General features: G+C 67.0%; 103 protein-coding genes (1 of these 103 running past the window's edge). 55 read left to right on the top strand and 48 right to left on the bottom strand.

Annotated features, from left to right (window positions below; all coding sequences use genetic code 11):
- The 3 genes in view from J3P31_RS18435 to J3P31_RS18425 are tightly spaced (each overlapping or abutting the next) and all read right to left on the bottom strand, a layout consistent with a single transcriptional unit that may run on beyond the window.
- On the bottom strand, positions 1-865 hold the 5' portion of the coding sequence (locus J3P31_RS18435) for a dihydrodipicolinate synthase family protein (RefSeq protein ID WP_210529984.1). It extends 44 nt beyond the left edge of the window; only the first 865 of its 909 coding nucleotides appear in the window; the start codon lies at positions 863-865; its stop codon lies beyond the left edge, outside the window.
- Positions 862-1,815: a 4-hydroxythreonine-4-phosphate dehydrogenase PdxA gene (pdxA, locus tag J3P31_RS18430; protein WP_210529983.1), complete on the bottom strand. Its 954-nt coding sequence runs from the start codon at positions 1,813-1,815 to the stop codon at positions 862-864. The genes J3P31_RS18435 and pdxA overlap by 4 nt, the downstream gene beginning before the upstream one ends.
- On the bottom strand, positions 1,812-3,005 hold the full coding sequence (locus J3P31_RS18425) for a sialidase family protein (RefSeq protein WP_210529982.1): 1,194 nt from the start codon (positions 3,003-3,005) through the stop codon (positions 1,812-1,814). Before J3P31_RS18425 ends, pdxA begins: the two co-directional genes overlap by 4 nt.
- 221 nt (positions 3,006-3,226) lie before the next feature.
- Between J3P31_RS18425 and J3P31_RS18420 the strand changes: the two genes are divergently transcribed.
- The 5 genes from J3P31_RS18420 to J3P31_RS18400 are packed head-to-tail and all read left to right on the top strand — an operon-like array spanning position 3,227 to position 9,202.
- Positions 3,227-4,141 carry a DMT family transporter gene (locus tag J3P31_RS18420; RefSeq protein ID WP_210529981.1) on the top strand — a complete coding sequence of 305 codons (915 nt, stop codon included), beginning with the start codon at positions 3,227-3,229 and terminating at the stop codon, positions 4,139-4,141.
- A gap of 54 nt (positions 4,142-4,195) precedes the next feature.
- The gene (locus tag J3P31_RS18415; protein WP_246849655.1) at positions 4,196-5,671 is read left to right on the top strand and encodes an ABC transporter substrate-binding protein; all 1,476 of its coding nucleotides are present in this window, start codon (positions 4,196-4,198) and stop codon (positions 5,669-5,671) included.
- 60 nt (positions 5,672-5,731) lie between these two features.
- Positions 5,732-6,646, top strand: a complete 915-nt coding sequence (locus J3P31_RS18410; RefSeq protein WP_210529979.1) for an ABC transporter permease — start codon at positions 5,732-5,734, stop codon at positions 6,644-6,646.
- A gap of 11 nt (positions 6,647-6,657) precedes the next feature.
- Positions 6,658-7,590, top strand: coding sequence for an ABC transporter permease (locus J3P31_RS18405; RefSeq protein WP_246849654.1), 933 nt, complete (start codon positions 6,658-6,660; stop codon positions 7,588-7,590).
- Entirely contained in the window at positions 7,583-9,202 is a 1,620-nt protein-coding gene (locus J3P31_RS18400; protein ID WP_210529978.1) for an ABC transporter ATP-binding protein, read from the top strand. The genes J3P31_RS18405 and J3P31_RS18400 overlap by 8 nt, the downstream gene beginning before the upstream one ends.
- Positions 9,203-9,560: 358 nt before the next feature.
- Here the strand turns inward: J3P31_RS18400 and J3P31_RS18395 are convergent, their stop codons facing one another.
- Entirely contained in the window at positions 9,561-9,803 is a 243-nt protein-coding gene (locus J3P31_RS18395; RefSeq protein WP_210529998.1) for a hypothetical protein, read from the bottom strand.
- Between the two features lie 105 nt (positions 9,804-9,908).
- Positions 9,909-10,229: a hypothetical protein gene (locus J3P31_RS21485; protein ID WP_246849804.1), complete on the bottom strand. Its 321-nt coding sequence runs from the start codon at positions 10,227-10,229 to the stop codon at positions 9,909-9,911.
- On the opposite strand from J3P31_RS21485, the gene J3P31_RS18390 reads away from it, so the two are divergent.
- The 8 genes from J3P31_RS18390 to J3P31_RS21675 all read left to right on the top strand — a co-directional run bounded on the left by J3P31_RS18390 (position 10,137) and on the right by J3P31_RS21675 (position 17,461).
- On the top strand, positions 10,137-10,901 hold the full coding sequence (locus J3P31_RS18390; protein ID WP_368373113.1) for a mandelate racemase/muconate lactonizing enzyme family protein: 765 nt from the start codon (positions 10,137-10,139) through the stop codon (positions 10,899-10,901). The two genes, J3P31_RS21485 and J3P31_RS18390, sit on opposite strands and share 93 nt — an antisense overlap.
- Positions 10,902-10,976: 75 nt before the next feature.
- Positions 10,977-11,648 carry a GntR family transcriptional regulator gene (locus J3P31_RS18385; protein ID WP_210529976.1) on the top strand — a complete coding sequence of 224 codons (672 nt, stop codon included), beginning with the start codon at positions 10,977-10,979 and terminating at the stop codon, positions 11,646-11,648.
- A 116-nt stretch (positions 11,649-11,764) separates the two neighbouring features.
- The gene (locus tag J3P31_RS18380) at positions 11,765-12,889 is read left to right on the top strand and encodes an enolase C-terminal domain-like protein (RefSeq protein ID WP_210529975.1); all 1,125 of its coding nucleotides are present in this window, start codon (positions 11,765-11,767) and stop codon (positions 12,887-12,889) included.
- 42 nt (positions 12,890-12,931) lie between these two features.
- Positions 12,932-14,170, top strand: coding sequence for an ABC transporter substrate-binding protein (locus tag J3P31_RS18375; protein ID WP_210529974.1), 1,239 nt, complete (start codon positions 12,932-12,934; stop codon positions 14,168-14,170).
- Between the two features lie 85 nt (positions 14,171-14,255).
- On the top strand, positions 14,256-15,131 hold the full coding sequence (locus J3P31_RS18370) for a carbohydrate ABC transporter permease (RefSeq protein WP_210529973.1): 876 nt from the start codon (positions 14,256-14,258) through the stop codon (positions 15,129-15,131).
- A complete protein-coding gene (locus J3P31_RS18365; protein ID WP_210529972.1) occupies positions 15,131-15,979 on the top strand; it encodes a carbohydrate ABC transporter permease in 849 nt (282 codons plus the stop codon). Before J3P31_RS18370 ends, J3P31_RS18365 begins: the two co-directional genes overlap by 1 nt.
- Complete coding sequence (locus J3P31_RS18360; RefSeq protein ID WP_210529971.1) at positions 15,979-17,067, top strand: ABC transporter ATP-binding protein; 1,089 nt, start codon at positions 15,979-15,981, stop codon at positions 17,065-17,067. The genes J3P31_RS18365 and J3P31_RS18360 overlap by 1 nt, the downstream gene beginning before the upstream one ends.
- A gap of 268 nt (positions 17,068-17,335) precedes the next feature.
- Positions 17,336-17,461: a hypothetical protein gene (locus tag J3P31_RS21675; RefSeq protein WP_256439177.1), complete on the top strand. Its 126-nt coding sequence runs from the start codon at positions 17,336-17,338 to the stop codon at positions 17,459-17,461.
- A gap of 593 nt (positions 17,462-18,054) precedes the next feature.
- On the opposite strand, the gene J3P31_RS21775 is transcribed toward J3P31_RS21675, so the two are convergent.
- Positions 18,055-18,666 carry an acyltransferase gene (locus J3P31_RS21775; protein ID WP_210529970.1) on the bottom strand — a complete coding sequence of 204 codons (612 nt, stop codon included), beginning with the start codon at positions 18,664-18,666 and terminating at the stop codon, positions 18,055-18,057.
- 317 nt (positions 18,667-18,983) lie between these two features.
- Complete coding sequence (locus tag J3P31_RS18350) at positions 18,984-20,207, bottom strand: hypothetical protein (protein ID WP_210529969.1); 1,224 nt, start codon at positions 20,205-20,207, stop codon at positions 18,984-18,986.
- Between the two features lie 310 nt (positions 20,208-20,517).
- Here J3P31_RS18350 and J3P31_RS18345 point away from each other — a divergent pair, with 310 nt between their 5' ends.
- The 11 genes from J3P31_RS18345 (at position 20,518) to J3P31_RS18295 (ending at position 32,691) form a co-directional block, all read left to right on the top strand.
- Positions 20,518-21,414 (top strand): alpha/beta hydrolase family protein, encoded by an 897-nt coding sequence (locus J3P31_RS18345; protein ID WP_210529968.1) that lies wholly within the window; start codon positions 20,518-20,520, stop codon positions 21,412-21,414.
- 374 nt (positions 21,415-21,788) lie between these two features.
- On the top strand, positions 21,789-23,399 hold the full coding sequence (locus tag J3P31_RS18340; protein WP_210529967.1) for a carboxylesterase/lipase family protein: 1,611 nt from the start codon (positions 21,789-21,791) through the stop codon (positions 23,397-23,399).
- 564 nt (positions 23,400-23,963) lie between these two features.
- On the top strand, positions 23,964-25,406 hold the full coding sequence (locus J3P31_RS18335) for a PQQ-dependent sugar dehydrogenase (RefSeq protein WP_210529966.1): 1,443 nt from the start codon (positions 23,964-23,966) through the stop codon (positions 25,404-25,406).
- Between the two features lie 9 nt (positions 25,407-25,415).
- The gene (locus J3P31_RS18330) at positions 25,416-25,985 is read left to right on the top strand and encodes a hypothetical protein (protein WP_210529965.1); all 570 of its coding nucleotides are present in this window, start codon (positions 25,416-25,418) and stop codon (positions 25,983-25,985) included.
- A gap of 3 nt (positions 25,986-25,988) precedes the next feature.
- Complete coding sequence (locus J3P31_RS18325; protein WP_210529964.1) at positions 25,989-26,627, top strand: TVP38/TMEM64 family protein; 639 nt, start codon at positions 25,989-25,991, stop codon at positions 26,625-26,627.
- Positions 26,628-27,326: 699 nt separating this feature from the next.
- Entirely contained in the window at positions 27,327-27,530 is a 204-nt protein-coding gene (locus tag J3P31_RS18320) for a hypothetical protein (protein WP_210529963.1), read from the top strand.
- Between the two features lie 640 nt (positions 27,531-28,170).
- A complete protein-coding gene (locus J3P31_RS18315) occupies positions 28,171-29,190 on the top strand; it encodes an extracellular solute-binding protein (RefSeq protein WP_210529962.1) in 1,020 nt (339 codons plus the stop codon).
- The gene (locus J3P31_RS18310; RefSeq protein ID WP_210529961.1) at positions 29,190-30,068 is read left to right on the top strand and encodes an ABC transporter permease; all 879 of its coding nucleotides are present in this window, start codon (positions 29,190-29,192) and stop codon (positions 30,066-30,068) included. Before J3P31_RS18315 ends, J3P31_RS18310 begins: the two co-directional genes overlap by 1 nt.
- Entirely contained in the window at positions 30,065-30,847 is a 783-nt protein-coding gene (locus J3P31_RS18305; protein WP_210529960.1) for an ABC transporter permease, read from the top strand. The genes J3P31_RS18310 and J3P31_RS18305 overlap by 4 nt, the downstream gene beginning before the upstream one ends.
- Positions 30,848-30,850: 3 nt before the next feature.
- Positions 30,851-31,918 (top strand): ABC transporter ATP-binding protein, encoded by a 1,068-nt coding sequence (locus J3P31_RS18300; protein WP_210529959.1) that lies wholly within the window; start codon positions 30,851-30,853, stop codon positions 31,916-31,918.
- Positions 31,919-31,932: 14 nt separating this feature from the next.
- On the top strand, positions 31,933-32,691 hold the full coding sequence (locus J3P31_RS18295; RefSeq protein WP_210529958.1) for a 5-formyltetrahydrofolate cyclo-ligase: 759 nt from the start codon (positions 31,933-31,935) through the stop codon (positions 32,689-32,691).
- A 3-nt stretch (positions 32,692-32,694) separates the two neighbouring features.
- Here J3P31_RS18295 and J3P31_RS18290 read toward each other — a convergent pair whose 3' ends face one another.
- A complete protein-coding gene (locus tag J3P31_RS18290) occupies positions 32,695-34,038 on the bottom strand; it encodes an ADP-ribosylglycohydrolase family protein (RefSeq protein ID WP_210529957.1) in 1,344 nt (447 codons plus the stop codon).
- A gap of 810 nt (positions 34,039-34,848) precedes the next feature.
- Here J3P31_RS18290 and minC point away from each other — a divergent pair.
- Genes minC through minE form a run of 3 tightly spaced genes read left to right on the top strand, consistent with a single transcriptional unit; the run spans position 34,849 to position 36,727 of the window.
- Positions 34,849-35,625 carry a septum site-determining protein MinC gene (minC, locus tag J3P31_RS18285; protein ID WP_368373112.1) on the top strand — a complete coding sequence of 259 codons (777 nt, stop codon included), beginning with the start codon at positions 34,849-34,851 and terminating at the stop codon, positions 35,623-35,625.
- Complete coding sequence (minD, locus tag J3P31_RS18280; protein ID WP_210529955.1) at positions 35,622-36,440, top strand: septum site-determining protein MinD; 819 nt, start codon at positions 35,622-35,624, stop codon at positions 36,438-36,440. Before minC ends, minD begins: the two co-directional genes overlap by 4 nt.
- Positions 36,441-36,442: 2 nt before the next feature.
- The gene (minE, locus tag J3P31_RS18275; protein ID WP_438270309.1) at positions 36,443-36,727 is read left to right on the top strand and encodes a cell division topological specificity factor MinE; all 285 of its coding nucleotides are present in this window, start codon (positions 36,443-36,445) and stop codon (positions 36,725-36,727) included.
- Positions 36,728-37,296: 569 nt separating this feature from the next.
- Here minE and J3P31_RS18270 read toward each other — a convergent pair.
- The 9 genes from J3P31_RS18270 to J3P31_RS18230 form a co-directional block, all read right to left on the bottom strand.
- Positions 37,297-38,055, bottom strand: a complete 759-nt coding sequence (locus J3P31_RS18270; RefSeq protein WP_210529995.1) for an SDR family NAD(P)-dependent oxidoreductase — start codon at positions 38,053-38,055, stop codon at positions 37,297-37,299.
- 53 nt (positions 38,056-38,108) lie between these two features.
- Positions 38,109-39,209: an ABC transporter ATP-binding protein gene (locus J3P31_RS18265; RefSeq protein WP_210529953.1), complete on the bottom strand. Its 1,101-nt coding sequence runs from the start codon at positions 39,207-39,209 to the stop codon at positions 38,109-38,111.
- A complete protein-coding gene (locus J3P31_RS18260; RefSeq protein ID WP_210529952.1) occupies positions 39,209-40,108 on the bottom strand; it encodes a sugar phosphate isomerase/epimerase family protein in 900 nt (299 codons plus the stop codon). The genes J3P31_RS18265 and J3P31_RS18260 overlap by 1 nt, the downstream gene beginning before the upstream one ends.
- Before the next feature lie 176 nt (positions 40,109-40,284).
- On the bottom strand, positions 40,285-41,106 hold the full coding sequence (locus J3P31_RS18255; protein WP_210529951.1) for a carbohydrate ABC transporter permease: 822 nt from the start codon (positions 41,104-41,106) through the stop codon (positions 40,285-40,287).
- Positions 41,099-42,064, bottom strand: a complete 966-nt coding sequence (locus tag J3P31_RS18250) for a carbohydrate ABC transporter permease (RefSeq protein ID WP_210529950.1) — start codon at positions 42,062-42,064, stop codon at positions 41,099-41,101. The genes J3P31_RS18255 and J3P31_RS18250 overlap by 8 nt, the downstream gene beginning before the upstream one ends.
- Positions 42,065-42,163: 99 nt before the next feature.
- Complete coding sequence (locus J3P31_RS18245) at positions 42,164-43,498, bottom strand: ABC transporter substrate-binding protein (RefSeq protein ID WP_210529949.1); 1,335 nt, start codon at positions 43,496-43,498, stop codon at positions 42,164-42,166.
- Between the two features lie 50 nt (positions 43,499-43,548).
- On the bottom strand, positions 43,549-44,601 hold the full coding sequence (locus J3P31_RS18240) for a LacI family DNA-binding transcriptional regulator (protein WP_210529948.1): 1,053 nt from the start codon (positions 44,599-44,601) through the stop codon (positions 43,549-43,551).
- Between the two features lie 768 nt (positions 44,602-45,369).
- Entirely contained in the window at positions 45,370-46,290 is a 921-nt protein-coding gene (locus J3P31_RS18235) for an exosortase-dependent surface protein XDP2 (RefSeq protein WP_210529947.1), read from the bottom strand.
- Positions 46,291-46,656: 366 nt separating this feature from the next.
- Positions 46,657-47,031 carry a hypothetical protein gene (locus J3P31_RS18230; RefSeq protein WP_210529946.1) on the bottom strand — a complete coding sequence of 125 codons (375 nt, stop codon included), beginning with the start codon at positions 47,029-47,031 and terminating at the stop codon, positions 46,657-46,659.
- Positions 47,032-47,595: 564 nt separating this feature from the next.
- Between J3P31_RS18230 and J3P31_RS18225 the strand changes: the two genes are divergently transcribed.
- A complete protein-coding gene (locus J3P31_RS18225) occupies positions 47,596-49,143 on the top strand; it encodes a winged helix-turn-helix domain-containing protein (protein WP_210529945.1) in 1,548 nt (515 codons plus the stop codon).
- A gap of 356 nt (positions 49,144-49,499) precedes the next feature.
- Positions 49,500-50,717, top strand: a complete 1,218-nt coding sequence (locus J3P31_RS18220; RefSeq protein ID WP_210529944.1) for a ScyD/ScyE family protein — start codon at positions 49,500-49,502, stop codon at positions 50,715-50,717.
- Between the two features lie 208 nt (positions 50,718-50,925).
- On the opposite strand, the gene J3P31_RS18215 is transcribed toward J3P31_RS18220, so the two are convergent.
- Positions 50,926-51,813, bottom strand: coding sequence for a LysR family transcriptional regulator (locus tag J3P31_RS18215; protein WP_210529943.1), 888 nt, complete (start codon positions 51,811-51,813; stop codon positions 50,926-50,928).
- A 113-nt stretch (positions 51,814-51,926) separates the two neighbouring features.
- On the opposite strand from J3P31_RS18215, the gene J3P31_RS18210 reads away from it, so the two are divergent.
- On the top strand, positions 51,927-53,027 hold the full coding sequence (locus J3P31_RS18210) for an aldo/keto reductase (protein WP_210529942.1): 1,101 nt from the start codon (positions 51,927-51,929) through the stop codon (positions 53,025-53,027).
- A 148-nt stretch (positions 53,028-53,175) separates the two neighbouring features.
- Here J3P31_RS18210 and J3P31_RS18205 read toward each other — a convergent pair whose 3' ends face one another.
- Positions 53,176-54,069, bottom strand: coding sequence for a LysR family transcriptional regulator (locus J3P31_RS18205; RefSeq protein WP_210529941.1), 894 nt, complete (start codon positions 54,067-54,069; stop codon positions 53,176-53,178).
- Between the two features lie 149 nt (positions 54,070-54,218).
- On the opposite strand from J3P31_RS18205, the gene J3P31_RS18200 reads away from it, so the two are divergent.
- Entirely contained in the window at positions 54,219-54,692 is a 474-nt protein-coding gene (locus tag J3P31_RS18200; protein WP_210529940.1) for an AtaL-like protein, read from the top strand.
- A gap of 70 nt (positions 54,693-54,762) precedes the next feature.
- Entirely contained in the window at positions 54,763-55,422 is a 660-nt protein-coding gene (locus J3P31_RS18195) for an NAD(P)-dependent oxidoreductase (protein WP_210529939.1), read from the top strand.
- A gap of 70 nt (positions 55,423-55,492) precedes the next feature.
- On the opposite strand, the gene J3P31_RS18190 is transcribed toward J3P31_RS18195, so the two are convergent.
- On the bottom strand, positions 55,493-56,059 hold the full coding sequence (locus tag J3P31_RS18190; protein WP_210529938.1) for a TetR/AcrR family transcriptional regulator: 567 nt from the start codon (positions 56,057-56,059) through the stop codon (positions 55,493-55,495).
- On the bottom strand, positions 56,059-56,403 hold the full coding sequence (locus J3P31_RS18185; RefSeq protein ID WP_210529937.1) for a DMT family transporter: 345 nt from the start codon (positions 56,401-56,403) through the stop codon (positions 56,059-56,061). Before J3P31_RS18185 ends, J3P31_RS18190 begins: the two co-directional genes overlap by 1 nt.
- A 154-nt stretch (positions 56,404-56,557) precedes the next feature.
- On the opposite strand from J3P31_RS18185, the gene J3P31_RS18180 reads away from it, so the two are divergent.
- A complete protein-coding gene (locus tag J3P31_RS18180) occupies positions 56,558-56,878 on the top strand; it encodes a DMT family transporter (RefSeq protein WP_210529936.1) in 321 nt (106 codons plus the stop codon).
- Between the two features lie 160 nt (positions 56,879-57,038).
- Entirely contained in the window at positions 57,039-57,986 is a 948-nt protein-coding gene (locus J3P31_RS18175; protein ID WP_210529935.1) for a DUF808 domain-containing protein, read from the top strand.
- 53 nt (positions 57,987-58,039) lie between these two features.
- Here the strand turns inward: J3P31_RS18175 and J3P31_RS18170 are convergent, their stop codons facing one another.
- The 3 genes from J3P31_RS18170 to J3P31_RS18160 form a co-directional block, all read right to left on the bottom strand.
- Positions 58,040-58,276 carry a DUF6582 domain-containing protein gene (locus J3P31_RS18170; RefSeq protein ID WP_210529934.1) on the bottom strand — a complete coding sequence of 79 codons (237 nt, stop codon included), beginning with the start codon at positions 58,274-58,276 and terminating at the stop codon, positions 58,040-58,042.
- Positions 58,277-58,582: 306 nt separating this feature from the next.
- Positions 58,583-58,909: a DoxX family protein gene (locus J3P31_RS18165; RefSeq protein WP_210529933.1), complete on the bottom strand. Its 327-nt coding sequence runs from the start codon at positions 58,907-58,909 to the stop codon at positions 58,583-58,585.
- Between the two features lie 664 nt (positions 58,910-59,573).
- Entirely contained in the window at positions 59,574-60,440 is an 867-nt protein-coding gene (locus J3P31_RS18160; protein WP_210529932.1) for an alpha/beta hydrolase, read from the bottom strand.
- Positions 60,441-60,627: 187 nt separating this feature from the next.
- On the opposite strand from J3P31_RS18160, the gene J3P31_RS18155 reads away from it, so the two are divergent.
- Positions 60,628-61,614: a GlxA family transcriptional regulator gene (locus J3P31_RS18155; protein ID WP_210529931.1), complete on the top strand. Its 987-nt coding sequence runs from the start codon at positions 60,628-60,630 to the stop codon at positions 61,612-61,614.
- Between the two features lie 251 nt (positions 61,615-61,865).
- Here the strand turns inward: J3P31_RS18155 and J3P31_RS18150 are convergent, their stop codons facing one another.
- A complete protein-coding gene (locus tag J3P31_RS18150) occupies positions 61,866-62,345 on the bottom strand; it encodes a VOC family protein (protein ID WP_210529930.1) in 480 nt (159 codons plus the stop codon).
- Between the two features lie 503 nt (positions 62,346-62,848).
- On the opposite strand from J3P31_RS18150, the gene J3P31_RS18145 reads away from it, so the two are divergent.
- From J3P31_RS18145 to J3P31_RS18115, 7 genes are all read left to right on the top strand, one after another.
- Positions 62,849-63,826, top strand: a complete 978-nt coding sequence (locus J3P31_RS18145; protein WP_210529929.1) for a tripartite tricarboxylate transporter substrate binding protein BugD — start codon at positions 62,849-62,851, stop codon at positions 63,824-63,826.
- Between the two features lie 61 nt (positions 63,827-63,887).
- On the top strand, positions 63,888-64,349 hold the full coding sequence (locus J3P31_RS18140) for a tripartite tricarboxylate transporter TctB family protein (RefSeq protein WP_210529928.1): 462 nt from the start codon (positions 63,888-63,890) through the stop codon (positions 64,347-64,349).
- A 10-nt stretch (positions 64,350-64,359) separates the two neighbouring features.
- Positions 64,360-65,868 carry a tripartite tricarboxylate transporter permease gene (locus tag J3P31_RS18135; protein ID WP_210529927.1) on the top strand — a complete coding sequence of 503 codons (1,509 nt, stop codon included), beginning with the start codon at positions 64,360-64,362 and terminating at the stop codon, positions 65,866-65,868.
- Position 65,869: 1 nt separating this feature from the next.
- Positions 65,870-66,775 (top strand): alpha/beta fold hydrolase, encoded by a 906-nt coding sequence (locus tag J3P31_RS18130; RefSeq protein ID WP_210529926.1) that lies wholly within the window; start codon positions 65,870-65,872, stop codon positions 66,773-66,775.
- 212 nt (positions 66,776-66,987) lie between these two features.
- Positions 66,988-67,443: an RrF2 family transcriptional regulator gene (locus tag J3P31_RS18125; RefSeq protein ID WP_210529925.1), complete on the top strand. Its 456-nt coding sequence runs from the start codon at positions 66,988-66,990 to the stop codon at positions 67,441-67,443.
- Positions 67,433-68,323 (top strand): NAD(P)/FAD-dependent oxidoreductase, encoded by an 891-nt coding sequence (locus tag J3P31_RS18120; RefSeq protein WP_210529924.1) that lies wholly within the window; start codon positions 67,433-67,435, stop codon positions 68,321-68,323. Before J3P31_RS18125 ends, J3P31_RS18120 begins: the two co-directional genes overlap by 11 nt.
- Before the next feature lie 41 nt (positions 68,324-68,364).
- Entirely contained in the window at positions 68,365-69,000 is a 636-nt protein-coding gene (locus J3P31_RS18115) for a class I SAM-dependent methyltransferase (protein WP_368373111.1), read from the top strand.
- Positions 69,001-69,337: 337 nt separating this feature from the next.
- On the opposite strand, the gene J3P31_RS18110 is transcribed toward J3P31_RS18115, so the two are convergent.
- The 7 genes from J3P31_RS18110 to J3P31_RS18080 all read right to left on the bottom strand — a co-directional run bounded on the left by J3P31_RS18110 (position 69,338) and on the right by J3P31_RS18080 (position 75,625).
- The gene (locus tag J3P31_RS18110; protein ID WP_368373110.1) at positions 69,338-69,970 is read right to left on the bottom strand and encodes a PhoU domain-containing protein; all 633 of its coding nucleotides are present in this window, start codon (positions 69,968-69,970) and stop codon (positions 69,338-69,340) included.
- Positions 69,868-71,661 (bottom strand): ABC transporter permease, encoded by a 1,794-nt coding sequence (locus J3P31_RS18105; protein ID WP_210529921.1) that lies wholly within the window; start codon positions 71,659-71,661, stop codon positions 69,868-69,870. The genes J3P31_RS18110 and J3P31_RS18105 overlap by 103 nt, the downstream gene beginning before the upstream one ends.
- A gap of 70 nt (positions 71,662-71,731) precedes the next feature.
- Positions 71,732-72,361 carry a phytase gene (locus J3P31_RS18100; RefSeq protein ID WP_210529920.1) on the bottom strand — a complete coding sequence of 210 codons (630 nt, stop codon included), beginning with the start codon at positions 72,359-72,361 and terminating at the stop codon, positions 71,732-71,734.
- A gap of 214 nt (positions 72,362-72,575) precedes the next feature.
- A complete protein-coding gene (locus J3P31_RS18095; RefSeq protein WP_210529919.1) occupies positions 72,576-72,842 on the bottom strand; it encodes a hypothetical protein in 267 nt (88 codons plus the stop codon).
- Positions 72,839-73,024, bottom strand: coding sequence for a hypothetical protein (locus J3P31_RS18090; protein ID WP_210529918.1), 186 nt, complete (start codon positions 73,022-73,024; stop codon positions 72,839-72,841). Before J3P31_RS18090 ends, J3P31_RS18095 begins: the two co-directional genes overlap by 4 nt.
- A gap of 745 nt (positions 73,025-73,769) precedes the next feature.
- Positions 73,770-74,504, bottom strand: a complete 735-nt coding sequence (locus tag J3P31_RS18085; protein ID WP_210529917.1) for a hypothetical protein — start codon at positions 74,502-74,504, stop codon at positions 73,770-73,772.
- A gap of 542 nt (positions 74,505-75,046) precedes the next feature.
- On the bottom strand, positions 75,047-75,625 hold the full coding sequence (locus J3P31_RS18080; protein ID WP_210529916.1) for a PEP-CTERM sorting domain-containing protein: 579 nt from the start codon (positions 75,623-75,625) through the stop codon (positions 75,047-75,049).
- Positions 75,626-76,781: 1,156 nt separating this feature from the next.
- On the opposite strand from J3P31_RS18080, the gene J3P31_RS18075 reads away from it, so the two are divergent.
- A complete protein-coding gene (locus tag J3P31_RS18075; RefSeq protein ID WP_210529915.1) occupies positions 76,782-77,699 on the top strand; it encodes a DMT family transporter in 918 nt (305 codons plus the stop codon).
- 339 nt (positions 77,700-78,038) lie between these two features.
- Here J3P31_RS18075 and J3P31_RS18070 read toward each other — a convergent pair whose 3' ends face one another.
- The gene (locus J3P31_RS18070) at positions 78,039-79,487 is read right to left on the bottom strand and encodes an NCS1 family nucleobase:cation symporter-1 (protein WP_210529914.1); all 1,449 of its coding nucleotides are present in this window, start codon (positions 79,485-79,487) and stop codon (positions 78,039-78,041) included.
- Positions 79,488-80,278: 791 nt separating this feature from the next.
- Here J3P31_RS18070 and J3P31_RS18065 point away from each other — a divergent pair.
- On the top strand, positions 80,279-84,094 hold the full coding sequence (locus J3P31_RS18065) for an ATP-binding protein (RefSeq protein ID WP_210529913.1): 3,816 nt from the start codon (positions 80,279-80,281) through the stop codon (positions 84,092-84,094).
- Here the strand turns inward: J3P31_RS18065 and J3P31_RS18060 are convergent.
- From J3P31_RS18060 to J3P31_RS18020, 9 genes are all read right to left on the bottom strand, one after another.
- Positions 84,077-85,795 carry a hypothetical protein gene (locus J3P31_RS18060; protein ID WP_210529912.1) on the bottom strand — a complete coding sequence of 573 codons (1,719 nt, stop codon included), beginning with the start codon at positions 85,793-85,795 and terminating at the stop codon, positions 84,077-84,079. The two genes, J3P31_RS18065 and J3P31_RS18060, sit on opposite strands and share 18 nt — an antisense overlap.
- A 113-nt stretch (positions 85,796-85,908) precedes the next feature.
- Positions 85,909-86,856 (bottom strand): homocysteine S-methyltransferase family protein, encoded by a 948-nt coding sequence (locus J3P31_RS18055; protein ID WP_210529911.1) that lies wholly within the window; start codon positions 86,854-86,856, stop codon positions 85,909-85,911.
- A 254-nt stretch (positions 86,857-87,110) separates the two neighbouring features.
- On the bottom strand, positions 87,111-88,286 hold the full coding sequence (locus J3P31_RS18050) for a calcium-binding protein (protein ID WP_210529910.1): 1,176 nt from the start codon (positions 88,284-88,286) through the stop codon (positions 87,111-87,113).
- A gap of 181 nt (positions 88,287-88,467) precedes the next feature.
- Complete coding sequence (locus J3P31_RS18045; RefSeq protein ID WP_210529909.1) at positions 88,468-88,716, bottom strand: YjiS-like domain-containing protein; 249 nt, start codon at positions 88,714-88,716, stop codon at positions 88,468-88,470.
- A gap of 501 nt (positions 88,717-89,217) precedes the next feature.
- On the bottom strand, positions 89,218-90,324 hold the full coding sequence (locus tag J3P31_RS18040; RefSeq protein ID WP_246849650.1) for a substrate-binding domain-containing protein: 1,107 nt from the start codon (positions 90,322-90,324) through the stop codon (positions 89,218-89,220).
- Positions 90,325-90,385: 61 nt separating this feature from the next.
- Positions 90,386-91,345, bottom strand: a complete 960-nt coding sequence (locus tag J3P31_RS18035; protein WP_210529908.1) for an ABC transporter permease — start codon at positions 91,343-91,345, stop codon at positions 90,386-90,388.
- Positions 91,342-92,316 (bottom strand): ABC transporter permease, encoded by a 975-nt coding sequence (locus J3P31_RS18030; protein ID WP_210529907.1) that lies wholly within the window; start codon positions 92,314-92,316, stop codon positions 91,342-91,344. The genes J3P31_RS18035 and J3P31_RS18030 overlap by 4 nt, the downstream gene beginning before the upstream one ends.
- Complete coding sequence (locus tag J3P31_RS18025; protein ID WP_210529906.1) at positions 92,313-93,794, bottom strand: sugar ABC transporter ATP-binding protein; 1,482 nt, start codon at positions 93,792-93,794, stop codon at positions 92,313-92,315. Before J3P31_RS18025 ends, J3P31_RS18030 begins: the two co-directional genes overlap by 4 nt.
- Before the next feature lie 366 nt (positions 93,795-94,160).
- Positions 94,161-95,588 (bottom strand): hypothetical protein, encoded by a 1,428-nt coding sequence (locus tag J3P31_RS18020; protein ID WP_210529905.1) that lies wholly within the window; start codon positions 95,586-95,588, stop codon positions 94,161-94,163.
- Between the two features lie 419 nt (positions 95,589-96,007).
- On the opposite strand from J3P31_RS18020, the gene J3P31_RS18015 reads away from it, so the two are divergent.
- Positions 96,008-96,616, top strand: coding sequence for a lysozyme inhibitor LprI family protein (locus J3P31_RS18015; protein ID WP_210529904.1), 609 nt, complete (start codon positions 96,008-96,010; stop codon positions 96,614-96,616).
- 1,157 nt (positions 96,617-97,773) lie between these two features.
- Here J3P31_RS18015 and J3P31_RS18010 read toward each other — a convergent pair.
- The 6 genes from J3P31_RS18010 to J3P31_RS17985 all read right to left on the bottom strand — a co-directional run bounded on the left by J3P31_RS18010 (position 97,774) and on the right by J3P31_RS17985 (position 104,309).
- A complete protein-coding gene (locus tag J3P31_RS18010) occupies positions 97,774-99,024 on the bottom strand; it encodes a S1C family serine protease (RefSeq protein WP_210529903.1) in 1,251 nt (416 codons plus the stop codon).
- Between the two features lie 784 nt (positions 99,025-99,808).
- Positions 99,809-100,564 (bottom strand): sulfite exporter TauE/SafE family protein, encoded by a 756-nt coding sequence (locus tag J3P31_RS18005; RefSeq protein ID WP_210529902.1) that lies wholly within the window; start codon positions 100,562-100,564, stop codon positions 99,809-99,811.
- A gap of 279 nt (positions 100,565-100,843) precedes the next feature.
- Positions 100,844-101,692 carry a DUF1206 domain-containing protein gene (locus J3P31_RS18000; protein ID WP_210529901.1) on the bottom strand — a complete coding sequence of 283 codons (849 nt, stop codon included), beginning with the start codon at positions 101,690-101,692 and terminating at the stop codon, positions 100,844-100,846.
- Between the two features lie 547 nt (positions 101,693-102,239).
- The gene (locus J3P31_RS17995) at positions 102,240-102,857 is read right to left on the bottom strand and encodes a class I SAM-dependent methyltransferase (protein ID WP_210529900.1); all 618 of its coding nucleotides are present in this window, start codon (positions 102,855-102,857) and stop codon (positions 102,240-102,242) included.
- On the bottom strand, positions 102,858-103,613 hold the full coding sequence (locus J3P31_RS17990; protein WP_210529899.1) for a CDP-alcohol phosphatidyltransferase family protein: 756 nt from the start codon (positions 103,611-103,613) through the stop codon (positions 102,858-102,860). It lies immediately after the preceding gene.
- Positions 103,614-103,616: 3 nt separating this feature from the next.
- Positions 103,617-104,309, bottom strand: a complete 693-nt coding sequence (locus tag J3P31_RS17985; RefSeq protein ID WP_210529898.1) for a phosphatidylserine decarboxylase — start codon at positions 104,307-104,309, stop codon at positions 103,617-103,619.
- Positions 104,310-104,960: 651 nt separating this feature from the next.
- On the opposite strand from J3P31_RS17985, the gene J3P31_RS17980 reads away from it, so the two are divergent.
- The 10 genes from J3P31_RS17980 to J3P31_RS17935 all read left to right on the top strand — a co-directional run bounded on the left by J3P31_RS17980 (position 104,961) and on the right by J3P31_RS17935 (position 113,259).
- Complete coding sequence (locus J3P31_RS17980) at positions 104,961-105,926, top strand: XdhC family protein (protein WP_210529897.1); 966 nt, start codon at positions 104,961-104,963, stop codon at positions 105,924-105,926.
- Positions 105,927-106,231: 305 nt separating this feature from the next.
- Positions 106,232-106,684 carry a (2Fe-2S)-binding protein gene (locus tag J3P31_RS17975; RefSeq protein WP_210529896.1) on the top strand — a complete coding sequence of 151 codons (453 nt, stop codon included), beginning with the start codon at positions 106,232-106,234 and terminating at the stop codon, positions 106,682-106,684.
- A 12-nt stretch (positions 106,685-106,696) separates the two neighbouring features.
- A complete protein-coding gene (locus J3P31_RS17970) occupies positions 106,697-108,859 on the top strand; it encodes a xanthine dehydrogenase family protein molybdopterin-binding subunit (protein WP_210529895.1) in 2,163 nt (720 codons plus the stop codon).
- Between the two features lie 55 nt (positions 108,860-108,914).
- The gene (locus tag J3P31_RS17965) at positions 108,915-109,193 is read left to right on the top strand and encodes a c-type cytochrome (RefSeq protein ID WP_210529894.1); all 279 of its coding nucleotides are present in this window, start codon (positions 108,915-108,917) and stop codon (positions 109,191-109,193) included.
- A gap of 4 nt (positions 109,194-109,197) precedes the next feature.
- A complete protein-coding gene (locus tag J3P31_RS17960) occupies positions 109,198-110,457 on the top strand; it encodes an NAD(P)/FAD-dependent oxidoreductase (protein ID WP_210529893.1) in 1,260 nt (419 codons plus the stop codon).
- 1 nt (position 110,458) lies between these two features.
- Complete coding sequence (soxX, locus tag J3P31_RS17955; RefSeq protein WP_210529892.1) at positions 110,459-110,878, top strand: sulfur oxidation c-type cytochrome SoxX; 420 nt, start codon at positions 110,459-110,461, stop codon at positions 110,876-110,878.
- A complete protein-coding gene (locus J3P31_RS17950; RefSeq protein WP_210529891.1) occupies positions 110,875-111,327 on the top strand; it encodes a SoxY-related AACIE arm protein in 453 nt (150 codons plus the stop codon). Before soxX ends, J3P31_RS17950 begins: the two co-directional genes overlap by 4 nt.
- A gap of 1 nt (position 111,328) precedes the next feature.
- Positions 111,329-111,646 carry a thiosulfate oxidation carrier complex protein SoxZ gene (soxZ, locus tag J3P31_RS17945; RefSeq protein ID WP_210529890.1) on the top strand — a complete coding sequence of 106 codons (318 nt, stop codon included), beginning with the start codon at positions 111,329-111,331 and terminating at the stop codon, positions 111,644-111,646.
- Positions 111,643-112,398: a sulfur oxidation c-type cytochrome SoxA gene (gene soxA, locus J3P31_RS17940; RefSeq protein ID WP_246849646.1), complete on the top strand. Its 756-nt coding sequence runs from the start codon at positions 111,643-111,645 to the stop codon at positions 112,396-112,398. Before soxZ ends, soxA begins: the two co-directional genes overlap by 4 nt.
- 342 nt (positions 112,399-112,740) lie before the next feature.
- Positions 112,741-113,259: a hypothetical protein gene (locus tag J3P31_RS17935; RefSeq protein ID WP_210529889.1), complete on the top strand. Its 519-nt coding sequence runs from the start codon at positions 112,741-112,743 to the stop codon at positions 113,257-113,259.
- Positions 113,260-114,422: the final 1,163 nt, after the last annotated feature.

Below are 114,422 nucleotides of genomic sequence, written 5' to 3'. Positions count from 1 at the left end.
GCTCGGGCTCGGTGAGCGGCGTGAAGGGCGGATGGACGTTCAGCCAGCCCAGGTTACCCCTCCGGCGGGCCAGCATCGCTTTGACGGTGGGAAGCTGGACATAGGCGTTGGTCAGGTTGCGCCAGGCCACGATGGTGTCCTGGGCGGCCCTGACCTCTTCGGACCTCGACGGGTCGTTCCAGTGGTCGTAGACGGTCCGCAACTCCCGCGCGACGACGTTCGAGGACGCCGTGATGCACCCCGCGCCGCCCGCCTGGAGGACAGGCAGCAGAAGCGGGTCGGCCCCGGCCAGCACGCCGAAGTTCGGGAAGCGGGCGGCCATGGCCTGCATGTTCTCGATCTTGCCGTCACTGTCCTTGATGCCGACGATCGTGTCCGGGAAGGCCTCGCGCAGCATCGCGATCAGCGAATGACTGATCGGTACGCCCGTCAGCATGGGGATGTGGTACAGCAGGACCTTGAGCCGGTCGTCGCCGACCCCCTCGATGACCCGCGCGTAAAACCGGAACAGCCCCTCGTCCGAGAACGCCTTGTAGTAGAAGGGCGGGAGCATGACGACGCCCTTGACGCCCGCCTGCACGGCATGTCGGGTCAGCGCGATCGTATCCGTCACCGCGCTGGTGGAGGTCCCGGGAAGCAGGGCCGCGCCCGGCACGCCAGCGGACAGCGCGGCCTCCAGCAGGTCCATGCGCTCCCGGATGCCGAAGCTGTTGGCCTCGCCCGTGGACCCAAGGAGAGCGACCCCATGGCAGCCCTCCTCCAGAAGGGCCTTGGCATGCGCGCCGAACAGGTCGAGGTCGGGCGTGCCATCCTCCTTCAGGGGCGTCGCGGCGGCGCAATAGACACCTGAGATGGCAAAGCTCATTGGGCGCGCCCTCCTTGGACGAGCTTGCGGGCATAGGCGATGGCCGCGTTCATGTTGCCGTGGTTCGCGATGCCCTTGCCCGCGATGTCGAAGGCCGTGCCGTGATCGACCGAGGTGCGGTCTATGGGGAGCTCCACCGAAACGTTGACCGCAGTATCGAAGGCCACGAGCTTGACCGGGATATGCCCCTGGTCGTGATACTGCGCGACCACGAGATCGAAGTTCCCGGCATAGGCGCGGTAGAACAGGGTGTCGGCCGAGATCGGGCCGGAGGCATCGATGCCTTCCGCCCGCGCCGCCGCGACGGCCGGGGCGATCTTCTCGTCATCCTCGGTGCCGAAGAGCCCGTTTTCGCCGCAATGGGGGTTGAGGCCCGCCACGGCGATCCGGGGCTTTTCGATGCCAATGCGCTTGAGGTGAGCGTTCCCGGCCCGGACCGTGGCCAGCACGCGCTCCGGCGTCAGCCGCTCGATCGCCTCCTTGAGCGAGATATGCGTGCTGACATGGATGACCTTGAGCCGGTCCGACGCCAGCAGCATGTAAGCGGCCTTGGCGTTGGTCAGGGACCGCAGCATCCCAGTATGCCCGTCGTAGTGGTGACCGGCGGCATTCAGGGCTTCCTTGTTGATGGGTGCCGTCACGATGCAGCCGATCTGGCCGGCCTCGGCATCCCGCACGGCCTTTTCGATGAAGCGGAAGGCCGCATCGCCGGCCACCGGGGAGAGTTGCCCCCACGGTAGGGGAGCGCCCTCGACCGGCAGGTCCACCACATGCCCGTCCAGATCCATCTCGATGCCCAGGGCGGCCTTGGCCGCCTCCAGGGTAGGCCGGTTGCCATAGATGCGGGTTCGGGCACGATCAGCCTCGCCCATCTCGGCCAAAGCCCGAACACAGATCTCCGGACCGACCCCGGCCGGATCGCCCATGGTGATGCCGATGATGTCGCTCATGCCAAGCCTCCGGTTGCATGCTTCCAACCGGGCGCGAGCCGGACATACTTGATCGCGCGGCGGTGGTATGTGTAGGCGATATGAAGTGTCCCGTCCGGCCCTTCGAGCAGCCAGGGATAGGACATCTCCTTGTTGCGGCCGTCCGTCGAGTCGTTCGAGGTGCAGGTTCCCGGGCCATCCTCGATGACGATGCGATGGGGAAAGCTGCGCCCCCCATCGGATGACAGGCAGACGGCGACCGGCGCCCGCGGCACGCCCCATATGGGAGTGCAGCCGCCGCTCGGATCGGCGTCCGGCCGGGCGTCGTCCTCGCCCAGCTCGTCATACAGCGACGCGCGTCGATCCGAAGAGGTCGCGGCCGAAGACGGATTGCAGATGATGGCGACCTCGCCAGAGGCAAGGCGGATCGCAGCGATCGACGAGTTGTTGTTGGGAACGTCGGTCGGCTCGGGGACCGACCAGGTGCGTCCACCATCCGAGCTTTCGGAACGGTGCACGAAGTCCGCCTGCCGGCGTCGGTAGAAGGCAGCCAGCCGACCATCCCCCAGAGCCACGGGGCTCATATGGACCGAGCCGATGGAGCCCGGCACCTCGTCCAGCGTCCAGTTGGCTCCGCCGTCCGTCGAGACACCGACTGCGGCGAGGTCATGGCTGCCATTCCATCTCTGGCCGGGCCGCTGGATGCAGCGGAAGATCGGCAGGAGCCATGCGCCGTCCTCCCTCACAGCGACGGGGGCACGGATGAAGCAGCCCAGAGGCAGATCGAGGAAACGCCCCTCCTCGGCCGAGATCATCGTCGGGTCCGACGGATCGCGATGCAGGCGGGCCATCCGGATCTGGCACTCGTCCTGGTTGCCCGAGGGTTGGGCCGTATGGAACAGCCACGTCGAGCCGTCGGGGGCAGCGAAGATCACAGGGTTCTGCTCGGATCGATGAGGATCCCCGCTGAGTGGCCGGGCAGGCCCCCAGGTCGTCCCGCCCTTGGGCAGAATGGAGGCGTGGATCGAAATGTCCGACTTCCCCTCGAGCGTCCCCCCGAACCAAGCGCAGATCAGCGCCCCGTCCGCCAATCTGGCAAGGAAGGCTGCGTGGTTCTGCACCTTGGGAGACGGCAGGAACGCCTCACAGCGTCCAGGTGCCACCTCGGACACCTCGCCGGTCATGGCAGCGGCGATGTCGTTGGGTTCCATGCCTGACTCCTCCTCCGGCGGACGATCTGCACGTTGATCACGAACTCCCTGTTGTCAAGTTGAAGTTTCAACGACTGAACTGGATATCTATCATTTTCCTCTATCAACTCTCTGTTCTATAATGCATTTATTGGCAGCACAGTTGTTTTAACACAGATTAAGCATCCGCATGTTGACAAGATGATCATCCGGGTCCAAGGTTCAGGCGCCGGACATGGAGGATGGCCGGAGCGGAGGAGCATGTGATCCGAGACGTGGGAAGAACCGCGCCTGCAACCCTCGCAGTAGGGCTGGCAGCGATCGCCGCGGGACTTGCCGCCGCGGATGCGGCGATCGTTCGGGCCCTTGGCGGCTCCGTTCACCCCTTTGTCATCGGCTTCTTCCGGGCAGCGTTCGGCGCCCTTGCCGTGCTGCCCTGGGTCGCCATTCGGCCCGGGGTTCTCAGGACCGTGTATCCGTTGCAACAGCACGCATTGCGCGCAGGCCTGAAGCTTCTGGCCCTCGTCTCCTTCTTCGCTGCATTCTCCTACGGACGGCTGACCGACGTGACGGCCATCGCCTTCATCTCACCGATCTTCGTCGTGCTGGGCGCCGCCGCGATGCTGAGAGAGCGCCTGACGACGCCGACCATCCTGGCAGTCCTGGCCAGCTTCATCGGAGCCTTGCTGGTCATTCATCCCGACGGGGACGCGCCAATGCTCAGCATGGGCTTCGCCCTGGTCGGCGCTCTCCTGACGGCCCTCATCCAGCTCATGCTGAAGTCGATGTCTTCTGGAGACCGGACCGATACGCTCGTGGTCTGGAACCTGCTCCTGACCGCGCCCATGGCTCTCCTGCCTGCCCTGCTGATCTGGAGCACGCCCAGCCCATGGGAGGGCGGACTTCTTGTCGTGCAGGGCGTCCTGGGTGCCGCCTGCATGGCCCTGATGACCCATGCCTTCAGTCTGGCGGACGCAACGATCGTCGCGCCCGTGGATTTCCTGCGGCTGCCGCTCGTGGCCGGCCTGGGCTACGCCGTCTTCGGCGAAGTCGTCGGCCCCGCCACCTGGCTCGGCGGGGCGATCATCTGCGGATCGGCCCTGCTGGCGACACGCTATTCACGGGCGTCCGCAGCCGAACGCAACACCGATCTTTAATCAACAACCGGGAGGAAGAACATGTTCGGAAAGGCGATAACCGGCGGAGCTCTCTTGCTCGCCACCAGCCTGACGCCCGTCTGGGCGCAGGACAACAAGGCCGTGACCATCGTTCTCAATGAAGAAGTGGACGTGCTGGAGCCCTGCATGGCCACCCGGTCCAACATCGGCCGGGTCATCCTGGGCAACGTCAACGAGACGCTGACCGAACTCGATGTCCGTGGCGACCAGGGCCTGATGCCCCGGCTGGCGGAGTCGTGGGAGCAGATGGAGGACGGCAGCTGGCGCTTCCACCTTCGTCAGGGCGTCACCTTCTCGGACGGCAGCACCTTCGACGCACAGGACGTGAAGCATTCGTTCGACCGGGTCTTCGACCCGACCATCACCTGCGAGGCGGCGCGCTACTTCGGCGGCATGACGGTCGCGGCCAACGTGGTCGATGACCAGACGATCGACTTCGTGGTGGACCCGGTCCAGCCGATCCTGCCGCTCCTGCTTTCGCTCGTGACGATCGTGCCGGCCGAAACCCCGATCGAGTTCGTCCGTGACCCGGTCGGCACCGGCCCCTACGCCGTCACGGAATGGAGCCCGGGCCAGCAGATCGTCCTGACCCGCCGCGACGATTACTGGGGCGAGGCGCCGGAGGTCACCCAAGCGACCTACGTGGTCCGTACCGACCCCGCCGTGCGCGCGGCCATGGTCGAAGCCGGCGAGGCCGACATCGCGCCCACGATCTCTCAGGACGATGCCACCAACACGGCGACGGACATCCCCTACCTGAACTCCGAAACCGTCTACCTCAGACTCGATGCGTCCCAGGCCCCGGTGAATGACGTCCGGGTGCGCCGCGCGATCAACATGGCGATCGACCGCGAGGCCTTCATCGGTACGCTGGTGCCGCAGGATGCGCTGCTCGCGACGGCGATCTATCCGCCCACGACCCAGGGCTGGAATCCCGACGTGCAGGTGCCGGCCTACGATCCGGAAGGCGCCAAGGCGCTGCTGGAGGAGGCCCGCGCCGACGGAGTTCCGGTCGATACGCCGATCACCATCTTCGCCCGCACCGCCAACTTCCCGAACGTCACCGAGGTGATGGAAGCCATCCAGCAGATGCTTCAGGAGGCGGGCTTCACGGTCGAACTCCAGATGGTCGAAGTGGCCGAGCACGAAGTCTACTATTCGAAGCCCTACCCGACCGACCGCGGCGTCTACATCATCGCGGCGATGCACGACAACCGCATGGGCGACCCGAGCTTCTCGGCCTACTTCAAGTACCACTCCGAAGGCCGCCAGTCGGGCATCTCGGATCCGCATGTGGACGACCTCATCACCCGGGCCTCGGCCGCAACCGGCGAGGAGCGCAACAAGCTCTGGTCCGAGCTGCAAGCCTATGTCCACGATGAGGTGGTCGCCGACGTGCTGCTGTTCCACATGGTCGGCTTTGCCCGCGTGGCCGAGCGCATCGACTGGACACCCACCATCGCCACGAACTCGCAACTCCAGCTGTCCGAGATCGGCTTCAAGGAGTGACGTTCCGGCCGCGGAGAGAGCCTTCTCTCCGCGGCCGCTGATCCCGAAGGATGCCCCACCATGCTGACGTTCATCCGAAAGCGCTCCGTGGCCAGCCTGATTTCGCTGGTGGGGCTCGTCATTCTGGTTTTCTTCCTGTCGCGCCTGACGGGGGATCCCACCGACCTTTACCTGCCGATCGATGCCACCGACGAGATGCGGGCGCAGTTCCGGGAGATCTACGGCCTCAACGACCCGCTGATTGTCCAATTCGGCCACTACGTGGGCGACCTGGTCCAGCTCGACTTCGGGGAGTCCATCCGCAAGGCCCGTCCCGCCATCGATGTGGTGCTCGAGGCCTTCGTCTGGACCCTTCAACTCGCGGTCATCACGATGGCGCTCGTGACTGCAGCCGCCATCGTCGTGGGGTCGCTCGCGGCCTTTCGGGTGGGCGGCTTCTTTGACCGGGTCTCGGGCGTCCTTTCCCTGGTCGCGGCGTCGGCGCCCGATTTCTGGATCGCCATCGTCGCGATCGTCGTGTTTGCCGTGGGCCTTGGCTGGTTGCCGACCTCGGGCACCGGCACGCCCTGGCACTGGATCCTGCCGATCGCCGTCCTGTTCATCCGGCCGTTCGGCCTCATCGTTCAGGTCGTGCGCGGGTCGATGATCAACGCGCTCTCGTCGGCCTACGTCAAGACAGCCCGGGCCAAGGGCATTAAGACGCGTAAGATCATCTTCGTCCATGCCCTGCGCAATGCCATGCTGCCGATCATCACCGTGATCGGCGACCAGGCGGCCTCGCTGCTGAACGGGGCGGTCGTGATCGAAACGATCTTCGGCTTTCCGGGCGTGGGCAAGCTCATGATCGACTCCATCCTCCAGCGCGACTTCACCGTCGTCCTGGCCTCCATCATGGTCACCGCCCTGGCGATCTTCGTGATGAACCTTCTGATCGACCTGGCCTACGCGGCTCTCGACCCACGCATCCGCCACTAGGGAAACCGCTCATGAGCAATGTGCCCGCCATGACCGATGGAACGGTCCTTCCCGATGAGCCGAGCGCGCCCCGCCGGTTCCTGCGCATGCTTTGGGCCGACAAGTTCGCCCTGGCGGCCACCATCATCCTCCTCGTCGTCGTCCTCATGGCGGTCTTCGGCCCGGCCCTGCTGGGCGACGTGGCGCAGAAGCAGAACCTGCGCGGGCGCAACGCCCCGCCCTTCGACTGGGAGCGTGGCTGGCTCTGGTGGATGGGCGCGGACTCGCTCGGCCGTCCTCTTCTGGCCCGCATCATCGTGGCGGCCCGCAACACGATCACCGTGGCCGCGGGGGCGGTCCTATGCTCGGCGCTGGTCGGCACGGCCCTCGGGCTGGTCGCGGGCTACGCCTCCCGCAGGGTCGGAGAAGCCATCATGCGACTGGCGGACGTGATCATGTCGTTCCCGTCGCTCCTTCTCGCTGTCATCGTCCTCTACATCCTGGGGCCTTCGGTCGCGAACGTCGTCGTCGTGCTCGCGATCACCCGCATCCCCGTCTACCTGCGGACGACCCGGGCCGAGGTGCTCGAGATCCGTGAGCGGATGTTCGTGTCGGCGGCGCGGGTCATGGGAGCCTCGTCCCGCCGCATCGTCCTGCGCCACATCCTGCCGGTCGTCCTGCCCACGCTCATGACCATCGCGACGCTGGACTTCGCCTACGTCATGCTGGCGGAAAGCGCGCTGTCCTTCCTGGGCATCGGCATCCAGCCGCCCGAGATCACCTGGGGCCTGATGATCGCCCAGGGCAAGGAGCACCTGACCCGGGCCTGGTGGCTGTCCTTCTGGCCGGGGCTGGCGATCATCCTGACAACGCTCTCGCTGAACCTGCTCTCGAACTGGATGCGCATCGCACTCGATCCCACCCAGCGCTGGCGCCTTGAAATGAGGGGACGTTCCAATGGCTGATCACCTGCTCGAGGTCCGGAACCTTTCGGTCGAGTTCCACACCGCGGGCGGCGTCGTGAAGGCCGTCAACGACGTGAGCTGGCATGTCGACCGCCGCGAGACCCTGGCGATCCTGGGGGAATCCGGATCAGGCAAGTCGGTCTCGACGGCGGCGATCCTGGACCTGATCGACATGCCGCCGGGCCGCATCACCTCGGGCGAGATCCGGTTCGACGGTCGCGACCTGCTGAAGCTTGGCGCAGCCGAGCGGCGCGACATCAACGGCCGGCGCATCGCGATGATCTTCCAGGATCCGCTGAGCCACCTGAATCCGGTCTACAACGTCGGCTGGCAGATCGTGGAAACGATGACGGCCCACGGTCAGTCGAGGGCCAAGGCCCAGGCCGAGGCGCTGCGGCTGGTCACCCGGGTCGGCATCCCCAATCCGGCTGAGGCCCTGCGGAAATACCCTCACGAGTTCTCGGGCGGCCAGCGGCAGCGCCTGATGATCGCGATGGCGCTTGCCATGAAGCCCGACGTCATCATCGCGGACGAGCCGACGACCGCGCTCGACGTGACCGTGCAAGCCGAGGTTCTGGCCCTGCTCAAGGAGCTTCAGGGCGAGACCGGGATGGGCGTGGTCATCATCACGCACGATCTCGGCGTCGTGGCCGAGATCGCCGACCGGGTGGTCGTGATGAATGCGGGCGAGATCGTGGAAAGCGGCACTACCCGCGACGTCTACCACAACCCGCGACACCCTTACACGCGCAAGCTTATCGGCGCTGCGCCCGGCAAAGGCGAGATGCACGCTCCGCTCTCGACGGCCGAGCCGGTCCTGAAGGTCCGCAACGTCATGAAGACCTACGGGACGTTCAAGGCTCTCGACGGCGTCGGGCTCGACCTGATGGCCGGCGAGACGCTGGCCGTCGTGGGCGAAAGCGGCTCGGGCAAGTCCACCCTCGCCCGGATCCTGCTTCGCCTGGACGAAGCCGATGCCGGGGAGGCGCTCTGGAAAGGGCGCGACCTGTTCCGCATGTCCCCGGTCGAACTCTTTGTGCTGCGCCGTGACCTGCAGATGGTATTCCAGGACCCGACCCAGTCCCTGAACCCGCGCATGACGGTGTTCCAGCTGATCTCCGAGGCCTGGGTGATCCACCCCGAGATCCTCCCCAAAGCGCAGTGGCGCCGCCGCGTGGCCGATCTTCTGGCGCAGGTAGGGCTTCGGCCGGAGCACGCGAACCGATATCCGCACCAGTTCTCGGGAGGGCAGCGGCAACGGATTGCCATCGCCCGGGCGCTCGCGCTCGAGCCGGAACTCATCATCTGCGACGAGGCGGTGTCGGCTCTCGACGTCTCGGTGCAGGCGCAGGTGATCGATCTCCTCAACAGGCTGCGTCGCGAAATGGGGATCGCGTTCATCTTCATTGCCCATGACCTTCCCGTGGTGCGCGACTTTGCCGACCATGTGATGGTCATGAGGAAAGGGCGCGTCGTCGAGTACGGGACCGTGCGGCAGGTCTTTGAGGCCCCCCGTGATCCCTACACGCAGGCGCTGCTTGCGGCTGGGCTCGACCCAGATCCTGACGTCCAGGCCGCCCGGCGCGCCGAGCGCCTTTCGGTCAGAGCCTGACAGCAGGGGCGGCAGACCCGTCCCGCTAGGAGCCTTGTGCGAGGCCAGGGATCGGTGTCGCGCCGACCGGCAGCCATGTGGACGTATTGGGATCGTGGAACGGTCCTGAACGGCTCTCACCTGTCCACGATGGCGGCCCTGGGCCAGTCGTGACATTCTGTCGGGCAGCGTCCTTTCGCGAACGAGGGCGCACCCGTCGAACGACAAACCAACAGACGTCGACCGAGGCCGTATAAGGGCAAGTGCCACAGGATCGGCTCACGATCTGGGATGCCTCGGTTGACCATTCCAACCCTCTCGCTTCCGCGATGCAGGGAGCGAACGGCTGTATCTGCGCGCTCGATCAGCGAGGCACATCTCAGAGGCGCGAAGTCCCTCGCATGGGCTGCCAGTCGACAAATCCGGCAAGTACGAAACCCGGCCTACATCCGCCCGGAGGCTTGCTTCGCATCTTCCCATGTGGCAGCAACTGATAAATCAAACGAGCGGAGTAAGACATCACGTGGAGGGCAACCTGATCAAAGGCTTTCGCCTGACCCGGTTTCAATTTCGCCAGGATCGCGTGATCGGCGACAGCCAAGTCCGGTTCGACCAGGTCCATGCTCTAGCCCTTGAGATCGAGGACCGGGCCGGTCACGTGGGCCTGGGCTTTGGCCATACCTTATTTGACCCGTATCCGTCGCTGGCCGTGCTGGAGGCGACATTCTCACGTCATGTCTGGCCCGGTCTCGACGGCCAGGATCCGCAGGTCCTGATCCACCGGATCGAGCGCCCGCGCGGAGGTCACCAGCGGGATGCGTTCCATGGTTTCGGCGAGGCTCTGCAGATTGCGTTGTGGGACCTTGCCGCCCAGCAGGCCGGGCTTCCCTTGTCGACTTACCTCGGAGGCACGCGGCCAACCGTCGCCGCCTACGCGAGCGGACTCGACTTCCACATGACCGATAGCGAATTCATGACGTTCTTCGCCGAAGCCGCGTCGGCCGGGTTCCGCGCTTTCAAGATCAAGGTCGGCCATCGCGATCCCCATCGGGACCTCCACCGCCTCGAGCTGCTCCGTCAGGTTGTGGGTTCGGACGTGCAGGTCATGATCGATGCGAACGAAGCCTGGACCGTCGAGGAAGCGGCGCAAAGGCTCACATTGTTCCGGGACTCCGGCTTTCCGATCCTTTGGGCGGAGGATCCGATCCTGCGGGACGACTTCGACGGACTTCGCGCGCTTCGGGCGATGGTCCCATGGGTTCAGGTGAACTCGGGCGAATATCTGGATATCTCGGGCCGGCGGCGACTGCTCCAGGCCGGGGGCACCGACATTCTGAATGTCCATGGTCGCATCACGGAGGTCATGCGGATCGGATGGCTGGCGGCCGACATGGGCGTTGGGGTGTCGCTCGGAAACACGTTCCTTGAGACCGGGGTCCATGCTGCCTGCGCGCTGCCCGAGGTCAGATGGATGGAGTATTCCTTCCAGAACTATGACCATCTGGTCGACGAGCCCATCCTGATCCGGGATGGCCATGCCCATGTCGGACGACGACCGGGAATCGGCTTCGCCCTCTCGAGCGCCGCGCGCGAAGCCTGGTCGGCGCCTGAGGTGCTTGAGACCGAGGAGCTCGCTATCGGCCCCGTTTGTGCGGTTCTTCAACGGCATCGGCAGGCACCCACTCCGATGTCGGACTCGCACACGGCTGCGCGGATATGAGATGGCCGGAGCCGACCACTCGGCCATAGATCACGGCCTCCGCCGACCGGGCCGGAACCACACGGGAGCCTGCAGATGGGCCGAATGACTCCGCCGACTCCTGCGCCGCGTCTGAGCGACGTGGCTTACGGCCGCATCCTTGAAGCGCTCTTCAGTCGCAAGGTCGTTTTCGGGTCCTTTGTCAGCCAGGGTGAGCTGTGCGAAGTGACCGGCATGAGCGTGGGTCCGCTGCGGGACGCCCTGCGGCTGTTGGAGGCGGATGGCATCCTCAGGATCCATCCTCGGTCCGGGATTGAGGTCGTGCGGCCCAGCACCGAGCTCGCGCGGAACACTTACCAGTTCCGATCCATGATCGAGGGACAGGGCGCCCGCCAGTTCGCCCTGACCGCCAAGCCCCAGATCATTGAAGCCCTCATCGCGCAGCACAACGCGTGGCTCGGCGAGCATGGGCAGGCTGGACCCGAGGCCGATCTCGCCCCGACCCTGGCCAGGGTGGAGGATGACTTTCATGGCGCGGTCGTGGCATCGCTTGCAAACCCCATCGTGGAGGGGTCCTACCGGCGCCTTCAGCTTCTGGCCCGCATCGTCCGCATGGACGGGGTCGTGACGTTCCATACCGCAGCGCTGTCCATCAACGAACACCTCAACGTCCTGACTGCAGCACGGTCGCGGAACCCGGAGATGGCCGAGGCCGCCATGACGCAGCACCTCGCGAATGCGCTTCGCCGCAATCTGGGGCTGGCCTGAACAGGCCGTCGCAACATCCCCCACCCAACGCGACACGTCGCCTACCGAGCGACGCTAAGCTTGACTGCCTCTAAAGCTCGTTTAAGCTTGGATCTGATAAATCAGAGGACGTCCTCTTGAATATCATCGGATTCACGGCTTGGCTGTTCGAGGTCGACCCTGGGCCGCGCTTCCTGTGGCGCGACGGGCTCCCCGGTTCCCATGGGGAGTTGCCCGGCTTGGCCCAGCCGAGGCGCGTCGCCCTCCGCATGGAGACCGACTCGGGCCTGACAGGAGAGATCATCCTGGATCGCGGAGAACAGGCGTTCGACCTGATCCGCCGCCGTTTCCACCATTTCGTGGGCGCGGACCCACTCCGGACGGAACGGCTCTGGCACCTCCTCTGGGAGGTGGACCGCGTCGAGGAGATCCCGATGCGGTTCATGGGGGTTCTCGACCAGCTGTCCTGGGACCTGAAATCCAAGCTCGCCGGGTTGCCGATCTGGCAGATGCTGGGGGGCAACGACCCGGTGGTGCCCGCCTACGCGTCCACCGTGACCTGGGCCACGCTCGACGACTATGAGCGTCACATCAAGCTTTGCATGGACGCGGGCTTCACCGCCTTCAAGTTGCACGCCTGGGGCGACGTCCGCCGCGACATCGAACTTTCGCGCGCGCTTCGTCGATGGACGGGCCCCGAAGCCCAGCTCATGTTCGACGGCTCGGCGGGGTGGGATTATGTCGACGCCCTGGTCGTCGGGCGCGCGCTGCAGGACGAAGGATTCCTCTGGTACGAGGAGCCGATGCGGGAGTTCCACCTCGGCTCCTATGCCAAGCTTTGCGACAAGCTCGATATTCCGATCCTGGCCGCCGAGACTTCGGACGGCATCCATTTCAACATGGCCAGCTGGATCGAGGCCGGTGCGCTGGACATGGTCCGGATCTCGAGCTTCTACAAAGGCGGGTTCACGGGATCGCTCCGGATCGCGCATACGGCCGACAGCTTTGGCATGCGGGCGCAGGTCCACGGGATGGGCGAGGCCAACGCTCAGCTCTGTGCGGCCATCGCGAACAACGACTACTACGAGCAACTTGTGATCAACGAAGAGCAGATCAGGAACCTGCCCAATCTGGGTCCGCTCGCCATCACCGACGGACAGCTCCGCGTGGCGGACAGCCCCGGGTTGGGATTCGAGATCGACGAGGAGCGGCTGGATGCCACGGCCCTCGCCAAGCTGAAGGTGGACCAACACCACTGGTGAGCCCCAGAAGGGGCCAAGGGAGGACACGGAATGAGACCGGTCATGAACCGTCGGACTGCGCTGCAGCTTGGGGCATTCGCAGGATTGGGGTCGCTCATCCCTCGATGGGCCTTGGCTCAGGACGGCTCGGTCTCGTACTGGCACACGTTCACGAGCCAGACCGAGGTGGCCGGGCTCGATAGGGTCATGGCCCTCTTTGCCGAAGCGCGGCCGGGCGTCACGGTAACGCCCGAAGCCATTCCCAATACCGAGTTCATGACCAAGATGACCTCGGCCGTGATGGCGGACGCCCGCCCAGATGTCGTCATGGTCGCGTCCGAGCGTTTCACCGACATGGCCGCGATGGGCGCGCTCGTGGACATCACGGAGCGGGTCAACGGCTGGGAACGGCGTGGCGACTACGACGACTCGCGCTTTGCCGGGATCACGGATGCGGAGGGGCGGATCTATGGCGTGCCCGCCTTCTCCTTCGTCGACTGGATGTACTACCGCAAGGATTGGTTCGACGAAGCCGGGATCGCGCCGCCCACCACGCTCGAGGAGATGCGGCAGGCCGCCATCGCCCTGACCGATCCATCCAAGGGCCGCTACGGGTTCGGCCTGCGCGGCGGGCCGGGCGGACAGAACTACATCGTCAACGTCATGGAGGCCTTCGGCGCGCCCGTGCAGGTGGGCGACACGCTTTCCATCGACCGCGACCAGGCCGTCGAGGCGATCCGCTGGTATGCCGGCCTTCTGACCCAGGACGGAGCGGTTCCGGCCTCGGCCCCGAACGACGGCTTCCGGCAGGTCATCGAGGGCTTCCAGACCGGCCAGACGGCGATGATCTGGCACCACACTGGTTCGTTCCGCGACATCGCATCCCGGCTCGAGCCAGGCGTCCAGTTCGGCACTCTCGCCATGCCGGCTGGCCCGGCGGCCCGAGTGGCAAGGCTGGGCTATGCCTATCATGCGATGTCGAGCGAGGCGAACGCGGATGCGGCATGGTCCTGGATCAACTTCTGGGGCGAGCCTGACGCCGGGATCGCGTTCCTGGAGGAGACCGGCTACTTCCCGGCCTCGACGACGGTCGCCCAGGATCCGCGGATCAGCCAGGACCCGCTCTATGCTCCGGCAGCCGAAACGCTGGGCTTCGGGTCGGTCTATCCCCTCTTCGTCGGCTACCCCGCCTGGGTCGAGAATGTCGTGCTGCCCGCCTTCCAGGAGGTGCTGATCGGGCAGACCAGCCCCGAGGGTGCCGTGGACCAGATGGTCGCAGGCCTCGAGGACGCCTCGCGGTGAGCCCCCTGTGAGCCTGGGCCAGGTCACATCGTATCAACCTCCGGGTTTATGGCGGCGGTTCAGCCCGGCACGGATGCTGGGGGAGATGTCGGAAGGCCGGTTCTGGGCCCTCCTTCTCCTGTTCCCCAGTCTCCTGGTGATCACCGCGGTGGTGCTTTATCCGACCGCGACGGGGTTCCTGCTGTCCGTGCAGGAACTCCGGCTCAACCGGCCCCAGCTTGGCAACGACTGGGTGGGGCTGCGCCATTATGCGGACATGGTGTCCGATCCCGTCTTCTGGACCTCGCTCAAGAACACCGCCGTCTGGGTGACAGCGTCGGTCATCATCGAGCTTTTCCTCGGGCTCACTGCGGCCCTGGCCCTGAACCGTGGCTTGCCGGGCACGCGCGCCTTCGCCGTCCTGATCCTGGTTCCGATGTTCCTGCCCAACATCGTCGCGGGCCATATGTGGGCCCTGATGCTCGACCCCCGCCTCGGGGTGGTGAACGACATCCTGATGCGGTTGAATCTGATCGACGGCTACAAGGCTTGGTTCGCCGACCCGTCCACGGCCATGGGAGCGGCCATCGCCGTGGAGGCCTGGCACAGCTTCCCGTTCTTCACGCTGCTCCTGCTTGCCGGCCTCAAGGGCATTCCAGAGGATCTTTACAAGGCTGCGGCGATCGACGGCGCAGGGGCATTGGCGCAGCTGCGGCTCATCACGCTGCCGCAGCTTCGGACGGTGATCGCGGCGGCCGTGATCCTTCGGGTCATCGGCCTCGTCAACTCGCCCGACCTTCTCCTGGTGCTGACCAACGGAGGACCGGGCCGGTCAACGCAGGTCCTGTCGCTTTATGCATTCCAGACGGCCTACAAGGACTTTGACTTCGGCTACGCGGGGGCGCTCTCGGTCGTGATGTTCGCGCTCCTCATGGTGTTCGCCTGGGCCTATGTCGCCCTTCTCCGAGTGGACCGGGACTGATGTCGCTTCGCCTCAACACGCCTGCCACCCGGCTGTGGGACGCTGCCGCCTATCTTGTCATGGGTACGCTGTCGCTGCTCTGCGTCGCGCCGATCGTCTGGACCTTCCTGACATCGATCAAGCACGAGGCGGACATCATCAGTCCGGTCCTCCATTACATCCCGCCCTCCGTGACCTGGGAGAACTACGCCAAGCTCTGGACCCAGTCCGGCTACCCGGTCCTGGTCCTCAACAGCCTCGTGGTCACCACCCTGACCGTGGCGATCTGCCTCCTGGCCGGAACACCGGCGGCCTACGCCGTGTCGCGCACCCGCTTCCGAGGACGCCGCGCCCTCATGCTGGGCTACCTTGTCGTGCGCATGTTCCCGGCCGTCCTGATGATCGTCCCGCTGTTCGTCGTCATGCGGGGCTTGGGACTGCTCGATACGCGGGCTGGCCTGGCGGTCGCCTACACGAGCTTCCTGCTGCCGCTCTTCATCTGGATGCTGAAGGGCTTCTTCGACGCGGCTCCGCCCGAGCTCGAGGCCGCAGCCCGCGTGGATGGGGCGACGCGGGGCGGTGCCATGGTTCGGATCGTGCTGCCCATCGCGCGCAACGGATTGCTCGCGACAGCCGTGTTCGTCGGGATCGGCGCCTGGAACGAGTTTCTCTTCGCTCTCATGCTGACAACCTCGCAAGGCTCGCGCACCTGGCCGGTGGGCCTTCAGCTGATGGTGGGCGAGTTCCAGCTGCCCTGGGGCATGCTGGCTGCGGGCGGCATCATCTCGATCCTGCCCGTGGTCGTGCTCTTCGCCCTTGTCCAACGGGCCATGGTGACCGGAATTGCAGCGGGAGCGGTGAAAGGCTGATGGCGGATCTCAGGCTCGATCGGATCTCGAAGCGCTTCGGTGCCCTCGAAGTCATCCCGCCCCTCGACCTCACCCTTGAGGACGGGGGCTTTCTGGTCCTGCTCGGGCCGTCGGGGTGCGGCAAGTCCACGCTGCTGTCCATCGTGGCGGGCCTTGAGGCTCCGTCCGAGGGAGAGGTGCTGATCGGCGGGCGGCGGGTCACGAGCGCCCACCCCAAGGATCGCAATATCGCCATGGTCTTCCAGAGCTACGCCCTCTATCCGACCATGGATGTGCGCCGGAATCTGGGGTTCGGGCTCGAGATGCGTGGGATCGACGGCGCTCAGCGGCACGACAAGGTGACCCGCGCGGCGGAGCTTCTGCAGATCACGCACCTTCTGGATCGCCGTCCGGCCCAGCTCTCCGGAGGTCAGCGGCAGCGGGTGGCCATGGGACGCGCCATCGTGCGGGACCCCGACCTCTTCCTGTTCGACGAGCCTCTCTCGAATCTCGATGCCAAGCTCCGCGTGGAGATGCGGACAGAGATCCGCCGGCTCCACGATCGGCTCGGAACCACCACGGTCTATGTGACGCATGACCAGGTCGAGGCCATGACGCTCGCGACTCGGGTCGCAGTGATGAAGGGCGGCGTGATCCAGCAACTGGCCGACCCCCAGACCGTCTATGAACGGCCCGCCAACATCTTCGTGGCATCCTTCGTCGGGTCTCCCGCCATGAACTTCCTGAACGGCCGGGTCGTCGTCCAGGGGGACATGCCGATGTTCCTGCCCGATGGCGCCGATCCGGTCAGGCTCGCGGGGTTGCCGCTTCACGCCGACGGACGTCGGCTGGTGCTTGGCGTCCGTCCCGAGCACCTTTCCTTGGGTGCGGGGGAGGCCCGGCTCGGCGGCGTGGTCGACGTGATGGAGCCGACCGGTCCGGACAACATGGCGACCGTTCGCATCGGCAGTGCCTCGGTCATCGCTCGCCTGCCGCCCCGAAGCGGACTGAAGGCCGGGACCCCGGTCTCCTTGGCTCTCCAGGCCGACGCCTGCTCGTTGTTTGATCCCGATTCAGGGGCGCGCCTGTCCTTGGGCGAGTACGTCTGACCGGACAGAGACTTTCCCGCGTGCCACGCGTTGCACAAGGTCGCATCCTCGTTTGTCAGCGTCGCCCGACCAAGTGGGCTGAGGCAGAGACGCTGACCAGGCATGGCCTGAAGTCGCCACTTGCCTCTCCTGGAAGGGCCGTTACCTCGGGCCCATGATGTTCATGTGCATCCACCCCCGCTGGTCTGACCGGCTCTGCCAGCCAGCGCATTCGCGCCGGATCAGCGTGACCGGCCTCGCTTCGGGGTTGGCCAGAGGGAGACATGACATGCCGGACATCGCACCCGAGGGCTTGAGCGAGTTTCAGGTCGAGCACTTCGTCAAGGAAGGCTTCATCCGCCTCGACGACGCGTTCAGCCCCTGCCTTGCAGAGGAGGGCCAAGAGGAACTCTGAGTCGCCATGGGGCTTCCGCCGGATGAGCCCGAGACCTGCATGTCCTCGCCGACCTTCGCGGCAGCGGCCAACACGCCTTGCCTCCATCGGGCTTATGATGCGCTCGTGGGATAAGGCACTTGGATCAGGCCCGGGGGCTTGGGCACGTTTCCGATCCGGTTTCCCTCGGCCGAGGCACCCGGCAACGACGGCTGGCACGTCGGCTTGAGCTTCGGGACCAGGAATCCGGATTCCATGGAATGGCGGGTGAATGTGAAGAGCACAGGACGCGACCTGCTCATGCTATTCCTGTTCCCGGATGTCCGCCTGAACGACGCGCCGACGCGCATCCGGACCGGATCGCACGCCACGATCGCGCGCCGGCGTCTGTCCCATCGCGAGACGGGGCTGTCCTTGTCGGGCGAACTGTCCAGACGGCTGAGAACATCCGGCCGCCGAAACTTCCCAGACGTCACCCTGCCTCGTGCGCGCCGGAGCCAGGGTCCCAGAAGAGCGTGCTACGCCAAGACTTCCTGCGAGCCCGAATCGAGACTCTTGGCGTCCCACCTGACCGGTCCGGCCAGGAAGCGTTCCAGGGGACCGCCACGGAGATGTCAGGCCACCCCGAAGAAGTGCTCGACGCGCCGTCGCTTCAGTTCGGGCTCGAGAGCCGGATCGAACCCACCGTCACGCTGCGCGATCAGATCACGCCATGGATAACCATTCGTGCGCTGTTGGATCCGCTCGACATGTTCGTCCAGTGAACGAATGATCCGAGCCGGATTTCCGGCGACAACCGAGTTGGGCGGTACATCCTTGCTGATCACGGAACCGGCGCCGACGATCGCGCGCGGACCAATGGTCACGCCGGGCAGGATGGTTGCTCCTCGACCGATGAAAACGTCATCCTTGATGACGACGGGCCCGACAGCATCCAGTTTCTTTCCATAGGCTTTGTTCAGCATGTTGATGCTGCCGTCATGCCCGGAAATCCAGGCCCCGACGATGTAGACGTTGTTGCCGATATGGGTATAGACCGGGTCGGTGAAGATCGTCTCTGGCAGGACATAGCAGTCCTCGCCAAAGCTGTGAAACCCACCATGTCGTTTCAGATATGTGGTCCAATCGTCCACTGACGGATTGGCCAACTTCCTCCAAAGCCCAGCGCCCTTTCCCTTTTCAAGCGCAAGGTAGCCCAGCGTGGCTTTCATGATCTTTGCAATCATGATGCCGTTGTCCTGCTGATCAGACTTTCACCCTCAGGTGTCGACATCTGGCGATCCAAGAGCATTGTTACATACCACTGGGGACAAGGAAGCGCGTCGAGATCTCCTGCGTCTCTGGCCACGATAACCAGATCCCCGTTGTCAAGCTAGGGAAAGTACCAGCAGCGGCTCTGGCATCTGGGACGATGATCGGCTCCATTCTTCGTGGCGTCCCCGGTGGGCCGTCTGCCGACCCCGGACAAATGAAGGAACGGGAAGAGCGGCCCGCGCGGGCGACGAAGCGACCTCCACCAGGTCCGAACGGCAACAGACCCGGATCAATCGTCGTCGATCACCTGATCGCCCAGCATGATCTCGCCATTCGGGAGCCTGTAGATCAGTTCGGCTCTGGGTGCGGAGCCATCGGCGGGCCGCATGATGACCAAGCCGTGTCGGACCTTGTAGCGGCCCCCCTGGATCCCAGAGCCACCGCTCGTGGCAAATCCGCCTGTCGTGGAGCCTGCGCCGTCGACGAGGTTGCCGAAGGCTCCCCCGAAGCTTTCGCCTTCGTAGTGGCCATCCGGGTAGAAGGTCGTGCTGCTGGAGGAAGAAATCCCTCCTTCGATCCCGGATCCGGGAGTGAAACCTGTGTACGAGAATGCCGAGATCGTGCCTGAGAGGGGAGCTCCATCAGGCAGGGGCTCAACCTGCACCAAGGTGCGGTCCCGGTCGCTCCAGCCTGCGCCATTGGCAGACAGCAACTCCTTTCGACCATCGGCATAGTAGAGTTCGAGGGCTCCTCTGCTTTCCCGGTAGACGCCCCAGTCGGGGTCGATGGACGCAGCCAACACCCCGGGATCAAGCTCCAGCAGCCCGTTCGGCGGCCTGCCGTCATAGGAACGGCCGTCCGGCCAGAACGCGATGGTCCGATGATCCTGAGTCATCTGCATGGTCAGGTCGATCTGCATGACCGGCCTTAGCCACCACCCCCACCAAAGGCCCGACAACGAGCCCGGCTCCGCTGCGGGCAGCAGTGGCGAAGCGCCTTCGGACACGAACCTGAGTCGATCCAGCAAAGTCGAGACTTCGTCCTGCAGGAAGGTGAACGAGCGGACGAGGTCCTGCTGCTCGTAGGCATAACCCTCGAAGCCGACGGCCTCGTAGCGCCCGGCCGCTTCGAACGCGAAGGCGACGAGAATGCTGCTATCGACCCTCATCGCCATGATGGCGAAGGGCCTTGGCTCATGGCCGGCGAGATGAGCGTCCTCCACGATGTCGATCGAGGCGCGATCTTCCGGGTCGACGAACCGCAGGCTTTCGGCGGCCAGCCAGTCCTCCAGCCGCCCTTGGGCCGTCGCCCCGGGCCCCAGATGGAGGTAGCAGAACCGGCAGGTTTCCTCAGGCCCGTCGTACTGCAGAAGCTGCACCCCTGCTTCGAGCCGACCTGTGGACCAGTCGGATGGCAAATCGTAGATGACGTTGCCGTGCTGACGCGGCTCTGCCCAGGCGAGCGTGCCGCCCAATCCGATGGCGATCGCCAGCCAGTAGGCGTTGAGAGACATCGTCACCTCGTCGACGGGCCGCCCGCCCGTGCCGGATAGTAGTGGCCTGAACCAACAAGCCACGCTCGTGTGGCATGGGGTCGAGGTGACAGGCTGGTTCTTGCCCAGAACCGGCCGACCGGGCGGTGCCTCCCACGCTCACGCCATCGAGCTCGGCACCGGGACAGGACGGCGCGGCCCACCGAAACGGGTGCGGCGGCTGCATTGCGAGCGCCGGCCTCGGACGTCGCAGCCGGAGCGGGACATGAGGTTGACGCAACGCCGGCGGCTGGCGACGATGCTCCTGCACTCACATCCCGGAGACTCCCGCATGCTGAACCGCGCAGTTGGCCTCTCATTGCTTGCCCTGCTTGCAGGCAACACGGCTTGGGCCCAGAGCTCGACGGAGGAGGTGATTTCGATCCCGTCCCAAGGGGCGAACATGGTCGGCACCCTGAGCTTGCCCGAAGGCGAGCCCGCACCTGTCGTCCTGCTGTTCCATGGGTTTACCGGCAGCCGTGACGAGCTGCCCATCCCGGGCACCGACGAAGGCGTCTTTTCAAGGACGGCCCGCGTGCTGGCCGAGCACGGCTATGCCAGCCTCAGGATCGATTTCATCGGCTCCGGCGAGAGCGATGGCGAGTTCGCCGACACCACCTTCGAGGGTCAGATCGCCGACGGGCTTGCGGCGCTGGAGTATGTCAAGGCGGATCCGCGCATCGCGGGGGACGACATCTACATCATCGGATGGAGCCAGGGCGGCTTGGTGGCCACGGCCGTGGCGGGCCGCAGCGACGTGCCGGACGCCGTGGCGCTCTGGGCTGCGGTGGCCGACCCGCTTGGCACCTTCACCGGTCTCCTTGGCGAGGATGCGATCAAGGCGGGTCTTTCGACGGGCGACACGCCCATGACGGTTCCGCTGGCCTGGGGCGGGGAGACGGCCCTGAAGCAGGGCTACTTCGAACAGCTCTCGACAGTCGACCCGAGGGCCGAGATCGCCTCCTATGACGGGCCGGTCTTCGTGGCTCAGGGCAGCGCAGATGTCGTCGTGCGGCCCGAAGCGGCGGACATGCTCATCGATGCGCATGAGGGCCCCGAGGAGTTGTGGGTCCGTGACATGGATCACGCTTTCAATGTCCTGACCGAAGGTGGGAGCGAATCCGGACCCGCGACGCTCGACGAGATGATCGCGGCCACCATTGCCTTCTTCGACGCGCAGGCTGACTGATCCGGACTGGACGGGCACCCAGGAAGGCGTGACGACCCGGGATCAAGGACTCCTGGCGGCCCGATGCAGCCATGGCGCGCGCAGCCCGTGATCCCCCGCCGCTCAGACCTCGGGCGACCGGGCGTACTGTCAGGTCCCGCCGCCTTGGTTCGGGCGCGGAGCGGGCTGATGTCGAGGCCGGCGGCCCGGGAGGGTGGCGCAACCCGGCCACCCTCATCTTCGCAGGACCTCCAAGGTGGCGGATCGAAACGGCCCGGCAGCCTGCGGGTTGCGTTCCGCTGGATGTAAAGAGCCTGCGCCACACTGGTCCCCCGGGCGGACGGCATTAGCATCTACGCGGCCGGGCCGAATGGACCTGCTGCGAGGGGGAGATCATGAACGGAACGAACGCGGGCGCGCTGGCCGCGCTGATGACAGTGCTGTCGGTCACTGACCTTTCGGCGCAGGAGGCGACCGCCCCTCAGGACATAGCCGCGTCCACGGCGTCTCCCATCACAACGGCCTCCGGCCAGGTGCAGGGACGCATAGCGGAGGGCGTGGAGGACTTCTTCGGGATTCCCTACGCCGCGGCTCCCGTGGGTGACCTACGCTGGCGTCCGCCCGCACCGGTCGACGCCTGGGAGGGCGTGCGCCCTGCCGTCGAATACGGCGCCGCCTGCCCGCAGACCTTCGGCCTAGATTCAGCCCGCGTGGAGGACGAGGATTGCCTCTTTCTGAACGTCCAGCGCCCTGAAGGAACGGCGGCGGACGCCCGGCTCCCCGTCCTCGTGTTCATCCACGGCGGCGGATGGCGCACCGGGAGCGGCAACAACGAGAACCTGAACGCCCTGGTGCGCGAGAACGGCATCATCGGCGTCACGATGAACTACCGGCTGGGCAACCTGGGCAATCTGGCGCATCCGGCCCTGACCAAAGAGGCTGGCCAGTCGGGCAACTACGGCTTCATGGACCAGCAGGCTGCGCTTCGCTGGGTGCAGGAGAACATCGCGGCCTTCGGAGGCGATCCCGCCCAGGTCACCATCGCCGGGGAATCGGCGGGCGGCGGCTCGGTCTGCGTGCACATGACGGCCCCTTCGTCCGAGGGACTGTTCGCGCGGGCGATCATGATGAGCACGCTATGCAACTCCACGCCCCTGTCGGACGCCGAGCGGATCGGCACGTCCATCGCCGACGGCTTGAACTGCACGGGCGACGATGCGGCCGCCTGCCTTCGCCAAACCCCGGTCGCCAGCCTCATCGACGCGCCGGAGGTTGCCTGGCAGATCGTCTCCGACACGGAGTTCCTCCCGCGTGAGCCCTACCAGGCCCTCCAGTCGGGCGAGTTCCGCAAGGTCCCGGTCCTGATCGGGGCCACGCGGGACGAGGGACGCAGCTTCCTGACCGACTGGACCACCACCTCTGCGCGGGAGTTCGACAAGGAAGGTTATGAGCAGTTCGTTCGGGAGATGTACGGCGAGGATGCCGATGCTGTCCTGACCGTCTATCCTTGGCCCGATGATCCGACCCGCTACACGGGCACCTATCTCGCGGCAGAGGTGATGATCGAGAACTTCCTGCCGGCCGAGGGCAGCCTCAGTCCTTGCAAGACCAACCGGATCACCGAGATCCTGGCGCCGAACGTGCCGACCTTCGCCTACGAGTTCGCCCATTCGGACGCGAGCGGCTGGTTCGAGATCCCGGGCTACGTCTGGGGGGCGGGGCACGCGACCGAGTTGCCTTATCTCATCCCCGAGCGGGGCAATGCGGCCCTCAACGCCAACGCTTTCGGCGAGGACGAGCGTCAGCTCGCCCGACAGATGCGGGCCTACTGGGGGGCCTTCGCCAAGGCTGGGGATCCCAACTCTTCGGGCCAGCCGGAATGGCGGGCCTACTCTCCGGGCGAGGGTCCGATCCTGAACCTGCGCGGCAGTGCTCCCGTCGCGGTGCCGGCGGCTGCGCTTCGGGCGCTTCACAACTGCGACTTCTGGGAAAGCCTTCGGGATTAGGCCGTCCAGGCGCCGCCCGGGCTGGCCCCGCCCAGTCCGGGCCATGTTTGGCGGAGGCGCGGGGGCCACGGCCCCGGACGCACCCTTCATGGCATTCATGGCGGCGGTTTTCGGGACGCAGGACATAGCACCGCGTCGACCGGAGAAGCCCCGCTCGACATCGACAGGACGCGGCAGTCGGTAGGGCGCTCTCGGCCACCGATCTTCACCTGCCGGCCGATCGGTTGCACCGTCAGATCACCACGCACCCATTCCGCCTCCAGGCCCGTCGCCCCCGCTTGAGGTGACGGGATGGACGGTGCTCGCAGCGGAAAGCTTCCGGACGAGCAGGAATGGATTCACCCGCCTGCCCGGCCGATCTCGCCCGATGGTCCGGGTCGCAGCCAGGCCGATCACCTGGTTCAGCGGCAAAGAGCCTGATCCTTCAAGACTGGATCATTGGTCAGGCGTTCCGGGCGGCTCCGGACATGGCCAAAGCGCCTTTGGCTCCTAACTCCATCATGGGCTTGGGCTCAAATCCGCGTCTGACGTCACGAGCAGCCTTGGTCTTGTTGTGAGGGTCACATGCAGCCTGCGATGACACGGGCCTCGGTTGAAGCCCTGAAGCATCTGCCCACCCCCGTCCGGCCGCGGATCGACGCCTCCGACATCTGGGTGCCCGACGGCTATACGGTCGAGCCGGTGGTCGCGGGCCTGTCCTTCCCCTGCGCGCTCTGCATCGACCCGGAGGACGGAACCCTCTTCGTCGCCGAAGGCGGCAGCACCTGGCCCACGCGCCCCTACATGACGCCCCGAATCTGGCGCATGGCCCCGGGCCGCGACCCCGAGGTCTTCGCCGTCGAGAATCTGGGCGGCCCGCGCGGCATGTCGGTGCGCGACGGCTACCTCTACGTGTCGCTCAAGGGCGGCTACAACATGCGCATCACGCGCCACGACCTGACGACGCGCGAACGCGTGGTGCTGGTCGACGACCTGCCCTCGGGCGGCTGGCACGAGCCCGGGGGGCCGATCTTCGGCCCGCATGACGGCATGATGTATTTCGGGAACGGCTCCGTCGCGCTGGCGGGCACGGTGCTGCCCGAAGGCTTCACCGTCGACATCGCCAAGCACCCCCACGCCCATGACGTGCCCGGGCAGGACGTCACGCTGACCGGCAACACCGTCTGGGCGCGCGACCCCCGCCTGCCCTTTCCCTATTACGCCGAGACCGGCCCCTTCAAACCCTTCGGCTCCCCCGCGACAAAGGGCGAGGTCATCAAGGGCCAGCTCAAGTGCAACTCCGCCGTCTGGCGCTCCAGGCCGGACGGAAGCGACCTCGAGCTGCTGGCCTGGGGCATCCGCAACCCCTACGGCCTGGCCTTCGGCGAGGACGGGCACCTTTACGCCACCGACAACGACATGGAGGAAAAGGGCGAACGCGCGGTCGGCGAGGACCCCGACCGGATCTGGCGCATCAGGACCGCGCAGCTCCCCCCCGGCGAGGTGAGGGAGCCCGAATGGTTCGGCTATCCCGACATCTGCGGCGACGGCCTCCCCGTCTGGGACGACGCGCACAAGCCGATCCGCGGCAAGCGGGCCGAACCGCTGATCGAGAACCCGCCCCCCTGGGCCGGCCCCGCCGCCTACCTCTTCGAGCCGCACACCGCGCTCGGCAAGCTCGCCTTCAGCCGCTCGGACACCTTCGGCCACAGGGGCAAGGCCTTCGTCTGCCAGTTCGGCACCTACGCCCCCCTCAACACCAACCGGGAAAAGCACCTGCGGAACGGCTTCCAGGTGGTGACGGTGGACTTCGAGGCCGGCACCCACGAGCCCTTCATGCGCAACCACCACGGCGGCCCCGCCTCGGCCACCCCGGGCAGCGGCGGCCTGGAACGGCCGGTGGACGTCGCCTTCCACCCCGACGGCCGCAGCCTTTACGTGCTCGATTTCGGGAACAACACCGCCAACAAGAGCTATGTCGTCGCTTACGCCCACACGGGCGTCGTCTGGCGCATCACCAAGCGGTAGGAGAACGGCATGGACGGCACCGCACCGGGCCACCCCCAAGGGCCCTACGTCCTCAACCTCGCCCCCGAGTCCTGGGAGGAGCATCTCGACCGCGCCTCGACCTGGCTCGCCAACGTCGTCACCACGCAGGTGGCCTTCCGGCAGGCGCTGGAGATCGCGGTCCCCAAGATCGAGGAGCCGAACATCCGCCAGTTCCTTTCCGAGATGCTCGACCGCGCCCGCCAGCACGAGGAGGTCGCCCACGAGTTGCCCCGGGCCCTGGGGCGCGAGGCGGCGGACGGGGCGCGCAGCCTCGCGGGCGTGGTCATGGACGTGGCGCGCAAGGCGCTCGACACCGTGGAGGGGCTGGCGGGCGGCGCCAGGGGCAACTGGAAGGACCTGCACCACCTCCTGCTCCTGAACCTCGACGCGATGGGGGCCTTTGCCATCGCGGAACAGCTGGGCCTCGCCCTCGCGCACCCGGGCCTGCGCGACCTCGCCTGGGGGGTGCAGGCCGAAAAATCCACCGACCAGCTCATCCTGCAGGAGCTGATGCTGGAAATGGCCGCCGTTTCCATCCTCTACGGCGAACGGGTCTGACGCATGCCTCGCGCCTTGCGCTGGGGCGCGCTCGCAGCCCTCATCCTCCTGGTGATCCTCGGCCCCTTCGCCCTCTGGGGCGGCCCGATCGAGGCCTGGGTCGAGGCCGGCCACTGGAGCCGCGCGAACCCCGCCGGCCCCGCCGCCCTCTTGGCCGGGCTCCTCGCGGCGGACGGCCTGCTCCCCGTGCCCTCAAGCCTCGTGTCCATGCTGCTGGGCACCCTTCTCGGCGCCGTGCCGGGCACGATCCTCGGCACCCTGGCCATGACCGCCGGGGTGGTCCTGTCCTACCTCCTGGGCCGCCGGGGCGGACGCCCCGTCGCGCGCCGCCTGATCGGCGAGGACGGGATCGCCCGCGCCGCCGGATGGCTCGGGCGGAACGGCGTCTGGGCGCTGGCGCTCTGCCGCCCCCTGCCCGTCCTAGCCGAGGCCTCCGTCCTCATGGCGGGCCTCGCCGGGCTGCGGATCGGCCCGGTGCTGGCCATCACGGGCCTCGCGAACCTCGCGCTGAGCGCCGTCTATGCCGGGGTCGGCGCCACGGCGGGCGGCGTCGGCAGCTTCCTCCTCGCCGTGGTGGCGGCCTTCGCTCTGCCGGGCCTCGCACTCCTCCTCGCGCAGCGGCTGGGGCCGTCGCGACCCTGACCCGGTCCTGATGGATAGGGACCAGTGGTGCCGGTGGCTGGAACACCGAGGCACTCCGATGGCGTCGTCCTGGGTGAATTGAGATACCCCCAAGTCGGCCACGACGGCCGGCGCCCACGCCATCACTCGAGATCCGGGGCAACCTTGGGGCGGGCGCCGGCAGGCCAGGACGACGTCAGTGGCAAAGCCTCAGGCTCTCCCCCCGCAGGCGCGTCGTGGGACAACCGCCCGGACGTTCGCTTCACTTCCCCGCCGGTTCGACTGTCGGCCCGCGCTCCCCACAGCCCAACCGGAGGAGGCAGCATGGAAGGACGAGGGTCGCGGGCGACGTCCCGCGACGCCCCCGGGTTGGATTCAGATCGCCATGGGCCGCCGCCTGCCATATACCTCGACGGGTTGATGAGAGTTCGCAGGGCCATGGATCAGGATAGGACATGTTCGATGCGCCCCGGCGAACCGGAAGGACGCTCGAATTCGCTGTCCAGCCGCCCGGGACCAAGGCCTCAGGAACTACCGCTGGTTCTCCGGGTTGGGCCAGCAGCATCTTTGCATCAGAGCCTACGACCAGCCATGCCTCTCAGCCCACGCGCGCGCCAGAAACGTCGTCTCCTCCGTCAGTTCGCAGCGTTGGAGCGACGCGTTCCGCCAGCGCGCGGGATCATCCGTGGCCTGGTCCGCCATAGTCCGATGATCGTTCGCTTGCCCGTCGCACTCCTGCTGATGCTGGGCGGCCTGCTCTCGTTCCTCCCGTTCCTCGGAGTATGGATGCTGCCGCTGGGGCTTTTGCTTCTGGCCGTGGATCTGCCAGTGCTGCGCCCCGGCGTTTCCGCCCTGATGATCCGGTCGCGTCGCGGGCTCTCGGAACGACTTCGCCGCCTGCGCAAGACGCGTGCCTGGGTCTAGGACGGACAGACGGGAGCGTCCTCCGATCCGGATCCAGAACGGGTGCAACGGACGCGATGCGCCGTTCCATTGCGGTGAGGCAGTTCGGCCGGGTCTGGCCGGCGGAATGGTGGCGATCCGGGGACCGGCGCGACGGCAACACGGGCGTTCCGCTCCCATGAAAAAGGCCAGCCCAAGCCATCGGATCGCTTGTCTCCTCGGGTCATCGCTGACTGACCTGTTCCGCGCCTCCATGATGCTCTTGCGGTGCGGCCTCCACGAAACCCTCTATCGGCCGACGTTGCCTTGGCGTCAGAACGCGGCCGCAAGGCGGGGTCTGCGGCCTGCGTTCGTCTGGCTCCAGTCGTCTGGTTGAGGCGGCAGTGCTCCACGGCGCGCGTCCTGCGACTGCGCTTCAGCAGCCCCGGAGGGAACGGGCTGACGATGACCATCCCGTGGCCCGGCATGGACCCATCCATTCGGTCCAATGTGGGGAAGGCCTTGTAGAAGGTGACAAGAAAGCTAGCGTTGATGCGTCCAGAAGCGGCAGTCTCCGCGAGACTGCGGTCAAGAGGGACGCAGGAGCCTCTGTCCTCCTCCCCTCCTTCAGGACTTGTTTACACAATGCCGAGGCAATCGGCAGGAATCAGGGAGAAACGAGATGCGACATCGGCTTGTCGGGACCGTGGCATTCGCAGTCGCCGCGCTGCCGGCCTTGGCCCAGGACTTCGCCGGCCAGACGCTGGTCGTGGGGACCTGGGGGGGCGATATCGAGCGGCTCCTGCGCACTCACGTGGCGGAACCGCTCGAGGCCGAGACCGGTGCGCGGGTTGAATTCCTCCTTGGCGGGAGCAGCGACCGCATGGCCAAGCTCTATGCCGAGCGTGACAACCCGACGATGGATGTGACCTTCCAGAACATCTACGAGGCCCCGCAGCTTCTGGCGGATGGCCTCGTGGTCGCTCCGGACCCCGAGAGCCCGGCCTTCAAGGCCATCTGGGAAGGAATGAACGAGGGCTGCTATGCCATGTCCCTCGTGGGCCTTGGCATCGCCTACAACAAGCAGCTCTTCCCGGAGCCTCCGGAATGGGCCGACTTGTGGAAACCCGACTACCACGGGCGCATTGCCATGGCTCCCTATCCAAGCTCCGAGAGCGACGGCTTCCTGGCCGTAGCCGCCCGGCTCGCCGGAGCCGACGAGCACGATCCCGATGCCGCCTTCTCCAAGCTTGCGGAGCTCGGGCCGCCCGCACTCACCTACACGAGCCTCGACGAGATCTTCGCCCTGATGGATGCGGGCGAGGTCGCGGCCGCGCCGATGATTTCTGGGTATGTTCTTTCCTCCCTGGCGGACTGGGAGAACATCGGCTTCGTCTTTCCGACCGACCCAGGCCCCGTGCTCGTGCGCGACATGGTCTGCCAGGTGGCCAATAGTCCCAACCCCGAACTTGCACGCATGTTCATCGAGCGGGCTGTCGGGGTCGAGACGCAGACCGCCTACGCGGAAGAGCTCATGTTCGGACCGACGAACAGCAGTGTCACCCTGTCCGGAGAAGCGGCAACCGGGACGATCAACACGCCCGAGGAAGTCGCCACCCTTGTTCAGCTCGACTGGCCATGGCTGATCGAACAACGTCCGGAATGGACCGAACGTTGGAACCGCGAGATCCTCGGTCAGTAGTGCGGTCCCCTCGCGAGGCCGGCGGCGGGACCAGCCTGTCGCCGACCCTGTCCCTCCTGTTCATCGCGCCCGCAGCGATCCTGGTTCTGGCAGCCTTCGGCCTGCCGTTTCTGCTGCTCCTGGCCCTGAGCCTCGCGAGCCCGGTCGAGGGCTCGCTGGTGCCGGACATGTCCAACCCGACCCTTGCCGCCTACAGCCGGATCCTGGGGGATGGCTTCTATCTGCGCACGCTCGCGACGACGCTGGCCATGTCCTTGGCCACGGCGGCCGGATGCCTCGCGCTCGCGCTGCCCCTCGCCCACTGGCTGGCGCGGCGCGCGGGCCGTGCCCGACGGGTCCTGACGGCCATCGTGCTCCTGCCCCTTGCCTGCGGCGCGCTCCTGCCGACGCTTGGCCTGGTTCATCTGCTCGGCCCGCTGGGCGTCGTGAACGGGACCCTGCGCGGACTGGGCCTCATCGCCTCGCCCCTGCCGCTTCTCGGCACGCAGCTTGGGATCGTCATAGGCCTGATCCAGGCCTTCCTGCCGTTCGCCGTCCTGCCGATCCTTGCCGTGCTGGACCGAACGCCACCTGTCATCGAGGAGGCGGCCATCACGCTGGGGGCCACTCCGGCCCGGCTCTGGGTCCGGATCATCCTGCCTCTCGCATGGCCAGGCCTGCTGGCGGGCGGGCTCCTTGTGTTCTGCTCGGCCCTCACCGCCTTCGTGACGCCTCAGATCGTGGGACAGGGCAAGGTCGCGACGTTTGCCATGCTCGCCTACCAACAGGCCTTGCAGGTGCTCGACTGGCCCTTCGCCTCGGCCCTCGCGGTGACGATGCTCGCGGCGCTCGCCTTGGCCGCCGTCGTGACCTTCAGCCTTGCGCGGTTGCGGCCATGAAGATCGGAACGTTTGTTCGGGCGACCGGGATCGGGCTGATCCTCCTCTTCGCAGTGGCCCCCATCCTTGTTCTGATTCTGGCCGCCTTCGACGAAGGCCGGTTCTTCCGGTTCCCACCTCGAGGGCTGTCGATGCGCTGGTTCATCGCCGCCTTCGAGAGTGCGGAATACAGGGCTTCGGTGACCCGCAGCGTGGTCGTCGCGTCACTGGCCACCGTCATCTCGGTCGGACTCGGAGGCCTCGCAGCCTTGGGCCTGGTACGCGGCCGACCCCCGGGGCAGGCCTACCTGGAGGCGCTGATCCTGGCCCCTCTCGCGCTGCCGCTCGTGGTCTGGGCGATCGCGTTCCTGCAGGTCCTGTCCTATTCAGGATTGGGGGGCACGCTTTTCGGGCTCATCCTCGCCCATGTCATCATCACCTTGCCCATCGCGATGCGGGTGATCCTCGCCACCTTCACGCGGATCGATCCTGATCTGGAGGCCGCTGCGCGCAGCCTGGGCGCAACGCCGGTCCGTGCCTTCCTGCGCACGACGCTGCCGCTCGCACGGGGAGGGATCGCCGGCGCGGCGGCGCTCTCGTTTCTGGTGTCCTTCAACGACGTCGTGGTCTCGACCTTCGTGGCCGGGGCGGGCTGGGTCACCTTTCCGGTGCGCCTCTACGCTCAGCTTCGCGGCGAAGGGATCGATCCCATCACGCTGGCGATCGGCGCGATGATCGTGGGCGTCATCATCGTCGGTGCGATCGCGACCGAACTCTGGCCCCGGAGGCGCGGAAGATAACTCATGACCTACCTCGTCGCCTCCGGCCTGCAGAAAGCCTATGGCCGCACTGCCGTTCTGTCCGATGTCGCGTTCGAGGTCGCGCAAGGGGAGTTCATCTGCCTCCTGGGCCCCTCCGGGTGCGGCAAATCCACCCTCCTGAGGCTGCTTGCGGGGCTCATCGAGCCGGATGACGGCCGCCTCATGCTCGCCGGAGAGGATCTGACGCGACGCCCGGCTTGGCACCGCGACATCGGGCTCGTGTTCCAGAACTACGCGCTCTTTCCTCATCTCTCCGTGGCCCGGAACGTGGCGTTCGGGCTGGAGATGCGGGGGCTCCCGAAGGCTGAAGCCAAGTCCCGAGTCGCCGAGGCACTCGAACTGGTGGACCTTGCGGACTACCGGGATCGGCTCCCCTCCGAGCTGTCCGGCGGACAGCAGCAGCGCGTCGCGATCGCCCGGGCCATCGCCGTCCGGCCCCGCCTCCTCCTCCTCGACGAGCCGCTCTCGAACCTGGACGCTCTCCTGCGGGGCACGGTTCGCGCGGACCTGCGCGATCTGCACAGGCGCACGGGCCTGACCACGATCATGGTGACGCACGATCAGGCCGAGGCGCTCAGCCTCGCTGACCGGGTTGCCGTGATGTCGGGAGGACGGATCGTCCAGATGGGATCCCCCGAAACGATCTACGCCTCGCCCGACACGACCTTCGTGGCGAGCTTCGTCGGCAACCCCCCGGCGAACCTGCTTCGCCTTCCCCCCGACGGGATTCCCGGCTGGACTCCGCCTCCGCCGCTCGCCGCTGCGATCGCGAATGCCGGGTCGCGTCCCCTTGTGCTGGCGCTTTGGCCCGAGACCCTGCAAGTGGTCGAGAGAGGACATGCCCATTCGATTCCCGCGACGCTCCGGGCTGTGGAGTTCCTTGGGGCCGAACGGCGCGCCCATTTGCGCCTGACCGACGGTCAAACACTTCTCGCCCATCCGGGCGAACAAGGCGAAGGCGACGTGGGCGTCGTCCTTCGCGGGAACGGGCCGCTACCGACGATCTTCGATGCGGAAACCGGGGCACGGCTCATCCAAGTGGCGACCTGACGGAGGTACACGGCATGACAGGCATCAACCCGTCCTGGGCAAACCGGAGCCCGGAGAAGCAGATCTTGCGTGAGGAGACCTGGGCGCGGCTGGAGGGGGACCACCTGGCTGTCGGTCCGGCGCGCGGCAACATCCCGAACTTCGTCGGTGCGGACCTTGCCGCGGATGCACTGATCCGGACGCCGGCCTGGGCGCGGGCTGGTACAGTGAAGTGCAACCCGGACCCACCGCAGTACCAGCTCCGCCTTCGCGCGCTCTACGCCGGCAAGACTCTCTATTGCCCGGTTCCCGCGCTGGTGCGCGACTACCCGTACCTGCGGATCGACCCGAAGCGGATCGAAGCCCAGGGCGTGAGCTTCGAGCTGGCGGCCACGGCCGAAGGCTACATGCTGCACGGAGAGCGGATCGGGTTCGAGGACGTGCCTTCCCTCGATTTCTTCATCGTCGGGTCCGTGGCCGTCACACGGAGCGGAGGACGGACGGGCAAGGGAGCCGGATTCGCGGACCTGGAGACAGGCGTGTTCCAGATGCTGGGCCGCATCCCGCCGGAAACGCCAGTCGTGACCACGGTCCATTCCACGCAGGTCGTCGAGGACGGACGCGTCGTCATGCAGCCGCACGACTGCCCGTTGGATATGATCGGCACGGAACGGGGATTGATCGAGACCCGTCGCAGCTTGGCGCGACCGGCCGGCGTGGACTGGTCCACGGTGCGTCCGGACCAGTTCGCCGATATCCCCTTCCTGACCGAATTGCGCGACAGGCTCCGCTGAGGTTCAGGCCACTGGCGCGTGGCGTCGAGCCGCGTCGACCGTCATCGCGACGAGCGTGTCGAACGGGATCGCCGCCGGACGGCGCATGTAGGTGATGATGTCGCCCTGGAGGAGCGGCTCGGTCCAGCGTGGCGCGATCGCGGCCGTGCCCTGCATCAGACCAAGCACGCCCAGCATCTGCGCCGCGTTGCAATCCACGTCGTGGCCGATGCCGCAGATCACCTCCAGCGTCCGATCGAAATCGCCGTTGCCCCACCACAGTCCGATCACCTGCGCCGCCGCGTTGGGTAACACGTGGATCCAGTTGTATTCGATGTAGATGGCATCGCAGGCGGCCCAAGCATCCTGCCAAGTCGCCGCGCCTTCGCAGGCGCGCCGGGCGGTTCGGATCGCCTGCCCGTATTCGGTGGCCTCGGGCACCAGCGCGATCGCTTCGTCGAGAAGGGCGCGAGCGTCGGAGTGGTGGAACGCCCGCGCGGCGAGAACGGCGTTGAAAACTTCGCCCAGGATGCCGTTCCCCGTGTGGCTCACTTCGGCATCGGTCCAGGCGAGGCGTGCGGCGGCGCGGGCCCGACCCGGGGCCACCATGCCGCAGATGACACCGCGCATCTGGGCGCCGATCCATTCGTCGAAGGGGTTGTCGGCGCGCCCGCTCTCGGGCGGAAGGATACCACGTCGGATGGCGTCAAGAGCGACTCCCTCGGCCGACCAGCCCAGAGGGATCATCCCCGTCCAGTTCTCGGCGATGTCGGCGCCGGTGACCGCATGGCCCTTGGCTGCGAAGGCCTCGAGGAAGGCGATCTCGAAGGTGATGTCGTCATTGTAGGTGTTCGGGGGCCGCACATACCGGTCGATGCGGCCAAAGGCGCGCTCGAGGTTTTCGGCCGTATAGCCTTCGAGCGCGGTTCCGGCCGCAGCACCAACGAGCTGTCCGAGCCATCCCCCACGGATCCGATCCGCAAGAGTGGCGTCATCCACGGGCTCATCGGAGGGGAAAGCCACCGCCACCTCGAAGGCAGCCCAGTCGGCATGGCGAAGCGTCTTCTGCGACTTGTGACCGGGGTCAGGAGTGGCCGCCCGCATCAGAGCCCGCAGCCGCATGTCGATACGGTGGAGCCTCTCGAAGTCGCCGCCTGCGACCGCCTCTCGACCTGCCGCAAGCAGTCCGTCGCAGGCCGGGTCAAGTCGCAGTCCCTTGTTCTCGAGAGACTGCAGGGCTCCGGCCATCAGGCATTCGGGCGCCGCCGATCCAGGCACGCGGCTGTCCCAGAACTGCCTGAGCCGCATATCGGCTTCGGCGATGAGTCCCGAGGCATCCCATGTCTGCTCCTCGTCGCTGCGGGTCACGGGCTGGGTTTGTCGCAGAAGATCACGAGCAAGCTCCCAAGGTCGCATCAAAATCTCCAGATCAAGAGATCAACAGGTCGGCATGGACCCGTGGGCCGTCCAGCAGGTCGTTGCTGGCCCAGCGTCCCCCGCCAATCCGCACCCGGTCATCAGCGCAAGCGCCGCCTGGTTAGTGACGCTCGAAAGGGTGCCAACATCAAGATCGGAAAGATCCGCCGCCATGTCCATTCTGATCGTTCGTCAGTTCGGAGGTGGGTGCGGACGGCTGGACAGCCTGCCCCGCCGGTGCCCCCAGGCCTATTCATTCACGGACCCAGCTTCTTTCGCCCGGTGCGCCTTGGGCCCCTATCCATGAAACGAAGCCGTGACCGGACGGAGCCCAGTCGGGCGATGGGGCAGCGGCTTATGTCAGAGCGGCTGTAGCAATCAGGAACCAGACTGCGAAGGCGGTTGGAGCCGAAACCATCACGCCCTTCCCTGCCGTCCAACGAGCCGGCACGATATCTCCGCCTGGGCAGTTCGGTCGTGCTGGTTCGTCGTGAGTCCCGAGCGGCCCAACTTCCTGACGTGACGGCGCGCCCATCGGACGTGCTTGCCCACCTTTTCGGGAATCCGCCGTTGGCCGGGTAACCTCCATCGTCCCGTGCCGGATGGGCAGAGCCCGATGATCGCTCCGGCGACAGGCCGCTGAACCCTGCGTCAGGCTACGGTTCCGATGGACCAGGGACCGCAATGGGAGTAGGCAGGCGGAAAGCCAGTGGCGGCGCCAAACGCGCGAAAACGAAGTTGAGTAAGAGCAGTAGTTCCGGCGTGTCAGAACACGATGCCAGAGACCGCGGACCGCGCGGCAATACAACAGTCCGGCCTTACCAGATCCGTGGCCGGTTCCTGACTGCCATTGCCCTCCGGCTCGAGGGTCCGGCCGACCGGCAGATGCTGGCAGAGCTCGATGCGCAACTCCGGCAGACGCCGCAGTTCTTCAATGATGCTCCCATGGTCATCGACCTGGAGCACGCAGCGGGTCAGCTGGTTGCCGACGACTTCGTCCGACTGGTCGAGCATCTCCGGTTCCGCAAGGTCTCGGTGTTTGCGGTCCAGGGCGGCAGCCCCGAGCAGCGCGAGACGGCAGCGACGCTGGGGCTGATCTCGATCGCAGCTGGCCGGGACGTTCCCCCGAAAGGCGCCGAGGCGGCGCCGACGCCCGCAGCCGCGCAGGCACCGGTCAAGCCCGCGAACCGCCTGGTAACAAGCCCCGTCCGCTCCGGCCAGACCGTCATGGCGGAGGCTGGCGACCTGATCGTCGTGGGGCCGGTCAGCTCCGGGGCCGAGCTCATCGCGGCCGGCAACATCCATGTGTACGGCCAGCTCCGGGGCCGCGCCTCGGCGGGGGTCTTCGGGGACGAGACGGCGCGCATCTTCTGCCAAAGCCTCGACGCGGAGCTGCTGTCCATCGCCGGCCTCTACCGAACGAGCGAGTCCATGGACCCCGTGGCCAGGAACCAGGGCGTGCAGGTCTTCCTGCGCGATGACCGGCTTTGCGTGGAGACCTTCGGACCACCACAGAATCGAGACAGGAGCGGCCAGTGAGCAAGATCATCGTTGTGACCTCCGGCAAGGGCGGAGTGGGAAAGACCACCACCTCCGCGGCCATCAGCGCGGGCCTCGCGAAACGTGGCCACAAGACGGTGGTCATCGACTTCGACGTGGGCCTGCGCAACCTCGACCTGATCATGGGTTGCGAGCGTCGGGTCGTCTTCGACTTCATCAACGTCATCCAAGGCGACGCCAAGCTCAAGCAGGCCCTCATCAAGGACAAGCGCCTGGACAACCTCTGGGTCCTTCCCACGTCGCAGACCCGCGACAAGGACGCGTTGACCCGGGATGGCGTGGAGAAGGTCCTGGACGAGCTCAAGACCGAGTTCGACTACATCATCTGCGACAGCCCCGCAGGGATCGAGCAGGGCGCTCAGCTCGCCATGTACTTCGCGGACGAGGCGATTGTCGTGACGAACCCCGAGGTGTCCTCGGTGCGCGACAGCGACCGCATTCTCGGCCTGCTCAACAGCAAGACCCGCCGGGCGGCGCAGCCCGACATGGAACCTGTCAAGGCCCATGCGCTGCTGACCCGCTACGACGCGGCAAGGGTCTCGAAGGGCGAGATGATGACCGTCGAGGACGTCCTCGAGATCCTCGCGATTCCCCTGCTCGGAGTCATTCCGGAAAGCCCCGCGGTCCTGCGCGCCTCCAACGTCGGCGTGCCCATCGTTCTCGATGAGCCATCCCGGGCGGGCACGGCCTATGAGGAGGCCGTCGCCCGGCTCACCGGCGAGCAGATCGAGATGCGCCTGCATACAGATGATCGACCCGGTTTCCTCCAGCGGCTGTTCCGGAGAACGGCATGAGCATCTTCGGCTTTCAATTCCGGCCTCGTAAGGTCCGAACGGATCAGACGGCGCAGACCGCCAAGGAACGCCTCCAGATCCTCCTCGCGCATGAGCGGGCCGATGCCGCAGCGCATGACCTCATTCCCATCCTGCAGCGTGACATCCTGGAGGTGATCCGGCGGCACATGCAGGTCGACAGCAATGCCGTCGACATCCGGATGGAGCGGGACGACGATCGATCGAGCCTCGAGATCAATATCGAGCTTCCCGTCCCCCAGGCCGTCCCGGTCCGTCCCCGCCGATAGTCGCTGGCCGACAGGTCCGAGGCGGTGCCGGTCCCACGAGGACCGGGCCGTCAACGGCGGAGGCCTCAGCCTCCCGGCGAGGGAGGCGGGGCCAAGCGTCCGCAAGCAACCGATGCGGCGCATCTGGGGTGCCCCGTGAGGCCGCCCGGCTGATCGGCCCGTCGTGGCGGCACCGGAGGGCCAAGAGGCGGCAGGTGCAGAAGGTTGTGGCTGCTGCCGCAGAGAGCCGGAGCCGACCATTCCGCCAAGGAGTGGGCTTTGGGTCACGGGACGATCTCCAAGCCGACCTTTCCAGACGGCGAAGCGCCACCGAAGCCCCCAGTCGCGCCTGGGTCGTCGAAGCTGCTGTTGGTCTTGGGAGGGAACCTCAGGACAGCCCGAGGTCCCACCCTGCCAGTCCTATGAGGCCAAGCGGCCCGCCACGGTCCGCAGCGGGCGCTGTCCCGGATTGATCGTCGCATTCACACCATCCAGAGCCGGAGCCGCAAGAGGATGGTACCCAAGAACGCTCCTGCTCCGGCACTCATTGGCAAGCCTCCGGCTGGACCTCCCGTCCCTCAGGAGCTTCCTCACCACAGCGTCAGGCCACCGTCCACGAGAACCACGGCTCCTGTCATGAGGCTCGCCGCGTCCGAGGCGAGGAACTGGACGACCGAGGCAACTTCCTCGACTTGGCCCAGCCGCCCCATGGGCGTGTCCCGAAGCCAGTCCTTCGCGAGACCGGTCGCATGGGCGTGGGCCGTGAGGGGCGTCTCGATGTAGGTCGGGGCCACAGCGTTGACGCGAACACCTCGCGGAGCCCATTCTGCGGCCAGGCTCTTGGTCAGCTGGTGAACCGCGGCCTTGGACGCGTTGTAATGGGCTTGGCCCTGCGGGCGATTCACGATGACGCCCGACATGGATCCGAGATTCACGATGGCGCCCCGCCCCCGAGCGAGCATCTGGTGACCGAAGGCGCGATTGCACCGGAACACGCCATCCAGGTTGACCGCCAGCACCGCCGCCCAGTCATCGTCGCGAATGTCCTCGGCGGGCGTAGGAGGCCGTCCGATACCCGCGTTCGCCACGAGTATGTCGATCGCACCCACCTCTTCGACCAGGCGCTCGACCGACACGGAGGAGGTCACGTCAACCTGGTGCCCCGATGCCATCCGTCCTCGGCCACGCAGGTCTTCTGCGGCACGGTGCGCAGCTTCACCATCCAGGTCCGCCAGAAGGACCTCCGCGCCCGTCTCGCTCAGAGCGTCGGCACAGGCGAAGCCGATCCCTCTGGCCGCACCTGTCACAAGCGCGCGTCGACCTGTCAGCGAGAGCCGTTCCACATACATCGTTGGATCCATCTTGTGTTGACATGAGAGCCATCGAGGTGGCCCATCGAAACTCAGGCGGCACGACTGGGACGGAAGGCCGGGTCCGGCGCACCAATGGCGTGGTCGTCCTGGTCGAAGAGATGAACGGTGCCGGGACGCGGCGAGAGGCTCACCACCTCGCCTTCGCGAAGACGCCGCTCTCCGCTGGCGCGGACCACGAGAGGAGCTTCGAGCCCGTCGACCGTCACGTGGAGGAACGCGTCACTGCCGAGCTGTTCGAGCACCCTGATCCGCCCGGACCAGACCCCTCCCTCGGAACCGTAGGTCAGGTGCTCGGGCCGCACCCCCAGGACGGTGGCCCGACGCATTTCGTCCGGGCTGCGTCCCTCCACGCGGATGCGCCCTCCGCCCGCGTCGATCAGCTCCCCTTCGGACAGGGAGACCGGAATGAAGTTCATGCGGGGACTGCCGATGAAACCGGCCACGAAGCGGTTGGCGGGGCGATCATAAAGGGTGATCGGCGTATCGAACTGTTCGACGCGTCCCGATCTCAGGACGACGATCCGGTCCGCCATGGTCATGGCCTCGACCTGGTCATGGGTCACATAGATCATCGTTCGCCCGAGCGACTGGTGGAGGCCGATGATCTCCATCCGCATCTGCACCCGAAGGGCGGCATCGAGGTTCGAGAGAGGCTCGTCGAACAGGAACGCCTGCGGAGAACGGACGATGGCTCGCCCGATCGCCACCCGTTGCCGCTGCCCGCCAGAAAGGTCGCGCGGCCGACGGTCGAGCAAGGGCGTCAGCTCCAGCATGCGGGCCGCCTCATCCACGCGGGTCCGCGTCTCCTCCCGGCTGAAGCCCGCGATGCGGAGCCCAAAGCCGATATTGTCGCGAACGCTCATGTGGGGGTAGAGCGCATAGGACTGGAACACCATCGAGATCTGACGCTCGGCGGGCGCGGCCTGCGTCACATCTTGGCCTGCGATCAGAACGCGACCCGACGTGGGCTCCTCGAGCCCCGAGATGAGGCGCAGGAGGGTCGATTTCCCGCAGCCCGAGGGTCCGACGAAGACGATGAACTCGCCATCGCGGATGTCGAGGCTCACGTCGTCGATGACCTTGGCCGTCCCGAAGCTCTTATTGATGCCAACAAGCTGGACGGCTCCCATCAGCCTACATCTCCGACCAGACGGGAGCGGCGACGCGACTCGGCGGCGGCTTTCATCTGCGCCCGCGTGAACGTCATCGCATGGGCGACGATGTCATCGCCGCTTTCCCAGGTTTCCCGCCAGATCCCGAGGATGCCGGTCAGTGGCTGGCCGACGACGCGGGACGAGAAGGATTCGTAGGTGATGGGACCCTGGTAGCCAATCCGGGCCAAGGCCCGGAACGCACCCTTCAGATCGACCGAACCCGTCCCCATGTAGCCCCGGTGGCTGTCGCCGGTGTGGAAGTACACGAGGTGATCGCCGGTCTCCTCGATCGCTGCGACAAGGTCCACCTCCTCGATATGCATGTGGTAGACATCGAGATGCACCCCGACATTCGGCGCGTCGACCAGACGGCAGTATTCGACCGCCTGCGCCGCGGTGTTGATGAGGTTCGTCTCGTACCGGTTCACGACCTCCATGCCCAAGGTGATGCCGCTGGCGGCCGCCTTGTCGGCGACCTTGGCCATCGTGGCGACCGAGGTTTTCAGGCCATCGGCGGTGGGCGGCTCGTCGTATTTCTGGAACGCCGAGTAGAGGATCCCGCAGATGTGGCTCACGCCAAGGTCGCGGCCGACCGAGATGGCGTCGAGAAGCTTGGCCTCGCCGGCAGCGACCCGGCCCGGGTCACCGGACGAGATGTCGGTCGCCGCATCGAGGCCCAGGGACAACGTGGCGCCGACACCCGCCTCCGCAAGGAGACGGCTCGTGTTCTGGGGATCGAGGCGATCGGGTGAAAGAGCCGGGATCTCGATGAGGTCGAATCCGCTCTCCGCCGTCTTGGCGATGGCGCGGGCGGCCTCGTCCCGGCTCCAGCCGGCCACCCAGACGTTGGCATGCAATCCGAGCTTGTTGGTCATGTCGTCCTACCTTGATGAAGGGTGATGCGGGCCCGGGCCCAAGTTGCCGGCCCTGCTGCGAATGCTGCGCCCGGCTTGGGCCGGGCTCGGATGACTGGAACACGGGACCGGAGCCCCCTCGGCCGATTTGCGGGCGGATCGGATCCTGGTCCACGGTCGGACGGCTCCATGCGGCGTCAGTCCTTGACCGCACCCATCGTCATGCCGGACACGATGTGACGCTGCATGAAGACGGCGAAGAGAACCGGCGGAAGGCACTGGATGACCGTCGCCGCTGCGATGTAATCCCAGTAGATGCGCCCTGTTCCGATGAACGAGGAGATCACCACCGGGAAGGTCTGGCTCCCGCGGTTGCTCAGGAAAAGCGCGAGCATGAACTCGTTCCAGGCGAAGATGAACACGAACGTGGCGACCGTCGCTATCCCGGACAGCGAGAGCGGGATGGCGACCCGGGTCAGGACCTGGAACCAGCTGCACCCTTCGAGGCGCGCAGCCTCGATGAGCTCCTTCGGAACCTGTCGGAAGAATGACATGGAGACCCAGATGGCAAAGGGCAGATTGAAGCCGGCATAGGCCAGGACCATGGCAGGCAGGCTGCCCAGGAGCCCCACCGCGCTGAACAGGATGAACAACGGCGCAGCGGCGGCGATCGGAGGCATCATCCGGGTGGAAAGGATCCAATCGGCGATTGCGTTGCGCCCCCTCACCCGCATCGTGGACAGCGCGAAGGCGGCAGGCAGAGCCAGGATCATGGCCAGCAGGGTCGCCCCCAGGGTCACGATCAGCGAGTTCGCGATGTTGGGCCAGTACTTGGTGAAAAGGGTGGCGAAGTTGCTCCAGTAGGTGAAGTCGGGGACCCAGACCGGCGGGATCGCGATCATCTCCGCGGTCGTCTTGAACGCCCCCAAGGCCATCCAGAGGAGCGGCGCGATCGAGATGAGGGTGAAGAACAGGGCCGCCGCCAGGAGGGCGACGTCGGAGATGCGGCTCCTACGCATTCTCGATCCTCCGAAGGATGCGGACCGCGAAGGTGGTCACGATGATGGACAGGATGAGGATGACGACGGCGGCGGCAGAGCCCGTCCCCACCTGGAAGTACTGGAAATCCTGCTGATAGGTGAACAGCGTGAGAACCATGGTGCGATCCCCGGGTCCCCCGCGCGTCGTGATGTAGATGACGTCGAAGTATCTCAGGACCTCGATCAACCGCAGGATCACGGCGAGCATGATGATGGGCAGGACCGACGGGATCTCGATCCGGAACAGGATATGCCACCATCGGGCGCCATCGACCCGGGCCGCTTCCAAGATATCCTTCCGGATGGACATCAGCCCAGCCAGGATCAGCATGGCCACGAACGGGGTCCACTGCCACACGCTGATCAGCAGGATCGAGATGCGGGCCCAGACCGGGTCGCCGAACCATGGCACCGGACTGCCGCCAGCGGCCCCCAGAAGCTGGTTGATGACTCCGAGCTGCGGATTGAAGACATAGTTGGCGATGACGCCGACGCTGATGGGCGTGATCATCATCGGAACCAGATAGGCTGAACGCAGGCCGTTGACCCATTTGCGGCTGGCGAGCTCATAGAAGACCTTGGCGACCGCGAAGCCCAGGACGACCTCGACCGTGATCGAAGAGACGGCCAGGAGGGCGGTGTTCCGCAGAGCGGCGAGGAACATCTGGTCGGTGAGCAGGCTCGCATAGTTGTCGAGACCCGCCCAGACCTTGCGATGCAGGGCCGTCAGCCGCACGAAGTGAAGCGACAGCCAGACCGAATAGATGAACGGGAAAAGCGTCAGAACCAGCAGGAACAGGCAGGTGGGCCAGAGGAACAGGCCTGTCTGGAAGCGGTCGCCCGACCACAAGCGCGGCTGATGGCGCCTCATGGGCGCCGAAGCCGAAAGAGCGGTGGCCTTCGGCCCGCGCTCCACGAAGGGATCGATCGAAGACATGCGCGTCCTCCTTTGAAGGGGCAGGCCCTGCCTGCTGGGAGAAGGCAGGCAGGGACCGCGCGGCCCGTCAGGTCGTTCGACGGACCACAAGGGCAAGGATCAGTTGGCGAGCAGCCCGTTCTGCCTGAGCATCTGCGTGACCTGCTCGTTGGCGCTGTCCATGGCCTCCTGGGGCGAAACCTCGCCGATGATGGCCCTGTTCACCTCCGTCCCGATCACGTCGATCATCTGGAAGGTCAGCGCATGGCGCGGGCGCACGTCACCCCAAGCGTTCTGGCGCGCCTGGTCCAACTGCACCGTCCAGGGATACTTGGCCTGGACCTCCTTGTCCTGCATGGCGGAAACCCGGCTCGGCGGGCCGCCTTCCAGAACATATTGGCGGTGCACCTCGGGGGACGCGAACCAACGGATGAAGTCCCACGCCGCATCCTTCTGCTCGGAATGGGCATTGAGGCACATCACCCACCCGCCGACCGGCGACACGGTCTGGGCCCCCTCGGCGTGGGGCATCAGGGCAGCCGCGAACTTGCCGGCGATCTGGCTTGTGGAGGGGTCGTTCGCGATCTGCGCCCGCACCGACCAGTCGTTGATCATGGCCAGTGAGCCGTTGGCGAAGCCGGTCGCGCGTTCGTCCCAGGCGTAGCTTTCCACCCCCGGGGGGCCGTAGGCGGTCATGTCCTTGAAGAACTGCACCAGATCCACCGAGGTCTTGTCGTTCATTGTCGGGGTGAGGTCCGCATAGGGATCCTCGGCCCCGAGCGTGTTGGATGCCCACGGGCTGCCGCCGGCGGAGAAGATCCATTCGAAGTACTGCTGCCCTGCGGCCGCACCCCGCTGGTTGTTCATGGCATAGCCATAGACCCCAGGGAAGTCGGGGTTGTCCGTGAAGAAGTCCGCAGCCTGCTTGAGTTCATCGAAGGTCTCGGGAACCTTCAGGCCGGCCTGCTCGAAAAGGTCGGTCCGGTAGAACAGCAGCCCGTAGTAGATGCCGATGGGCATGCAGTAGCGCTGGCCCTCCCAGCTGGCCTGGGCGGCCCCCGTGTCGGTGAAGTCGCTCCAGGCGATCTGCTCCTCGTTCTGGGCGATGCGATCCTCGAGAGGTTCGAGGCATCCCGCCTCGACGAACTCGCCCATCCAGATCCCGTCCATGACCAGGATGTCCGTGGAGCCGTCCTGCTGAGAGCATCCCAGAAGCTGGCGATCGTGGAGCGCGTCGTAGCCGAACCCCTCGATCTGCACGCTGGCGCCGGTCAGCTGCTCGAAGTTCGGGGCCGTCCGCTGCATGGAGTCGATGAACGGGTCAGTGATGGTGGAGATGGCCAGGGTCGTTCCGGCCAGGTCTCCAAGCTCCTCGTCCCAGTTGGTGTTCTGGGCGAGGACGGGACTGGAGCAGAGAACTAAGGCCGTGCTGGCCTTGAGCAGCGTGGTTCGCATGTGGGTCTCCTCCGTTGGTTGCGCCACCTTCTGTGGCTGTTGTCGTGTGGTCAGGACTCCGAAATCGCCGCTCGCCTTGAGCGGGGTCGCACCGGGACTCCTCCGGATGGTGGGGCCGTCGATTCCCGCAGGATAAGTTCGGCCGTATGCGTTCGACGCGACGGCGGATCGCTGGCACCACCGATGCGCTCCTGGAGCCGAGCCCAGATCGATCCGCCCATGGCGCCCACGGGCTGGCGGACCGCGGTGACCGACGGCCGTGCCACCAGCATCCAGGGGTAGTCGTCAAAGCCGACCAGGGACACGTTGCCCGGGACACTGCGCCCTGCCCGGGTCAGGGCGGCCAGGATCTGCAGGGTTGTCGTGTTCGTCAGGGCGATCACCGCCGTCACCCCGGACAGACTGGCCTCGGCACTGTCGGGGAGAACCCCCAGGGTACCGCCGGAGCCGGTCTCGATCTGGACCAGGGACGCCCCCACCTCAGCCGCGACCTGGGCTACGCCAGCGATCCGTTCCTGGATGTTGCGGACGGCAAGGAACGGCGCGCATACCGCGAGCGACCGATGGCCAAGATCCATGAGATGCCGCCCCACAGCGGCGCCAGCACCGAAGTTGTCGATGGCGACCAGATCGCAGGCCGGCCCCTCGGGCTCACGGTCGGCCACGATGAGGGGGATTCCCGCAGCTTCGATGTCCTCCCGCCCTGGCAGGTCAGCGGAGTTGGGGAGCACGACGAACCCGGCTGGCTTCCACTGCACGAGCGAGCGTATGCGGGCGCGCTCGATCGCGGGACTTTCTTCGGAGCTGGCAACGATGAGCTCGTACCCGTCCTGCTGGCTCAGGCGCTCGATGGTCGCAAGGATGCTGGCGAAGAATGGGTTTTCGAGGGATGGAACGACCGCCGCGATGATCCGTGAACGACCGCTCCGCAGGAACGATGCAGCGGGATCCGTTCGGTAATCCAGCTCCTCGACGGCTTTCTGCACCAGTTCGCGAAGTTCCGGCCGAACGGCCTTCCGTCCGGTCAGGACATTGGACACCGTCGCCGTGGAGACGCCAGCCCGCAGGGCCACATCCTTCATCGTCACCACGCGTGGTGCCACGGCACAAGCTCCTCCCCGATTGTTTCCGTTAATCGATTTTTGTAAAACGATTAACCGTCTTCGTGGGGCTGTCAAGCTGAAAGCGTGGCATGAACGAAGGCGACGGTCAGGAGGTCGCAATCCTCCGCCGTCCCGGCAGAACGCCGCCGCAAATAGACGGGGGGAGGGTCGAGCCGATCATCTGACGACCGGCCGGACGGCAATGGGTGACCAGAAGAGGCTGAACGCGCCTGCGTTTGGTCGGCTGCGATCACCGATCAAGCCTGGTCAGCAGGACGCCGACTTATCTCGGCAGGTCCTCTGGTGTTTCTCGCTAGATCGATCCTGAACAGGGCCGCAATGTGCTTCTTAGGACTGCTGGCCGGCGAAACGTCTCGAGCGCAGCCTCGACGCGCCCGGAGACGTATCGCGGCCCATGCCGGAGTTCATAGCTCCGCCCGTCCTCGCATCCCCCACGTTTGCACAACACCCTGAACCATGACGGCCGGCAGCCCTGACAGGCAGAGCCCGTGCCCGTCATGCTGGAAGTCAGACGGCCTGCAGATGGCGGCAGGATATGCCTCTGGGACGTCGGCCGGATACCGGTCTGAGCGTCGTTCAGTTGTGCCTGAGGTAACTGCTCAACCATCGGGCCCCGACCCAATGACAGGTCAGGGAAGAAGCCAGCGACAGCATCGCACACCGGCGGTGTTAGTCAGTCAGCCGAGAGAACGGTATCAGGCGGGCATCGGCCCGCACCACGAATGGCGCGGGCCGACGGCCAGTACTTCAGGACGTCCGTCGCCGCAGCAACGCCAGCGCGCCAGTCGCGCAGAGCAGAAGCGGCATGCTCGCCGGAAGCGGCACGGAGGCGGGCTGTTGGTCCAGCGGGCTGAGGAAACGGCTCGGATCGGCCGCCGACAGGAACATACCGTTCAGGTCGGCTCCCCCATTCAGCGCCGTCACACGCAGGCCGTACACGACCGCATCGCTGCCCAACTTGAGATCGTTGAGATCGATGCCGCCGAAGGTCAGGACTTGCGGGCCTCCGATCTCCACCGTGTCGACGGAGATGGGGCTTTTCCAGAAGCTGGTGCTGCCGAAGATGTACGCGCTCGAGTAGATGGGGTTCTCGAAGGTACCGCCGATGATCGCTTCGATCTGGATGTTCGGATCGTTGCCGCCGCGCTCGACGAAGAGGAGCTCCGGCGTGTCGTCGAAGGCGAACGGATTGTCATCGCGCAGCCCGTTCTCGAACAGGAGCTTGAAGCTGAAGGCGCCGGACTCCCCGTCCGACATCTCGCTGAGGCTGCGGCTGTTGAAGACGTTGAGGAGGGCAGTGTCCTGGATGGCCGGATCGGTCGATTCCTGAAGCGTCGCGCTGACCGTCTGGCCCGCGCTGACGAGGCCGGCCTTGACGAACGGGTTGGGGTCGCCATCCGCAGCCGTGTCGTTGTCGCCGAATTCAGCATTGATGTTGGTGCGGCCTGTCAGGACCTCAAAACGCCGGACCGCGCTGAAGGATGCGCTACCCGAGATCGTGCCGGAGCCGAAGGTGACGGACTCGAGCAGCACGTCATCGCTGTAGGCGGTTCCGTTGTTGGTCGGCGCGGCCGAGCCGGCCGGACGGCTCACGGTGACGGCGGTCGGCTGAATGACGGTCGCGGAGGCTTCCGTGACGGGATACGCAAAAGTGGCGATGGCCAGCATGGCAAGCGGCCTGGCCGTGATACGGTTCAACATCGATGTCCCTCTGGCGGCCAAGAAACTCCGCCGCAACCTCTAGGATCACATCTCATTGTGGCCCTTTCGAGGCCCGATCCGGGCGGGGACGCGGCTCCGGTCACACGGACGGGAGCGGGCGCATCGTCGTCAGCCCTGCCCCTCGATGGCCGTTGGTTCCGCTGCCATCATAAACCTGTTCGACCATGGAAGAGCCCGCCTTGGCCGGATGCAGCAACCCGGTCAGGGCCGAGGTCCTTTCCAGGCGTGCTCGGACAGCCTCGAAGTCGGCGCATTGCGACCAGGCCCGAGCGTTCCAGGCGGTGCATCCGGCCGTAGCCCGTTCTGCCGTGGTCAGGTCAGCTTCACCGCAGTGTCCTCGTTGGCGATGTGCGCATGGAACGGAGATTCCACGCGCGGCACTTCCGCCGTGCCGTGAGGACAGCGACAGTGCCAGATCATGGCCTCCGGTTGCGCGTTCAGATGGTCCGAAGCGTCATCCTTGGACCGGGCACAAAACTGGCGGGCGCCGATACGCCGCGAGGTCCGGAAACGACATCGCCGCCTGCATTCAGATGGCTGTGGAGCATAGACCCTTCCACCGAAGTTGATTTGGCACGCCATGCAATCGGCCACCGGTTCGCCAAGGTTGGCGCCGCACTCCCGCGAGGGCTCGACTTGAGCGGAGTTCGTGCCCTCGAACGTCAGGAATTTCAGGACGCGCGCCATGAAAGCCTGCCGGACGCTGGTATCGCGGGCCGCGCCGAACGTTCTCAGGTTCGCTGCCGTTGAGCCCAGGCGATGGGGAGCGGCTCCCTGTCCCGAGGCGCGTGCTGCCGTCCCATCGCGTGCCCGTCCCAGCCAACCAGCCGACGCGCGTCGGGTCCGGGCGAGGCGCTGGCTTCGGACGTCGATTCCGCAGCTTGTCCCCGGGTTGCGATCAGGTCCATCCTTCCGATAGCCCCCCGCAACGCCGGATTGCCTTGCGGCCGGTCGAACTCCGGGTGACGGACGTGCGGGTGATCGCGCTCCGTGAAGGGGGGCCAGACGATCAACAACCTGGCCAAGCCGGACCATAGCTGGCCGGCGGCCCTGACGGCAGGAACCATGGCGGCGCCTTTCCCGATGAAGTGTGGACCCCGAAGGACGGGAACATTCGCCCATTCTGCCATGCGGCGAATTTTGGCGCATGAAGGCCCCCTTGTGATTGTCTTTCCGAGATCTTGCCATTTGTTCGTCTAGGCTCCCGACCATCCCATGATGGGCACGCTGGCGTTCGGCAGAGGCAGGTTGATGAGGTACCGGTTCGCGAGTTGCCGGCTGGACACCGACCGGCACATCTTCGAACGCGACGGCGAAGCCCTGCATCTCGAACCGCAGGTCTTCGACCTGCTGGTCTGCTTGGCGCAATCGAATGGCGAGCTGGTTACCCACGACCTGCGTCTGAGCAGCGTCTGGAAGGGGCTCCATGTCTCGGACGCCACCATCAGCGCGCGCATGAACGCCGCCCGGCGGGCGGCCGGCGACGACGGCAAGGCCCAGCGGATCATCGAAACCGTCGCCCGCCGGGGCTTCCGCCTCGCGGTGCCCGTCGCCACGGAGGGACCGGGCTCCGGCGTTCCGCAGGAACCCGGACCGACCCTGTCGACGTCGAAGCTGCCCACTCTGACCGTCCTGCCGTTCCGCTACCAGGTCGCGGACCCATTCGACACCCTGGCCGACGGCATCATGGACGAGCTGACCTCGGCACTGAGCCGGGTCGGCGAGTTCCACGTCATCGCCCGCCAGTCCGCCGTCGCGCTTCGCGACGATCCGGACATCCGGACCGTGGCTCGCGTGCTGGGGGCGGACTATCTGGTCGAGGGGTCGATCCAGCGGGCCGGTGAGCGCTTGCGGATCGCTGTCACCCTTTTGGACGCGCAGAGCCGCACGCTCTGGTCGGCCCGCTATGACGAACGGCTGGACGATCTGTTCGAGGTGCAGGACCGCATCGCGATGCAGGTCGCCGGGCAGTTGCCGGTCAAGTTGCGCGGGGCCGAGATCGCCCGGGCCAACGAGATGACCGAAGGCTCGGGCGAGGCCCGCGCCTGGGTTCTTCGAGCCCTGCCGCATTTCTGGCGGCACGAGCGAGCCGAGAACGACCAAGCGATCCAGCTGCTCTCGCGGGCTCTCGAGATCGACGGGCAGGATGTCCGGGCGCTCGCCTACAAGGCCTGGGCCCTTGCCCAGCGGCCCGCCTATCTCTGGTCCGAGGATGCCGGGGCCGACCGAGCGGAAGCCAAGGTGCTGGCCAACTGCGCCGCTGCGCGCGCCCAGGATGATCCGCCGACGCTTGTGGCGATCAGCGCGGCATTCTCCCTGACTTTGCCGGACCCTCGGCCGGCCCTGGCCTTTGCCCAGCGCGCGATCGAGGTCGATCCGAACAACGCCTGGGGCCGGATGCGCCTGGGTTGGGCTCTCAACTATAGCGGCCGACCGGCCGAGGGGCTGTCCGAGTTCGATCAGGCCCGCCGCCTCTCGCCGCTCGACCCGCTCCTTTACAACATGCTCATCGGGGCTGCGATCTCCCATGTCGGGCTGGGACACTACGACCTGGCCATCGCCATCATCGACGAGGTCATCGCCAGCACCCCTCAGGTCTCGTGGGCCTATCGCATCCTCGCGAGCATCCATCGTCGGCTGGGTGACCGCGTCAACGAAGCAATCGCGACCCGCAAGCTGGTCGCCGCCAACCCGCGCCTCACCATGAAGCAGCTCGAGGACGCCCTGCCGCCCGGAATGGTCCGGCAGTCGCCGACCTACATCTCGTGGCAGCTGCTGGATGATTGCTCGAGCGTGTGATCCCAAGTGACGGGCATTCCCGGATCACGCCGTTCTCGTGCCGGCAGCGTCCGGGAACTGGGCAGCCCTGTCGATCGGCGCCAGCCTCGATGACGGCGGCACTTTCGCGGTGCGACATCCGAGACCAGGCCCGTCGGGACGTTCGTCTCCGAGTGGGCGCGAGTGGCCGTCGATACAGGCGAAGGGCGGGTCCAAGGATGACCACGACCTGGTTTCAAGGCGGAGATCGCTTCGTGCCGGAACGGAATTCCGCTCATCCGGCCGTTCAGAGCCAACGACAGATACAGTCCTCCCCTTTCTCATTCGTTGTTTCCGTATCTAGAATGACGCAAGGTCAAGAAAACGGGAGGACGATGATGCACACGACATCGATGCTGCCATTGAGCCGAGTCCTGGGGAACCGGCGACGACTGGGCCTTTCCGCTCTTGCTCTGACGGCAGGCCTCATGGCCCCCGTCGTGGCCCAGGCGGCGACGCTGACCTTTGCGGGAACGGTCATGAGCAACCTCGCGACGCCCCGGGGCCTCACCATCGGTGCCGACGGCGCGCTTTACGTCGCTGAGGCGGGAAGCGGTGGCGATCTCGCGACCATCGAAGGTCCGGACGGCGCTGTCCTGGGTTACGGCCTGTCCGGTGGCGTCAGCCGCTACAAGGACGGCACGCAGGAGCGCATCATCACCGATCTTCCTTCGCTGTCCGGGCCGGGAGGGGCGGGCGCGGTAGGAGCGCAGGACGTGGCTCTTGGCGCGGACGGGACGCTCCATGCGGTGATCGGGCTGGGCGCGGACCCTGCCGTGCGGCAGGGGGCGCTCGCCGGGCTGGAGGGGGCCGACCTTCTGGGGACACTGGTTTCGCTTCGGGACGGTGCGCCGACTCACGTGGCGGACATCGCGGGCTTCGAGGGGGAGAATGATCCCGACGGGGTGGGGCCCGACAGCAACCCCTTCAGCCTCGTGGCGAATGGCGACGGATTTCTGGTGACGGATGCGGGCGGCAACGATGTGCTCTCCGTGGACGGAACAGGCACGATCGGGATGGAGGCGGTCCTGCCTGCGGCCGTGAACCCCCTGCCCTTTGGTCCACCCGTCTATCAGGCTGTGCCCACCGGCGCGGCGATCAGTCCTACGGGCGAGCTTGTCTTCGGCCAGCTCACCGGGTTCCCCTTCCCCGAGGATGCGGCGCAGATCTACTCGCTCAAGGGCGGGACCCTGTCGATCATCGCCGGCGGCTTCACCAACCTGATCGACGTGGCCTACGGGTCGGACGGGACGCTTTACGCGCTGGAGCTGGACAGCGACAGCCTCCTCAACCCGGGCACCACCGGGGCGCTTTACTCCATCGCTGCGGATGGCACGTCGAAGCTGCTGTTCGGCGACCTTTCCAACCCGACGGGCTTGGCCGTGGGCGACCGCGGAAGGGTCTACGTGGCCATCAACGGCTTTTCGGCAGAGGACGGAAGCGTCATCGAACTCGCGCCCATCCCGCTGCCCGCGTCACTCCCGCTACTGGCGGGTGGGCTCCTGGTCCTGGGCGGCTGGCGGCGCGTGGCCCGATCGCGATCAGGCCGAGCCTGACCCAAGTGCGGGCCGGGGGCCTGCGGCTCCGGCTCCGGTCCCGCAGGTCCATATGTCCGCGCCCGGGCGGCCAAGCCCGCTGGCCCGGCCGTGCCCGCGACCGTCTCGGGCCGGTCTGGCTGGAACAGGGCGCGCCGACGCCATGCGGCGACCGGGAGACGCTCTTGCACGTTTGCTTCTCTCGGGCCCGCGCCGCGACGCCGCCTCCTCAGGCCCTGAGGAAGTCGATTAGCGCGCGCAGCGGCGGCGGAACCTGTCGCCGGCTCGGATGGTAGAGGAATGCCCCTGGAAAGGGCTGGCTCCAGTCGTCGAGCACCTGCTCGAGTTGGCCCGCGGCGATGTCGGCCGCCACGTCCTGCTCCATGTGCCATCCGACGCCTTGCCCGGCCCGCACGTTGGCCAGCGCGAGGTCGGACGAGTTGCACACGAGCGGCCCCGTCACCTGCTGCCGAAGCGCCCGTCCGTCCTTCTCGAAATCCCAGGGCATGAGCGCCCCGCTCGACAGGTGCCGATAGCCGATGCAGCGGTATCGTTGCAGGTCACGGGGATGACCTGGCTTGCCGTGCAGCTTCCAGTATTCGGGCGTGGCGACGACAAGGGCGCGCAGCGGCGGGCCGATCCGGACGGCGATCATGTCCTTCTCGATGGTCTCGCCCAGCCGGATGCCGGCGTCGAAGCCCGAGGCGACGATGTCCGTGAGCCCGTCGTCCACGTTGACTTCGATCCGGATTTCCGGATGCCGGGCCAGGAAGAGAGGCAGCCGCTCGGCCAAGAGCGTGGAAGCGATCCAGTGGAATGTCGTCAGGCGGACGACACCGGCGGGGTCGTCGCGCCAGTCCGTGAGGGCCAGCAGCCCGTCCTCGATCTGATCGAGCGCCGGGCCAAGCCGTTCCAGCAAGGCGGCTCCAGCTTCGGTCGGAGCGACCGATCGGGTCGTCCGGGCCAGAAGCCTCACGCCGAGCCGCTCCTCCAGGGCCCGCATGGCGTGGCTGAGGGCCGAGGGCGACAGGCCAAGTTGAGCCGCCGCGACCGTGAAGCTGCGCGCGCGCGCCACCGCGGCGAAGGCCGCCAGATCGTTGAAGGGCTGCCGGGACATTCTTGAGAATGTCTCACAAGCTCATGCTGCTGGGAACGGCTAATCGCCGCCCCTGACCGCCCCTACCCTTCCGTCCCAAGCCACCGGAGTGGCGATGATGACGGAGACGTTCAATGAAGATGACGGACTATCGCACGTTCGGCCGCTCGGGCCTGATCGTCAGCCCCCTGGCCCTGGGCACGATGACCTTCGGCGCAGGCCGTTGGGGCAGCGACGAGCCGGAGGCGCGCGCGATCTTCGACACGTATGTGGAAGCCGGGGGCAACCTCCTCGACACGGCCGACGTCTACAGTGGCGGCGAGAGCGAGGCGATGCTGGGCCGCTTCCTCGCGGATAGCGGAATGCGCGACCGGCTCGTGGTCTCGACCAAGTCCGGCTTCCCGCGGTCGCAAGGGCACCCGATGCATGGTGGCAATGGCGCGTTCAATATCCGGCGGGGCATCGAGGGCTCGCTGCGGCGGCTCGGCACCGACCGGATCGACCTTTACTGGGTTCATGTCTGGGACCGCACCACCCCGGCCGAGGAGGTGCTGCGGACGCTCGCGGGTGCCGTGGCGCGGGGCGAGATCCTGTACTACGGGTTCTCGAACACGCCGTCCTGGTACGTGGCCAAGGTGGCGACGCTCGCCGCTGCGCATGGGCTGCCGGGGCCGATCGGACTCCAGAACGCCTGGTCCCTGGTCGAGCGCGGTGTGGAGCTGGATCTCCTTCCCATGGCCCAGGAGTTCGGCCTCGGGCTCATGCCCTGGAGTCCGCTCGCCGGTGGCCTCCTGACCGGTAAATATGGGCGCGAGATGCTGGCCGAGGCCGGTCGGGCAAGCGCCCTCCCCGACCGCGCCACGACCGACGACGGTCAGCCCCGCGACCGTCTGAGCGGCGACAACCCCTATGGCGGCATGCTGTTCACCGAGAGGAACTTCGGCATCGTCGACGCGGTCCGCGAGATCGCGGACGAGATTGGCGTCCCGCCGGCGCAAGTGGCGCTGGCTTGGGTGCTCAACCGCCCCGCCATGACCTCGCTTCTCCTCGGCGCGAGCCGGCGGGACCAGCTGATGAACAACATGGCTGCCCTGCAGCTTGAGCTCAACGCCGACCAGTTGGGCCGACTGGACGCAGTCAGCGCGCCGCCCTCGCTCAATCCTTATTTCATCTTCCAGTTGCCTCGGGAGGTGATCTTCGGAGGGCAATCCGTCGACCCCTGGGCAGCCAGCTGAGTGGCCAGGCAGCAGGTCCCTGCCGCCTGCGCTCCAATGCCTGGAACTGCCTATTAGGACTGAGGGACCGATAGGGCCGGCGCGGCTGCCCCAGCCATCAGCGACAGCTGCTGCATTGGAATGTGGATGGGGGGCACGACACGCCCCCTCAAGCCCCGACATAAGCGGCCAGTTCGTCGGGAGTCCCTTGCGGGAACGCCTGCTTGAGATGGTCGAGGAACGCCGCGACCCTCGCGCTGAGCAGACGTCGTGACGGGAAGAGCGTCCAGAGGGTGATGTCCGGGCCTTCGACATTGCCCCAAACGACCAGCCGCCCGGCGGCGAGATCCTGGGCCACGAGGGACACCGGCAGGCAAGCGGCCCCGGCCCCCACCCGGACCGCGTCCCGCACCATGATGAGCGACGAAAGACCAAGGACCGGCTCGGCGGCGAGGCGCGTCCGCCCCGATGAGGTGCTGACGTCCCAGGCCACGACCGGCGTGCCGCCGCTCCGCACGACCGCCGGGATGGATTGGCCGTCCGCCGGCCGGGTCAGGTGAGGATTTGCCACCACGACCAGCCGGTCGCGCAGGAAGACGCGCCCGACAAGGCTCTCGTCCGGATCGGGATTGACCCGGATCACGAGGTCATAGCCCTCCTCCACCCTGTCGACGGCGCGGTCCTCGGTCGTGACCTCCAGACGAACCTCGGGGTGCTTCATCGCGAACTCGGCGGCGAGCTTGCCCATGGCGACCTGCGAAAAGAGCAGCGGCGCGCTGATCCGGAGCCGCCCGCGCGGCCTGTCGCCGCCTGACGCGATCGCCGCCGCGGTTTCGTCCAGCTCGGTCAGCAGCGCAGCCGTGCGTTCGTGGAGCGCCCGCCCTTCCTGGGTCAGCTTCAACGCACGCGTCCCCCGCTCGAACAGGCGCAGGCCGAGGCTGCCTTCCAGCTCCGCCACGCGGCGGGACAGGGTGGCCTTGGGACGGCCCGCGGCGCGGGCAGCCCGCCCGAAGCCGCCATGCCGGGCAACGAGGTTGAAGTCGGCGAGCGCCAGCAGATCCATCTGTTCCACCTCTGAGACGTCGCGTCCAGATTCCGGGTCTACTGGCGCGCCTATGGGTCGATATCTTCCGTCTTGTCCTTCGACCAGACCCGGAGCGGGTTCCCCGCGCTCCAGCCCCTCAAGACCATCCCACCCCAAGGAACATCGCCATGATCTACGCCACCGCAACCGTTGCCGTTAACCCCGAAGGCGAGACCCCGCTGACCCGCGAACAAGCTTGGCAAAGCCTGGTCCTCAAGGCCCGCGATGCCCGCCTTTTCCTTCCGCCCGGCCTCTGCACCCGCTGCGACGTGGTGGAGGACAGCGGGACGCACATCGTGCGCGACGCCACGATCGGTGGCCAGGACCTGCGCGAGATCATCACCTTCGAGCCCGGGCGCAAGGTCACGTTCTTCCAGGCCACCGGCCCGCGCGAAGGCGCCATCATCAACGAACTCGTCGAGGACGCCACCGGCACGCTCCAGCTTCGATTCTACGGCTACCTCGGCCTGCGCGGCCAAGAACCCGACGGACCGGAGGAGCAGGCCGAGCAGGCGCTGCTGTCCAGCGACAAGGGGTACCGCAGCGCCCTGATCTCGACCCTGAAACGGACCCGCGAGCTGCTGGCCCAAGGCCGGCTCTGATCCTTCATCAACGCCACCGGCGGAACAGCCTCCCCCACGGGAGGGGTCCCCTCGATCGAAGGAAACAATCATGGACACCAACGACATTCGCACGACCTCGCCCAAGATCCTCGTCCTCGGCGCCACCGGAGGGACTGGACGCCTCATCGTCGCCCAGGCAGTCGCCCGGGGATATGAAGTCACCGCCCTGGTGCGCTCCCTCGAAAAGGGCCGTGACCTGACGGGGGCACGGCTCGTCATCGACGATGCCCGAGATGAGGCGGCCTTGCGCAACGCCCTCAGGGGGCAGGATGCGGTGGTCAGCGCCCTCGGCACACCGGCCAGCCCGTTCCGGGAGGTGACCCTTCTGTCGACAGCGACACGCAAGCTGGTGAGCGCCATGAAGGCCGAGCAGGTGCACCGGCTGGTCGTCATCACCGGGATCGGCGCCGGGGACAGCCGGGGGCACGGCGGCGTCCTGTTCGACCGCCTGATCTTTCCCCTGCTCCTCCGCCATGTCTACGCCGACAAGGACCGGCAAGAAGCCATCATCCGGCAAAGCGGGCTCGACTGGACCATCGTCCGACCGACCGTCCTGAACGACAGGCCAGCCCGGGGCACGGTGCGCGCCCTGACCGACCTTTCCGGGGTTCACGGCGGGACCGTCTCGCGCGCCGACGTCGCGGCCTTCATCCTGGATCATTTGAGCACCGGCACCTGGCTGCGCATGGCGCCATTGGTCACGTGGTGAACTGCGCCGGAACGAGCCCCACCACACTACATTCCGAAGCCGGGCTGGAAGGATCGGCCAACCGTTCAGCTCAGGGCGCTGCCTGACGGGTCAGGTTCAGCAACTGCTCTCGCAGGCCCTCCAGCCTGGGCCGTTCCGTCCGCTGGATCACGTGGTTCAGCCACGCCCCGTCGGTTGCAAGCCGGACAACCTCCAGCATCGGATCGGCGTCCGTGTCCTGGTGCCGGACCAACCGATCCCGAAGCCACGTCGCCCAGAGGTCCCCGAGGGACGGCTCGGCCAGCACCGCGACCGAGAGCGCGTCGAAGGGAGAGCCGACTCCGAACCTCTCGCCCACGAGCAGGGTCTCCACATAGGCCCGGCTGAACGGCCCATGCGGGTCCTGATCCTGCGCCATGTGGGCGTCGATCTCGCGGTCGAGCTGCTCCAGCACGTCGGCGAACATGGCCTCGATCAGGGCCTGCTTGTTCGGGAAATGGTGGAACAGCCCACCCTTGGTCACTCCGGCCGCCTCGGCCACGGCTTGAACGGTGATCCCAGGCGCCCCCTGCTCCACGGCGATCCGGGCCGCCGCATCGAGCAACGCGCGCCGGACCGCCTCCGGCTGCTTCTTGCGGGCATAGGCAGGGCTGGCCATCAGTGCGACACCGTGCTGGAAAAAGCCTGCATGACCACCACGCCCGCGACAATGAGAGCGATCCCGAGCAGAGCTGCGCCATCGAGGGACTGCCGGAACACCACGACGCCGATCCCGGCCGTCAGCACGATGCCCACCCCGGCCCAGATGGCATAAGCCACGCCGAGCGGCAGCGCCTTGAGCGCCTGCGACAGCAGGACGAAGGCGGCGGCGTAGAAGACCAGCACCGCGAGGGACGGAAGAAGCTTGGTGAACTGCTCGGACTTCTGGAGGAAGGACGAGCCAATCACCTCGGACACGATGGCCAGACCCAGCGCACAGTAAGCAGCAAGAGTGGGGCTCACAGGGAAATCCTTTCGCCGCAGCAGGGTCCCTGAAAGATACCTACCGAAAGGTATCTTTACAACGCCGGAAACGTCATTAGTTTAGACATGGAGGACGACCTCTCCCGTTGCGGGCACTGATGACCAGGACGGCCTGGCCCTGAAGGAGGGTGACATGGCCTGGGTTTATCTGATCGCCGCTGGCCTCCTCGAGGTCGTCTGGGCGTTCGCGATGAAGCAGTCTCACGGTTTCACGCGTCTGGCTCCCACGGCAATCATGGCTGCGACCATGATGGGCAGCTTCAGCCTTCTGGCGGTCGCAATGCGGACGCTGCCGCTGGGGACGGCCTACACGATCTGGACCGGCATCGGCGCAGTAGGGTCGTTCCTGGTCGGAACCATGCTGCTGGGCGAGACGGTCAACCTGCCGCGCTTGGCCGCGGCGGGCCTGATCGTTTCCGGACTCGTGCTGATGAAGGTGTCCACACCGATCTGAATCCCTGTCCGCAGGCCGTGCGGGCTCGCACGATCTGGGTGTCTTGTGGCGCCCTGACGATGAGTTCCGCCGTCGGGATTTGGCGCTCGCACGCTGGGACTGGCGCAACGCGGCTGGCGATCATAGCTCGCTCTGGAACACCACGACGAAGGAAGAACAGATGGCCTCGGGTTTATTCGCGCTGCTGGACGACGTGGCAGCCATCGCCAAGGTGGCAGCCGCCACGCTGGACGATGTCGCGGCGCAGACGGTGAAGGCCGGGAGCAAGGCCGCCGGGATCGTCGTCGACGACGCGGCCGTGACGCCCCGCTATGTCGTCGGCTTTGCCGCGAACCGCGAGCTTTCGATCATTGCGCGCATCGCCATGGGGAGCCTGCGCAACAAGCTCCTGTTCCTCCTGCCGGCGGCCCTGCTGCTCAGCGCGTTTCTTCCTTGGGCGATCACGCCCCTCTTGATGCTGGGCGGCCTCTATCTTTGCTACGAGGGCGCCGAGAAGCTGGTCCACCTGATCCGGCCACACGATGAGACGGCCGAAGCCCATGTCGAGAAGCTCCTGTCGAGCGAGGCCCTCGAGGACGAGAAGGTGCGAGGCGCGATCCGCACCGACGTCATCCTGTCCGCGGAGATCATGGCCATCGCACTGGCGACGATCGAAGCCCCTGACCTCCTGACCCGCGCCATCACCCTGGCAATCGTGGGGATCGCGATCACGGCGGTCGTCTATGGCGCCGTGGCGATCATCGTAAAGGCCGACGACGTCGGGGCCGCCATGGCCCGCAGCCGGATCGGCGTATCACGCGTCATCGGGCGCGGCCTTGTCCGGGGCATGCCGGCCTTCCTTTCTCTTCTGAGCGTCGTCGGCACCATCGCCATGCTCTGGGTGGGTGGTGGAATCCTGGTCCACGGCCTGGCAGAGTTCGGCTGGCACGGGCCCGAACATCTGGTCCACGACCTGGCCCATTCGCTGGCCTCGCTGATCCCTCCCGTCGAGGCGGCGCTGAACTGGCTGGTCACGGCCCTGGCCAGCGGTGTCATCGGTTTCGTGGTCGGCGCGGTCATCCTTGGGGGTCTGGCGCTTGTCAGGCCAGGGAAGTCCCACGCCCACTAGGAACGGAGCCCAGGGTCGAGACCGGCCCCCGGGCGTTCCGCGCGACGCTTCAGCTATGTCATCTCGCGCCAGTCCTCGTGCTCGACCTCGACGCCGAACTTCCTGGCCGCGGCCTTGATCCGCTTCCAAGCCTCGTCACGCTCCGGGTCGGTCACGTCCTCCACCTGCTTGAACAGGCGGATCGCACTAAGGACGTGACCGCGGTCAGGGATCGGCTCCTTGCGCTGCCTGGGGAAGGCAAAGGCGCTGTCGGGCAGCGCATCGCGTTCGGCTTCGGACAGCTTCGCCATGTCACACCTCCGTCGTTGGCGATTCAACGTACTGGATCGTCCCAGGTTCAGGTCCGAGCCGCCGCCCCCGAACGCGAGCAACCCGGGGCCCCGGGCCGGACCTAGTCGCAGGCTCAGGGCTGCCGGCAACCATGCGTGGTCCCCGGCAGTTCTCATGTCCCCGGTGTTTGCCTAGAGCATTCGGCCAAGCTGTGCGTCGACCGACAGGGCGCTGGCTCCGCGGACGGCGAAGAACAGCGTCGCCGCGGCCCACAGGATCGACATCTCGGCCCCTGCATAGCCCTGGCCCTGGGTGACCCAGTGGAGTCAAACCGTGGCGAGCAGCAACACCGTCGCCGCAAGCACGGCCGGGAGGGTCAGAACGTCGACCGCCAGGAACAGACCTCCGAAGAACTCGGTGGCCGCAGGGAGCGGCGACCAAAGGACGCCCGGGTAGAAGCCAAGCCGCTCGACCATGCCGATGGCGTCGAAGGGGTTCATGATCGCGGGAAAGCCATGCGTGACGAGAGTCAGGCCGCAGACCACCCGAAGGAGCGTTCGCGCCGGCCGGTCCAGCCGCGAGTAAAGCCCGTGAAGGGCGGGGATGATGGGGGTGCCACGAGACGTGGTGTTCGCCCTGATTGTGTCTAGCAAGGGCCATAGTCCACGTCGCTGCGCAGGCCACGACGTACGCGGCGCGCCTTGCAGCCAGGCCTGGGGAACTTGGGGGTGAGTGACGTCAGGCCGTGCGAGGCGCGGTCATGCTCCCAGCATCTTTGGTGGGCGGTCGAGCCCCGGGGGCGAGCGCCCCGCGCCTTGCACCCGGACAGTTGCGAACAGCATCGCCTTTTGGTCCGGCAAAACGGACAGCCCCGGCGCGACCGCCTGGACCAGTCTCAGTTCACATAGCGCATCCACCGGAGCCTTTCCGCGTGGCAGGACGGTGGCCTGCGCGTCACCGGCCACACTGACCTTCCAGAGCGGTCGGCTGTCACACGGGGCGGAGGATGCAGCCGCCCTGGCCATGCCGCCTGCCCCGAGCTTGGACAGGCCATGGCGAGCACGGCCGAAAGGAGCAGGATGAGCCGCTGCAAGGTGCGCATGACGGTCACCTCGGCTGTCGCTCCGGAGCTTGCAACCGTCCGCCAGCGCCGGTCCACTTCTGAACGACTCCGGGCCTGCGACGGGTCCCGTCCAGACCCGAGGCAGGATCGGGCGCAGGCCGCCAACCCTGACGCCCGCCTCCTGTTCGAGCACGCCGACCACGCCCGAGCGCACGAGAGCCCCGGCGGTCGGAGTGATCGCGATCCCTGCCCGGTCACTCGGCCGCGGTGGCATCCCTGTGCTGCAAACCGGCTGACGCCGGCAGCCGGGCCTCGATCCAGCTGACGATGTCGGCAAGGACCTCCTCCTTGCCCAGATCGTTCAGGAGATCGTGGACGTGGCCCTCATAAAGCCTCAGCGTCTTGTCGGCGGAGCCTGCGTGCTCGTGAAAATACTCGCTTCCCCGGCACACGGTCGCCTTGTCCTCGGTTCCATGCAGGATGAGGACCGGAAGGGTGATCTGTCCGAACGAGTCATGGAGCCGTTCATCGGCGCGAACCAGCGCGGCCACGGTGGCGGCCGGTTGCGCCTCGTCGCTGGTCAGGGGATCGGCCGCGAGCGCGGCGAGGGCCACGGGGTCGCGGGTGAAGTCCTTCATCTGCAGCCTGAGCACGCCCAGTCGGGGCGCGATATGGCTGAGCCCCTTGATCGCCGACAGGACGAAGCCGGGGGCCGGCACCTGGAAGGCGAAGCTTTCACAGATCAGGCTATCGATTTCATCCTGATGATCGAGGACATAGGTGCAGGCGACGACCCCACCGGCGCTGTGGCCGAGCAGGTAGACCGGCAGGCCGGGGTGGCGCTCCTTGGCGATGAGGATGAGCCCGCGAAGATCGGCCACGTATTCGGTGATATCTTCGACGTAGAACCGAGGCCCTTCGGACTGGCCGCGGCCCCTCAGGTCCACGGCGAAGACGGCGAAGCCATGCGAGACGAGCTGCTCGGCCGTCCAGGCGTGCTGCCCGCCATGCGAGTTCACGCCGTGGCAGATGACGACGACGGCCCGCGGGCGCGCCTGGGGCAACCAGGATCGCATGTGGATCCGCATGTCGCCCTGGCTGGTGAAGTCTTCCTCCTGCATGGATCTGGCTCCCTTCCGTGGATGTCGCGCAGCGCACCAGTCTGCCGCACAGCGCGACAACCGGGCCGAATGCCGCCGCCGCGGCGGGTTGCCGCCCTGGGGCCGCGGCGAATGATGCAGGTGTCATAGCGGCCGCATCTTTTTCCTGATATGACGGGCAGCGTCAAAGTCATGACCGGAAGTGACAATGATGAGGGTCGGAGGAGCTGCCAGCGAGATCGGGATCCTCGTCTACCCCGGCGCGCAGATGGCGGCGGTGCACGGGCTCACCGACATCCTGCTCATCGCCAGCCGGCTTGCCTCAGAAGGTCGGCAGGAGGACGAACCACCTCTCCAGGTTACCCATTGGAGCCCTGACCAGCACCGCAACATCCTGTGCGTGTACCGCAGCGAGCCCCAGGCCACCTCCCGGCCCGGGATCCTGATCCTTCCTCCGACCTTGTCGCGCCTGCCCGACCCGGACACCTGCACCCGGATCGCGGATTGGCTGCAACGCCAGCACGCGCAGGGGGTCCGGCTGGTGGCCGTCTGCTCCGGCGTCTTCCTGATCGCCGGGACGGGTCTTCTGGACGGGCGGATCGTTTCGACGCATCGGCGTTGCGCACGGGCGCTGGTCGAGACCTATCCGAAGGTCACGGTCGACACCGAAGCACGGATGATCGAGCATGGTGACCTGCTGACGGCCGGCGGCTTCATGGCCTGGGTGGATGTCGGGCTGATCCTGATCGAGAGACTTCTGGGGGGTGCGGTTCGGACGGAGACGGCACGGTTCATCCGGTTCGACCCGTTCGCCAGCGAAGAGCCGCACTTTGCCGGATTCACGCCCCGGACTACCCATGGCGACCTCGCGGTCATCAAGGCACAGGAATTCATCCACATCAGGGATGGGCAAGGCATCGATCTGGCCTTGGTCGCCGCAGCCGCCGGGCTGGAGCGGCGCACGCTTCTGCGTCGCTTCGCGGCCGCAACGGGGATGACCCCGGTGGAGTACTGCCGCGCCGTGCGGCTGGCACGTGCCCGCGAGCTTCTGGAGGCGGGAACCATGCCCCTGCAGCAGATCGCGGCCAGCCTTGGCTATGCGGACGTGAGCGCGTTCTCTCGGGCCTTCCGGCGTAGCTCGGGCGTGGCGCCAGGCACGTATCGGCAAAAGTCTGTCGGAGGCATCGCGGGGTGAAGGAGGCGGCACCCCCTCGTGCCACTCAGCCTATGCGACCCGGAACAATCGCTCTAGCAGCGTCGGAGCGCCTCCCGGAAACGGCCGCCAGCCATGTGCAGGCTCTGTCCCGACGACGCGCTGCGGCCGTCAGACAGGCTGGCCAGGTCGTCCCAATCAGGCGTGGATGTCGCGTCTAGGGGTCCTTTCAGGAGCACGGCTGCCAGGCCCTCCGATCCTGAAACGTTCCTGACGATCAACGGGCGGCAGGGTCACCCGCGCCGCGCCGCCGCGATCGCCGCCACGTCGATCTTGCGCATCTCCATCATGGCCTCGAAGGCGCGCCGCGCCTCGTCGCCGCCAGCCGCCAGGGCTTCGGTCAGCACGCGCGGCGTGATCTGCCAGTTCAGGCCCCAGCGGTCCTTGCACCAACCGCACGCGCTTTCCTGGCCACCGTTGCCGACGATGGCATCCCAGTAACGGTCGGTCTCCTCCTGATCGTCCGTTGCGACCTGGAACGAGAAGGCTTCGGTGTGGTGGAACGCCGGCCCGCCATTGAGCCCCAGGCAGGGGATGCCCAGCACCGTGAACTCGACCGTGAGCACGTCGCCGGCCTTGCCACCGGGAAAGTCGCTGGGCGCGCGATGGACGGCGCCGACCGCGCTGTCGGGAAAGGTCCGGGCGTAGAAGGTGGCTGCCGCCTCGGCGTCCTTGTCATACCAAAGGCAGATCGTGTTCTTGGCGGCCGTCATGGCTTGTGCTCCCCTGTGTCGACCTCAGCGCCCCGCTGCTCCGTCCGTTGCCGCAGGACGGCACCGGCCCCGATCCGCGGCACGGCGCACGCCGTCGCGGCACATCCCTCGCGGCCGGCGATGCCCTGCCTTCGGGTTCGACAGGCTCGGACCCGGAGCGCTTTGCGTGAACAGAGCCTATCACGTCCGACCGCCATGCAGCCAGCAGGAGAAGCTCTCGGCGCGATCCTTCGTGGCAGGCCCCATGCCGATCCGCGGCGGCGCATGAGGATCGAGCCCTCGCGCAGAGTCCGACGGGCCGCCTGCGCGGCAACCTGCTGGCCTGGCGGGAACACCGGCCCAAGCCCTCCCGGCCACGAGCGGACGGGACGCCAGGCCTCGTCACTGGCGCCATCGCGACTTCAACCTACGTGGCTCGTATTCGTTGCCGCATGGCGCGAAGCTGCGACGGCGACCTTGGAGGAGGCGCCTCGTGCACCAACAAAACAGGGAGGGGATCTGGAATGCATCTCATTCAGCGCACCGCGGGCCTTACGGCCGTCGCAGTCCTGTGGGCCACCTCGGCGTTGGCCCAGGGCTACCCGGAGCGCCAGATCACCATGGTCGTGCCGTTCGCTGCGGGGGGACCAACCGACACCGTGGGGCGCCTCATCGCCGAAAGGATGTCCGAGGACCTGGGCCAGCAGATCCTTGTGGAGAACGTGGGGGGCGCGGGCGGAACTCTGGGCGCGCAGCAGGTCGCCGATGCCGAGGCCGACGGCTATACGATCCTGCTCCATCATATCGGCATGGCCACGGCGCCGACGCTCTACCGCAACCTCGCCTTCGATCCGGTCGCCGACTTCGCGCCCGTGGGCCTCGTGACCGAGGTGCCGATGACGATCGTGGCGCGGGCGGACTTCGAGCCCGCGGACGCGGCTTCGTTCATCCAGTACGTCAAGGACAACGCCGACACGGTCACCATGGCGAACGCCGGGATCGGGGCGGCCTCGCATCTCTGCGGGATGCTCTTCATGCAGGCCGTGGATGCGCCGATCGTGACCGTTCCCTACAGGGGCACCGGCCCCGCCATGACCGAGCTCGTGGGCGGGCAGATCGACATCATGTGCGACCAGACCACCAACACGACCGAGCAGATCAAGGGCGGCACCATCAAGGCCTATGCCGTGACCACGCCCGAGCGGCTCGACATCCTCCCGGACCTTCCCACCGTGGCCGAGGCGGGCCTGCCCGGCATGGAGGTCTCGGTCTGGCACGGCATCTACGCACCCGCAGGCACCCCGCAGGAGGCCATCGACCGGTTGTCCACGGCACTGCAGACGGCGCTGGCCGATCCTGACGTGGCCTCGCAACTCGGGGAACTCGGCACCGCGCCCTCGCCCGCCGAGGATGCCACCCCGACCGCACTCCAGGCGAAGCTGTCCGGGGAGATCGAGCGCTGGCGTCCGGTGATCGAGGAGGCCGGCGTCTACGCCGACTAAGCGTTGCGGGCTTCGGAGCGATCCGGAGCCCGTCCCTTTTCCAGCCGGCGGAAACCACGTCATGCGCAAGAGCTTCGACCCGACAGACGCCCTCGCGGGCATTGTGTTCATCGCATTCGGCCTGTTCTTCGGCCTGTCCTCGCTGCTTCGCCTCGACATCGGCACCGCCTTCCGCATGGGGCCGGGCTACGCGCCGCTGGTGCTGGCGTCCGTGCTCCTGCTCCTTGGCGTGCTGATCCTCCTCTCGGCGCTGCGCACGGCGCCCGAGCCGGTGACGGCGCTGGCGTGGCGGGGAATGCTGTTCCTGCTGCCCGCTCCGATCCTCTTCGGGCTGACCGTGCGCGGGCTGGGCTTCGTTCCTGCGATCTTCCTGGCCACGCTGCTGGCCGCGTTCGCATCGCCAAGGATGCGGCCCTGGCAGGCAGTGGTGCTGGCCCTTGCCGTCACGGTGTTCTCCACCCTCGTGTTCTCCTACGCCCTGGGCCTGCCGTTCCGGCGATTTGGCCCCTGGCTCCCCGTCTGAGGCGCGCATCGTGGACCTCCTGTCGAACCTTGGCCTCGGCTTCGCCACCGCGGCCTCGCCCGAGAACCTCCTGTTCTGCCTGATCGGGGTGATCCTGGGGACGCTGATCGGCGTCCTTCCTGGGATCGGGGCCACCGCGACCATCGCCATGCTCCTGCCCATCACCTTCGAGCTGGAGCCCGTCTCCTCGCTCATCATGCTGGCGGGGATCTACTACGGCGCACAGTACGGCGGCTCGACCACCGCAATCCTCATCAACATGCCGGGCGAGTCCTCCTCGGCCGTCACGGCCATCGACGGCTACCAGATGGCGCGGCGGGGCAAGGCGGGCACGGCGCTCGCAGTCGCGGCGCTCGGGTCGTTCTTCGCGGGGACGGTCGCGACGGTGCTCGTGGCCCTGTTCGCCCCGCCGCTGACCGCCATCGCGCTCGAGTTCGGGGCGGCGGAGTACTTTTCGCTCATGGTGCTCGGGCTGGTGAGCGCCGTGGCCCTGGCGCATGGGAGCTTCCTCAAGGCGCTGGCCATGGTGGTACTCGGGCTGCTTCTCGGGCTCGTGGGCACCGACATCTACACGGGCGATCCACGGTTCACCTTGGGCCGGCCCGAACTGGCGGACGGGCTCAGCTTCGTGGGCCTCGCCGTGGGCGTCTTCGGCATCGCCGAGATCCTGCGGAACCTCGAAGGCGGAGAGGCGGACCGCACCGTCCTCGGGCAGTCGCTGGGCGGACTCTGGCCGTCGCGCGAGGACCTCAAACGTATGGTCGCGCCGATGCTGCGCGGGACCATCCTGGGCTCGGCGCTGGGGATCCTGCCAGGGGGCGGAGCGGTGCTGGCCTCCTTCGGCTCCTACACGATCGAGAAGCGCCTTTCCAAGACGCCCGAGGAGTTCGGGCGCGGCGCCGTCGCCGGCGTGGCAGGACCGGAGTCGGCCAACAACGCGGGCGCCCAGACCTCGTTCATCCCGCTCCTGACGCTGGGCATCCCGGCGAACCCGGTCATGGCGCTGATGGTCGGTGCCATGATCATCCAGGGCATCGTGCCGGGCCCCAACGTGGCGACCGAGCAGCCCGATCTGTTCTGGGGCATCATCACCTCCATGTGGATCGGCAACCTCATGCTGATCGTGCTGAACCTCCCGCTGATCGGGATCTGGGTGAAGCTGCTCAAGGTGCCGTATCATCTGCTCTTTCCGATCATCATCGCCTTCAGCTCGATCGGGGTCTATTCGGTCAAGGGAAACGTCTTCGACCTTTTCACAGTCGCCTTCTTCGGGCTGCTGGGCTACGCCTTTCTCAAACTTCGCTGCGAACCCGCGCCGCTCCTGCTGGGGTTCGTCCTCGGCCCGCTGCTGGAGGAGAACCTGCGCCGTGCCATGATCCTGGGGCGTGGCGATCCGTCCGTCTTCCTCACACGGCCCATCAGCGCCAGCCTTCTCGTCCTGACAGTCATGGTCATTGCGGTCATGCTCCTCCCCCGTGTCCGACGAAAGCGCGAGGAGGTCTTCGTCGAGGGGGACTGAGATGCGGGAGCTGGAGCCCACGGACGATCTCTTTCCCGGCTTCCGGCTCGCGGACGTGCCGACGACCTCGGGATCGATCCGCGCCCGTGTCGGAGGCGAGGGTCCGCCCCTCCTCCTCCTGCACGGCTATCCGCAGACACATCACCTCTGGCACAAGGTGGCAAACCGCCTGGTCGAGAGGTTCACGCTGGTCTGCGCCGACCTGCCCGGCTACGGCGCGAGCTATCGGCCGCCGGTGACGCCGGACCACGAAGGGCACTCGAAGCGTGCGATGGCCACTGCACTGGTGGAGGCGATGCGCCGCTTGGGCTACGAACGATGGATGGTGGGCGCCCACGATCGCGGCGCCCGGGTGGCGCATCGTATGGCGCTCGACCACGGGGACCGGGTGATCCGGTTCGCCCTGCTCGACATCGCCCCCACGCGCGAGATGTACCGGCACACCACCGAAGCCTTCGCCCGCGCCTACTGGCACTGGTTCTTCCTGATCCAGCCCGCCCCCCTGCCCGAAACGATGATCGCCGCGGACCCGGATGGGTTCTGGCGCACGAAGTGCGGGGAGCGTGGCCTCGACATCTTCGACTCGCGGGCTCTTGATGCCTATCTCGAAGCGTTCCGGGACCCAGCCGTCATTGCGGCGTCCTGCGAGGACTATCGCGCGGCGGCCACCATCGACCTGCGGCATGACGACGAGGATGGCGGGCGAAAGGTCACTCAGCCGCTTTTGGCTCTCTGGGGCGAGTTCGGCGTGGTCGAGCGTTGTTTCGACGTGCTGGCGCTCTGGCGTGAACGGGCCGAGGACGTCCGCGGCCGCCCGGTGCCCGCGGGTCACTACCTGGCCGAGGAGTGCCCCGACGACGTGGCAGCCGCATTTGCCGACTTCTTCGCCTCGTCAGACCAGGCCTAGTCGTCCAGCAGCCTCATGGTCAGGAGCGGCGGATCGGCAACGAAGACGCGGCACCGACACCATGGCGGCCCGATCCACGCTGTAACCCCCGCCGCCCGGCGGCGGGCTGATGCTGAAGGCGCTGGCCGAAAGTGGAGCGGCGCCCGGGCGGTCGAGCGCGAGACGACAGCTTGGCCTTGACCCCCGCCCTATTTCGTATCATCAACAGTTACATGAACCGAGATAGCCGCCTCTCCTCCGTCCTCCACGTGCTCCTCCACATGGCCGAGCACGATGGCCCCATGACGTCCGATGCCCTCGCGAAGTGCCTTGGCACCAATCCCGTCGTCGTCCGGCGCACGATGGGCCTCTTGCGGAATGCGGGTCTTGTGGCGGCGGATCGCGGCCATGGCGGCGGTTGGCGCCTCGCGACGGACCTGTCCACCGTCACCTTGCGCCAGTTGCACGAGGTTCTGGGCGAACCTGCGATCTTTGCTCTGGGGCACCGCAACGAGATGCCAACCTGCCTGGTCGAGCAGACGGTGAACGCGGCCCTCGACAGCTCATTCGCAGAGGCTGAAGCCCTCCTGCTTGGGCGTTTCGGGGCCATCACCCTCGCCGATCTGGCAGTCGACTTTGCACGCCGGCATGCGGACCGGCGAGCCACGAGGACCGGCCATGCCGTTTGACGTGATCGCGATCGGGGGCAGCTATGCCGGGATGGCGGCTTCGCTCCAGCTCCTCCGGGCCCGCCGGTCCGTGCTGGTGATCGACGCAGGCCAGCAGCGCAATCGTTTTGCCCGGCACTCGCACGGCTTCCTGGGGCAGGATGGGGCAGATCCGGCCGGGATTGCACGGACCGCGCGCCGGCAGCTCGAGGCCTACCAGACCCTGACCTGGGTCGAGGGACGGGCCGTGGCAGCCTCGGGACGGCGCGACGAGTTCACCGTCAGCACGGACGACGGACAGGTGCACGAGGGCCGTCGCATCCTTCTGGCGACGGGGGTGTCGGATCAGTTGCCCGAGATCCCGGGCCTCGCAGAACGATGGGGCCGGACAGTGTTCCACTGTCCTTACTGCCATGGCTATGAGCTGAACGGGGGCCGCATCGGCGTGATCGCGACAGGACCGATGTCCGTGCATCAGGCCGAGTTGCTGACCGAATGGGGCGACGTCACCTTCCTGACCAATAGCGTTCTGGATCTGGATCCGGCGGGGCGCCAGGCGTTGCAGGACAAGGGCGTCGAGATCGATGAGAGCGCCATCGACCGGATCGACGGCGAAGCGGTTGTTCTTCTCTCCGGTGGGCTGCGCCGGTCCTTCGCCGGCCTGTTCACCGCCCCCCGGTGCGCCCCCTCCAGTCCCTTGCCCGCCGAGATGGGATGCCGTCTGGACGAGACGCCCATGGGTCTCCAGATTCGGACCAGCGCGGCCCAGGAAACCTCGGTGCCCGGCGTTTTCGCCTGCGGAGACGTCGCGTCGGTCCCGCACTCGGTGTCGCTTGCCGTGGGTCACGGCGCCCTGGCTGGCATCCAGATTCACCGCTCGCTTGTCTGGCCAGGGTCATGACGGCCGGGCCGGCTTCATTGCCCTTCGCGGACCCGCACGCCGTGCGATCCTATGCAGAGACGTCGGCACGCCTGGTGCCCGGCCTGGCGCACATGCACCGGATGGCCGGACTGCTCTTGGCGGAACGGGTTCCGGCCGATGGGCATGTCCTTGTCCTCGGTGCGGGAGGGGGACTCGAACTGAAGGCCATGGCCGAGATGCAGCCCCGCTGGCGCTTTGACGGCGTCGACCCTTCGCCCGAGATGCTGGCCCGGGCGCGAACTGCGCTGGGCCCCCTGGGTGCCCGCGTGAACCTGCATCAGGGCTACATTCAGGACGCCCCCATCGGGCCGTTCGATGGGGCGACTTGCCTTCTCACCCTGCACTTCCTGCCTGCGCCCGAAAGGCTCCGAACCCTTATGGAAATCCACCGGCGGCTTGCGCCCGGGGCTCCCCTGGTGGTCGCGCATCACAGCTTTCCCCATGCAGGTGCGGACATGGACCGGTGGCTTGCGCGCTTTGCCGCGTTCGCCGATGCGTCGGGCGGGCCTGCGACGAACACGGCCGCCATGAAGGAACGCCTGCCCGTCCTGTCGCCCGATGAAGACGTGGCCCTTCTGCGGGGCGCAGGCTTTTCGGATATCGAGCTGTTCTACGCGGCCTTCACGTTCAAGGGATGGGTCTGCACCAGATCCTGACCGCCCACGAAGCACATGGCGGACCGCAGGGGTTCTGGGACCGCGGTAGCGGCCCAAGGTCGACGGCCTGAGGGCCGCCGATCACGCAGGAGCGTCCATCAGTCCGCCCGATGCTGGCCGCTATCGCCGAAGAAGAATGTCCGGCTGCCGACCCGTGCCACTGCAATCCAGTTCCGCGCCGCACTCAGGACGCGGAATCCAGCCCGGGGCGAACCCACCTGCTGGGAGGGGACCTGACCCGGGCCGTGGAAACGGGTCAGCTGATCGAAGGCCCATCCTGAGCCGGCCCTCCACGGCCAAGCCGCCTAGCGATCGGCCGACACGCCGTTGCATTCCATCATCGGCCCGCGTCGATCTGGTCAGAGCGGCCTTCGCGGACGGACGTGACCCGGCTTTCGCCGAGTTCACCCGTCTTCCAGAGGATCGGGTTGGCAGCGGAGGCGATGTGCGCATTCACCCGCTTGAGGTCACGGAGGATATCAAGGTGAAGCGAGCTCGAGACCAAGATTCCGGGCTGCCCGGCTTGCAACCGCTCGAGGTGCGGCCGCTGCGACCGCTCCTCGATGCGGCGCACCTCGATCTTGACCTCGGCAAGCCGACGCGCCAATCCGACATCACGGCTCAGGAACACGGACTGCGCCAGCTCCAGGTTGGCGATGGTCTTGCGGTAGAATTCGACGATCTCGCCTTCGCCGGCCTCGGAGAAGCGGATCTGGCGAACCGTCTTCTTCTCAGCCATGCCGGCCAGGTCGCGAACGAGGATGTCCCCCACATGCTCGAGGTTGATGGAGTAGGACATGATCTCGTCGCTGCGCCGACGCTCGACCTCGCTCAACGGTCCGGCATTGAGGCGGGCGAGGTAGAGCTTCACCCCTCCGAGCATCGCGTCCGCCTGATCATCGAGCGCCAAGATCGCTCGCCGCGCTTCGGGGCTGTCGGCCTGGAGCGCGGCGAGATGGCTTTCCAGCATCGCCGCAACCGTGTCGCCGATCCGGAGCGCATTGCGCGCGGGCCCGGCCTGCGGAAGGGCGGGCGTAGCGAGCGTGGCCTCGTCCAGAGGGAGGCAGCGGAGCCGCCCGGTCGCGGATTTGGCATGAACCGTTCGGCAGTGCAGTCGACGGCGCCTCCTCGTCGGGTTCTTTGCCGAGCTGCATCATGGCCGAGATGCCCGCCCGGGAGGCATACGGCATCTGATCGGCGATCAAGGCGAGGATCAGGATGGCGACCGTCCCATACAGCGCCGGGAGCGGCCCGTGCGGGACGGTGAAGAGCGCGAAGTCGGCCGCGGCAAAGGCGATGCCGGGTACCAGGCAAGGGAAGAACGTCACCTGCCGGAGGAAGATTGACAGGGGCCGGAGCGGCGTCCGCACGACCACATCGCCCACGAGGCGCCCCAGGAGCCCAGAGGTCAGAGACGCCGAGGCCCACGATGCGGAGCGTGTTCCAGGCCGCCTCCCAGAGGTCGGGCGTGAGCAGGATCCCGCGCCGCAGCGCGAGTGTCTCGAGGTCCGTGCCGACCCAGTAGTCGAGCGTGAAGTTGCTCCAGGCGAAACGTCCGGGCACCCGCATGACCGTGGACAGGGCCAGCGTCAGCACCGGCAGGCCGACGCTGACGAGGAACACCAGGCCGCAGAACCCGGTCGCCACCGGCCGCATCCGCCCGAGCCGGCTCAACCTGTTCATGGAGCCCTTGGAGCCCACGGTGACGAAGCGCCTGGCCTCGCGGACGAGGAGGGCGTCCACCAGCAAGGACAGGATGCCAATGGCCATGATGACCGCCGCCAGGACCCCGGCCACGCCGGTCTGCCGCGACGCGATGCTCTGGTAGAGCGATGTCGACAGCAGGTCGAAGTTGACCGGCAGGCCGAGGACATACGGCACGCCGAACTCGCCCAGGCACTTGGCAAAGATCAGGATGGTGCTCGAAAGGAGCGCGGGGCGCATGAGCGGCAGGATGATGGCCCAGGCGATGCGTCCGCTCCCGGCCCCGAGGATGCGGGCGGAGTCCTCGAGCTGGCTGTCGAAGCGGCGGAGCGCGCTCCCGAACAGGAGGACGACGAAGGGCGTGTAGTGCAGCGCCAGGATGATGACGATCGGCACACGGCCATAGGCAAGCCAGTCCGGCGGCGAGACGCCCAGCGCCTCGAGCCACCCCTGCCCGCCGCCCACGGTGCGGTTCTTGAAGATCGTCGTCCAGGCCAGCGCGAAGGTCCAGGCGGGCAGCATGTAGGGAACGATCAGGGCGGTGGCGAACCAGCGCCGGCCCCACATGTCGGTTCGGGTGACCAGCCAGGCGAGGCTCGTGCCCAGGACGACGGCCACCGCGATGGCGCCCAGAGCGACCGTGATCGTGTTGAGGAGCGGCTCCCAGAACAGATCCCGCGCCACGGGCGCGGCAAAGGTCCGGTGCAGGTAGTAGCCGGTCCAGCCGCCCACGTCCGTGGCCGTGCGTCTCTCGTCTCCGAACTGCGTCTGGACGGCGTCGAGCAGGATCGAAACGATGGGAACCACGATGAGGACGGCAAAGAGCGCGGCCAGCAGAAGCCCGATGAGGGTCGTGGGCTCGCGGCTTGCGACGCGCATCCGGTAGCGCAGGCGCATGTGCCAAGGGATGCGGTCCACCCCGCCCGGCGTCAGACGTAGATCGCTCGCTGCTTCCATGTTGCGGCCTCCTCTCCGCTCGATGGGATGCCGTCCGGCCCTGAATGGGTGGCCGGGCGGCGCCTCCGCCTCAGCTCCGGGGGTCCCAGCCTTCCGGCGTGACCTTCAAGGGCGGGTCGAAGCTTTGCGCGATGGCGGACCAGTCCACGTACTTGAAGCCCGTCGAGGCGGTCTCACCACTGAGGTCGTCGAGGTCGCCCGCATAGCCGTCCTGGGTGATGAAGACCCCACTCGGGAACCCGGGCAGCGCCACGGAGATCACGTCGGCGCCATCGCTCTCCTGCACGGCGTCCATGTCGCCCGAGGTCTCGACACGGAAGGCGCCCTTGAGGTCCAGGCCGCCCCCGCCGACCTCGAAGACGACAAAGCTGTCGCCGTAGGGCGGAGTCTGGAAGGCGGGCACCTCGCCATGGGCGCTGCCCTGGCTGGAGGCGAGAAGATAGCGCGTCCCGTCCGCGGCGTAGTAGATGGTCAGCCCCTCGACATCGCGCGTGATGACGCTCTCGGGGTTCCAGACATAGCTCATGCGCGAGCCGCGTGTCTCGTAGGCGAGTTGGAGATCGCCGCCGGCGACGGGGCCGGACCAGATCCCCACATCCTCCTGCCCGGCATATACGGTGCCTGTGGCGCGGTCGATCACGATGCCCTCGAACTGTGGGCTCCAGTCGGCTTCGACGATGTCGTCGTCCTCCTGACGCAAGTTCTGGCCCTTGTGCTCCACGGGAGCCTGGAACGCATGGTCGAGAACGGCCGTGACGCCGTCAGGTCCAGCGACCAGCTTGAAGAACCGCAGTCGGGATTCGTGGCGCTGACTGCCGACGATCCAGACGGCATCCGTAGCCCGGTCATGCCAAGCTGCAAGCCCGTAGACCGTGGACTGGTCCTCGACGGGGTTGTCCAGGTCTGCCCCGCCGTCATCGCCCTGCCGCCTCGGAAACCTCCGGGGTCGCAGCCAGATCCGTGATCTCGGTCAGGGGCTCGGTGACCGCGGGGTCGATCCGGTAGAAGCGGATGATGTCGAGCCCGCGGTCGGCTCCAATCACCAGGTCGGCCACGGAGCCGTCCGTCATCGGCACGTCATAGACAAGATCCACGTTGTTGATACGGGAATCCTCGACCGGCAAGAGCGTCTGCCTGAGAGTTCCGTCGAGCCCGAAGACACGGACTCCGCCGTTCTTCACGCCGGCGACGAAAAGCTACGGGCCGGATCGTCGGCGTCCGCGTCGGCATCTTCTTCGGTCAGGACGGGCGTCTGGACGCTCCCCAGGACGCCCTTGACGGTCCAATCCTGCGCCATCCCCGCCATCGGCGCCAGCCCCAGAAAGGCCGCGTCAAGCGCGAGTGCCGCGCCCTTACCGGGCAAGGCCCGCTACCACACCTGCATCCATCCTCCCTTGACCGCGGATACGGCTCTTTCCTTCTGCAGATATGTGCAGCGACCGACTGCACTCAGCCGGGTTATCCGGGAAGCAAAACTCTGAGTTAATGGCAGGACTGCTCCCCGATGGGTCTCTGCTCCTGCAATGATGCGCCAAGAGTACCTGTCTTACGGTCCCTGTGCAGAGCAGACGACGCCGGCCCGTGAGAGGGTTCCTCCATTCATTGCACGCGTGGCGACGCTGCGGCCCGGCCCGATCCATGAAGACGGCTGCCGAGAGGAGGAGCCCCGTCACGCGGGAAGGCCGCCGGGTTGGCCCAGCATATCAGGGTGCAGGGGCCCGAAGTGCCAAGGGAACTCGGCGACACTCGCAATGGGCATCGATATCCTTCGCGTCAGCGGGACGGCCCCCAAAGCTTCTCCCCACAGGGGATTCAGGCTATCCGGAAAAGGCAGGCCTTCCCGACATCGGCCATCCCGGAGCCATGACAGTTCATCTGCACAGCATCTTGACCGGGTAACGGACCAACCGAGGCGGGCCGAGGGTGGCGCGCATTCGCGAGTACGGGACGGAACGGGGGGCCGGTCCATCCAGCTTCTGGCCCGGCAAACGTATGGCGGTCACCCTGGCCCGTCGTCATCGACAGGGGCATCCCGACGTATCTTCCGCTCCAACCCAGCGGAGCGCCACTCACGGACCTGACCCGGATCGTTCCGGCTCCTGCCTCAGTCAGCCCGCAGGCCGGAAGAGCAGAAGGTCGGCCTTGGCCCAGAGAAGGTTGCAAAGAAGCAGAACCCCCGGACCAAGGAGCGCCGACATCATCGCTCCGGATGCCGAGCCCGATAGACCAGTGGCCAAAGCCAAGGCTGCCACGAGCGTGGCCGGCCCTCGACTCAAGAGAACCAGACTGCGGAATGGATCGGGCCAGCGACTGGGCCAGCCGAAGGCCGAAGTTCCAGGACCGTGCAGTGCGCTGCCGAGCTTGCCCAACGCATGAAGAAGGCCCGCCGTGACGGCCAGAAGCGGCAAGCCCAGGAGCGCGAGCGAGATGCCCAAGGCCACGGCGCCGACAGCGGACAGGAGGTCGCCCTGCCGATTCAGGTCCGCATCCGGCCGAGATGGATCGGCCCACGCACGGTGGTAGACCTCGCCGCTCCAGAAGAAGACGAGCGTGGCCCCCGTGAGCGCCAGGGCGCTGCCGCTTCCCGCGACGTAGCCCGCCGCCGCCGTGGCCGCGCCGGTGACCCCGGTGGCGTTCCAGGTCGCGAGCGCGAGCCCACCCGCGAGTCCGACAGCATTGCCGAGGTTGTAGTAGCCCCCGGGCCCCGACATGCGGGCCGCGACGGCCCGTAGAAAGCGGGACTGGAACGGGACAACGACCACGGGCCCGACAGGCAGCCGACCCGTGGTCAAACTCAGGCCGGGAAAGCCCCCGGCTCCGGCTCCTTGGTCATCAGTCGACACGCTAACGATCCTCCCTCGGAACACGGAGGAGCCCCCACCCACCCCCTTGAGAGAAGATGGACATGTATCCTCGGGCAGGCCTGCTCCTCCACAGGCCCGGCAAAGGTTGTTCGCAGTTGGCTATGTTCGTGGGCAGATCGTATCAGAAATCAGCGATCCCAGCATCGGCTTATATGGCACGGCGCTGCATCTGGGCGGTTTCATGCGTCGAGTGCCGATCCTCTTCGGCCTTTGCCTGACCGGGATCGATCTGGAGTTGTCGGCGCGGTCGTTCCCGCATCTGCCCGCAAGCTTTGACCGGCGAGGCCACACCGGTCAAACGCGACCTCGGGGAACGACGTCGCACCAGTCGCCAAGAACTCTCGCAGTTCCGGGCACGCGGTCACGACAGCCTTGCCGCAGTCCGTGAGCCCATGATGAACGGCGCCGCACGGCGGCGGGTGCGGCGCTCGATGGCTGTCGGGGGCGGCAGGACCCGTTTTGACTTCCCAGGCAGGAAGCCCGCCCCATGGGAGCTGAACGTCCCGGTTCCGCCGGCCGGCTTAGGCCCGCCTACGCCCGCGCAGCCCGATCAAGCCGATGAGCCCCAGGCCGAGCAGGCCGCTGCTGGCCGGCAGCGGCACGGGGTCGGGCGCGAAAGCCGAAGGCGTGATGGCATCGAAGTTGATGTTGGCCATGGCGTTGGTGGCCGTCGTTCCAGAGTAGCGGACCACGGAGCCGAACGTGATCGTGAGCGTCTTGGTCTCGTTGGCCGCGAAGGTCAGGTAGTTCATCTCGTCGGTGCTGAGGCCCTTCTGGCGGTCCGTGGACTTGGCCGAGAGTTTGTAGGTATCGAACGCGATGGTCACGCCGTTCTTGAAGTAGGCGCTGAGTTGGCGGACGTTGGCCACGAAGTCCAGCGTTCGCGTCCTTCGGCCCGAGTTGTGGAAGAAGAACGTGTAGGTTGCCCCCGCCTCCTTGGGCGAGAAGTTTGCGTCCCAGTGCCAGGCGCTGTCCTGGCGGAGGTCGACCGACTGGCCGACCACGATCGAGTTGGTATCGCTTAGCGTCACGGCCGAGGCCATGAGCGGCAGAAACGCCAGAGCGGCCGCCAGGCTCACTGCGCAAAGTCCTTTCAGCATCTTGTCCCTTCCTTGATTGTTATTTTCTTTGATCCGCTCGTTTCCGTTGCTGGAACGGTTCAGCGAGGCGGGCCATGAAGGGCGCGGGTGGCGGCTTTGCGGCGCAATCAAGGTAATTCCCGCACATGTATTTATGTGCTCAGGCGTGGAATGGCCGAGCACTCCTTGCAGGATCAGGCCGAGGTGGATCGGATCGGCGCCAAAGGTTAACAAGACAGGCTCGGCAGCGGCATTCGATCTCAGCGCCTGCGCCATATTATCGCCACGTTCCATGGGCGAAGCGCGCCGAGACCGCGCGAGGTTCGGTCGCAAGGGCCGACAGTTAGCCGTAGTCGGCCGATGACACACTCGGCGCCGGCCGATCATCGGCTGGTCCAACATTCTCGTCCTTCGCTCCGGTCCACTTCCACGCCAGGCAGGAATGCCGCACAGAGGCAAACCACGTCAGACGCGGCATGTGCCGCCGGAGCTCCCGCTGCGTTCACATCGCCCTCGTCGATAAGGGGCCCGGACGTCCAACGTCTCCCCGAGGGTTGCAGGCCAAGCACAGACCCGTTCCCTCCCCTTTCGCTGCTCCTGCGGGTGGCCCCGCTGCAAATGCGAAAGCGGCACTGCTTGAGGGAATGCTCGGGGCCTTTGATCGAGTCCTGCTCGCCGAGAACAGCGAGCGCGCCGATTGCCAGCTCCCAAGAGCGTTCCGACTGCCGCAAGGCGATCGCCCCATCCCGAGTCAGGCTTTCAGGGCGGCGAAACTCGTTGGTGGGAGAGTCGAGCCGCAGGCTCGGGTTGATCATGGGCCGGACCTTGGAACCTCCTCCCGCCGAATCACGGAACCTGCCCGGTCCAGGCTTGTCATGGCACTGCCGCCGGTCATCAGCCTTGGCCGATCGCGATGAGCGGACAACTGCTCGCTTCGTCGTCAAGCGGACCCGACTACGCCCTCTGATCAGTTCCCCATGCCACAGGCCTGTGCCACGGTCGCATCGGACCCCTGCTGCACACACAGGATCCCTGAAGGCTGCCAGGGGCCAACGCCCCCGGCAGCCTTCGTCACCAGATCGGCGGACCAATGGGATGTGACGATCGGATCCGGGACAGGCCGGAGCCCCCGAAGGGGCTCGTGGTAACAGGATCCAGCTTGGGCTAAACGGCCTTCATGTCCCGAACCTCCGATCTGAGCGGCGTGGCCGCCATGCTTGCTGCGACCGCCTTCTTTGTGGTGGGTGACAGCTTCATGAAACTCGTCACCGAGGACCTGCCTCCCCTCGAGGTGCTCTTTCTGCGCGGCATTGTCGCCAGCCTCGTCTGTGCTGCCCTCGTCACGCTGCGGGGCGAGTGGCCTACCCTTCCCGGTGTTCTCGATCCCCGCGCCGTGTTGAGGGCTGTCGGAGAGACGCTCTGTACGCTCTGCTACGTCGTGGCCCTGGCTCACATGCCGATCGCCGACGTGATCGCCATCCTTCAGACGACACCTCTTCTGGTCGTTGTCGGAGCGGCGCTTCTGGGCGAACGGACGGGCGCGGCGCGCCTCGGCCTCGCGCTGGTGGGGTTCGTCGGCGCCCTCATGGTGGCGCAGCCCAGCGCCGCCGGGGTTTCTCCCGTCGTTCTGCTGGCCTTTGGCGCGGCGCTGCTCGGGGCCGGGCGCGATCTCGCCGGACGCAGCGTGCCGACCCGAATCCCGGTCACGGTGGTGAACCTTGCGACGATGCTCCTGATGACCGTTGCGGCGGGGATCATGTCGCTTGCGGTCGAGGTCTGGACGCCGCCGAGCGGCGGCCACATGACTTACCTGGGCGTCGCCGCCCTGCTTGTCACCTTCGGGCACACCGGGCTTCTCCTGGCATATCGGCTCGGCCGGACGGCTTCGGTGGCTCCGTTCTATTACAGCTTTGCACTATGGGGCGTCGTGGCCGGCCTAGTGGTCTGGGGCACGCTGCCCAATGCCTTAGCCCTGACGGGGATCGCCCTCATTGCAGGAAGCGGCGCCGCCACCGTTCTGCTCGACCAGAAGCGCCGGCGCCAGGATGCCACGGCGGACCCCGGTCCCGTTCACCCCTCCTTCGAAGAGGGTTAGGGGCTCTGCGGTGCGGCAAGGGACGCCCTGTTATGGCCCCCCATCATGGGACGTCCAGATCATGCTCCCGAGTCCGCTCCAAGGGCTTGCTGAGGCTCGGTCGGCGTCGCTGGTCCAACGCTGACGATGGCGACGAGCAGGCGCCGGGCCGGCACTACCACGACAAGGATCAAGAGATGCACCCGACCTGCGGGTCAGGCATGACCGGCTGCGATCATCCCAGGTCCATGTTGCCGACCTGACGGTGGCACAGGGCTTCGCCGTCGAGGCGCAGAGGACCCACCGCTCGGCGGGAGCGGTGGGTCGAGATGTTTTCGGCTCAATCGCCTGATCCGGGCCTCAGGCGACCTGGGGCCGGGCTGCGGAGCCGGCGCGCAGCACGTAATAGACGGCCCCCCCGATCGCTACGCCAAAGAACCAGCCGTAAATGCCCCACCACGAGGGCAGGATCGAGGTGAAGGTCGGCAGGATCGAGGAGAAGACCATCCCCACGCCGAACGCGATCAGGGCGGTCCTGTGCCAGCCGCCATCGAAGCGGAACTCGCCGTTCTCCTGATAGAGCGCGTTCACGTCGAGTTTGCCACGGCGGATGAGGTAATAGTCCACCATCATGATCCCGAAGATCGGTCCCATGGTGGAGCCGATGAAGTTGACGAAGCTGGCCGCCCCCGTCTCCCACGGCGCCCAGGGATAGAGCACCAGCGCGATCAGAGCCGCGATGTAGCCGCCGCGCTTGAAGTCGATCTGGCGCGGAAAGACGTTCGCGAAGTCGAAGGCGGGCGAGACGAAGTTCGCCACGACGTTGATGCCGAGCGTGGCGACCGCGAAGGTCAGCGCGGCCAGCAGCGCCAGGAACCACGAGTCGAACTTGGCTGAGATCTGTTCGGGGTGCAGAAGCACCTCGCCATAGACCTCGTAGGCGGCGACCGTCGTCACCCCTGCCACGAGGCAGAAGGCCAGCAGATTGATGGGCAGCCCCCAAAGGTTGCCAGTCCGGAGCGCCTTTTCGGAGGTGGCGTAGCGCGAGAAGTCGCAGAAGTTGAGGTAGAGCGCCGCAAAATAGGTGATCCAGGTCGCCGCGACGGCGGCCAGGGCGGCGAATGAACCCGGCGTGCCGGGAACGCCCGCGGCAGAGGTGGCCTGGAGCAGCACATCCTGTGGGATCTGTGCGCCGAACGAGAACGTGCCGGACTTTGCGACCAGATAGACGGCCAAGATCAGCATCATGATCCAGACAGCGGGGCCCGCCCAGTCCTGGAACTTGCGGACGGTCTCCATTCCACGTTGGATGATGAGAAGCTGCGCCGCCCAGACCACGACATAGCAGATCACCTCGAGCGTGGAGTGGCCCAGCAGATGGCTCGACTGGTGGAACTCGAGCATGCCCGGACTGCGTATCAGAAGGGCAACGATCGCACCCGAAGCGGCGGCCGTCTGAGCTCCATACCAGAAGCAGGCCACCACAGCGCGCACCAGCGCCGGCATGTTCGCCCCGAAGGTGCCGAACGAGGCACGCGCCAGCACCGGGAACGGCACGCCGGTCCGCACGCCTGCAATGCCGACCATCGACATGAGGATGAAGATCACCAGCGACCCGAACCCGATCGCGATCACGAAGTTCAGGAAGCTGCCGCACAGCAGGAACAGGCTCGCGGCCAGATAATAGCCCCAAAGGCTATGCACGTCCGAGGTCCAAACATTGAAGATCGAGAATGCACCCCACTTGCGCTCCTGGGCGGGGGCAAGATCTTCATTGTGCAACGAGGGCGACGGGTTAACGAGTCTCATCGGCTGAGGGCCCCTCCAGTTTGGGCGTGCAGTGCATGGGAACGAACCCCCTTGCCGGAGCGGGTCCGAGAATCTGCGGATCAGGCATTCCTCCGTCTGGTCAGGCTGGCTCCATGATCCGCATCTCGATCCTGCGCTTAACCAAGGGTCAGATCAACTCTGCATTGTGCCAACTCGCCGAGCGTGATCAATTTGCCTTACGGGTGATCAAAGGCTCCTGAGACCGGGTCCGATGGCGCCCTGATCGAGGGAATCATTCTGGGTGCCTCGAAGCGCGCACAGGATCGCCGATGTCTGCTCAGCCCCCGGCGCAACCGGCGGGGTCCGCGCGAATGGCGGCGCGGCCACGGTTCGTCTTCACCCGACCAAAAGAGTCCTCGGGGCCTGCGACCTGAAATGGGACATATCCGGGCCAGTTCGACCGATGGTGCCGCTCCTGCAACCTTCCAGAGCAACGAGCAGCCGGCGGAGACCTGGACCGCTGCCGCGGGATAGCCATGAGAACAACATCGGTCGGGTGACAGGCCCAGGAGTCACTCGGACGTCGTGCGCAGGCTTGCCAGACGAGGATCTCGGCGCGCCTGGGAACGGCAAGCGCCATGGCGATGCTCGTTCGACCGACAGTCGAGGCTCTCGCGGGGCACTCGCGAGTTAGCCAGTTCCCATGGTCGCGAACAGCAGTTCTTCGCCGCCGGGACCTGAGGTTGCATGACAGGAGATGACATTTCCATGTTATCCTCTTTGGCCGAGGACGCCGCCCCAGAGGTGCTGGAAGAGCGCGAGGTCGAACGATGGCCGGTCTGAGACTTCGGCTTCTGGGCACGTTCGAGGCAAGGCTCGACGATCGCCCGATCACCTTTCCGACCCGGCATTCGGCGTTTCTGCTCGCGTGGCTGGCGCTCTCTCCTGACCGCGCCCATCCACGGGACCGAGTGGCAGGCCTTTTCTGGCCCGACCGAAGCGACGAGCAGGCCCGGACCTCGCTCAGGCAGGCCTTGTACCGTCTGAGGGCCGCATTGGATGGCGCCGATCCGCAGCCCATCCAGGCCGGTTCGCGTACCATCCTGCTGAACAGCGCCGCACTTCAGTCCGATCTCGCCGCGATCGAGGCGGTCAACCCTCGGGACGGTCAGGCCCTGGCCGAAGTGGTTCGGCAGGCCGGTGGCGACCTTCTGGAAGGTTTCGAGGGCACAAGCCCCGAACTCGACACCTGGCTGCTGACCGAGCGTGCCCGAGTCCGGCGCCTCCTGGCGGAGCGGTTCAGCCAGTTGGCTACGCTGCTGACGGAGGCGAGGCGCTTCGACGAAGTCGAGGCCCTTGCGCGGCGACAGCTCGCTCTCGACCCCTTCGACGAAGCCGCCTTGCAGCGCCTAATGTCGGCTGCCGCCCACCAAGGCCGGCGCAATGCTGCCCTGGCTGCCTTTCGGGCCCATGCCGACCGACTGCGCGATGAACTGTCGGCTGCTCCCGAAGAGGCGACGGTGGCCCTGTGGCGGGACATCAAGGCCGGGAGGATGGCTCCCGCAGAACATAGCCCGAGCGAAGCGGTCTCGGGCCAGGCGAAGCCACCCGGGGGAACGACCCCGGCAACGCCCGCCGAGCCACACGCCTCGACATCCCCCGTCGAGCAGCGCCGTCTCGCGGTGCTTCACTTGAGTGCTCCCGGCGTTGGCGCCCACCTCACCGGGCTCGACCCTGAGGAAGCCACGCTGGCCGCCGCGGCTGTCGTGCGGCATCTGGAGAAGATCGTTCGGCGCCACAAGCCATGCAGCCTCAAGACCTCGACGGGTGAACTCACGGCCTGCTTCGCTCTTGAAGAGCGCCCGGCCCTGTCAGCGACGCGCGCGGCCCTTGAGGCCAGCGCAGCGACGGGGGCCTGGGCAGGTGTGCATGCGGGTGCGTCGCTCGCTGGCGGCAGTGACGAGATGAGCCTTCTCGGCCTGATCGCGCGACGGCTGGCCGAGACCGGGTCCGGCGCTGTCCTCCTCTGCGAGAACGCGCGCGCCGAATGCGACGGCTACCTACTCCTGGAGTCGGGCCCATCTCTGATGCTGCCGGGTGCCGCGCGCCCGGTGCCCACATGGCACGCGACCGGGGCCACGGGCGCTCGCAACAGCTGGCAGGCGCGAGCCTGCCGGGGCCTTTCACCGTTCGTCGGGCGTGGGGCCGAACTCGACACCCTTCGACAGGCTCTCGGGCGCAGCGAGGCCGGAGCCACTGCTGTTCTCCTCTCGGGCGAGGCCGGCGTCGGGAAGTCGCGGCTCATCCATGAGTTCCTGTCCGGCCCAGAGGTACTCGGACACCGGGTGCTGGAGACAGGTGCCGCAGCGTTCCAGACCGACGCAGGCCACTCCGCTCTGGGAACGCTCCTGAGGTGCTGGACAGGCCTCGACCCGGCCGCTGCGCCCGATCTGGCCTGGGCCGCGCTTCGGTCCCGGCTGACCGACCTGGGCGCCCCGGCCGCCCTTGATCCGCCTCTGCGCATGCTGCTCGACCTGCCTGTCCGGGATGATGTCTGGTCAAGCCTCGCCGGGGGGCAGAAGCGAAGGCGCGTCGTCCAGGCCCTCGGCACGCTCCTGGAGCTTGAGACGCAGGCCCGGCCCGTCGTCCTCGTCGTTGAGGACGCTCATTGGCTCGATGCTGAATCGGCTCCGGTTCTCGATGACCTGCTCATGGGGTGCAGGGCAGCCGGTGTCCTCATGTTGGTGAGCGCCCGGCCGGATTACCGGCCCAGCTGGTCGCAGCTCAGCTTCGCCCGTGTCCTCCGCCTGGAAGGGCTCGGCCCGGAGGACACGGCGCGCCTTCTCGAAGGCATCTCCCCGGAGAGAAAGCCGACCACGCACTTCGCCGCGCAACTCCATGGCCGCACGGGTGGGGTCCCCCTCTTCGTCGAGGAGGTGATGCACGATCTGCGACGGCCCCCCGAGAGGCTGGCAGGCGACACTCTTGCCGAGGACGCGCAGATCCCGGCTTCCCTCCGGGGCCTTCTCGGGTCCCGCATAGACCGGCTTCCCGCCGGGCAGCGCCATCTCCTTCAGGCCGCCTCGATCATCGGCCCGATCGTCTCCGAAACGCTGCTCCGGGGCCTTGCCGATATCCCGTCCGAGGCGATGGAAGAAGCGTTGGACGGACTCGCCTCGGCCGAACTCCTGTACCGGGTCCGCAGCCATCCCGAGCGCGAGTTCGCCTTCAAGCATGCGCTCACCCAAGAGGCGGCCTACCAGTCCCTGCTTCGCTCTCGCCGCCAGGAGTTGCACCGACGGCTCTTGCGGCTGCTGGAGGACGGCCAGACCGAGGCCCCGGTCGAGGATCTCGCCCGACATGCGCATTTCGGGGCTGTCTGGGACAAGGCGGCGCGGTACGGAACCCGGGCGGGCGAGCGGGCCATGGCACGATCGGCTCATCCGGCCGCGCGCCGGCACTTCGAGCGCTCTCTCGAGGCCATCGGCAGGCTGCCCCAGGACGATGACACACGGCGCATGGCCGTGGACCTTCGCATCCGGCTCAGGCCCGTGCTCATGCTGGTCGGCGATTACGGCCGGGTCCTGGAAACCTTGGACGCCGCCGAGAGGGAGGCGGAGGCCCTGCGGGACCTGCGACGGCTGGTCGAGATCCGGACTCACATCGCCTTCTTCCGCGCAACCGATGGCAGCTTCGACCAAGGGCTCGCGGCGTCCCTCCTGGCGATCGATGGCGCGCGGCGGCTGGGCGAGCCCATCCTTCTGGCCGAGGCAACGCTTGCGCGGGGGGAACTCCTGCGACGCCGTGGGGACTATGCCGGCGCGATCCTCGCGCTGGAGGAGCACCTCGACGTCTGGAGCGGCGCCAACAAACTTCACCGCGGCATCAACATCGGGACGCGGTCGGTGTTTGCCCGTGGTCATCTCGCCACCTGCTACGCCTACCTGGGACGCCGCAACGAGGCGCGCGAGGTCATCTCGGCGGCCCGAGCCATCGCTGACGAGACGGGGCGGCCCGTGGATCTTCAGTTCGCATTTCTCCACGATGGCATCGTCACCGAACTGGAAGGACGCGTGGCCGAGAGCATTCCGCTCTTCGAAGCCGCCCTGGATGTGGCGCGCATGACGGAGCTGCCGTTCTTCGAAGACTGGATCCTGGTCGAGCTGGGTGAGGCCCTGCTCGCGCTTGGCGACAACCGGAGGGCCCTGTCGCTTCTGGAGGCCGCGTGCGCGCGACCAGCCCAGCGGGTGGTCCCGCAGTTCCTGGCGCTCGCCCGCGTCGCTCTTGGAAAGGCGCTGGTGCTGGCAGGACGGACCGAGGCGGCCAAGGCGGTCCTTGGGCAGGTCCTCGACTATGCGCGCAGCGCGCGCCACCGACAGCTCGAGCAGATGGCGCTACGCCGGTCCGCCATGGCCATCGTTTCCCAGGATCCGACCCATGCCCTGCGACTGCTCGATCAAGCGGTCGCCGTCGCCGAGGCGAGCGGGCTCACGCTCGGCTTGGCCAAGAGCCTGGAGGTCCAGACGGCGGTCCTGCGTGATCTGGGCCGCCACGACGAGGCCGCCGCCCTGGGCACACGGGCGGCGGCCGTCCGGCAATCGCTCAGGCTGCCGGCCTGGGAAGGCCGATCAGAGCCTGTCGGCTGAGGGCCGCTCCGGGCCGCCGAGCCAGGCGTCCTCGAACGCCTGCCGGGCCGCATCGGCGCGGGATCGGTCCCCGATCAGCGTTTCGGCCTGCCACAGCCCCCAGAGGGCCCAAGCGTCGCGGGGCGCCTTGGCCAGAGCCGCCTCGAAGGCGGCCTTCGCCTCCACGGGCCGGCCTTGCTCCAGCAGAACCGCGCCAAGGGTGCGGTTGACGGGGGCGTACCAGTAGGGCGGCTCCATGTAGGGAATGCCCTCCTCCATCGTCACAGCCTCACCGAGGAGCGCGACCGCCGCGTCGCCGTCCCCTTCGGCCTCGGCAATGCGAGCGGCGACGATCCGGCCCGCGAGCCCAAGAAGAGTCCGCGCCGGGTAGTACTGCGCCTCCACGGCCGAGAAGTCGCCTTCCGTCACCAGCTTGTCGAGAGCCTCACGCTCGCCCTTTGCACGGGCGAGGTCGCCTTCACGGACAAGGGCCAGGCCCCGCGCGTAGTGGCGGAAGCCCCGCAGGAGCGGGAACTCGGCACCGGGCTCTGGCAAGGCAAGGATCGTTTCGGCATCGCTCATCTGCGCGTGGACCGTGAACGGCGCGGTGCGGATCGCCTGAACCCAGGCAAGCTGGGCCGAGACCTCGTCCGAGGTGATCGCGGCAAGACGCTCGGCGGCTCCGACGGCTTCGGTCCGCAGCCCGGCGGACTGGGCGGCGACGAGCAAGAAGTGAACGTTGTGGGGCACGTAGCCAAAGCGGTAAAGCGTGCTCGTCGCCTCGCCCGCCCGCGCCAGGAACGCCTCGTCCGCAGCGATGGCGGCGCGGTTGGCCTTGATCGCGTCGGCGTAGCGGCCGATGCGGTTGTAGATGTGGGAAGGCATGTGGGCGAGATGCCCGGCGGCGAGGTCCAGCGCCGCGAGCCGATCCGCAGCCGCCTCGCCCCGCGCCGGGTTGGCCGAAGCCTCGACTGCATGGATGTAAAGGTGCAGCGCACCGGGATGGTCGGGGGCAAGGGCCAGGGCCGCCTCAAGCCGGGTGAGCACCTCGGCCCCGACCTCGTTGGGGGTAGTCCCGCCCGGCTCCCAGTAGTCCCAGGGGCGGAGGTTCATGGCCGCCTCGGCCGCGAAGGCCTGGACATTGGCATCTGCTGGGAAGTCCCCGGCGACACGGGCCATCGCTTCGGCGAAGGCTTGGTTCAGGGCCGTGCGATCCCCGGTTCCGGGCTCCGCGTAACGGGCCAGCAGAGCCCCGGCCAACCCGCGTTCAAGCGGCGTGCGTGCCAGTTCGACCGCGCGAGTCGCCGCCTCCCAGGCGCGGGGCTCGGCCTCGGCGTGCATGATGTCATTGATGTTGGGCCCGAGCGCATGGGCCTCGCCCCAGAAGCACATGGCACAGGACGGGTCCTGCGCCTGGGCCATGCGGAAGGCGCGCACCGCCTCGGCATGGTTGAAGCCCCACAGGTGTCCGAGACCCTGGTCGAACCAGGCCTGCGCCTCGGGGCGGGATGTTGCGATCGCGAAGCCATAGTCGCCCAAGCCGGACACGAGCATGGGCTCGCCCCGCGGCACGGCAGCGTCCCCATCGGCGTGCTGAACTCCAGGCGCGAAAAGCTCGGTCCGACGAGGCGCTTCTCCGTGCCGCTCGCCGTCATGGGCCAGCGCAGGGGCGGCAGCGATCGCCGAACACAGGAGCGCGGCGCGAAGGGTTATCGGGAACATGAATGGATTCTCCTGAAATAAGGTTGGTTGAGAGGTGGTGACGCGCGCCCAAGCCATCCGCCTTGGATGCCTCGAGGCGGCCAGCATGGCTTGGACGGAGCGATCTGCTGATGTCAGGCGCACTCTTCCGCTGTCCCGTGGACCGCCCGGGCCACGCAGCCGATGTGCCGGCGATCGGTGCCGCAGCAGCCGCCCAGCACCCGGAGGCCCGGCAGCAGGTCGCGGAATGATGCGTTGAGCCGCCCGAATTCGTGAGGGTCACCGATGTCGAGCGTTTCGGCGACGTCGAGCTCGGCATGGCTCAGTCGCGAGGCGTTGGCCCGCACGCCCCCGATCCGCCGCACCCAGCTTCCGCGCAGGATGCCGGTGAAGTGCGTGGGATGGGCGCAGTTGATCATGTAGTGGACCGGCGCGTCGTTCGTCGCGTCCACCACGGCGCCGATGGCCTCGGCCACCGTTTCGCCCGAAGGCAGGCAGGCGTCCGTTTCCACGGTGAACGAGATGGCCACCGGCAGGCCCGCCGCGACGGCCGCACGCGCCACGCCGATGGCCTCGCCCGAATGCGTCATGGTGACGGCCGTGACCATGTCCGCTCCCGCTTCGGCCAGGGCCTCGACCTGCGCGCGATGCAGCGCCTCGGCGGCTTCGGGGGAAAGTTCGGTGCCGATGACGTATCCGTCCCCCAACGGCCCTACGACGCCGTTCACGAGGATGGGCGTGACCGCCGTCTCGTGCCGATCCCGCAGGTCATCGGCCAAGCGCACAGCCGTCGCGTTGATCGCGCGGATGGCGGCCTCGTCATACCCCAGGGTTCCGCCCCATCGCGTGCCGGCGCGCCAAGTGGCCGTATCGAGCACGAAGCCCGTCGCGCTGCTCCGCGCGAGCCGGATATAGCCCTCGAAGTAACGCTCGAGCGCTGCACGTCCGGCCTCTGACTCATACAGGGGAAAGGCTGCGAAGGACGGAAGGTCGAGACCGTCGTCATAGATCAGGGACGTCTCCAGGCCGCCGTCCGTCAGGTAAGGGCGGTCGGTGGAAAGGAATCGCTCAAGACGTGTCATGGAAAAATCCTTCCAGAGATCAGCGGAATCGATTCGTTCGACGTGAGCAGGCGCCAAGGACGCCACGCCAGGCGTGCCGGCCCCGTGGAACGCCAAGGGGTGCCGAAGGCTGCGGTCCGGTCAGGCCTGCGTGGAACGCCGGTGTCCGTGACCGTTCAGATGGGACGCTGCCGATAGGGCGCCGGCGGCGGCTCGCCGGACTGGCCAGAGTCCCAGAGGAGGCCCGGCGCCTCGCAGCGCCGGGCCAGACTTGGTCAGAAAACGAACATGTCAGCGCTCAGCTGGCTCAGCGCGACGTCCTCGATCACGATGGTGTCGTCCCCGAGCAGCAGATGCGTATCGGTCCCGAACTGGCTCGCCTGGGAGCGCAACGTGGCGAAGTCCACGGCATCCTCGTGGTCGGAAAGGTCGATACGATCGCGCTGGCTCCGGCTGAAATCGGAGATGCGGTCGACTCCCGAGTCCACCTCCGAGCCGAACTTCGGCGTGACCGCCCGGAAGGCAAAGGTGTCCGCCCCGGTGCCGCCGACGAGGATGTCGTTCCCCTGGCCACCGTTGATCGTGTCGTTGCCGCCGTTGCCAGAAAGCAGGTTGCCGAAGACGTTGCCGACGATGCGATCCGCCAGGTTCGTGCCGCGAACGCCTTCGACCTCGGTCAGGGAGTCCACGCGATCGTCGGTGATCGCCTGGCCACTGTTCAGATCCACGCTGACCCCCCCGACCGCGGCCGTGTAGTCCGCCGTGTCGAAGCCCGCCCCGCCCTTCAGGGTGTTGAATCCCGAGCCGCCGTCGAGCGTGTCGTTCCCCGCGCCGCCCGAAAGGTGATCGTTTCCAGCCCGCCCGAACAGCATGTCGGCGCCGTCGCCGCCGAAGAGGCCATTGCTGCCCTCATCGCCCTTCAGGGTGTCACCGAAGCGGCTGCCGATCAGGTTCTCGATGAGGGTGAAGGTATCCTCGATGCCGCCGTTGGTCGCGCGTCCGGTGTCGATGTCTGCCGCTACGGCAAAGTTCGACTCCTGCCAGCTGGCGGCGTCGATGCCCGAGCCGCCATTGAAGTGGTCCTTGCCGGTGCCGCTCACGAGGATGTCGGAGTCAGCGCCGCCAAAGAGGACGTCCTCGCCACCGGTGCTGGAGGTGGAGTCGGCGAAGATGATATCGTCGCCAGCATTGCCCTCCAGAATGTCCGAGCCCGAGCCGCCGCGAATGGTGTCGTTGCCGCCATTGCCCCGGATCCAGTCGTTGCCGCCGTTCCCGAACATCAGGTCGGCCAGATCGGTGCCGTTCAGAATGTCCGCAAGGTTGGTGCCGTCAAATCGTGCCATGTTCAGTATGTCCTTGGATTGATGAATGCGCCGGATTGGAATTGGCGCGTGGGAAGAAAGCCCGGATGAACCCGGCCTTTTGCGAATGCGGCCCACCGCACGCGCCACTGACGCGCACGGCCTCCCGCCGACACGGCGGAGTTCCGTGCGGCCGCAGGCGGGTGGATCTCGAACAGAGTGGACAGCCGGGACGCGTGGCTCGGCGCGCCACCTCAAGAGGCTGGCTGCCGGCTACTCCTGGGGAGAGGCATCCCGCGCCGGGTTGCTCTCCCGGTGCCCGTGAAACCGATCAGACGAAAAGTGTCGTGTGCAGCCTGATCTCGGGGCCAAGCCGGCTGCTGGCAGCCGTGACGCCGTCGGCGATCTCATCCCGGCGCACACCCATGTCGCGCAGGAGATGATCGCTCAGGGCATCGAGCTTCCTCCGCTTGGCCCGCCTGGTGCGAGCGGCGCCCAGGGCTTGGCCAGCAGCCCGGAGGGCGTCGGACAGGCGAAGCCAAGACGGACGGCCAGAGCCGGGAACAATGTGACTGGTCATGATCATTTCCTTGAAACAGGTCACAAACGTCGGTGCCGGGTCGGAGGCGTGCGGCTGCACCCAACTGCATGAGCCCGCACGACCTCGCGATCCGGTGGGCCGCTTATGGAGCCCACGCGTCCTGCGTTCGTCATCACCAGCGTGACACTTGCGTGAAAATCATACGTGTTTGCGCCCCACCTACCTTCGAGCCGTCGCACGGATGACCTGTTTCGGTCCTGGGCCACGCGTGGCCCGCAGACGATACGTGGCTTCTTCGCATGCACCCCGGCGTCGAAGCGCAGGACGCCCGGGGCGCCCTCAAGACAGATGTGAAGCGGTTTCCATCCGAGCGGATGCGCCAGTTGTCAGGCAGCGCGGGGCGCCCGCCGCCCGACCGGAGCGGCAGCCCGGTTCGGCCTGCGGACCGGGCGGCCAGAGGGTGTGCGCCACGGGGACGCCCTCAGGCGGATCTGGTTGACCGGCCGCGAGGGAAGCCCCCGCGGCCGGCGCAGATACGGTTCAGAAGTCGAACTCGCCGGCATTCTCCTGCGTGAAGACGAACGGGGAACCCAGCAGGATCTCGGAGCCGTTGATCACCTGAAGTTCGCCCAAGCGGCCCGCCTGGACCGACGTGTCCCCCGGCGTCAGGGTCCCGTCCGCCGCCGCCCGAAGCACCTGCGCCGCTGCATAGCCCAGATCGACGGGATTCCACAGGACGGCCGACTTGACGCAGCCGGACGCGAGATAGGGCTTCATCGCGTTCGGCGTGGCCAAGCCGACAACGGCGACCTTGCCGCAGTTGCCGGACTGCGTGACGGCGTCGGCGGCGGCGGGCGTGGCGACCGAGGTCATGCCGATGATGCCGTTCATGTCCTCGCCGTACTTGGTGAGGAGCGTGTTGGCCTGGTTGAAGGACAGGATGTTGTCCTCCTGCGCCTCGACCGTTTCCAGCCACTCGAGTTGCGGATAGCACTGGGCCGCGTAGGCGGACATCTCGGCGATCCAGCGGGCCTGGTTCGGCGTGGTGAATGTGGAGGTCACGATGGCGAACTTGCCTTCGGGGCCGGTCTCGGCCACGAGGCTGTCGATCAGCGACTTGGCGACGCCATTGAACTCGGCCTGGTTCACGAACCACTGACGCGCGTCGGGCTCGGCGTTGGCGTCGTAGCCCACGACGTTGATCCCCGCCTCCAGGGCCTTCCTGAGGACCGGAGCGATGGCAACCGGGTCGTTCGCGGCGAACAGGATGCCGTCCACGCCCTGGGTGATGTAGTTGTCGAGGATCGTGATCTGGTCGTCGATGTTGGCCTCGGTCGGTCCGTCGGTCGTGACGGTCATGTTGCCGAGTTCGGCCGCCGCCTCGGCGATGCCCTTGGAGGTCGCGTTGAAATAGCCGATCCCCACCAGCTTGGGCACGTCCACCACCGTGATCGGCTGGCCCGCGCGGTCCGGGGCGTTCGCGGGCGTGGCTCCGTCGTAGGGCAGCGCCGCCGGAGCGGCGGGGCTTCCGTCGCAGGGCAAGGGGTTGGTCGGCAGGTCGTCACCGCCCGTCCAGGCGGATTGAGCAAGGGCGCTGCTGGCCGACATCAGGCCGGCCAGGACCGCCATGTGGAACACGGGTTTCATTCAGTCTCCTCCTCTGTTGATCCGCGCTTCCCGGTCTGTCGCCGGCTTGCGCGAGACGGGTTCAACGGGCCGCGATGCGGTCCATCAGATTTCCGAGCAGGACGGCGCCGATCAGGAACAGGCCGATCAGCACGATGGTCCCGTCCGCCTTGACCCCGGCCAGGGACAGGCCGCTCTTGAGGCACTGGATCAGCGCCAGGGCCAGCACGCTGCCCAGCACCGTTCCCCGGCCGCCGAAGATGCTGGCGCCGCCCAGGACGACGGCGGTGATCGCGTCCAGCTCCCACCCCATCCCCATGTCGGACCGCGTGGTGGTCACCCGCGACACAAGCAGGAGACCGGACAGGCCTGACATGAAACCGGACAGCCCGTAGACGATCAGCTTCACGCGGTCGACCGGCAGGCTCGAGAAGCGGGCGGCCGTTTCATTGGCGCCGATTGCGAAGACCGTCCGGCCGAAGGCGGTTGCCGACAGCGCCGTGCCGACCAGGACCGCCGCCACGATGAGGATCCAGACCTGCGTGGGCAAGCCGAGGACCTCGCCTTGGCCAAGGATGTAGAATCCCTCCGGGTAGCCCCGGACGGATCGGCTCTGGCTGAAGCCTTCGGCCAGGCCGCGGTAGAAGGCCATGGTGGCCAGAGTCGCGATCAGGGGCGGTACGCGGAAGCGCGTGATAATCACGCCGTTGCCCAGGCCCGCCAGCACCGCGATGCCCAGCGAGGTCACCGCGGCCAGTGGGAGGGGCAGCCCTGCCTTCTGCCACAGGAGGCCCAGCATGATCGCCGACAGCCCGGCGATCGAACCGACGGACAGATCGATTCCACCCGTGATGATGACCAGGGTCATCGCGAGTGTGATCAGTCCGATCTCTGCCGTCAGGCGCACCTGGTTCAGCAGGTTGGCCGTGCTGAAGAAGCTGTCCGACAGGAGCGACAGGATCAGGAGCGTGACGGCCAGCAGGATGGCCAGCATCGCCTCGTGGCTGAGGAGAAGATTAAGGCGCCCGGACGTCGGACTCATGCTTGCCCCCTTCGGCGCGCGACGTCGGCCAGCACGGTGATCAGGATCAGCCCCCCGATCACCGCCCTCAGCCAGTAGGCCGATACGTTGGTGAAGATCATCGCCGAGGTGATCGTGGCGAAGAAGATGGTGGCCAGCGCCGCACCGATCACCGTCCCGACCCCGCCCAGGATCGAGACGCCACCGATCACGCAGGCGGTGATGATGACCAGTTCGAGGTTCGGGGGCACGGTGGACTGGATCGTGGTCAGCTGCGTGGCGAACAGCACGGCCGAGATGCCCGCGAACAGCCCATGCAAGGCGAACACACCCACGGTGGTTCGTTCCACGGAGATGCCGATGGCCCGAGCGGCCTCGAGATTGCTTCCAACGGCGTAGATCGTGCGGCCGAAGCGGAAATGCGCCATCCACCATGCAGCGGCGAGCGTCAGTACCGTCATGACCACAAGGGGCAGCGGCAGCCCGAACACGTCCCTTTGCGCCAGGAAGAACCCGGGCGGCAGGTCGGTGATCCACTCGCCCCCGGTCACCACGATCAGGCCGCCTTTCAGAATGGAAAGAAGGCCCAGCGTCAGCACGATGGATGGGATGTGGGCATAGGCGACCAGCCAGCCCGCCGCGGCGTTCACCGCCACCCCGATCACGAGGGGAGCCAACCAGACGAGCCACATCGGCCAGCCCGCAACGGCAAGCGTGCCGGCCACCGTGGCCAGGACCCCGATCAGCGCGCCGACGGAGACATCGATGTGGCCGGTGATGATGACCATCGTCATCCCGATGGCCGCAACAGCGATATAGGCGTTGCCCGAGAAGATCGTCGTCAGGTTGGCGGGACTGAGGAACCGCGCGTTCACGAAGCTCACGCCGATGAACAGGGCGATGATGGCGCCCAGCACGACCAGAACCTGGCCGTGCCCGACCAGCGCCCGACCAATGCGCCCCTGCGACGATCGATGGGGTATGGCTGTCATGACGCAGTCGCCTCCTGCATCTCGGCGACCATGGCCGCGCCGACCCGTTCGGGCGTGGCGTCCGCGCGCTCGAACAGGCCGGTCATGCGGCCCTGGCTCACCACGAGGACGCGGTCGCTCATGCCCAGGACTTCGGGAAGCTCGCTCGAGATCATCAGGATCGCCAGGCCTTGTCGCGTCAGGTCACCCATGAGGGCATGGATCTCGGCCTTGGCGCCGACGTCGACCCCCCGCGTGGGTTCGTCGAGGATAAGGACGCGAGGCGCCGTGCGAAGCCATTTGGCGATGACCACCTTCTGCTGGTTCCCTCCCGACAGCTTGCCCGCAAGGTGCTGGGGCCCGCGCGGCGCACGGATGCCAAGCCGGCGTATGGCCTCCGCGCCCGCGGCATATTCGGTGCTTCGCGACAGGAACGGACCCCGAAGGAGTTGACCCAAGGAGGCCATGGTCACGTTGGCGGACACCGGCATCGTCTTGACCAGGCCCTGAGCCCCACGATCCTCGGGGACGTAGGCGATCCCCAGCGCCACCGCGGCCTCCGGAGAGGACACGCTCACCTCTCGTCCGTCCAGGAAGATCCGGCCGCTGCTGGGCCGGTCCAGCCCGAACAGAAGGCGGGCCACTTCGGTTCGACCAGCCCCGACAAGGCCCGCCAAGCCAAGGATCTCGCCCGCGCGCAAGGTGAAGGAGATGTTCCGCACACGCGGCGCGAGGGTCAGACCATCGACCCGGAGCACTTCGGCCCCGATCCGCGATTCGCCCTTGGGATACAGTTCGGAGATGCTGCGGCCGACCATCAGGGCGATCATGTCGGCCTCGGTCATGCCCTTGGCCTCGCGGGTATCGACGAAGCGGCCGTCCCGGAGGACGGTCACGCGATCGGCCAGCAGTCGCACCTCGGACAACTTGTGGCTGACATAGACGATACCCACGCCGCGCCCGCGCAGGCGCTGGACGATGGCGACAAGGCGCGCCACGTCGGCGTCGGCCAGCGAGGCGGTCGGCTCGTCCATGATCAGCACCTTGGCCTGCCGTCCAAGGGCACGGGCGATCTCGACGCGCTGGCGCTGTGCGACGGACAGGTGGCGCACCGGCATCTCGGGATCGAGATCGGCCGAGTCGAGCTCCGCCAGAAGCTGGCGCGCCTTCCTGACCTGGGCATCGCGATCGATGTGGCCGAACGGACCCGCGTCATCGGCCATGCAGATGTTCTCGGCGATGCTCAGGTCCGGGAACAGCAGAAGCTCCTGGTGAACCGTCACCACGCCATGTCGCGTGGCATCACGCGGAGAGCGGAAATGTACGATCTCCCCGTCGATCTCGATTGCGCCGCTGTCGGGTGCGATGAGGCCCGACATGATGCGGATCAGGGTCGATTTCCCGGCACCGTTTTCCCCCAGCAACGCATGGATCTCGCCAGCCCGCACATCGAACGAGGTCGGCTTCAGCGCCTGGACACCTCCGTAAGACTTTGACACGTCCGTGACCCGCAATGGGATCATGGGCCCTCCTCCGATCGCGACCGGTCCCCCCCGAACCGGCGTGACGCCTAAGTCCGATCACGAGCGGGCGAGGTCCGTCAACATCTTTGTACTTTTCCACAGCTTCGGGATTCCGGCATCGTTCCAGCCCTTCGCCCTCTCGGCATCCGTTGCTGATGAGATTGCCGTCAGATCTCCGCGGAGCAGGTTCTGTTCGGGCGGGCTCGCCGGATCACCCGTGAGGCAAAGCGCCATTCACGTATCGAGCGCGGCCCTACGGGCCTGCAAAGGGTGTGGCCGGAGGCGCTCCCGCCTGAGTTGGGAAAGCTGGAGACGAACGCGAGGGCGACCGCGCGGGAGGGGTCATGGCGCGAAGGTCACCATCCGGGCGCCGCGCCAGAGCCCGTGGAAGTCGTAGTAGACCTCCGCGGGCTGCTCCCTGTCCTCGTAAAGGCAGCGCCCTTCGACCGAGATGTCGTAGGCCACGAGCGGCCGGCCATCGGCCGGGAGGAGGAGTTGCGGCCCAAGGCCTTCCCAGACCTCGCCGTCGCAGGTGAAGGGCAGCGCGGTGGGCCGCTCGGTCGCGAGTTCACCCTGCCCTTCGATCAGGTTCGAGACCCAGACGGCCTGGTCCTGTGTCTCGCAGCCCGTGTCGCAGGCGGAAAAGGCGAGTTCGCCCCCATTGGCGCGGAACGCCATGCGCGGCCGCCCGTCGGGAGTCAGTTCGAGGTCCACCATCTCTCCATGCCCCTCGCCCACTACGACGGTGCCCATCCAGGCCTCGTCCGAGGTCAGGCAATCCGGTCCGTCGCACCACAGGTAAATGAGCGTGTGGGACAGGTCCGCCTGCTCCATGCCGTCGCCGGCGAAGAAGGCGATGCGGGGGCGGCCCTGCGGATCGACCTCAAGATCCCATCCGGGAGAGGGGTAGGATCCTGAACCGGCGTCGCTGAGCAGGACCCGGCGCCAACTCGCTCCCTGCGTGCAGACCGCATCACAGGCAAGGTAATAAAGCCCCTCGGGGGCGTCCTCGCCGTTTTCCCCGAGCGCGAAGATCCGGCTTACGATGCGGGGCTTCCCATCCGGCGAGAGCGCCAGGGCGGGAGCGTCGAAGATCTCGGTGTCGTACTCGGAGTGACGTGCGATGTCGGTTTCGGTCCAGTTGGCCCGATCCGTGCAGTCCGCTTTGCAGGTCATCCAGAAGGTGCCGTAATGATCGGGCTCCACGAAATAGTTGCGATCGGAATAGAGGAACTGCGGGCGGCCCGCCGGGTCCAGGAGAAAGGTCCGCTGTGGCGTCCGGTCGGCCATGATCGCCGACATCGAGTTGTCCCAACTCATCGCGATGGGGGTCACGGTCCAGTTGGCCCGGTCGGTGCAACCCGCGTCGCATTCGGCGTAGGAGTAGTCGAGTCCGCCGCTCTGGGTCTGGGAGGTGCTCACGATGAGCAGGCGTGGGCGCCCGTCGGCGGTCACATCGACTTGGACCCGGCGCGCCGCCGGAATGATCTCCACCGTGGACCACGCGTCGAAGCTGGCGCAGGCGGCCGGGCCTCCGGGACAGGTGGCGTACACGGCCTCGGCACCCTCGACCTCGGGCTCCCAGTGGACATAAGCCATGTGCAGCCCGCCCGCACCGTCGAGAGCGGCATCGGCGCTGGCGGTGGACCGCTCGGACTCGGCAAACAGGCCCACGCGCTCGTTCACCTGCGCTTGGGCGCCCGAGACGATCGAGGCGAAGGCCAGCGCGAGCGCCAGGTCATGGCGGCGGAGTTGAATAAAGGTCAGCATCAATCCCTCCTGGAAATGATGACTGGCTAACAGGTGCCCCCCACAGCTCAAGGCGGGTTGTCCTGACCTCGACCGCTCGGGAGTTGGCCTCGGATCCCAGGTCCCGCCGTTTCTGTGCGGCTGCGGGCTCGCGAGTTCCGAAGGCAGGGTCCAAGGCCTGATGGGCAGCCGAGAAGGCGCATTGAGAATGAGGCACGACGACGCTCTCATCGAGTCCAAAGACCTGCTCAACCCCCTGATTCCGGGCGGGACGGCGGAGACGAGATGATCTCCGGAGCCATACCATGGACCGACACTGCGCTGTGTTGGATGCTCGGGCGCGGCACATGGTGGCCCTCCGGGCCCGTCAAGGGCAGGATTCCTGCGTGGTGGCCCAGCGCGGTGTCGGGCATGACGCCTCCAGTTGATGGAGTTGCCTCATGTCGTGTCCCTCTCTGCTTGCCGTCGGCAGTCTGGCCCTTCTCGCGGCCGGCGCCGGCCCTGCCCTTGCCCAGGACGGTCCGTCCTTCGATTGCGCGAAAGCTTCGACCTGGGGTGAAAGGTTGGTCTGCTCGGATCCGGAACTTGCCAGGCTCGACCGCAACCTGCAGGCCCGCTTCGAAGCGGCCCTGGCGGCAGCCCAGGCGCAGACACCAGCAGCCCTGCTCGACCTGCGCGCCACGCAGCGCGGCTGGATCAAGGGTCGCGATGACTGCTGGAAGGGACTTTACCCCAATGAGTGTGTCAGGGCCAACTACCTGCACAGGGAAGCCCAGCTGGTCGCTGGCTGGTCGCTCGAAGCACCGTCCTGGGTCACGACGTACCGCTGCGGAAGCACGGCCGAGATTCGGGTGAGCTATTTCGACACCGAGCATCCTTCGGTTCGCATCGAACGCGGCCCCGAGACCGATGTGGCAGTCGGAGAGCCCGGGGAGGAACATACCCGCTATACGTCAGATCTGGGCAGCGTGTTTCTGGTGGACGCTGACGATGCGTGGCTCCAATGGCTCGGCGGCGCCGAAGAAGCCTGCAGCCTAAAGGCGGACTGAGACACTCCGCCTCAAGGCATCTTCCCGAAGTGCAGGCGCCGACCTGCTGGCGTTCAGTCCCAAGCACATCCTGTCGTGCAGATTGTGGAGCGGCGCAACGGAAGTCTCGCCTCGACATGGGGCGGATCGTAGGCCCACCAGAGCTGCACGGCCCTGCATCGACACGGTTTCGATCGCGCCATCGAACAGATGCAACTGGTCTCTGCCTGTCGAAAGGCGGTCGTCCCAAGGCGGCGCGCCACTCGGGAACGGCAGGGCTGTCCTCCAGTCCTTCATATGGGGCAGAGGGGTTCCGACCATGTTCTTTCGGTGGCCCACCTTGGATGTCGTGGTCGTCAGCAATTCATCGACATCCCGGGCCGACAGCCGGACCGGCCATGCCCTAACACGGCCAGCTGGATCGTCACGCCACTCGCCGGGAAGTAGCCTGTCAGCCACGACAGTTGGGAACCGGTCCACCCATGCAGCGCAGAGCTGTCTGCCGGCGCACCGTTCCTGTCTCGCCAGCTTGTAACGAGCCTTGCGAGACGGATCTTCCTACGAAAGGGCCGTCGGCGTCGCAGGCCTTGGTCGATGCTCATGTTCCCCGAGCCGGACTGCGCGGGGCAGTCGTGAGCTCACGGTCATCCGGCCCGGCATTTGCTGCACGTGCTCCGGATCATCCAGGAGAACGACGCCACTCTGGTGACGTCGATCCGCCCATGCTGGCGGACACTCTTCCGCTCTGGGCGACAGTGGCCCCGCTGGCGCTATAGGCCAAGTACCACTTGGAAAGATGATCACCCCGGGCTGGCGTCGGCGTCCATAGCGGTCGCTCAAGGCTGCAGGAAGGAGCACGCTCTCAGGGGCGGAGGCACACTCCCGGGTCGGCAGCCTAGTAGCCCTGCCAAGCTGCGTCTTCAACTACGCAGGCAACCTTCGCCGCCTGGACGGCGAGGGCCGCCAAGTGCGACGATTAGCGTGCTAAATTACCGGTAAGGCGTGAATCGTCAGCCCCTACGTCGACCCGCACGGACGTCTTGGGCGGCATCCAAACTGGTGCCCCTAACGGAGAGCGTTTCCGCTCCCGCCTCAGCTGCAAAGCGTTCTGAGCCGCCATGGATGACGGCCGAAGGCCTCCTGCGGAACCAGTTCTCACGGCGAACCCGGTCCCTGGCTCACTCCCAAAAGGCGCTGGCCGAAATCGCGAAATTGAGGTTCTGGGTGTCGCGCAGCAGGAAGGTCGTGATCCCGACAAGGGCGCCCGACGCGTCCACCAGCGCACCGCCGCTCGATCCGGGTGAGATCGGTGCGGAAGTCTGGACCAGCGTTATGCCGCCATCCTCGCGGACCCCCGAGATCAGGCCCTCGGCGAACGTCTTGCTGAGGCCTGACGGGTTGCCGATCGAGTAGACCCGCTCGCCCACGGTGAGGGAATCGGCGGGCCGGATCGCCTTGATGGGCCGCAGCCAAGCGTCGGTTCGCAGGATGCAGCGATCCGTCTCCGGGTCTGCGGACAGCAGCTCGACCGCGATCTCTTCGTCGCTCGTCTCGTCGACCAGCGTCATGGAGGGGGCACCTTCGACAACGTGGCAGTTGGTCAGGGCCAAATGCTTGGAGATGGCGACAGCCGATCCCAGCGAGCCCTCGCCCGCCGCAAGCTCCTCCGGCGTTGCCGCCGCCAACAGAAGATAGATGGAGCCCTCCGTCGCCGCAAAGACCTCCTGCGGCTCCATCGCAATCGCGCTTTCGGCCTCGTTCCGATCTGTTGTGGCGGGCGCCCAAGCGGGCCAATCCATGCTGACCACGGGCGGCTCGGCAGGTTCCTGAGGGGGCGGCTCGGCTTCGGGACCCTGCGGCGTCATCCCGGGACCAGACGGCGGCAATTTTGGCGCGATCGGCATGCCAATTGGCCCTGGCACCCCCTCTTGCAACCAGACCGATCCCATGCGGAACGCCGCTTCGCAGTCGGCGGCGTCGGCCATGTAGTCCTCGGGCACCAGCACGTCCGCCGCGCCCGGCCCCGCAAAGCGTGGATCGTCGCATTCGCCGTCATAGGCCCACCGGCTCGTGTTGAAGCCGAAATCGATGACTCCCGGCCGCGGGGCCACGGGCTGCGGTGCAGAAGGCATCTTGCTGGGCGCGCCGCCGGTTTGCAGCCAGACCGATCCCATGCGGAAGGCCGCTTCGCAGTCGGCGGCATCGGCCATGAGATCCTCTTGGACCAGCACGTCCGCCGCGCCCGGCCCTGCAAAGCGCGGATCGTCGCATTCGCCGTCATAGGCCCAGCGGCTCGCGTTTGCGCCAAAGTCGAGGTAGCCCTGCGCCAGAACCGGCAAAGCCCACGTCGCAGCCAGGACCGATACCGACAGAAGCATAGGTCGGCTCAGCACTTGGACCTTGTGGCTGGCGAAGCGGCAAAGCGTCATGATCGCCTCCCTGGAAATGCAGATTGTCGTAAAGGACTGTGGAATGCCCTCGTGATCGGAGATCGCGGCCTGCGGCTCAAGGACGGAAATCCTGACCCTGCCCCGGACAAGACCGAATGCAGGAGGAGGCGCGGTCATGGATCTGCGTCAACCGAAGAGGTCCTGTATCCGGTAGATGGGCGCTGTCGGCCGAACATGATCCTGTGTCGGTCCTGGCCGGGGTGCGGATGTTGAGGCAGCACTCGGGGTCCGCTCCTCGGCAACCGCCGCGCGGTTCAGGTTCTCGACGTGCGGCTGAAGGAACTGAGCCGTGAGGTGAAGAGGCTGTGGATCGAAGAACGGCCCGAAGCAGGTTCCTGCGTATGTTGCAGGCTCTGGAAGCGACGCATCTCAGGCTAGCGTCGTCGGAACGACTGATGGGCGGACCCGAGCCGCTTGCGCGTCCTACCGCCGTGTCTCCTGCCGATCGTCGGCTCCGACCTCCTCAAGGGACGCGCTGCTGAACCCAGTTCAGCGGCCACGAATTGGTGGACTTGGCCGTGCGTCCTTAGTGTGCTCTGAGGAACGTCAAAGTGGCCCTATTCCCCCGGGTGTTCGAGACGAATACCTCCACGCCCCGCCCTGATGGTGCGCCGAGCGCCAGAGTCCAGAAGCGCACGAACTGGTAGCCGATCTCGACCCCATGCTCGTCGGATCCGGGATGAGCTAAGACATGGCGCAGAGGGTGGCTGCCCTTCGCCTGCGCGCGTCTCATTGCCCCGACATCACCCTCCAAGGAGCCTGCCTAGCCCTGCGCGAAGTAGTAGAATGCGAGAAGCAGTCCGACCGCGATGACGACCAGGCGCACGATCGTTTGCGGTACCCGCCGGGCTGTCCAGACTCCCGCATAGCCCCCCAGCGCCACGGCCGGGATCATCACGATCGCCTCCGGCCAGGCCACGACTCCGCCGCCGACGAAGACCACGATGGCCACGGCGGCGATGATGGCCGCAAACAAGTTCTTCAAGGCGTTCAGGCGATGGTAGTCGCCACGTTGAGTCAGGCCGAGGGTCGCCAGCATCATCACGCCCATGCCTGCGCCGAAGAACCCGCCATAGATGGATGTGAGGAACTGGAGGACGAGAGCGACGAAAGACGCCTTCTCATCCTCGTTCGTCCCGGCCCTGCTCTTTGGCTTGAGCCAGGGTCCAGCGGCGAAAAGAGCGGTCGCGGCCAGAAGCAGCCATGGCACCATGGCCCGGAAGGAAGGGTTCGACAGCGCCAGCAGGATCAGCGCACCTGCCCCCGATCCCAACGCGGACACCAGTCCCAGCAGAACGGCGCTCCGCCACATCCGCTTGAGATCGCCCCAGTATGCGAGGGTCGAGGTGATGTAGCCCGGGAACTGCGTGATGGAGGAGGTGGCATTCGCGGCGATGGGCGGCAGGCCGACCAGTGTCAGCGCGCCGAAGGTCAGGAATGTGCCGCCCCCTGCGATGGCGTTCACCACTCCGGCAAGGAATCCGGACAGAATGAGAAGCATCAGGTCGGCCAAGGGCATGATATAACTGACTTCGGTCTGCGGTCGTCCGCCTCGTACCGCCCTCGGCACGATCGCGACCTGCCCCACTTATGCCGCTGACGGCCAGCATGCACCAGATCGCCAGACGGCATGACGCCAAGTCCCGCCTCCAGTCGTGGGACATGACGCCCAGGAGCATCAGCAAGCAGGTCCAACGCCGCTTTCCCGGTCGGTGCATCGATCTTGAGGCGTTGCGCCGGCAACTCCGATCCCGTGTTGGGCTGCAACCCTGCCGTCCAGCATAAGTGAGCGGGAGGCTCAGGCCACTTTGGCGGCCAGTCGCTGCGCGGCGCGCGCCAGGGTTTCGGTCTTGTCGCCGGCCACGCGCGGCACGATGCGCCAGCGGGCGTTCACGAAGCAGAAGAGCGCGAAGCCAAGGAGCCCCAGGCAAAGCGCGGCGACCAAGGCACGGCCATAGGCTTGCTCTCCCAGCCAGTCGAAGGCGCTGGCCAAGCCGCCCGCCTCCGACGGATCGGCCCGCCAGGCTGCGGTCAGGAACAGGAGCCCGATCACACCAAGGGCGACGCCGTGCGCCGCAACCCCGACCCGGAGCGGGGTCCGCCATCGGGCGGTCGAGGAATTGGCTGCCAAGTACCTCTCGTAACTGGCCGTCCAGCCCTCCATGACATATTTCGCGCCCGCGCCCATGATGACCAGTCCGGCCAGTCCCACGAGCCATCTGCCACCGGGCCAGCCCATCACCGTTCCGATCCACTCACGGAGCCGCGACTCGCCTTCGGGTCCGGCCGAGGAAAGGAGAAGCGTCAGCGCCGCGAAAGCAAGGCTGAGATAGACGAGACCGGAGATCGCCATCCCCAGTCGCCCGGCAACGCCCTTCGCGTCCTGTCCGTGGGCCTCGAGGTCCATTGCGGCCGCAAGCACCTGCCAAGCCGCATAGGCGATAAGGCCCAGAAATATCAGGACGAGGACAATGCCACCGCCTGTGGTGCCCTCGAGGCTCGCGAGCGCCGAGGACGGCCCTTGTGCCTGGCCACCTCGCCAGATCGCCCAAAGAGAGAAGCCCGCGATGACGAGGTAAGTCAGCCCCCGACCCGCATATCCCGCCCGCATCACGGGCACTGTCCACGCCAGAGCATCCTCGCGCATGCGCCACCTCCTGCAGCGCAACGGAGCCAGTCCGGGCAGGTTCCTTCTACTTTGCTCAAAGGCGGCAAGTGCCGGGGCACGTCCGAGATCGACGGTCAGGCCATCGTCCAGCGGATCATGTCCGCTCTGCGCCACGGACTGAGGTGGCAGGGTACGCCGACGGTCCGCAGGCATCAAACGAGCCGTTTGACGACCGCGTCCTGCCCTGGTCGCGCCAGATCGCCCTGGCCCGCCTTCCCCCTGACCCGTCCGGCCCTGACGAGGACGGGGACACGAACATGATGGAGATCGCCTCGGTGACGCGTCACGGGCCCAAGGACCCCCGGAGGGCGACGGGCCTCCCGATGCGCGCCAGGCCCGGCGCGTCCAAGGCTGCCTTCCGGCCCTGCCGCGAGGGGCGCCCCCCGCCGACTGGACCGAAGGTTCGCCGGGGCGCCAGCCGAGGCTGGGGCAAAGGTCCGCCCCGCGAGCCCAGGGTTCGGTCACGTTCTCTCCCCTCGCGTGGCCGCAGGTTGATCGATCGAGAACCTTCGGCGAGGTGGCCCCGTCACCCGGCCTTCACAAGCCGCATCAGGGTCATCATGCCCAAGGGCGGCAGCGTGCGCTCCTCGACGAGCCGGAGCCGCGCCTCGCCCAGCACGCGCCTCCTGTCGAAGTCCGAATGCCAGCCCAGGAGGTCTGCAAGCGGCGCCGCCATCCGCTCGGCCACTGCGAGCGCGCCCCGGGCGCGCTGGAAATGGTTCACGACCACCACCGTTCCCCCAGGCCGCACCACGCGGGCGATCTCGGCCATCACGCGTTCAGGCTCGGGCACCACCGAGACGACATGCATGCAGGCCACATGGTCGAAGCTCTCGTCGGAAAAGTCGAGTTCCCGCGCATCCATCCGGCGCAGGGAAACGACGTTCGTGAGTCCATCCTCGGCCACCTTGGCACGGGCCTTGGCGAGCATCTCCTCGCTGTAGTCCACCCCCGTCACGGCGACGCGCGGGCCGTAATGGCGCAGCGCGAGCCCGGTGCCCACGCCCACCTCCAGCACCGATCCTCCGAGTTCGCTCAGGAGCGACGTGGCCCGCCTCCGCCCCACGTCGGTGACTGCCCCAAAGGTCCGGTCATAGACCGGCGCCCAGCGGGCATAGGACTTCTCGACCGCTTGCAGCTCCATTCACCTGTCCTTTCGTGGAAAGTGCCGCCCAAGCCGGGCCCAGCCCGACAACAGCAGCAGGAGGTAGCCAAGGTCCAGCAGCACAAGGGTCAGCCAGGGATAGGTCAGGAGCGCCGCGCCCAGCGCCACCGCTCCGAGGAGCAGCATCCGGGCCTGCTCGGGACGGATGCGGACCGGACGGAAGGCCGGGGTGGGCAGGCGGCTCACCATCAGGCCCGCGACCAGCATCAGCCATAGGGCCGTCAGCGCCGGGTGCAGGACGACGGTGGGCGCCAGGTTGGCGACAAAGAGCGGGAGCAGCGCCAGCATGGCCCCGGCGGGCGACGGGACCCCCGTGAAGGTTTTTGCGGATTGCCCACCGAGCGAGGGCACGCGGCTGCCGATGTTGAACCGAGCCAGCCGCAAGGCGCAGGCCACGGCATAAACCAGTGCCGCGATCCAGCTGAGACCATCGCTTTCGCCCCCCGTGGCCCAGATATGGATCACCAGCGCCGGCGCCACCCCGAAGTCCACGAAGTCGCACAGCGAGTCGAGCTCGGCTCCCATGGCGCTCTCGCTGCGGAGCCGCCGCGCCAGCCGCCCGTCGAGTCCGTCGAGCACCGCGGCCAGAAGGATCAGCCCGGCGGCGATGTCGAACGCGCCCTCGAAGGCGAAGCGGATGGCCGTGAGCCCGGCGCAGAGCGCGGCCAGGGTTATGGCATTGGGAAGAAGTTGCGCGACCGAGAGCCGGGGCCGGGGATCCGGGGGCGCCTCCATTCCTCAGTCCTCCTGCGCTGGACGGGCTGGGCCGGTGCGCGACAGATCCGCGATCACCGTCTCGCCCGCCACCATGGTCTGACCCAGCGCGACCAGGGGCGTCACACCGGGCGGGAGATAGACGTCGAGCCGAGAGCCGAAGCGGATGAGGCCGAAACGCTCCCCGGTCCGGAGCCCCTGCCCCACCTTCGCCCAGCAGAGGATGCGCCGCGCCACCAGCCCGGCGATCTGCACGACCGCGAGCTGGCGCCCATCGGCGAGTTCGAGGCAGAGCGCGTTCCGCTCGTTGTCTTCGCTCGCTTTGTCGAGCGAGGCGTTCAGGAACTTGCCCGGCCGGTAAGCGACGGCCGCGACACGGCCAGCCACCGGCGTGCGGTTCACATGGCAGTTGAACACCGACATGAAGACGCTCACGCGCGTGAGCGGCTCGGGCGACATCCCGAGCTCCGGAGGGGGCACGGCAGGCCCGATGAGGGAGACCACGCCATCCGCCGGGCTCACCACCAACCCTTCGGCCTGGGGCACCGAACGGCGCGGGTCGCGGAAGAAGTAGTAGCACCAGATCGTGAGGCCGACGCCCAACCAGCCCAGGGGCTCCCAGATCAGGAACAGGATCAGCGCGCCCAAGCCGAAGAACGGCAGGAAGCGGTATCCTTCCGGGTGCATGGGTTTGAGGAACGTGCCCCACATCGTCATGCGCCGGTGTCCCTGCCTCACTTCTCCTGGATGGAGCTCCTAGCTGCATTGCAGCGGGACTTCAAACGGGAACGACGCTTCATCGTATGTTTGCGGCAGGGATGGGCAGGCAGCCGCCATGCCGGCAAGCCGGTACAAGCTCGTCCGCTGGCATCGGCCCTCCCCAGTCGATGACTGCGGGACTGTGTCTCCCCACCCCCCCGGCACCACCCCGACGAGCGCGGCTGCAGTCAGCAGCCCTGCGAGGTCAGGGCAGGATTTCGGCCGCAGATGTCCGCCACGCCGCAGCTACCCGAGTCGGACCATCCCATGGCTGCCATTGGGCCACCTTATGGAGCGGGGCCTCCATGTTCCGCAGCCGCGCCCAGAACCGGACGCAGCGTCTCACCATCAGAGGGATCGCCCCAGGCGAGGTTCCGAACCAGCAGACCAGCTGCGCTGGGTCATGCAGCAAGCTAAGGCACGACCCCTGTCAGGCGGAGGCGGCATTTCTCCGGCAGCGCTGCCCTCCTGGTCCGGAAAAAGCTGTCCGACGGTGCCCACTTGACGCTTTCATCCACGAAGCTCCATGCTCAGGGCCGGAACTCGCGTCCGGCTCCGGACGCTCTACTCACTTCGGACCGAGGTTTCACACCGAACGCGGGGACGCGCATGGATTGGCCGCTCGACGACGTCGATGACGTCCTGCCCATCATCTCGTCCCTCGTGGATTCGGCCAGCCCATTCGCGTTGGTGACGATCGTCGCGGCCGATGGCGGCCCCCGGGCGGTCGGTTCGCAGATGGTGGTCACCGACGGAAGCGCCTGGGGCTTCCTTTCGGGCGGCTGCGTGGAGAGCGATGTCGCACGGCACGCGCGCGACATCCTCAGGACCTGGGAGCCCCGCCGGATCGCTTACGGCCATGGCAGCCCGTTCTTCGATATACGCCTGCCCTGCGGCGGCCGGATCGACCTGCTGCTCGAACCCGTGCGGCCCGATGACCCGGCGATGCTGGCCCTGGTCGAGGCCGCCCGCGACCGACGAGTCCTGCGATACCTGAGCCGCGGCGACCAGCGGCAGGTCCAGTTGCCGGACGCGCCTGTCGAGGGCAACTGGATCGTCAATCGCCTGCACGAGCCGGCACAAAGGCTCGTTGTCGTGGGCAGCGACCCCTTTGCGCTGGCCATCGCGGCCGGGGGCCTCTTGCAAGGATGGCAGGTGACCCTGGTCAGGCCCAACGGCCCGCCCGGCCCCGCGCCGCTTCCGCTCGACTACAGGACCGATCCTCCTGACGTGGCCCTTCGTCGGCTAGAGCCGGATCCCTGGACTGCCGTGGCCATTGCAACCCACGATGCGGATCTCGACCAGGCGGCCCTGCTGGCGGCCCTGTCGTCCTCGGCCGGGTATGTGGGTGTCCTGGGGTCGCGCCGCAGGCTGGAGGCTCGCCGCGCCCGGCTGCTGGAGGCAGGGCTGCAGCCGTCAGACCTTGCGCGGCTCCGGGCGCCTATCGGCCTGCCCATCATGGCCCGGAGCCCGCGCGAGATCGCCGCGGCGGTGGTGGCCGAGATCATCGAGCGCCGCCCCTCGCCGGTCGCATGGACGAAAAGCGGAACCGCCACGGTCGGCGCTTCGGGCTGACCGGCTCTCGTGACCTGCTCCTCCGTGATCGGACTTGGGGGCGTTGGGTTCCGTCGGAACCGCTGATCGAGGTCCCGACCCCAAGCCCAACGGCGGCACAGGAGATCAATCGCTTAGGCAGAGGGCCTGACGTCGACACAACAAAGGTTCTGACCCGCTCAATCAAATCGACTTGGCTGATGCCAACTGCCCGCGGGCCCGGATGCTGCTGCCGGGACAATAAGGTCGAAACTTGTGAATTTGCTTCGTCAGCGACGACAATCGTCGTAGGCTGCGGCAAAACGAAGCACGCAGGGAGGACGCCAATGCCACGGATCACTGTGAATGGCACCGTACATGACGTGGATGCGGAACCAGAGACGCCGCTTCTTTGGGTGCTGCGGGAACAGATCGGCCTGACCGGCACGAAATACGGCTGCGGCATCGCCGTCTGCGGCGCCTGCACCGTGCATATCGGGGGCATGGCGACCCGCTCCTGCCAGGTCCAGCTTCAGGACATCACGCCCGAGGACGAGATCACGACCATCGAGGGCTTATCGCCCGACCGGACGCATCCGGTCCAGCAGGCCTGGCTCGAGGTCGACGTGCCCCAATGCGGCTACTGCCAGTCAGGCCAGATCATGGCGGCGGCGGCGCTTCTCGCGAACAACCCGAACCCGACGGACGAGGACATCGCGGCCGAGATGACCAACATCTGCCGCTGTGGCACGTACAACCGGATCCGCGCGGGCATCAAGCGCGCCTCCGAATTGCTGTGAGGGAGGCGAAGCATGACACGACACTTTTCGCTGACACGCCGCGGCTTCCTCGCGAGCGTCGCCGCTGGCGGCTTTGCACTGGGTTTCCGTATCCCCGCCGCCGCGCAGGACGCGGCAACCGCCACCACTGAGCTGAATGCCTGGGTCGTGATCCATCCCGACGACACCGTGGTGATCCGCGTCGCTCGGATCGAGATGGGCCAGGGGACCCTGACCGGCCTCGCGCAGCTCGTGGCCGAGGAGCTCGACGCGGATTGGGAGAAGGTCACCTGGGAGTACCCGACGCCGGGCCAGAACGTCGCGCGCGACCGGGTCTGGGGGGCCTTCGGCACCTACGGCAGCCAGGGCATCCGCGCCTCGCAGCAGTATGTCCGGGAAGGAGGCGCCGCCGCCCGCGCCATGCTGCTCCAGGCCGCCGCGAATCGCTGGGGGGTCGATCCTGCCACGCTCACCGTGTCCAAGGGCGTCATCTCGGGGCCGGATGGCCAGACCCTGCGCTATGGCGAGCTTGCCGCAGAGGCCGCGCAGGTCGCGGTTCCGGCCGAGATCCAGCTCAAGGACCCGTCCACCTGGACGATCGCCGGGCAGCCGGTGAAGCGGCTCGACACCATGGGCAAGCTCGACGGCAGCCAGATCTATGCCATCGACATGAAGCTTCCCGGCATGGTGAGCGCGGCGATCCGGCAGGCGCCCGTCATGGGGTCCACGGTGGCGAGTTTCGACGCCGAGGCCGTCATGGGCATGCCGGGCGTTCAGAAGGTGCTTCAGATCGACAACGACGCCGTGGCGGTGGTCGCCGATACGTGGTGGCGCGCCAAGACCGCCCTTGACGCCCTCCAGATCGAATGGACCGAGAGCGAGCACGCCAACCTTTCCATGGCCGACATCCATGCCATGCTGGACGAGGGGCTGCGATCCGAGGACGCCTTCGTCGGCACGCAGGCCGGAGACGTGTCGGCCGCCGTCCAGAACGCGGCGAACGTCGTGGAAGCCGAGTACTACTTCCCCTGGCAGCACCACGCGACCATGGAGCCGATGAACGCGACGGCCCTGGTCACGGCGGACCGCTGCGAGGTCTGGGTCGCCACCCAGGATGCCGAGGCCGAGCTGGCCGTCGCTTCCGAAGCCTCGGGCCTGGAGATCCCGCAATGCGAGGTCTACCGGGTTCACCTTGGCGGCGGCTTCGGCCGCCGGGCCAGCTCGCATGAATACACGCGGCAGGCGGTGCTCATCGCCAAGGAGATGCCCGGCACGCCGGTCAAGCTCATCTGGAGCCGCGAGGAGGACATGATCCACGGCACCTTCCATCCGATCACCAAGGCGCGGATGGTGGGGGCGCTCGACGACCAGGGAAACCTGACCGGCCTGCACATGCGGATCTCGGGCCAGTCGATCCTGGCGAACCTGATGCCCTTCATGCTGGAGGAGGGCAAGGACCCCTTCACCTTCCAGGGCCTGAACCCGGACGGCGAGGAAGGGCAGTTCGGCTACACCGTGCCGAACCTGCTCATCGACCACGCCATGCGGAACCCGCCGGTCCGGCCGGGTTTCTGGCGGGGCGTGAACAACAACCAGAACGCCTTCTACCTCGAAACCTTCATGGACGAGCTGGCCCATGCCGCCGGGCGCGATCCGCTCGAATTCCGCCGGGCGCACATGGCGAACCACCCGCGCCACCTTGCGGTGCTCGAGGCGGCGGCCGAGGGGATCGGCTGGGACACGCCGCCGCCCGACGGGGTGTTCCGGGGGCTCTGCCAGCACATGGGCTACGGCAGCTACGTCGCCGCGGCCGCCGAGGTGTCGGTGGATGATCGAGGGCAGCTCACCATCCATCGCATCGTCGCGGCCACCGATCCCGGCAATGTCGTCAACCCGCAGCAGATCGAGGCACAGATCGAGGGGTCCTTCGCCATGGGCCTGAGCGCTGCGCTCCACGGAGAGATCACCGTGGAGGGCGGGCGGATCCAGCAGGAGAACTACGACACCTACCCCGTCATCACCATGTGGGAGATGCCGGCCGTCGAGAGCCTGATCCGACCCTCGGGGGGCTTCTGGGGCGGCGTGGGCGAGCCCACGATCTTCGTGGCGGCGCCTGCGGTCCTCAACGCGGTCTTCGCCGCGACGGGCAAGCGGATCCGCCAGCTACCGCTGGACAGCAACAGCCTCAGGAGCTGAGGCCGTGCGGCTGGCAGCTCCGGCCGCCAGCCCTCCTTCCAAGGAGCGGACCCGGATGCGAGCACTCGTCATCGTCCTCGCCGGCTTGGCCACATCGGCGTCGGCCCAGGGCGCGCCGCCTGGCGCTCTCTCCTGCACCGGCTGCCATGCCCTCGATGCCGAGGCCACCATGCCGCTGGGCGCTTTTTCGGCCGAGGAGATCTCTGCCGCCCTTGCGGATTACCGGGACGGCCGACGTGACGCGACGATCATGGACCGCATCGCGCGCGGTTTCACGCCGGAGGAGTCCCAAGCCATCGCCGAATGGATCGCCGATCATGCGGACAAGGAGTGAGCCCATGAGGTTGACGCGGCGGACCCTTGTGGCCACGGGCGGCACCGCGCTCGCCCTCCCCTTCCTGAACCGCGCGGCGCACGCACAAGGAAGGGGACGGGTCGTCGTGGTCGGGGGCGGGTTCGGCGGCGCCACGGCGGCGCGCGCCCTTGCCTCCCTGGGCCACGAGGTGACACTGGTCGAGCGCCAGCCCACCTACTGGACCTGCCCCTTCAGCAACACCGTGCTGGCGGGGCTCAACCCCATCGAGTCCATCGCCTTCGGCTACGACGGCCTGAGCGCCGCGGGCGTGACGGTGGTCCGGGGCGAGGCCCAGGGCATCGACACCGACGCGAGCCAGGTCCGGCTCTCCGACGGTTCCCTACCCTATGACCGGCTGATCCTCGCGCCGGGCATCGATCTGCGCTATGACGCGCTGCCCGGCTACGACGAAGCGGCGTCCGAGGTCATGCCCCACGCCTGGAAGGCCGGGGCGCAGACCGAGCTCCTGCGGCGCCAGCTCGAAGCCATGGAGGACGGGGGCGTGGTCGCCATTGCCGTTCCCGAGAACCCCTTCCGCTGCCCGCCCGGTCCCTATGAAAGGGCGAGCCTCATCGCCCATTATCTGAAGTCGACCAAGCCCCGGTCCAAGGTGCTGATCCTCGATGCCAAGGACGCCTTCTCCAAGCGCCCCCTTTTCGAGGAAGCCTGGGCCGCGCTCTATCCCGGCCTGGTCGAATGGGTGCCCGTGTCGATGGGCGGCAAGGTCGTGGGCGTCGACCCGGCCACCCTGACGCTGATGACCGACTTTGCCGAGCATCAGGTCGCCGTGGCCAATGTCATTCCGCCCCAGCGCGCGGGCGGCATCGCCGATGCGTCCGGGGTGGCCGACGCGACCGGCTGGTGCCCGGTCAGCCCCGAGACCTTCGAATCCGCCTTGGTGCCCGGCATCCACGTCATCGGCGACGCCTGCCTGGCCGGGGCCATGCCCAAGTCCGCCTTTTCGGCCAATGCCCAGGCCTTGGTTGCCGCCCAGGCCATCGACATGCTCCTGCGCGGCGAGACGCCCGGCGCCCCGAAGCTCATCAACACCTGCTACAGCCTCGCCGCGCCGGACTATGCCTTCACCGTGGCCGGGGTCTATCAGCCCGTCGAGGGGGCGCTCGCCGAGGTGGAAAGCGCGGGCGGCACCAGTCCCGTCGGCGCGCCGCCCGACGTCCGCGCGACCGAGGCCGACTATGCCCGGGCCTGGTACGCGACGATCACGGGCAGCGTCTTCGGCTGACATGGGCCGCGCCCTGTCCTGTGCGGCTGCCATCGCCATCGCGGGCCCCTTGGGCGCCCAGGGCCTGCCTGATCCGCTCACCGATGTGCCGGGTGACCCTTCGCGGGGCCATGCCATCGTGCTCGATCAGCAGAAGAGCCTTTGCGTTCTCTGCCATGCCGGCCCCTTCGCCGAGGTCCCCTTCCAGGGAGACCTTGGCCCCGACCTCACCGGCGTGGGTGATCGGCTGAGCCTGCCCGAACTGCGCCTGCGCGTGGTGGATAGCCGTTCGGTCAATCCCGACACGATCATGCCGCCGTTCCACAGCCTCGACGGGCTCGCCCGGGTGGGCGCCCGCTGGCAGGGCACTACGATTCTCACTGCGCAGGAGGTCGAGGACGTCGTGGCCTACCTCGCCAGCCTGAAAGGAGGTTCGGAATGACTCCACGTCCGACCCGACGGACCGCGATGGCCCTGGTCCTTGCCGGGCCCCTTGCGCTCCGCCTCTCACCGGCGTCCGCCACGCCCGACACGATGCGGGCCGCGCTCGACGCCTTCACCGGCGGCGCTGCCGTGACCGAAGGGCGCGTGACCCTCAACGTGCCGCTGCTGGTCGAGAACGGCAACGCGGTCCCCTTGAAGGTGTCGGTCGAGAGCCCGATGACCGAGGACGAGTTCGTCGAGGAGGTAGCCATCTTCAACGAGCTGAATCCCCTGCCCGACGTCATCCGCTTCCGCTTCACGCCCGCCTCGGGACGGGCCGCAGCCGAGACGCGTATCCGCCTCAATGGCTCGCAGAACGTCCATGCCATCGCGCGGATGAGCGACGGTTCTCTGTGGTCCGCCGTGACGGACGTCATCGTCACGGCTCCGGCCTGCGCGGAGACCTGACATGGTAGCGATGGTCAACATCCCCGAAACGGCCGCGCCCGGCGAAATCGTCGAGGTCAAGATCCTGATCTCTCACCCGATGGAGACCGGCTTCCGCACCGGCGCGGACGGCAAACTCGTGCCGCGCAACATCATCCACGACTTTCGCTGCCTCTATGGCGGCACGGAGGTGTTCCGCGCCGAGATCTTCCCGGCCATCGCGGCCAACCCCTTCCTGGGTTTCTTCCTTCGTGCCGTCGAAACCGCCGAGGTGGAGTTGCTCTGGACCGACGAGACCGGAGAAGAGCACAGCGAGCGTCGCACGCTGACCGTGGGATGATGCTGCGCGCCGCGCTCCTGACCGGCGCCCTGGCCACGGTCGCCACGGCCGAGGAGCGGCGGACGGGCTATGAGATGATGTCGCCCGACCTTCGTGCGATGCAGGATGACGAGATGTCGAATCCCGGGATGCTCTGGGTGGCCGAGGGCGCCGCCCTTTGGGATACGCCCGAGGGCGAGGCCGGCCTGTCCTGCGCGGACTGCCACGGTGGGGCGGAGCAAAGCATGGCCGGTGTCGCCGCACGCTATCCCGCATGGGACGAGGACAGCGGCGCGCCGGTGGACCTTGCGGGCCGGATCGGGCTCTGCCGGACGCGGCACCAGAACGCCGGGGCGTGGGACCGCGAGAGCCGTCCCCTTCTGGCCCTTGCCGCCTTTGTCTCACGGCAGTCGAAAGGCGTGCCGATCACGCCCGACAGCGACCCGCGCCTCGATCCTTGGCGCGACACCGGCCGGGTGCTGTTCGAAACGCGCATGGGCCAGCTGAACCTCGCCTGCGCGAACTGCCACGACGACCATGCCGGAGGGCATCTGGCCGCCGCCACGATTCCCGAGGCCCACCCCACCGGCTACCCACAGTACCGGCTGCAATGGGAGGAGATGGGCGGTCTCCACCGACGGTTCGGCAACTGCATGGCAGGCGTCCGGGCCGAGCCCTTCGCATCGGGCTCGCCCGAGTACATCGCCCTGGAACTGTTCCTCATGTCCCGCGCTGCGGGACTCGAGATGGAGGCGCCCGCCGTTCGGCCCTGACCGTCCAGCCGCGCATCGGTCCCCGCACCAGTCCGAGCCCATGGCCGCGATCGTGCCCCACAAGGAGTGCGACGGGCTCCGGCTCGACCAGTGACGGAGGCCTCGGAGTCGCGCAACGTGCCCAGCGCGGTCAGTTCGGAAGCCGGCCATTTCACTGTTCCGGTTCCTTGGAGGGTTCTGCGAACGGCGTCTACGACTTAGAAGTCGAGCCAATCTGACTGATGCCCGACCCGGGTTGCTCGTGCAGGCGGAACTTGGCTCATGCCGACGTTATGCCAGAACAAATCCCAGAGTCTTCCGTTGGAGGTTTGCCGCGGCAGGTGTAATCGCCGGAGAACCAGCATGAAGCTCTTGATGGGAATGGTTATCACGTCAACGGCCGTCAGCCTCCCCGTATTTGCGCAGGAGGGAGGCACCGACCCGAGCACGATGACCTGCGCTGAGTTCGTCGTCCTGGATACTGCGGGTCAAACCCGTGCGATGGCGTCGATCGAAGTTGCCGCGGCGGCGGCCGCAGCCTCGATCGATGAAGGCACAGGCGCCGACCCTGCAGCTGATGACGCCCCGGCAGCCGCAGCCACCACCGGCACTGATCGCGTTGGCGCCCCATCCTCCACCGCCGAGGCGGCCACCCCCTCTTCTGGTGACACCGGGGAGTCGAACGCGGTCGTGGCTGGCGACACCGCGCCTGGTGGCGGAGACCTGACGGCGGCGCTCTTGGATACCTGCTCGAGCGTTCCCGACATGCGAGTGACGGATGCCATGATGCAGATTCAGGCGGGCGACACGGGCCAACCTGGTCGCCCGAGCGCCACCGAGGGCGGCGCAGGCGCAACCCAGGGCAGTGACAGCGGCGGCTGACGACCCCAAGCTGCTTGGCGCAGCGTTGGTGAGTGTTGTCGACGGGGGCGACCTCGTCTCAGACTCGCTGGCATAGCCGACCCCGGTCCGCGCACGGCGCCGGGCATTCGGTATGAGATTGGGACGGGCCCGCCTTTGACCAGGATGATCGGAAGGCAACGGTCTAAATTGAAGTGGTCGCCCACTAAGGCATGATCTTCGGCGAACAGGTGCAACTTTCGAATGCGCCGGGACCGGGGCATCGGCCCTTCTCGCCATCGGAAGCCTCGACGGCACATTTCAGCGACCCCGCAGGCCCCAACCATGTCCAAGCCGTCCCTCGACAGTCGGGGCCCCGCCTCAATGCCGCAGGCAACGAGGCCAAGAGCCGTTTCATCGATATTTTGCTTCTTGGAGGTAATTCGGCGATCGTCCGGGCGGGTTGGCGTGCCGTCCCTGCTTCGAACATCGACCCGCGCTATTTTCGGCGGAGGCACACCCGGAATGTCCATTCTGAAGCTCAACGGGCCGCACTCAAAAGACGAAAAGCAGCCTGCTGTCCGACCGATGATGCTCGCTCGACCTCATGCTCCCCTCCGCTTCGGGATGGAGCGCGTTGGCGACCGGGGCCTGAAATCGAACAGGTATCCCATCCTTCGGCGAGAGCGACGACATGCGTCCACTTGTGGACTGGGCGGCTTGAAACGCTTCAGCGGCGTCGAAGAAACGTCGGACGCAGACCGCAACGGCTGCGAACTCCCGGAGACCTCACGTGGGCTGGAAGCTGAGCGTCGCCCGCTTTCGCCTGCGGAACGGCTGGTGCGAGTTGTGGGCGCGATGTTCCCCAAGCGGCCGGTGGCCTGCCGATCCTCGGCACAAGACTCTTTCGGGGCGGCGCCTTACGAGCGGAATCCATCGATCACCAGCGCAACGGCACGGCCGCGCCAAGTTGCCTGACACTCCGCATGGACCTTATAGCCAAGCGGATGGTATCGGGGCGGGTGCGGGTGTCAGAGGAACTGCGTCGGGTCATCTGATGTGGCCAGAGACCCCCCTGCTCCGGTCACGTCAGATTGCTCTGACACGGCCTGTCCCTCAGACGCTGACCCTCAGCATCTGCCAGGAGTGGGGTGGCAGGGTGATGCGAACGGTGTCCCCTTCGACTGCGGTCCCATGTCCCGGCC

It is taken from the genome of Rubellimicrobium arenae (assembly GCF_017916275.1).
Taxonomy (GTDB): Bacteria; Pseudomonadota; Alphaproteobacteria; order Rhodobacterales; family Rhodobacteraceae; genus Rubellimicrobium; species Rubellimicrobium arenae.
The sequence above is the reverse complement of the archived record's forward strand: the minus strand, read 5'-3'. Positions and strand labels throughout refer to the sequence as shown.

What these genes read in the sequence shown, in the direction of transcription:
- pdxA (WP_210529983.1), bottom strand. Translation starts at nt 1,815, where the DNA reads ATGAGCGACATCATCGGCATCACCATGGGCGATCCGGCCGGGGTCGGT.
- J3P31_RS18425 (WP_210529982.1), bottom strand. Translation starts at nt 3,005, where the DNA reads ATGGAACCCAACGACATCGCCGCTGCCATGACCGGCGAGGTGTCCGAG.
- J3P31_RS18420 (WP_210529981.1), top strand. Translation starts at nt 3,227, where the DNA reads ATGGCCGGAGCGGAGGAGCATGTGATCCGAGACGTGGGAAGAACCGCG.
- J3P31_RS18410 (WP_210529979.1), top strand. Translation starts at nt 5,732, where the DNA reads ATGCTGACGTTCATCCGAAAGCGCTCCGTGGCCAGCCTGATTTCGCTG.
- J3P31_RS18405 (WP_246849654.1), top strand. Translation starts at nt 6,658, where the DNA reads ATGAGCAATGTGCCCGCCATGACCGATGGAACGGTCCTTCCCGATGAG.
- J3P31_RS18400 (WP_210529978.1), top strand. Translation starts at nt 7,583, where the DNA reads ATGGCTGATCACCTGCTCGAGGTCCGGAACCTTTCGGTCGAGTTCCAC.
- J3P31_RS18395 (WP_210529998.1), bottom strand. Translation starts at nt 9,803, where the DNA reads ATGGACCTGGTCGAACCGGACTTGGCTGTCGCCGATCACGCGATCCTG.
- J3P31_RS18390 (WP_368373113.1), top strand. Translation starts at nt 10,137, where the DNA reads ATGACCGATAGCGAATTCATGACGTTCTTCGCCGAAGCCGCGTCGGCC.
- J3P31_RS21485 (WP_246849804.1), bottom strand. Translation starts at nt 10,229, where the DNA reads ATGGGGATCGCGATGGCCGACCTTGATCTTGAAAGCGCGGAACCCGGC.
- J3P31_RS18385 (WP_210529976.1), top strand. Translation starts at nt 10,977, where the DNA reads ATGGGCCGAATGACTCCGCCGACTCCTGCGCCGCGTCTGAGCGACGTG.
- J3P31_RS18375 (WP_210529974.1), top strand. Translation starts at nt 12,932, where the DNA reads ATGAACCGTCGGACTGCGCTGCAGCTTGGGGCATTCGCAGGATTGGGG.
- J3P31_RS18370 (WP_210529973.1), top strand. Translation starts at nt 14,256, where the DNA reads ATGTCGGAAGGCCGGTTCTGGGCCCTCCTTCTCCTGTTCCCCAGTCTC.
- J3P31_RS18365 (WP_210529972.1), top strand. Translation starts at nt 15,131, where the DNA reads ATGTCGCTTCGCCTCAACACGCCTGCCACCCGGCTGTGGGACGCTGCC.
- J3P31_RS18360 (WP_210529971.1), top strand. Translation starts at nt 15,979, where the DNA reads ATGGCGGATCTCAGGCTCGATCGGATCTCGAAGCGCTTCGGTGCCCTC.
- J3P31_RS21675 (WP_256439177.1), top strand. Translation starts at nt 17,336, where the DNA reads ATGCCGGACATCGCACCCGAGGGCTTGAGCGAGTTTCAGGTCGAGCAC.
- J3P31_RS21775 (WP_210529970.1), bottom strand. Translation starts at nt 18,666, where the DNA reads ATGATTGCAAAGATCATGAAAGCCACGCTGGGCTACCTTGCGCTTGAA.
- J3P31_RS18350 (WP_210529969.1), bottom strand. Translation starts at nt 20,207, where the DNA reads ATGTCTCTCAACGCCTACTGGCTGGCGATCGCCATCGGATTGGGCGGC.
- J3P31_RS18345 (WP_210529968.1), top strand. Translation starts at nt 20,518, where the DNA reads ATGCTGAACCGCGCAGTTGGCCTCTCATTGCTTGCCCTGCTTGCAGGC.
- J3P31_RS18340 (WP_210529967.1), top strand. Translation starts at nt 21,789, where the DNA reads ATGAACGGAACGAACGCGGGCGCGCTGGCCGCGCTGATGACAGTGCTG.
- J3P31_RS18335 (WP_210529966.1), top strand. Translation starts at nt 23,964, where the DNA reads ATGCAGCCTGCGATGACACGGGCCTCGGTTGAAGCCCTGAAGCATCTG.
- J3P31_RS18330 (WP_210529965.1), top strand. Translation starts at nt 25,416, where the DNA reads ATGGACGGCACCGCACCGGGCCACCCCCAAGGGCCCTACGTCCTCAAC.
- J3P31_RS18325 (WP_210529964.1), top strand. Translation starts at nt 25,989, where the DNA reads ATGCCTCGCGCCTTGCGCTGGGGCGCGCTCGCAGCCCTCATCCTCCTG.
- J3P31_RS18315 (WP_210529962.1), top strand. Translation starts at nt 28,171, where the DNA reads ATGCGACATCGGCTTGTCGGGACCGTGGCATTCGCAGTCGCCGCGCTG.
- J3P31_RS18305 (WP_210529960.1), top strand. Translation starts at nt 30,065, where the DNA reads ATGAAGATCGGAACGTTTGTTCGGGCGACCGGGATCGGGCTGATCCTC.
- J3P31_RS18300 (WP_210529959.1), top strand. Translation starts at nt 30,851, where the DNA reads ATGACCTACCTCGTCGCCTCCGGCCTGCAGAAAGCCTATGGCCGCACT.
- J3P31_RS18295 (WP_210529958.1), top strand. Translation starts at nt 31,933, where the DNA reads ATGACAGGCATCAACCCGTCCTGGGCAAACCGGAGCCCGGAGAAGCAG.
- J3P31_RS18270 (WP_210529995.1), bottom strand. Translation starts at nt 38,055, where the DNA reads ATGTATGTGGAACGGCTCTCGCTGACAGGTCGACGCGCGCTTGTGACA.
- J3P31_RS18265 (WP_210529953.1), bottom strand. Translation starts at nt 39,209, where the DNA reads ATGGGAGCCGTCCAGCTTGTTGGCATCAATAAGAGCTTCGGGACGGCC.
- J3P31_RS18260 (WP_210529952.1), bottom strand. Translation starts at nt 40,108, where the DNA reads ATGACCAACAAGCTCGGATTGCATGCCAACGTCTGGGTGGCCGGCTGG.
- J3P31_RS18255 (WP_210529951.1), bottom strand. Translation starts at nt 41,106, where the DNA reads ATGCGTAGGAGCCGCATCTCCGACGTCGCCCTCCTGGCGGCGGCCCTG.
- J3P31_RS18250 (WP_210529950.1), bottom strand. Translation starts at nt 42,064, where the DNA reads ATGTCTTCGATCGATCCCTTCGTGGAGCGCGGGCCGAAGGCCACCGCT.
- J3P31_RS18245 (WP_210529949.1), bottom strand. Translation starts at nt 43,498, where the DNA reads ATGCGAACCACGCTGCTCAAGGCCAGCACGGCCTTAGTTCTCTGCTCC.
- J3P31_RS18235 (WP_210529947.1), bottom strand. Translation starts at nt 46,290, where the DNA reads ATGCTGGCCATCGCCACTTTTGCGTATCCCGTCACGGAAGCCTCCGCG.
- J3P31_RS18230 (WP_210529946.1), bottom strand. Translation starts at nt 47,031, where the DNA reads ATGGCGCGCGTCCTGAAATTCCTGACGTTCGAGGGCACGAACTCCGCT.
- J3P31_RS18225 (WP_210529945.1), top strand. Translation starts at nt 47,596, where the DNA reads ATGAGGTACCGGTTCGCGAGTTGCCGGCTGGACACCGACCGGCACATC.
- J3P31_RS18220 (WP_210529944.1), top strand. Translation starts at nt 49,500, where the DNA reads ATGCACACGACATCGATGCTGCCATTGAGCCGAGTCCTGGGGAACCGG.
- J3P31_RS18215 (WP_210529943.1), bottom strand. Translation starts at nt 51,813, where the DNA reads ATGTCCCGGCAGCCCTTCAACGATCTGGCGGCCTTCGCCGCGGTGGCG.
- J3P31_RS18210 (WP_210529942.1), top strand. Translation starts at nt 51,927, where the DNA reads ATGAAGATGACGGACTATCGCACGTTCGGCCGCTCGGGCCTGATCGTC.
- J3P31_RS18205 (WP_210529941.1), bottom strand. Translation starts at nt 54,069, where the DNA reads ATGGATCTGCTGGCGCTCGCCGACTTCAACCTCGTTGCCCGGCATGGC.
- J3P31_RS18200 (WP_210529940.1), top strand. Translation starts at nt 54,219, where the DNA reads ATGATCTACGCCACCGCAACCGTTGCCGTTAACCCCGAAGGCGAGACC.
- J3P31_RS18195 (WP_210529939.1), top strand. Translation starts at nt 54,763, where the DNA reads ATGGACACCAACGACATTCGCACGACCTCGCCCAAGATCCTCGTCCTC.
- J3P31_RS18190 (WP_210529938.1), bottom strand. Translation starts at nt 56,059, where the DNA reads ATGGCCAGCCCTGCCTATGCCCGCAAGAAGCAGCCGGAGGCGGTCCGG.
- J3P31_RS18180 (WP_210529936.1), top strand. Translation starts at nt 56,558, where the DNA reads ATGGCCTGGGTTTATCTGATCGCCGCTGGCCTCCTCGAGGTCGTCTGG.
- J3P31_RS18175 (WP_210529935.1), top strand. Translation starts at nt 57,039, where the DNA reads ATGGCCTCGGGTTTATTCGCGCTGCTGGACGACGTGGCAGCCATCGCC.
- J3P31_RS18170 (WP_210529934.1), bottom strand. Translation starts at nt 58,276, where the DNA reads ATGGCGAAGCTGTCCGAAGCCGAACGCGATGCGCTGCCCGACAGCGCC.
- J3P31_RS18160 (WP_210529932.1), bottom strand. Translation starts at nt 60,440, where the DNA reads ATGCAGGAGGAAGACTTCACCAGCCAGGGCGACATGCGGATCCACATG.
- J3P31_RS18155 (WP_210529931.1), top strand. Translation starts at nt 60,628, where the DNA reads ATGATGAGGGTCGGAGGAGCTGCCAGCGAGATCGGGATCCTCGTCTAC.
- J3P31_RS18150 (WP_210529930.1), bottom strand. Translation starts at nt 62,345, where the DNA reads ATGACGGCCGCCAAGAACACGATCTGCCTTTGGTATGACAAGGACGCC.
- J3P31_RS18145 (WP_210529929.1), top strand. Translation starts at nt 62,849, where the DNA reads ATGCATCTCATTCAGCGCACCGCGGGCCTTACGGCCGTCGCAGTCCTG.
- J3P31_RS18140 (WP_210529928.1), top strand. Translation starts at nt 63,888, where the DNA reads ATGCGCAAGAGCTTCGACCCGACAGACGCCCTCGCGGGCATTGTGTTC.
- J3P31_RS18130 (WP_210529926.1), top strand. Translation starts at nt 65,870, where the DNA reads ATGCGGGAGCTGGAGCCCACGGACGATCTCTTTCCCGGCTTCCGGCTC.
- J3P31_RS18125 (WP_210529925.1), top strand. Translation starts at nt 66,988, where the DNA reads ATGAACCGAGATAGCCGCCTCTCCTCCGTCCTCCACGTGCTCCTCCAC.
- J3P31_RS18120 (WP_210529924.1), top strand. Translation starts at nt 67,433, where the DNA reads ATGCCGTTTGACGTGATCGCGATCGGGGGCAGCTATGCCGGGATGGCG.
- J3P31_RS18110 (WP_368373110.1), bottom strand. Translation starts at nt 69,970, where the DNA reads ATGCTGGAAAGCCATCTCGCCGCGCTCCAGGCCGACAGCCCCGAAGCG.
- J3P31_RS18105 (WP_210529921.1), bottom strand. Translation starts at nt 71,661, where the DNA reads ATGGAAGCAGCGAGCGATCTACGTCTGACGCCGGGCGGGGTGGACCGC.
- J3P31_RS18080 (WP_210529916.1), bottom strand. Translation starts at nt 75,625, where the DNA reads ATGCTGAAAGGACTTTGCGCAGTGAGCCTGGCGGCCGCTCTGGCGTTT.
- J3P31_RS18075 (WP_210529915.1), top strand. Translation starts at nt 76,782, where the DNA reads ATGTCCCGAACCTCCGATCTGAGCGGCGTGGCCGCCATGCTTGCTGCG.
- J3P31_RS18070 (WP_210529914.1), bottom strand. Translation starts at nt 79,487, where the DNA reads ATGAGACTCGTTAACCCGTCGCCCTCGTTGCACAATGAAGATCTTGCC.
- J3P31_RS18065 (WP_210529913.1), top strand. Translation starts at nt 80,279, where the DNA reads ATGGCCGGTCTGAGACTTCGGCTTCTGGGCACGTTCGAGGCAAGGCTC.
- J3P31_RS18060 (WP_210529912.1), bottom strand. Translation starts at nt 85,795, where the DNA reads ATGTTCCCGATAACCCTTCGCGCCGCGCTCCTGTGTTCGGCGATCGCT.
- J3P31_RS18055 (WP_210529911.1), bottom strand. Translation starts at nt 86,856, where the DNA reads ATGACACGTCTTGAGCGATTCCTTTCCACCGACCGCCCTTACCTGACG.
- J3P31_RS18045 (WP_210529909.1), bottom strand. Translation starts at nt 88,716, where the DNA reads ATGACCAGTCACATTGTTCCCGGCTCTGGCCGTCCGTCTTGGCTTCGC.
- J3P31_RS18040 (WP_246849650.1), bottom strand. Translation starts at nt 90,324, where the DNA reads ATGAAACCCGTGTTCCACATGGCGGTCCTGGCCGGCCTGATGTCGGCC.
- J3P31_RS18035 (WP_210529908.1), bottom strand. Translation starts at nt 91,345, where the DNA reads ATGAGTCCGACGTCCGGGCGCCTTAATCTTCTCCTCAGCCACGAGGCG.
- J3P31_RS18030 (WP_210529907.1), bottom strand. Translation starts at nt 92,316, where the DNA reads ATGACAGCCATACCCCATCGATCGTCGCAGGGGCGCATTGGTCGGGCG.
- J3P31_RS18020 (WP_210529905.1), bottom strand. Translation starts at nt 95,588, where the DNA reads ATGCTGACCTTTATTCAACTCCGCCGCCATGACCTGGCGCTCGCGCTG.
- J3P31_RS18015 (WP_210529904.1), top strand. Translation starts at nt 96,008, where the DNA reads ATGTCGTGTCCCTCTCTGCTTGCCGTCGGCAGTCTGGCCCTTCTCGCG.
- J3P31_RS18010 (WP_210529903.1), bottom strand. Translation starts at nt 99,024, where the DNA reads ATGACGCTTTGCCGCTTCGCCAGCCACAAGGTCCAAGTGCTGAGCCGA.
- J3P31_RS18005 (WP_210529902.1), bottom strand. Translation starts at nt 100,564, where the DNA reads ATGCCCTTGGCCGACCTGATGCTTCTCATTCTGTCCGGATTCCTTGCC.
- J3P31_RS18000 (WP_210529901.1), bottom strand. Translation starts at nt 101,692, where the DNA reads ATGCGCGAGGATGCTCTGGCGTGGACAGTGCCCGTGATGCGGGCGGGA.
- J3P31_RS17995 (WP_210529900.1), bottom strand. Translation starts at nt 102,857, where the DNA reads ATGGAGCTGCAAGCGGTCGAGAAGTCCTATGCCCGCTGGGCGCCGGTC.
- J3P31_RS17990 (WP_210529899.1), bottom strand. Translation starts at nt 103,613, where the DNA reads ATGGAGGCGCCCCCGGATCCCCGGCCCCGGCTCTCGGTCGCGCAACTT.
- J3P31_RS17985 (WP_210529898.1), bottom strand. Translation starts at nt 104,309, where the DNA reads ATGACGATGTGGGGCACGTTCCTCAAACCCATGCACCCGGAAGGATAC.
- J3P31_RS17980 (WP_210529897.1), top strand. Translation starts at nt 104,961, where the DNA reads ATGGATTGGCCGCTCGACGACGTCGATGACGTCCTGCCCATCATCTCG.
- J3P31_RS17975 (WP_210529896.1), top strand. Translation starts at nt 106,232, where the DNA reads ATGCCACGGATCACTGTGAATGGCACCGTACATGACGTGGATGCGGAA.
- J3P31_RS17970 (WP_210529895.1), top strand. Translation starts at nt 106,697, where the DNA reads ATGACACGACACTTTTCGCTGACACGCCGCGGCTTCCTCGCGAGCGTC.
- J3P31_RS17965 (WP_210529894.1), top strand. Translation starts at nt 108,915, where the DNA reads ATGCGAGCACTCGTCATCGTCCTCGCCGGCTTGGCCACATCGGCGTCG.
- J3P31_RS17960 (WP_210529893.1), top strand. Translation starts at nt 109,198, where the DNA reads ATGAGGTTGACGCGGCGGACCCTTGTGGCCACGGGCGGCACCGCGCTC.
- soxX (WP_210529892.1), top strand. Translation starts at nt 110,459, where the DNA reads ATGGGCCGCGCCCTGTCCTGTGCGGCTGCCATCGCCATCGCGGGCCCC.
- J3P31_RS17950 (WP_210529891.1), top strand. Translation starts at nt 110,875, where the DNA reads ATGACTCCACGTCCGACCCGACGGACCGCGATGGCCCTGGTCCTTGCC.
- soxZ (WP_210529890.1), top strand. Translation starts at nt 111,329, where the DNA reads ATGGTAGCGATGGTCAACATCCCCGAAACGGCCGCGCCCGGCGAAATC.
- soxA (WP_246849646.1), top strand. Translation starts at nt 111,643, where the DNA reads ATGATGCTGCGCGCCGCGCTCCTGACCGGCGCCCTGGCCACGGTCGCC.
- J3P31_RS17935 (WP_210529889.1), top strand. Translation starts at nt 112,741, where the DNA reads ATGAAGCTCTTGATGGGAATGGTTATCACGTCAACGGCCGTCAGCCTC.